This window comes from Kribbella sp. NPDC050281, assembly GCF_040655855.1.
Classification (GTDB): Bacteria; Actinomycetota; Actinomycetes; order Propionibacteriales; family Kribbellaceae; genus Kribbella.
Window position 1 is genome coordinate 57,672 of record NZ_JBFAKS010000002.1, and the last position, 110,329, is coordinate 168,000.

The window sequence follows — 110,329 nt, forward strand, 5'->3', positions numbered from 1 at the left end:
TGGAAGACCTCCGCGGTACGACGGACAGCCATGGCAACGTGCTCGCGGTGACAGAGCCGGCTCTGGCCGACGAGATCGCCAGTGCCAGCGAGCTGGTCAAGGGCAAGGCGGACGGCGTACCGGTCGCCGTCGTGCGTGGACTGGGCGACGTCGTACTGCCCGTCGGCGAGCACGGTCCGGGCGCGCGGGCGCTGGTGCGGGATGCCGCCTCGGACATGTTCAGCCTGGGGACCCGGGAGGCCGCGCGGGCCGCCGTACTGGATCGGGTGGCGCCCGCTGGGCCGCGTGAGGTGGACCCGGCGCTGTGGGACGGCTTGCTGGACGAGGTCGAGGACATTCACCTCGAGGTGCTTGACAACGCTGTCACGGTGTTCGGCGACGAACCCGTCGCGGTCGGCGTGATCGCGGAGCGGCTCGCGGTGCTGTTGCACGCGGAGGGGTACGGCGTCTCCGTGCGGACCGGGCCGGGCAGTGAGGCGACGGTCACGTTCGGCTCACGACCGAGGTAGTTTTCTAGGCAACCTCTCAGGGTCGCTGCGTACACTGCATCCGCACGGCGGCGCGGTGGCCGCCCCGATCCGGGAAGACCAACACTGTGGGTAAAGCGTCGTCGCAGAAGCAGTCGCGCCGCGAGATGATCGAGAAGATGCAGCGGGACCAGGCTCGCCAGGACAAGCGGCGGACCATGCTCATCGTGATCGCCTCGATCGTCGTTGGCCTGGCCATCATTGCCTACCCGGCGATCCGGCTGATCCAGGACTCCCGGACCAAGAACCAGGCCGTCACCGACTTCGGAGTGGCCGCGTCGGCCGCCTCGTGCGATGCGCCCACCAACGACGAGGGCGGCGGCACCCAGGACCACCGGCCGGACGGCGAGAAGATCGCCTACCCGGTCTCCCCGCCGTCGTCCGGCCCGCACTACGCGGTCTGGGCGCCGTTCGGGAAGAAGTTCTATACCGTCGACGACCGGCCGCCGGTGGAGAACCTCGTGCACAATCTGGAGCACGGCTACACGCTGATGTGGTACCGCGACACGTTGCCGAAGGACCAGATCGACGAGATCGAGAAGATCTCCAAGGCGAAGCTGCCGGACGGCTCGATGGGCAAGTTCATCGCGGCGCCGTTCAAGGAGTCCGACGGCAAGCCCTGGCCGGACGGCAAGACGGTCGCCTTCTCCCACTGGAGCGCCCCGCAGTCGGACAACAAGTCCTTCGGCCACCGCCAGTTCTGCGGCTCCGTCAGCGGCGAGTCCCTCCAGCAGTTCCTTGACAAGTACCCCGCCTCCGACGCCCAGGAACCCAACGGCGGCTGACCTTCCGCCACGAACAGCCGCCGCCGAAGGCACCACCTTCGGCGGCGGCTGTTCTTTGGGGTCGGTTCGGCTGGGGACGGCGGGCAGATGGACAGGAGGTGTCGGCCCGACAGGTAGTGCGGTTGAGCGGCCGCGCGTCCTGTGTACGACGTCTCAGAGGTGCACTACCTGTCGATCTGCACACCGCCCGCCCGGTCCCACCGACCTGCCCGGGCGCTGGAGGCAGGGGGCTCCGCGAGGAGTGCTTCGGCGTGCGTCCCGGGGTTCGGTCAGAGGTACTTGTCGGCGTGGTCTGATTGGACCTGGGCTACGAGGTCCTTGACTCGTTCGCCGTCGGCCAGTGGGCAGACCATCGTGACGTCCTGGGTGTGGACGATGATGTGGCCGCGGAGGCCGACGGCGGCGACCAGGTGGTCGGGGTCGTCGGTGACGATGATGTTGTCGTGCGAGTCGAGCAGGCAGCTGAGCGTCGTGCCGTCCGTACGGTTGCCGCAGGCATCGGTCTCGTAGGTGCCGGCCAGGGCCGCCCAGGAGCCGACGTCGAGCCAGTGCACCGGCATCGGTACGACGACCACGTCGGCGTCCACCTTGCCCTGTGAGGCCGGCTCCATCACCGCGTAGTCGACGCTGATCTTGCGCAGGTTCGGGTAGATCCCGGCCAGCGTCTCCTCCCGCTCCGGGGTGTCCCAGACCGACGCGACCTGACGCAGGTTCGTCGCGGACTCCGGCATCAGTTCGTCGAACACGCTGAGCACCGTCTCGGTCCGCCAGACGAACATCCCGGAGTTCCACCAGAACCGCCCGGTAGCCAGGTATTCCTCCGCGGTCGCCCGGTCCGGCTTCTCCCGGAACCGGTCGACGAGGTACGCCTTGGTGCCCTCGATCGGCACGCCGCGCTCGATGTAGCCGAGGCCGGTGTGCGGATGCGTCGGCTCGATCCCGAACGTCACCAGCGACCGCTCGCGCTGCTCCACCACCTCGAAGCCGCTCACGATCGCGGCCCGGAACTCGTCCTCCGGACTGATCAGGTGATCGGACCCGACGAAGGCCACCACGGCATCAGAATCCTTGCGTCCCACCACCGCGGACGCGAGGCCGACAGCGTTCGCCGTGTCGCGGCGGGCCGGCTCACCGATGATGTTGTGCTCGCCGAGCTCCGGCAACTCCTTGCGGACCACGTCGCCGTACGCACCGACCGTGCACACGTAGATGTTCTCGGGCTCGACCAGTCCGCGCAGCCGGTTGTACGCCACCCGCAGCAAGGACTCTCCGGCCGCCAACGGCAGCACCTGCTTCGGCCTGTCGTCCCTCGTCATCGGCCACAGCCGCGTCCCCGCGCCGCCCGCCAGGATCACCACGTTTCGCATTGGGAGACCCTACCCGGCGTCGACGGGTGGTGGCAGCCGTAGGTGTGCCAGATCCGGAGGCACCGGCGACGTCGTCCGCCAGAAGGCCTCCGATTCGCCGTCGAGTGCTGTCGCGGGCGCGTCGGTCAGGCGGAAACGATCACGCAGCCGGCCGTAGAAGTCGGTCGGTCCCAGCCGGACCAGCCGCAGCCGTCGCGGCGAGCCGTAGACACCGATCCAGTCACCCGGATCGAGAACCCCGCGCAACTGCCCGTCGATGCTGACAGCGGCCTGCCCGGAGTGCGGCAGCACCCGGAGCGCGACCGGCTCGTCGGGTGCTGCGACAACCGTTCGATTGAAGGTCATGTGCGGTGCGACCGGAGTGAACACGACCGCTTCCATGTTCGGAGACAGGATCGGCCCGCCCGCTGCGAAGCTGTACGCCGTCGACCCGGTCGGCGTCGCCACGATCACCGCATCCGCCGAGTACGACGCAAGCAGCCGGCCCGCGAGGTACACCCCCAGAGCCACCTGATGGTCCCGCGCGAGCTTCTCCAGTACGACGTCGTTCAACGCGGTGACGTCCAGTGCGACACCCCAACCGTCGCCCTCGGTGGATTCCGGGCGCACGGCCGGCGGCGGCAACGCCGGGCCGTGCCCGTAGCGCAGCAGGGACTCGATCCCACTCGGGATCTCCAGCGGACGGGACGCCCGCATGGTCAGCGTCATCCGCTCCTCGATGGTGGCGCCGCCGTGGTACACGGCCTCCAACGCGGTTTCGACGTCGCTGCAGGCCACCTCGGTCAGGAAGCCGACCTTGCCGAGGTCGACCCCGAGCACCGACGCGTTGTTCTTCGCCGCGATCCTGGCTCCACGCAGGAACGTGCCGTCACCGCCGAGCGTGACGACCAGATCCGGGTCCCCGGCGTGGTGCAGCTCGTCCATGCCGCCACGCCGTTCCTCATGCGATTTCCACACGTCGATGTCGGTGCAGCCGATGCCGTGCCGGTCCGCCCACGCGCGCACCGTCGCGGCTGTCCGCACCGCCAGCGGACGCCCCTCGTGAACAACAAGTCCAAGCCGGCGCACAGGCACGACAACCTCCTCCGGACGGTTACTGCCTCAACGGTAGCCGCCCCGGCGAACCCGGCCCGGAACGGCGGTCTCCCGCCACCACTCAGTTGCCATCCGCAACATCTTTGGCCCTCGACTCCGCGGCGGCACTGATGATCGGGTCGGTCTCGTCGTCGAACTCCCCGATCACCTCCTCCAGCAGATCCTCCAGCGCCACCACACCGAGCGGATGGTCGGTTTCCTGGACGACGGCCAACTGCGATCGCTGATCGCGCATCACCCGGATCGCCGTGGCGACCGGGGTCTCGGCGGGCAGCCGCAGCGGCTCCGTCATCAGCTCGGACGCGTGCAGCGTCGTACCGCCGGCCGTGGTCGCGCGGGCCGCGTCGCGAACGTGGACGATGCCGCAGATCGTCGTACCCGGGCTGACGACCGCGAGGCGGGAGCGGCCCTCGCGGCGGCTGGTGAGCTCGACCTCGCGCGCCGACGCCTCGGCCGGGACGGTGACGAGCTGGGAGATCGGGGTCATCACCTGGGCGACCGTGGTGTTCTGGAGCGCGAGCATCGCGGTGAGCAGGTCGTGCTCGGGGTCTTCGAGCGTGCCATGTTCGCGGGACGACTCGATCAGCAGCCGGAGTTCGTCAGGGCCGTGGGCGCTGGCGAGCTCGTTCTGCGGAGTCACGCCGACCAGGCGGACACAGGCGTTGGCGACCCAGTTGAGCACCAGGAGGAGCGGCCTGAAGACGTACGTGAAGCCGCGGAACGGAAGCGCCAGCAACAAAGCAGATCGCTCGGGGTTGCTGATCGCCCAGGACTTCGGCGCCATCTCGCCGAGCAGCACGTGCAACAGCCCGATACCGCCGACCGCGATGATCAGCGCGAGCACATGACCGACACCTTCGGGAATGTGCATCAGCTCGAACAGCGGATGCAGCAGATTCGCCACCGCGGGTTCACTCAGCGAGCCGAGACCCAAGGTGCACAGCGTGATGCCGAGCTGCGCACCCGCGAGCATGAGCGACAACTCGCTCACACCGGCGATCGCGGCCCGCGCCGAACGGCTGCCGGACGCCGCGGCCTGCTCGAGCCGATGCCGCTTCGACGCGACCAGAGCGAACTCGGCGGAGACGAAGAATCCGTTCAGGACCAGCAGCACGGCCGAGATGAGCAGAGCCAGCGGCGTACTCATGGCAACCGCTCCATCACGACGAGACCGGGCACATGCCGTACGACGGTCTGGACCGACAGCCGGACGAACTCCTGCGGGACCGGCCGCCCGTCATGGTCGAACCGCCGGCGCAGCTCCACCGCCACCTCGTCACCGATGACCGGGACCCGGCCGAGCCGGGCCATCACCAGACCGGACACGGTCTCGTAGTCGTCGTCCTCGGGAAGCGCGACACCGGTGGCCTCCTCGACCTCGTCCAGCCGCCACCGCGCGGGCACCACCCACGACCCGTCGCCGCCCTGGACCAGCCCGGTCTCCGGCAGATCGTCCTCGTCCCGGATCTCGCCGACCAGTTCCTCGGCGATGTCCTCCAGCGACACGATCCCGGCGAAACCGCCGTACTCGTCCACCACGATCGCCAGCTGCCGGTGCGCCGTCCGCAGCCGCTCCAGTACGCCGGGCAGCGGCAGCGTGGACGGTACGACGACCGGCGGCGTCGCCAGCGAACCCGTGGTGACCCACGACCGGTCCGCCGGCTCGACCTCGACGACGTCTCCGACCGCGATCACCCCGACCACTTCGTCGACCGAGTCGGCGATCACCGGGAACCGGGTGTGGCCGGTCTCCTGCAGGTCGACGATCCGGGTCAGCGGCTCGTCCTGGTGCACGGTGAACACGTCGACCCGGGGCCGCATCGCCTCGCCGGCGGTCCGGTGGCGGAAGTCGAGGCCGCGGTCGAGCAGCCGCATCGTGTCCTGGTCCAGCAGACCCTGCTCGTAGGACTCGACGATGATCCGGTCGAGCTCCTGCGCGGTCGCACCCTGCGGCAGCTCCTCGACCGGCTCGATGCCGACCCGGCGCAGGATCCGGTTCGAGGTCGCGTCGAACACATGGATGAGCGGTCCGGCGATGGTCAGGTACATCAAGGTGGACCGGGCCAGCCGGAGCGCGATCGCCTCCGACTTCGCGATCGCGAGGTTCTTCGGCGCCAGCTCGCCGAGCACCATCTGGATGATCGTTGCCACGAGCAACGCGAGGATCACCGAGATGGACAGGCTGACCGACTCCGGTACGCCGGCCGAACCGAGCACGTGCGACAGGCCCGCACCCAGGTAGGGCTCGGCGAAGTACCCGGCCAGCAGTGCGGTGATGGTGATCCCGACCTGGGCGCCGGACAACACGAATGAGAGCCGGCTCGTCACCTTCAGTGCGCGCGCGGCGGCCGCGTCTCCACCTTCGGCCAGCGACCGCAGCCGGCTGCGGTCCACCGCGACGTACGCGAACTCCTGCGAGACGAAGTAGCCGGTGGCAATGGTCAGCACCAGGATCAGAGCCAGGCCGACCAGGATCAACATGTACAGAGGCTACGAGAACTCCAGGCCCTGGAGGACCGCGGGGTCGGAGGTGTCGAACCTCTCACTTAGCCAAAGCTAACCTAAGGTGACTCGGGACCACCTGGCCACGATCAGGAAGTGGACCGGGGCTCGTCGCGGACGCTCTCCGGGCCGGTCTTGCCGGGCTCGGCCGGCGGCGGCTCGACCGCCGGCGGATCGTCGTCCTCGCCGTTCTGGACCTTCTTGAACTCGTTCATCGCGCGGGCGGCGTTCTTCGTCAGCTCGGGCAGCTTCTTCGCGCCGAACAGCAGGACCACGATGACCAGGATGACGATCCACTCGCCGCCTTCCGGCAGCGCCAGGTATGGCACCATGACAAGCCTTCTTTCCGGGAATCCCCCTCCACGCTACGTCGCGGCGCGAACCGTAGGGTGGGCCATATGTCACGAGTTCTGCCCGAGCTGTTCGCGGCCGCGGTACGCCGGGACGGCGGCGCTCCGTTCCTCACCTACTACGACGACACGACCGGCGAGCGGATCGAGCTGAGCGCCGTCACCACCGCGAACTGGGTGGCCAAGACCGCCAACCTGCTCGTCGACGAGTACGACCTGGAGTCCGGCGAGACGGTCGCGATCGGCCTGCCGCCGCACTGGCTCGGCGTCGTCTGGGCCCTGTCCACCTGGTCGGTCGGCGCCTCGCTGACCACCGGCACCGGCACCCTCGCGATCACCGGCCCGGACGTCGCGATCCGCGGCGAGCGGGAGACCGTCGCGTCCGCACTGCTGCCGCTGGGCGGCCGGTTCCGCGAACCGCTGCCCGACGGGATCCACGACTACGGCGCCGAGGTCTACAACCACCCGGACATGTTCGTCCCGTTCGACCCGCCGTCGCCCACGTCACCGGCGTACGACGAACTCACCCATGATGACCTGATCAGTACGGCGGAACCCGTCGCCGACCGGATCCTGGTCACCCGGGACCTGGCGTCCCGGGACGGAGTCGGACTCCTGGTCGGAGTGATCTCCGGAGGTGGTTCGATCGTCCTCTGTCGCAACCTGGACCCAGCAAAACTGGACCGCCGGATCCAGGACGAGAAGGTCGATCGAGTGGTGGAGGGCTGATGCAGCGGTTCGAGGGTCGGGTTGCGCTGGTCACGGCGGGCGCGCAGGGGATCGGGGCCGCGGTGGCCCGGCGGATCGCCGATGAGGGCGGGGCCGTGGTGGTGACCGATCTCCAGGAGGAGAAGGTCGGCCAGGTCGCGGCGGAGATCGGCGAGCGGGCGCTGGGGCTGCGGGCGGACGTGACGAGTCGCGAGGACGTGGACGCGGCAGTCGCCGCCACAGTCGAACGGTTCGGGCGGCTCGACGTCGTCGTGAACAACGCCGGCGGCTGCATCGTGACCTCGGTCCCGGAGGACGCGACCGCGGAGGAGTTCCACCAGCAGCTCGACCTCACGCTGGTCGGCGCGTCCCGGTGCATCCAGGCGGCGCTGCCACACCTGGTGAAGACGCGCGGCAACGTCGTGACGATCAGCTCGGTCAACGGGCTGGCGGCGTTCGGCAACATCGAGTACGCCGCGGCCAAGGCGGGTCAGATCGCGATGACGGTGAACTACGCGGCCCGGTACGGCCGGATGGGCGTCCGCTTCAATGTGGTTGCCCCAGGCACCGTTCGGACCCCGAACTGGGACAAGCAGCCGGACACGCTGACAGAGTTCGCCAAGATGTACCCGCTCGGCCGGGTCGGCGAACCCGAGGACATCGCGGCCGCCGTGGCGTTCCTCGCCTCCGACGACGCCTCCTGGATCACCGGGCACACGCTGCCGGTGGAAGGCGGCGTACTCACCGGCCCGGGCGCCTTCGACCTCACTCCTTCAGGTCCCTTCAAGAAGGAGTACCCATCGCGGTGAACAGCTCCTCGGCCTGCGCCAGGGCAGCTGGATCGCCGGTGGTGCGATGCACGCCGCGCAACGCATGGGCCTGCTCGAGCTGGTTGCCGAAGGCACCCCAATCCGCGGCCGCGCGGGCGAACCCGTTCGCCGCGGCCGCCTGATCGCCGCGTTGTTCGTCCAGCAGCGCCTGCGCCGTGGTCGCGGAGTACTCCCGCATCGGCAGCAGCGGCACGAGCAGGTCTGCCAGCGCGGCACCAGCCTCGGTCTCCCCCACGGCCAGTGCTGAGCGGACCAGACCTGGAACACGCGCGGCGAACTCATGGCTGCCCGGCAGATCCGACAGTGAGCGCAACCGCTGAAGGATCTCGCGGACGCCGTCCCGGTCGCCGTCGCGGGCCCGGGCCGCCGCCGTCGGCGCCGCGGCGACCGCGACGAAGTCGGGCCAGCCTGCCTCGACGGCCAGCCGGTACGCGGCCTCGGCATGCTCCCGTGCTGTGCCGACGCCGAGCTCGAGCTCCGCGGCCGCCAGCGCGGCCAGCACCTCGATCCGCCGCAGCGTGATGAACGCCGGACCCGGGTGATCGAGCTGGGCCCGGCACAATGTCGCGACCTCCGCCGGGCGACCGGTCTCGATCATCAACTGCAGAACAGTGCAACTGAGCTGCTGCTCCAACTCGAGCAACCGGCGACGAGCCGAGAACTCACGCGCTTCGGCCAGGGTCGCCAACGCGACCACGGGCCCCTCGATCTGCCACACCACGAAGCCGTAGTTCAACCAGGTCACGGCCGCGTCCCGGCCCTGCCCGAGCTCGAGCAGCGCGGCCAGCGCGTCCTTGATGTCGACCAGTCCGCCGGTGTCTCCCTCGCCGACCCGGGCGAGTCCGCGGGATTCCAGCGCCCGGTGCGGTACGGCGTACCCCTGCTCGGCGGCCATCCGCAGCGAGCGGTCGGCGGAGGCGATCGCCTCGGTCCGGCGGCTCGCCACCAGCAGGATGCTCGCCTGGCCTGCCAGGGCCCCGGCCAGATCCTCGCTCGGACCGAGCTCCGCCAGCATCGCGACCACCCGCTCGATCGTCGCCAGACTCTCGGCCATGTTGCTCATCGCGTACGTCGACGCACGCAACGTTCTCGCCATCCCGGGGATGTCGCCGGCGGCCTCGAAACCGGCGACCGCCTCGCGATACGCGGTCCGCGCATCGTCGAGCCGTCCGGTCAGGAAGGCCGCCCAACCCCACCGGGCCAGCACCTCCGGCCGATCCGGATCGTCCTGCGGCGTCAGGCTCAACGCGCGATCCAGCAGAGTCAGCGCCTGGCCGGCATCGAGGTTCATCGCGAGCTCGGCGGCCTTGCATTGGTTGCGACGGGCCCGTGGGGTGATCGCGGCGACCGCTTCCGTGTCCCCGGCGGCGGCAGCCAGGTCGAGCGCAGTGGTGAGGTGGTGGGCGATGAGGCTCGGAGTCTCGGCCTGGCACGCGGCACAGCGCAGATCCAGCCAGTCGGCGGCGGCCAGGTGCCGGTCGGCCCGGATCGCCCGGGGCACCTGGCTGTAGGCCACGTCCCGGGTCAGAGCATGCCAGAAGACGTACTCGTGCTGACCCAGCATCGACGACCGCCGGACCGGGCGCACGAGCTCCTTGCGGACCAGCTCCTGCAGGGCCTGGACGACGTACGCCGGGTCCCGGCCGGACAGTGCGGCGACGGCCTCGGCCCAGAAGACCCGGCCGACCACGGCGGCGTCGGCGAGCAGGGCCTTGCGCTCGGGGTCGAGTGTGTCCAGGCGCGCGGCGATGATGGCCGCGATCCCCGCGGGCAGCTCACCGGACGTGGCCTGGTCGACGCCGCACTCGGTCACGATCCGCGCGAGTTCCTCGGCGTACAAGGGGTTGCCGTCGGCCCGTCGTACCAGCCGCCCGCGCGTTTCGGTCGGGACGTCCTGGCCGGCGAACATTCGGTCCATCAGCCGCCCGGTCTCGGCTTCGCTCAACGGCGACAGTCCGATCGTGAGCGAGTTCTGCACGGCACGAGTCCAGCGTGGGCCGCGCTCGAGCAACTCGGGGCGGGCGGTGACGACGACCAGCAGCGGGAGATCGGTCGTCCACTCGGCCAGGTGGTCGACGAAGGCCAGCAGCGCGTCCGAAGCCCAGTGCAGGTCCTCGAACACGAGCACCGCGGGCGACTGCTCGGCGAACGACTCCAGCAGTTGCCGCCAGGCCGCGAACGATTCCTCCTGGGTCCCGGCCCCCGCCGGTACGCCGGACACGGCACCGACCAGCGGGCCGACGCGAGCCCGCAGCCAGGCGCGATCGCCGTCGTCGGGCAGGATCGCGTCCAGCTTGGCCACTGCCTCGGCCGGACCGTCGGTGTCGAGGATCCCGGCCTGGACCTTGACGATCTCCGCGATCGGCCAGAACGGCGTCTCGCCGTACGGCACGCACCGGCCCTCGCGCCAGGTGACGAGCTCGTCGTGGCGATCCAGCCAGGCGCCGAGTTCGGCGACCAGGCGGGACTTGCCGATGCCCGGTTCGCCGAGCAGCGTGACGAACTGCGGCAGCCGCTCGGCGACCGCCTTGTCGAACGCGGTCCGCAGCAGGGTGAGATCCCGTTCCCGGCCGACCATCGGCGTACTGAGGTCGCGGATGACATCGGCGCCGAAGCGGGCTCGGGGCTCGCCGGCCCGCCAGCGGTCGACATCGTGGCTGATCCCCTTGGCCGCAACGGGTTCCAGCCGTTCGTAGCCGAACACCCGGTCGGTCGCCGCATGCGTACCGGGGCCGACCACGACGGCGCCGATCGGTGCCGACGACTGCAGCCGGGCCGCCAGGTTCACCACCATGCCGGTGACGAACGGCTCGCCGAGCTCCGGCCGGGCGCTCAACTGGACCAGCGCCTCACCGGTCTCGATGCCGATCCGGACCTCCAGCGGCCCGGCCGGCAACGCCGCGACCGCGTCGAGGACCGCGAGCCCGGCCCGGACCGCGCGCTCGGCGTCGTCCTCCCGCGAGCGCGGCGCCCCGAAGACGGCCAGGATGGCGTCGCCGGCGAACTTCTCGACCGTTCCGCCGTACTGCTCGACCGTGTCTCGCAAGGTCGAGTGGTACGGCGCCAGCCAGCGGCGGACGTCCTCCGGATCGGCGGACTCCGACGCGGTGGTGAAGCCGACCAGGTCGCAGAACAGCACCGTGACGACCTTGCGCTCCTCGACCGGTGCGATCACGTCCACGTCCTCCGCGCCCTCCCGCCGTTCGTGCGGGCCGCTCGGCTCAGTTCTGGGCCTCGAGCGAACGGATCCGGCTGGTGAGCGCCTTGAGCAGGGCCTCCGCGACGTCGGAGTTCTCCTTGACCACCGGGGCGAAGGCGAGCGACGACAGTGCGAACGTGGTCAGACCGTCCGGCCCGGCCACCACCGTCGCGGATCGCGGCAGACCGTCGACCAGGGAGATCTCGCCGAAGTAGTCGCCCGGTCCGAGCGGCGCCCGGTCGGTCCCGTGCACCGTGACCTCGGCCGATCCCTCCAGCACCACCTGCAGGCCGGCGTCGTCCGCGCCCTGCTCGACCGCGTGCTGACCGGCCGGGATCGTCAGCGTCGTACCGCGCGCCATCAGATCGGACAGCGTGTCCTGGGACAGTCCATGGAAGAGATCGATGTTCGCCAGGAACTGCGGCAGGCTTTCGTGACTCATGGGTTTCGGGCCCCTCCCTCGGCACCCGCGAGGCGGGTGGCACTGTGAACTGCGCCACAGGCTACCTCCGGACAGGATCGCCGACCATGTTTTTGGTCCGGCCCAGGGTCCAGCCCAGGGCCAAGCTCAGAACGAGAACCAGAAGGTCACCCGCAGCGGAAGTCCCGGCGCCGCCAGCCCGAACCACAATCCCCGCGTGAGCAGACACGTCCCGCGGTGCCCGCGGGTCGCCTGTAGCACCAGCGCCCCGACCACGAATACGCCTCGGCGGCATCGGTGGCGGGGTCTCGGGCCATGGGTGCAGTGTGCCGACCCGGCGGGTCAGGGCTTGTTGGGCCAGGCCTCCCAGGCAGTGGCGAACATCTGGTCGACGGTGTGGGTGTTCTGCCAGCCGAGATCCCGGGCGGCCAGGTCGCCGTTGGCCACCACGCGGGACGGATCGCCGGGGCGGCGCGGGCCTTCGTCGGGGGTGAAGTCGATGCCGGTGACGCGGCGGGCGGCGTCCATGATCTCGCGCACCGAGGTGCCGGTGCCGCTGCCCAAGTTGTAGACGGGCTCTAGAGTCTTGCTCGCATCCAGCGCCCTGGCGGCGGCGACATGCGCGCGGGCCAGATCGGCCACGTGCACGTAGTCCTTGACCGACGTACCGTCCGGCGTCGGGTGGTCTGTGCCATAGATCTGCGGGACCTTCCCCTGCGACAGCAGGTCACACACGATCGGGAACAGGTTGTACGGACTCGCGTCGTACACCGCCGGGTCCCCGGATCCGACCACGTTGAAGTAGCGCAGTGACGTGTGGTGCAGCTCCACCGCACGCGCCTGGTCCCGGAGCAACCACTCGCCGACCAGCTTCGATTCGCCGTACGGACTCTGCGGGTCCGGCGGGGTCTGCTCGGTCACCACCTCGTCCTTCGGGGTGCCGTAGACCCCGGCGCTGGACGAGAACACGATGTTGCGGATGTCCTTGTCCGCCATCGCTTCGAGCAGCGAGACCATCCCGGTCACGTTCTGCGTGTAGGTGTGCAGCGGACGGTCCACCGACACCCCGGCGTACTTGAACCCGGCCAGGTGGACGACCCCGCTGACCCCCTCCAGCGCCCGGCGGACCGCCGTACCGTCGAGCAGGTTCGCGTGCACGAACGGTACGCCGTCCGGGACGAACTCGGCCTTCCCACTGGACAGGTCGTCGATCACCACCACGTCGATCCCGTCCGCGCGGAACGCACGCACCACATGCGCCCCGATGTACCCAGCACCACCAGTCACGAGCCACGTCATGTCCCTGATCCTGCCACCACGCGGCAACGGATCCCCACCGCACGGGCCGAACCCGTACCATGAGCCATGATCGGACTGGTCCTCGCCGCCGGTGCGGGTCGCCGCCTCCTGCCGCTGACAGACAAGTTGCCCAAGGCACTCGTCCCGATCACGCCCGGCGTCACCGTGCTGGACCTGACGCTGGCCAACTACGCGGCGGTCGGCATCACCGAGATCGCGATCGTGGTCGGGTACGCCGCCGGCACCGTCGAGGCGCGGGTGAAGGACTTCGAAACGCGGTACGGCGTCCGCCTCGAACTCGTCCACAACGACAAGGGCGAGATCTGGAACAACGCGTACTCACTGTGGTGTGCCCGCGATCACCTGCAGTACGGCGTCCTGCTGGCGAACGGCGACACCGTCCACCCGCCCTCGGTCCAGCAAGCCCTCCTCGACGCCCGCGGAGACGACCGCCGGATCATCCTTGCGCTGGACACCGAGAAACCCTTGGCCGACGAGGAAATGAAGGTCATCTGCTCGGACACCGCGGGCGTCCAACGCATCACCAAGCAGCTGGACCCGGCTGCCGCCACCGGCGAATACATCGGCCTCACGCTGATCGAGCCCACGGCCGCCGCCGACCTCACCACCGCCCTCGAGCAGACCTGGCGCCGCGATCCCCACCTCTACTACGAGGACGCGTACCAACTCCTGATCGACCAGGGGTTCCACATCGACACGGTCGCCATCGGCCGCACCGACTGGGTCGAGATCGACAACCACGCCGACCTCGCCCGAGCCCGCGAGATCGTCCGGCGCAGGCCGACTACCCGGTGACGGTGGCCAGCCAGAAGTAGGTCAGGTCCGTCCACGTGACGTCGGCCGGTGCGACGTCGGCTGTGAACTGCTCCGTGGTCGGGAAGTTCTTCAGTACGTCGTACGTACGACCGTCCTCGAGCCGCCGAGTCTGGTAGGTATCGCCGTCGGCAGTCGTGCGGCTGATCGGGTAGTTGCTGCCGGCGACATACTTGTTGTCGACCAGCACCACTCGCTCCGCGCGCCGTACGAGCGACTGCGCGAACCGAGCAGCGTCCTGGCGCCGTACATGTGACCAGAAGAACCCGGCGAACACGACGTCGTACTCGCCGGCGAGCTCGTCCAGCCGGTACGCATCGGCAACCTGGAAGCTGACAGCCTCGGAGGAGTACGACCGGGATCGCGCGATCGCCAGCGTCTCGTCGTTCAGGTCCGTCGCCACGATGGACTGCGCCGATCCGGCCAGCACCTGGGTCCAGTAGCCGGTGCCGGCGGCGATCTCCAGGACTCGCTTCCCGGCGACCAGCGGCGGCAGCAGTTCCTTCAGGGTTGCCAGGTCCTGCTGCCGCTCGGGCTTGTCGTAGACCGCGTCGTACTCCGCCGCGCGGTCCCGGTAGTAGTCCGCGAGTTCGCTCAACTTCGCACCACAACGGGGTTTTTCGGGCGGAGCAGGAAGGCACCGAGGTAGAGCAGGGCCGCGATGATCAGGAGGCCGTCGAAGCCGATGATCAGCGCCGCGTACTCGAGACAGCCGCCGAGCATGGCGCCGAGGAGATTGGCACCGAACGACGCGGTGCCGTCCGCGGTGTCGGTGAAGCGCTTGGCGAAGATCACGTTCGCGGCGAAGATCGGCAGGAACGCGATCACCACGGCGACGACCGCGCGCAAGCCCACCGGCATCGACAGCAGCCACTCGTCCGGGAACAACCACGCCAGCACCAGCCCGCCGAACAGGACGACGTACATCACCTTCAAAGGTGGTGTCTTGAACCGTCTGGTGACTTCGACAGCAGCAAGGACGGCGACCAGTACTCCGGCGAACACGATCGCGTTGACCACCCACGTCGTACCGAACAGCAACGCGAAGCCCGTGATGCTCTTCGTCTCCAGCAACATGAACCCGGCGCCCAGCAGGAACAGGTCGCTGTACGGACGCATCCGCCGGTACGACGATCCGCCGCCGGCGATCCCGACTCCGATCAGACCCGCGACCAGGACCAGCCCGAGCGTGATCAGGTACAGCGACGGGATGCGGTCGGTGAACAGGTAGAGGAACGGCCGGTTGTCGGTCGCGGGCGGCGGCGTGATCGCGCTCGGTCCGGCCCACTCGGCGCCGCAGGTCTGGTCGGCCTCGGTCAGCCCGACCGTCACGACCGCCTGCTGCAGGTCGTCGCCGACCTTGTCCACGCAGGGTTTGTGCCCGAACGCCGACTGCGCGGTCGACGCGAGCCGGTCGATCAGCCAGGTCTCGCGGTAGTAGTTGTACATGGCGAACGCGCCACCCGGATTCAGGTGGTCACGCGCGGACTCGAACGCCTGCTGGGTGAACAGGTAGCTCTCCAGCCGCAGCGAACTCGCGCCGTTCACCAGCGTCAGCGAGTCCGGCAGGGCCAGCAGGATCAGGTCGTACTTCTTGTCGGTCCGGGACAGGAACGCGCGCCCGTCGTCGATGTGCGAGGTCACCCGCGGGTCCTGGTACGGCCGGTCCGGGTGCAGTGCCTTGCCCAGGTCGCGAATCCGCGGGTCGATCTCGACCGCGTCCACGTGCGTCGCGCCCTTCTTCAGCGCGATCGCGACGTCCGAACCGGACCCGGCGCCGATGATCAGCACGTTCTTCGGCGTCTTGCCGACGTTCGCCCGCTCGTACGGCAGCCCGTACTGCGGCTCCCACTGCAACCGCGCGTCGGCCGGGATCGCCTGCTGGTGCGGCACGCCGTTCACCGTGATCGTCAGCAGCGGCACGTTCTGCCAGGTGGACGCCTTCGTCTGCACCTTGTAGTACGGCGACCAACTGTTGTCCGGCCGTGTGGACTCGTGGAACAGGACCCCGACCATCACCAGCAACGGCGCCAGCACCAGCGCCCCACTCAGCCCGGCCGCGACGAGGCTGCGGCTGGTGGGAGCGGCGGACCGCGGCCGCGGGATCATCAGCGCGGCGAACATCACCGTGACGATCGCGCCCCACCAGATCGGCGGTGCGCCGAGGAACGACAGCCCGGTGAAGGCCGCGATCCCGACCAGGCTTCCGATCAGGTCATAGCGGTACGCCGTCAGTCGCGGCAACTCGGTGAAGCAGCGGCCGACGAGCTCGGCCGGACCGGCTAGCACCACCGCGGCGGCGACGAAGATGATCGGCAGAATCACCCACACCGGCGGTCCGGTGGTGTTCAGGCTGGTGAAGTAGATGACGCTGGACGACGTACCACGGTCGACCGTGACCGGCTTCCAGGCGATCACCAGGACCAGCAGGCCGAGCATCACCGGTGAGTAGTACGGCAGCCGCTTGGCCCGGCCGGACCGGAGGATGCCGATCCCGATGCCGAGGAACGAGCCGAGCAGCACGAAGTTCGAGAAGTAGCTCAGATGCACCACGTTCGAGCCGGTCCAGCGGATCAGCGCGAGCTCGGTGAAGAGCATCAGCGCGCTGGACGCGACCAACCGCGTCCGGACCCCGAACGGGCTCGGCCATTTCGTCGTACTGACGTGCTCGGTGGAGGAGTCGACTGCCATGCGGGGCGACGTTACCTGATCACAAGTGGTCTACGTCACCCCGCATGCTCAGCCTGCGTCTGTCAGTGCCGGCGGGACGGCTTCGGGAGCTCGCAGCCGGCCTTGTTCAGGTCGATGGTGCGGCTCGCGGTCAGACAGGTGTAGAGCCACCAGGTCTGCTGGCCGTACGCCGCGCCCTGGTCGACGGTGACGTTGCCGTCGGCGTCGACCTCGCACGGGTTGTTCACCGTGCACTGCTCGCCGTCCTCGTTGCCGGTGTTGTTGACCCCGATCACCTCACCGGTCGACGTGCTCACCACCGGCGATCCCGACGTACCGCCGATCGTCTCGCAGCCCGGCTGCTGGTACTTGATCGAGTTCTGCCAGGTCCAGTCACCCTCGCGCAGTTGCGGGATGGTCGCCTGCACCGAGCAGGTGTAGATGCGCTTCCAGTAACCGGAGACGACCGCCATCCCCGCGCCGTTCGCCGGGCCCTGCTTGGCCAGCGTCAGCGGCGTGACGTTCAGCCGGCTCTGGATCGACGCGTAGCTCTCGTTCACCTCGTACACGATCATGTCGGTCTTGGTCATCGTGCCGAAGAGGATCCGGCTGGCCCGGACCGTGCCGGCCCGGCTGGAGTCTGGCCGCAGCAGCGTGATCGAGCGGGTCGACGCACGGTTCACCAGGACCTGGCCCGGGTTCAGGAACCCGCCCTCGTAGCAGTGGCCGTTGGTGAGGACGAGCGCCTTGTCGGTGCCTACTGATTCGGCATACCGGACGAGGGATGCGGAACAGTTGCTGAGCGCGGCGATCCCGGTGAAGTCGGCACCAGGGGCCTGGACAGTGGTCTGCTGGGGAGCGGCCTCGAAGGCTTGGGCCGAACTGGTGCCGAGCAGTGCGATCGTGCCGGCCGCGGCGGCGGCCAGGAACGTACGGAACAGTTTCATGGGGGCGGTTTCCTGTCCTCACTGGATGGGTCTGGAGCTTTCGTAACCGATCCGCCCACCGACAACCATCACAACCGTGTGAAACCAGCCGACCACAGGGTGTCTGCACGGGTTTTCCTGCGCTGTGTGAGGGGGCTGCTACTCTTCGTCTCCGAATCCGACTCGGCTCGAACCATCACCGCGTCCGGCACGTCGTACCCAGTGGTGGTGGGGACGACAGGGTACGGTCGACTGGATTGTTGGCCCGCCGTGCCGCGTGAGCTCAGAGAACGGAAGGACGTCATGCCGCAGGAGAAACCTGACCTGCGCAGTCTCAGCGAGCCGGTGCGATTCAAGCGGGCGCTGACGCTGGTCTTGATGACCCTGGTGCTGCCGGGGTCGGCGCAGATCGTGGCAGGCAGCAAGCGGGCCGGGCGGTACGCCTGGCGGATCGTCGCCGGGCTGGTCGCGATCGCCGTCTTCCTGATCCTGCTCGGCCTGGTCTGGCGTTCCGGCACGATCAACCTGCTGGCCCGTCCGGGCACCCTGCGGACCGTCCAGGTCCTGCTGATCGTGCTCGCGATCGGCTGGGCCGCACTGTTCGTCGACGCCTACCGGCTCGGCCAGCCGCTCACCCTCGAACGCAACCACCGGCTCGCGACCAGCATCCTGGACGGGGTGATGGTCCTCGTGGTGGCCGGCGCGCTGATCTACGCGAGCACGATCGTCAACACCCAGCGTGATCTCGTCGCCAGCATCTTCGGCAACGGCCAGAAGTCGAAGGCCGAGCACGGCCGCTACAACGTGCTGCTGCTCGGCGGCGACTCCGGCGCGGACCGGATCGGCACCCGGCCGGACAGCATCACGCTGGCCAGCATCGACGCCGACACCGGCCGGACCGTCCTGATCGGCCTGCCGCGGAACCTGGCGAAGGTCCCGTTCCCGGCCGGTACGGCGATGGCCAAGCAGTTCCCGGACGGCTTCCAGTGGAACAACTGCGGCGCCGAGTGCCTGATCAACGCCATCTACACCTACGCCTCCAACCACAAGGACCTGTTCCCCGGCGATCCGAATCCCGGTGTGACCGCGACCCGGCAGGCGGTCCAGGCGGTCACCGGACTGAAGGTGAACTACTTCGTGCTGATCGACCTGGCCGGGTTCCGCAACCTGCTCGACGCGGTCGGCGGCATCACCCTCGACATCGGCAAGCGGGTCCCGATCGGCGGCGGCAGCTCGCCCATCAAGGGCTACATCGAGGCCGGCAAGGACCGGCATCTGGACGGCTACCACGCGCTCTGGTTCGCCCGGTCGCGGGCCGAGTCGTCGGACTACGAACGGATGGCCCGGCAGAAGTGCGTGATGTCGGCGATGCTGAACCAGCTGTCGCCGCAGACGGTACTGACCAAGTTCCAGGGCATCGCCAAGGCCAGCAAACAAGTGGTCCAGACCGATATCCCGGCCGGCGAACTGGGCACTTTCACCGACCTCGCGCTGGACGCGAAGAAGCTCCCGGTGTCAAGCTTCTCCGCGGTCCCGCCGCTGATCCACACCGGTGACCCGGACTTCGAGCTGATCCGGACCAAGGTCGCCGAAGCCATCGGGAAGTCGGAAGCGCTGGACAAGGCGGGCTCGGGAGGAGACGGTAAGAAGCCGAGCACTCCGAGTAGTTCCACCAGCAAGCCGACCACCGGCACGACCAAGAAACCGAGCAAGACGAGCAGTCCGTCGAACTCACCGACCAAACCCGCCACCGGCGTCGACGACGTCGCTTCGATCTGTAAGGCCTGACCTGATATGCCGCTGTCCCACTGGCCGCCCGTGTCCGTCGTGATGCCCGTACTGAACGAGGAACGCCACCTCGAGGAGGCGGTCGGCCGCGTCCTCGAGCAGGACTACCCCGGCGAGCTGGAAGTCGTGCTCGCCATCGGTCCGAGCAAGGACCGGACCCAGGAGATCGCGGACAAGCTGGCCGACCGCGACCCGCGGATCAGCATCGTGCCGAACCCGACCGGCAAGACGCCGGCCGGGCTGAACGTCGGCATCGCGAACGCCCGGCACGACATCCTGGTCCGGGTCGACGGCCACGGCGCCCTCACCGACGGCTACATCACCCGCGCGGTCGAGGTACTGGACGAGAGCGGCGCGGACAACGTCGGCGGTGTGATGGCCGCCGAGGGCCGGACGCCGACCGAGATGGCGGTCGCCTGTGCGTACCGGTCCCGGCTGGGGCTGGGCGCGTCGACGTTCCACCAGGGCGGCAAGGCCGGGCCGGCCGACACCGTCTACCTGGGCGTGTTCCGGCGGGCCGCACTGGAGCGAGTCGGCGGGTTCGACGAGACCATGCACCGGGCCCAGGACTGGGAGCTCAACTACCGGATCCGCAAGACCGGCGGCCTGATCTGGTTCACCCCGGACCTGTCCGTCACCTACCGGCCGCGCTCGTCGCTGTCGGCGGTGGCCAAGCAGTTCTTCCACACCGGCCAGTGGCGGCGTGAGGTGATCCGCCGGCACCCCGAGACCGCGAACAAGCGGTACCTGGCTCCCCCGATGGCGGTGATCCTGCTGGCGCTCGGCACGATCCTCGGCATCATCGGCCTCGCCACCGGCAGCAGCTGGCTCGACCTGGGCTTCCTGGCCCCGCTCGGCTACGCGATCCTGCTGCTGGCCGGCTCGGCCGTCGAGGGCCGCTACCTGCCCTGGAAGGCCCTGCTCTGGATGCCGCTGGTCTGCGCGACCATGCACGTCTCCTGGGGCCTCGGATTCCTCCTCGGCCTCCGCGAGAAGCCGAAGGCGATCTAGGGCGGGTCCTAGCCCCGGGCGAATTTGGTGTAGGCGGCGACGACTTCTTCGGCGGTGCCGTCGAGGCGCAGTACGCCGCCGTCCAGCCAGATCGCGCGGTTACAGGTGTCGAGTACGACGTCGAGGCTGTGGCTGACCAGGAACACCGTGCCGGCCTGGTCGCGCAGGTCGCGGATCTTCCGTTCGGATCGGACCCGGAATTCGGCGTCCCCGGTGGCCAGGGCCTCGTCGACGAGCAGGATGTCGTGCGTCTTCGCCGACGCGATCGCGAACTTCAGCCTGGCCGCCATGCCGGACGAGTACGTCGACATCGGCAGGTCGATGAAGTCCCCGATCCCGGAGAACTCGACGATCTCGTCGTACCGCTGCTGGATCTCGGCCGCCGACATGCCCATCGCGAGACAGCCGAGTACGACGTTGCGGTCGCCGGTCAGGTCGTTCATCATCGCCGCGTTGACGCCGAGCAGCGAGGGCCGCCCGCTGGTGTAGACGACACCGGCGGCGGGCGGCAGCAGCCCGGCGATCGCCCGCAGCAGCGTCGACTTGCCGGAGCCGTTGCGGCCGATGACGCCGATCGCATCGCCCTTGTATGCCGTGAAGCTGACGTCCTTGACCGCATGCACCTCGCGGATCGTCGGCCGGTCCTGCCGCTTCAGGATCCGCCGGAACGCCGTCGCCGCCGTACCCTTGCCGCCCTGCCCGGCGATCACCTTGTAGATGATGTCCAGGTGGTCGGCGATGACGGTCGGTTCAGCCTCTGAATCAGCCACGGCCATAGCGGTCCTCCGCACGCCAGAAGTACACCAGTCCGGCCGCCAGCATCACGAACGACCAGACGATCGCGATCTTCCACGCATTCGGCAACTGGTTCGCCTCGTGCTCCGCCAGCAGCGATCTCCGGAAGATGTCGATGTACGCCGAGATCGGGTTGAGCGCGAGCACCTTGACCACCCAGCTCGGCGCGTCCACCTGGTCCAGCTTGGCCGGCAGCGAGAAGAAGATCCCGGACGCGTACAGCCAGGTGCGGGTGACGAACGGTAGCAACTGACTGATGTCGGACACGAACGTCCCGACCCGGGCGCACACCAGGGTGATCCCGATGTTGAACATGGTCTGCAGCAGCATGGCCGGCGCGACGAACACCCAGCGCCAGGTGACTCCGTCCGTGAACCCGACGATCACGAACAGCAGGCCCAGCGAGACCAGCATCTGGTTCAGCTCGTTCACCACGTAGGCGAGCGGCAGGGTCGCGCGCGGGAAGTGCAGGGTGCGGATCAGCGACAGGTTCAGCGCCAGCGAGCGGGACCCCTCGGTCATGCAGCGCTGGGTGAAGGTGAAGACGAAGATCCCGCTGAGCAGGAACGCGACGTAGTTGTCGATCCCGTTCTTGGTGCCGAGGAGGACACCGAAGGCGAGGTAGTAGACCGCCGCGTTGAGCAGCGGTGTCAGTACCTGCCAGAGGGACCCGAGGCGGGCCCCGGCGTACATGGCGTAGGTGCGGGCTCGGGCATAGCTGAGGACGAACTGGCGACGGCTCCACAACTCCCGCAGGTAGGAGTCGAGCGGCGGGCGGATCGAGCTCTGGGAGAGTCCGTAGCGTTCGGCCAGTGCCGCCGGGTCGGTCGCCCCGGTCGGCTCTGCGGCGGTCGGCATGAGCGCCAATGTACTGCCTTCCGTGATTTCGTCGTGACTGCGGTCGGCTCCGGGTCAGCCGATCAGACGCCGGCGGAGGCGGTCGAGATCGTCGTCGGTGAGACCACCGTGCCGCAGGTATGGCTCGGGTCCGCCGTACTTTTCGTCGAGATGACGCAGGATCGCGACCATCGACTCGGCCCGCGTGTCGCGGAACTCGATCAGTTCCGGATGCTGCGAGGGGTCCGGTTCGGCCGCCAACTGCTCGGCCAGCAGTCCGGCCATCCGCTCCTGGGTGAGGAAGTAGTCGGCGACGATCTCGTCCTCGGGCACGCCGGCGATGCTCAGGGCCAGCGCGACCACCATGCCGGTCCGGTCCTTGCCGCCGTGGCAGTGCACGACGACCGCGCCGTCGGGCTCGTCCGCGATGGCCTTCACGGCGGCCGCGAACAGCTCCGGCCGCCGATCCAGCATCCACGTGCACGCCGCGACGATCGTCGGCTGCCCGTGATCCGGGTCGGCGGGATCCTGGAGCGACTGCGCGACCAGCAGCGGATCGCCGACGAACGGACTCGGCGCGGCGGCCGCCTCCGCCTCGCCCCGCAGATCCAGGATCCGGCTGACACCGGAACGCCGTACCGTCTCGACTCCCTGAACGGTCAGATAGTGCAAGCTGTCCGACCGAATCAGCACCCCTTCGCGAACCCTCGCGCCGTTCGCCGTCGGCAACCCGCCCACATCCCGCACATTCCGGCACCCCGGCCAGTCAAGATCCATACGCCTATCCAAACAGAACACGTTACTTGTCAGCGGTCCTGGGGGTGGTCGGGGTTGGGTCCGGGGTGGTACGGAGGTGGGGCTGGGAAGGTGCTGTTCTGGGAGCCGGGTGGGGGCGGGTAGTTGCCGGGGGCACCTGGTGGTTGCTGGGGCGGGGAGGTGTTCGGCGGACGGTTGCGGCGGCGGTTGCGGACGGCGCCGATGGTGAGCAGGACGCCGCCGAGGATGAAGAAGATCAGGAAGGAGCCGATGGCACCGAAGATCGACAGCACGAACGCCACGACCGAGGACTTCGGTCCGGCGGCGTACGTGGCTCCGGTGGTGTCGTCGGTGCAGGAGATGCTGTAGTCCCCCGCCGGGACGGTGTCCACCGACCGCGCGACGACGTACCAGGTCTCGTCGTTGATCGTGATCTGCTCGGAGCCGGTCGGCGCCTTCAGCGGCACGTCGCCACCCGACGCGTCCTTCGCCTCGCACGGCGGATTGAGCACCGGGACGGACGAGTAGATCGTCAGCCCTTCCTCCTTCAGGTGGACCACGCCGCCCGCGACCGACTGCGGCGACTCCGGCACCGTCTCGACGATCCGCCAGACGAAGAACAAGGTCAGCACGGCACCGATCGCGAAGCACGCGATCGCGATCCAGGTCAGCGTCTTCTTCGGCGCAGCCGCCTGCCCCGGATAAGTGCTCATCCACGTCCTCGCTTCGCTCCGGGCGCGGATGAGACACAACAGGCGCTGTGCTCGATGATGAACTCACTGCGTTCGTTCATGGCAGCACGGTAGCCGCTGGAGTGGTTCGTTACGGTACGCCGAGCAGCCTCAGACCCGCCGCGGTCGCGGCAGCCGCCACCACGACCAGCACGAACGGCGCCTTGCGCCACGCAAGCACGCCACCGACCAGTACGCCGGCCGGACGCGCGACGCCGGCCGGCCCGTGGCCGTCCGTCAGGGCAGAGGTGGCGACCAAAGCAGTGAGCAGCACGATCGCCGCCGCGGCAAGGAACTGCTGCGCCCGCTCGGGCAACTCGAACCGGCTGCGCATCACCGGCCCGGCGAGCCGCAGCGAAAAGGTGCCCACGGCAAGAACCAGGATGCCGACCAGCACCAGGGGCGTGTTCGTCATCGTGACACCTCCAGCGCAGGCTTGCCCGCGCGGTAGAACAGCAGCCCCGCCAAGGCAAGCAACACGGGCAGACCGGCAGGCAGGAACGGAGTCGCCGCCAACGCGAACACCACCCCGATCAAGGCCGCCGTACGCGTCGCACGATCACGCAATGCGGGCAGAACAAGGGCCAGCAGCACCGCCGGGAACGCGGCGTCCAGCCCGAACACATCCGTGTCGGTGATGACCGATCCCGCCGCACCACCCACCACGACGCCGATGTTCCAGCACACGAAGATGCCGATCCCACCAGCCCAGTACGCCGCCCGCTTCTGCCGCAGATCGTCCTGTCCCATGGCGAACGCGACATTCTCGTCCGTCATCAGGTGACTGCCCGGCAGGCGCCGCCAGCCGCTACCGATCACGTCACTGACCGCCAGGCCGAAGGCAACGTGCCGGGTGTTGACCAGCAGACCGGCGATCATCGCCGCGATCGGACTGCCGCCGGCCGCCACGATCCCGACGAACAGGAACTGCGACGCGCCCGCGAAGACCACCAGCGACAGCAGCACGGGAACCCACAACGGCAGCCCACCGCCGACGCTGATCGCGCCGTACGAGAGACCGACCACGCCGTCGGCCAGGCAGACCAGCCCGATGTCCCGGGCCAGCCCACGGTCGAGTGTTCGCCAGATCGAACGCATGCGCATTATGATGAACAACGCACCCTGCGTTCGTCAAGCCGAACAAGTGGACCGATGGAGCGAACACGGATGGACACCAAGGCACCGCTAGACGTGATCGCGGCCTCGCTGCGCCGGTACCGCGCGCGAGCCGGACTGTCGTTGACCGAGGTGGCCAAGCGGGCCGGGGTCGCGAAGTCCACGCTGTCCCAGCTGGAGTCGGGGGCCGGCAATCCGAGCGTGGAGACGTTGTGGGCGCTGGCGGTCGCGTTGGACACACCGTTCGCCACGTTGCTCGATCCGCCGCGGCCGAAGGTGCAGGTGATCCGCGCGGGCGAGGGGCCGGTCCTCTACTCCGATCAGGCCGAATACAGCGCGACCCTGGTCGCGTCCTGCCCACCGAACGCCCGCCGCGACATCTACCGCATCGTCGCCTCCCCCGGCCCCGGCCGGAAATCCGAGCCGCACATGCCCGGCGTGGTCGAGCATGTCGTCCTCAGCTCGGGCCGTGCCCTCGTCGGGCCGGCCGACGACCCGATCGAGCTCACTCCCGGCGACTACCTGGCCTACCCCGGCGATCTCCCGCACATCTTCCAGGCCCTCGAGGAAACCGCCGCCGTCCTCGTCTCCGAACACGTCTGAGGCTTGCCCTGAGCAACAAAACGCCCGGAACCACAGTGGTTCCGGGCGTCTCGGCGTACCGAAGGCGTCAGAGCTTGCGGCCGACCGCGCCGGCGATGCACTCCTCCACCTGGTTCAGCGGCTTGATGCGCGGTCCGTCCGGCCACCAGTCGTCACACAGGACCAGGCCCGGCGGGACGAACTCCTGGCCGGGGAACAGTTCGAGAAGCTGCTCGCGGGTGCGGAACACCCCGCTGCCCATCGGGCTGTGGACGAACCTCTCCTCCATCTTCCGGGCGACCTCGGAGTGCTCCGGCGTCTCCGGGTCGTAGAAGTGCGCGATCACCGTGTACGACCCCGGCACGACCGCGTCGACGTACTTCTGCATGATCTGCGGGCCGTCGTTGCCGATGTAGTGGTGCAGCGTGCCGTTGTGGATCACGGCGATCGGCTTGCTGAAGTCGAGGAACTCCCGCACCTCGTCCCGGCCGAGCACCTGGTCGGGGTCGAAGATGTCGGCGCTGACGAACAGCGTGTTCTCGTTCTCCTCCAGCAGCGCGCGGCCGTGCGCGAGCACCACCGGGTCGTTGTCGATGTAGAGAACCTTCGACTCCGGCCGCAGCCGCTGCACCACCTGGTGCGTGTTCTCCGCGGTCGGCAGGCCGGAGCCGCAGTCGAGGTACTGCGTGATGTCCGTCTGGCCGGCCAGGAAGCGGCACGCCCGGATCAGGAAGTTCCGGTTCGACCAGGCCAGGTCGTTGACCTGGGGCGCGACGGTGGCGACCTGCCGGAGCACCTCGCGGTCGATCTCGAAGTTGTCCTTACCGTTCAGCGCGGCGTCGTACACCCGGGCGATGCTGGCCCTCGTGGTGTCCACACCCACCGGAATCGAACTGGGTGCCTTGGTGGCATCGGGCATCAGCAGGACCTCGCAGAATGATCGGGATGTCTGTGGGACGACTCTACTGACCGTAGGGGCCGGTGAACACATGGTGTAAGCGCGTCGGGGTGGACGCGTTCACGTTCCGTTGTGAAATGATCTACCTGCTGTCCGCACCGGGTAGCTTGCTGTGGGAGGCGAGGCGTGACGGAACCGGGCGCGTACGGCGGTCCGACCGCCCTGCGCATCATGCTCGGCGTGCATCTGCGCCGGCTGCGGGAAGAGGCCGGGATCAGCCGGACCGACGCCGGCTGGGCGATCCGTGGCTCGGAGTCCAAGATCAGCCGGCTCGAACTCGGTCGCGTCGGCTTCAAGGTGCGCGACGTCGACGACCTGCTCAGCCTCTACAAACTCGAGGACCAGGACGAGCGCGATCGCCTGCTGGCACTCGCGCGGGACGCGAACAACCCGGGCTGGTGGCAACGGTACGACGACCTCACGCCGACCTGGTTCCATTCGTACCTCGGCCTGGAGATGGCGGCCGACCTGATTCGTACGTTCGAGTTGCAGTTCGTGCCCGGCCTGCTGCAGACGCCCGACTACGCGCGCGCCGTGGTCAGCCTCGGCCGGCTGGACGAGCCACTGGCGAAGGCCGAGGAGGACCGACTGGTCGCGCTCCGGACGACGCGTCAGCAGGTGCTCACCCGCCAGCGCCCGGCGCGGTTGTGGGCGGTCATCGACGAGTCGGTCCTGCGACGGCCGATCGGCAGCAAGAAGGTGCTCAAGGAGCAACTGGAGTACCTGATCGAGGCGTCGAAGCGGCACAACGTCACACTGCAGATCATCCCGTTCGACAAGGGCGGGTACACCGCGACAGGTGGAGCCTTCACGCTGCTCCGCTTCATCGACACGGATCTGCCGGACATCGTCTACATCGAGCACCTGACCAGTGCGGTGTACCTCGACAAACGCGAGGAACTCGACGCGTACGTCGTCACCATGGACGCGCTGTCCATCGCGGCCTCTCAGCCACGCCACACCGAAGGCCTCATCCGCGCTGCCATCGACGCGCTCTGACCCACCGCCACGGGCGTCAGCCCGCCAGTGCGCGGGGTTTCGCTGTGGGGCCGGGGCGGAGGACTACGTCGCGCGGCGTGGGCTCATGGCCGGCTTCGCAGCGGAGGACGACTGTGACGTGTGCGTTGCAGTCGCCGCGGTGGCGCGCCTCGATGGGCGGGCCGCCGTCCAGCGGCAGGTACTGATCGCCCCACTGGATCATCGCGACCAGCACGGGATACAGGTCGAGGCCGGCCTGGGTGAGGCGGTATTCGTAGCGTTCCCGCTGACCTGGCAGACGGTAGGGATGCCGGCGGATCAGGCCGCGCTCGATCAGCGCCGCGAGCCGATCGGTCAGGACCTGACGGGGTACGCCGGCCCGCGTGCGGATGTCCTCGAAGCGCCGTACGCCGACGAAGAGTTCGCGCAGCACGTGGAACGTCCATTTGTCGCCCAGGATCTCCATCGTCCGGGAGATCGTGCAGTTCTCGGTCGACCAGCTCATCGCCTCAGGCACCTGCTCGTTCATGAGATCCAGGATAAGTCCGCTTGACAGACTCAGCCAACCCGAGCCAGGCTGGATCCGTGAACCAGACTCAGATGGGTACGCCGCTCATCCGCCGCGCCGGGGAACCCGACGCGGACGAGCTGGCGCGAATGCTGACCGGGCTGACCGACCTCAGCCTCTACTTCCGGTTCCAGACCGCGATCGGCCGGCCACCCCGGCCCGCGCTCTTGCTCCGGCTGCTCTGCCCCACCGGCGCGTCCTGGGTCGCGACCCGGGGTGACACGATCATCGGCCACTCGATGTGGGCGTGGGCTCACGGCTTCGAAGCGACCGCCGAACTCGCGGTGATCATCAGCGAGGACGACCAGGGCCGCGGGCTCGGCGTGCGGATGCTGGCGACGGCCGCGGCCGGAGCGATCGCGGCAGGTGCCACCCGGTTCCTGTTCGTGGTCAGTCCTGCGAACGACCGGAGCCTGCGCATGATCCGCCGCCGGTGGCCGGAGGCAACGGTCGAACGCGACGGCACGTTGCTGAACTTCGTCGTTGCGGCCCGCCTAACGGACCAGCCGGAAGAAGGCACGGATGTCGTCGACGAGCAGGTCCGGAGCCTCGAGTGCGGCGAAGTGCCCACCGCGGTCGAACTCCGACCAATGGACGATGCGGTGCCGGCGGTCTAGCACCCGCCGGATCGCCGGATCGGTCGGGAACACCGCCACACCGGTCGGCACTCCGGACGGTTCGAGCGCGTCGTCGGCCGCGACCCGATTCTCGTAGTACAGGTTCGCCGATGACGCACTCGTGTTGGTGAACCAGTAGATCGATGCGTCCGTCAACAGATGGTCGAGGTCGACGGCGTCCTCGGGCAGCGCACGCGCCGGATCCGTCCATTCCCAGAACTTCTCCAGGATCCAGGCCAGTTGCCCGACCGGCGAGTCGCTCAACCCGAACGACACCGTCTGCGGTCGCGTGCCCTGCACTTCGGCGTACCCGGTCCCGACCTCACGCAGACGTTCGGCCGCCGTGAGCCGCTCCCGCTCGACATCGGTCAGGTGCTCGACGTCATCCGGCAGGATCGGCGGAAACGCCAGCCCGCCGTTGATGTGTACGCCGACGACGCGGGACGGATCGACGTACCCGAGCAGCGGGGACACGACCGATCCGGTGTCGCCACCCTGAGCGCCGTACCGCTGGTAACCCAACTCCTGCATCAAAACCGCCCACGCCTGCGCGATCCGGCGATGGTTCCAACCAGGGCTCTCGAGCGGGACCGAGAAGCCGTGTCCCGGCACGGACGGCGCCACGACGTGGAAGGCGTCGCGTGGATCCCCGCCGTACGACGCGGGGTCGGTGAGCGGACCGAGAATCGGGAGGAACTCAGCGACCGACCCCGGCCAGCCGTGCGTGAGGATCAACGGCAGCGCATCGGGCTCCGGCGAACGCACATGCAGGAAGTGGATCGTCTGCTCATCGATCCGCGTCGTGTACTGCGGATAGGCGTTCAGCCGCGCTTCCCACGCCCGCCAGTCGTACGCCTCCCACTGTGCCACGATCCCCTGCAGGTATTCGACCGGTACGCCGCGATCCCACGCAGTGCCCGGCAATTGCCGCGGCCACCGAATCTGCCGCAACCGCGCGGCCAAGTCCTCCAGGGCGGCGTCCGGAACGTCGATCCTGAAATCGATCACGACTCAGAGAGCGTGCGCGCGCTCATGCAACGGCTCATAGAGTCCGAGCTCGCTTCCACCGGGCAACCGGAGCGACGTCAGCACTCCCCACGGCTGGCGCTCCGGCGGCTTCACGAACTCCACCCCACGCGCCGTCAGCTCGGCGATCGTCGCGTCGAGGTCGTCGCACATCAGGAACAGCTCGTGCGAGTCCACCTCGGCCGGATGCACCGCCACCTCGGCGGGCGGCAACTTGAAGATCAGCCACCCGTGTCCGGCATCCACATGGGGATACCTGAGCACGTCCCGGAAGAAGTCCCGATCGGCGTCAGCGTCACGGCTGTAGATGATCACATGCGCACCGTTGATCATCTACAGCACTCTAGTTGCACCCGCCGTCGTCGCCGGGTCGCGGCGTCAGCCGATCGGTTCGAGGAAGGTGAGGACCCGGCTCGTGAGCAGCTTCGCCGCGGCTTCGTCGTACCCGGGCAGCGAGGAGTCGGCGAACAGGTGCACCTTGCCGGGGTAGAGGAAGAGCTCCGCCTCGTCAGTGGCGGCGACCAGGGCTCGTGCGGAGTCCAGATCGCCGCCTTCCTCGGTGAAGAACGGGTCCTCGTCCATCCCATGGATCTGGACCGGTACGCCGGCCGGCCAGGACTCGCCGTACTCGGACACCGGTAGGCAGGCGTCGAAGAACAGCGCGCCCTTCGCGCCGGGATGCGTCTGCGCCAACTGCTGCGCCGGCATCACCCCGAGGGAGAAGCCCGCGTAGACGAGACCTTCGCCGAGCCCCTGGGCGGCCTGCACCCCGCGCTCGTGGACCACGCCGAAGCCGGTCTCCCGCGCGTACCCGATGCCTTCGTCGAGGGTGGCGAACGTGCGCCCCTCATAGAGATCCGGCAGGTGGACGGTGTGACCCGCCTGCCGTAGCTCGTCGGCGAAGGTCTTCACCCCGTCGGTGAGTCCCTGCGCGTGGTGGTACAGCACGACCTCGGCCATGATCCGCTCCAATGATCCAGATATCTCGAACAATCCGTGATGCTAGTCTAATCCGATCATGTCGATCAACAGCCCGGTCCCGGATTACGTGCTCGAGGACACCATCGAGCTGACGACGGCCGAGCAGGTCAGGGCGATCAGCGACCCGCTGCGGACGACGATCCTGGGCCTGTTGCACGAGCGCGCCGCGACCGTGACCGAGCTGGCCACCGCGGTCAAACGGCCGAAGAGCACCGTGGCTCATCATGTGAAGGTGCTGGCGGATGCCGGGATCCTGAAGGTCGTCCGGACCCGTCGGGTCCGCGCCATCGAGGAGCGGTTCTACGGCCGGGCCGCGCGGATGTTCTACGTCGGCCTCGGCCGGCGGGTCGACGGGGTCGAGTTGCCGCCGGACTTCAACGACTTCGAGGTCGCCGCCGAGGAGTCCAGGACGGCGTACGACGCCGGACAACTGCGGTCGTTCATCCGCCACGCCCGGATCCCGGAGGAACGCGCCGCGGAGTTCTGGCATGGGGTCGACCGCCTCATCCACAGCTTCGACGAGCTCCCGCGCTCGGGCGACACCACCTATGGCTTCACTGTCGGCCTCTACCCCATCATCGATTACCCGACCCTGCCCCCACCGCCCGAGGACTGACATGCTCCGCCGCGTGATGCTCCTGGCCACGGCCGCCTGCCTGCTGTCGAGCGGGTGTACGTCGGACTCGACCGACCACGCGACGATCCAGGTCGACCACGTGACCGCGCTGGCGGATCAACCTGTCCGTCTGGCGGTCAGCGGACTCCATCCGCACGCGGGCGTGACACTCAGTGCGCAGGCTCCCGATCGCGACGGCAAGACCTGGCGAGCCGAGGCAACCTTCACGGCCGACGACCACGGCGCGATCGACCTCGATCGGGCCGGACCGACCGGCGGCAGCTATCAGGGCGTCGACGGGATGGGCTTGTTCTGGTCGATGAACCCACCGGACGGCGACCCGGACCTCCAGGCCTACGCTCCGCCGGCCGAGGACGGCCGCCCGGTCGAGCACGTCGAAATCCAGGTTCTCCAGAAGGGCAAGACTCTTGCCGACGTCCGGCTGACCAGGCAGTGGCTGGCGGCCGGTGTCACGACCAAAACCCTCACTCTGGCAGCTGACAAGGTGAGCGGGGTGTACGTCGCTCCACCACGCGATGCCCCCAACCGTCCCGCCGTCCTCGTCTTCGGCGGGTCGGAAGGCGGGCTGGGCGTCAAGCCCGTCGCGGCCTTGCTGGCCTCGCACGGGTATCCCGTCCTCGCGATCGCCTACTTCCACGCACCGGGGTTGCCGCAGGACCTTCGCGACATCCCGCTGGAGTACTTCGCGACCGCTGCGCGCTGGCTGGCCCGGCAGCCGGGAGTGGACCCAGCACACCTGATCGCGCTGAGCGCGTCCCGTGGCACCGAGGCGGCGCTGTTGCTGAGCGACCACTTCCCCGACCTGGTGCACGGCGCAGTCCTCTACGCACCGACCGACGTCGTGGTCGGGTCGTTCCCCGAGATCGGCGGCGCGGCGTGGACCCTGGGCGGCAGGGAACTGCAGTACGACGCCCGGATCCCGGTCGACCATGTCAGCGGGCCGGTGCTCGCGATCGCCGGATCGGACGACCAGCTCTGGCCGTCGATGACGGCGGCACCACGGATCGCGCTGGAGCTCGATGACGCCCACAACCGCTTCCCGCACCGCGCCTTGATCTACCCGCAGGCCGGTCACGCTGTCAGCGGAGCGCCGTACCTGCCGATGGGGACGAAAGAGGTGCATCCGGTGACGCGCAGAGTCATCTCGCTCGGCGGCACTCGGGCGGGCAACGAGGCCGCGCTCCGGCAAGGGTGGACCGCCGTGCTCGCGCTGCTGGAGTCACTCGCGCGCTGAGCGATAGGCGCTCGGGGTGGTGTTGGTCAGTTGGCGGAAGACCCGGGCGAAGTGCTGGCTCGAGCTGAAGCCAAGAGAGAGGGCCAGCGCGGTGATGGTCAGGTCGCTGGACTCCAGGAGCTGCCGGGCGCGGTCGATGCGGCGCTCGTTGAGGTAGCGGTGCGGCGGCTGGCCGAGGTGGTCGGCGAACAGTTCGGCCAGGTACGACGGCGCGAGGCCGACCCGGTCAGCGAGTCGGCGGAGCGTCCAGTGTTCGTGAAACTCCTGCTCCAGCAGGCGTTTCACGGTCCGCACTGCCGGATGCATCGCCAGTTGTGGCGCGGCGGTCGGCGCCATCGCCCGCGCGACCGACAGCACCAGGTGGTCGACCGCCAGCGCCAGCCCGGTGTCGTTGTACTCGTAGCGGGTGGTGAGTTCCCGGACGAGTTGCGCGAAGGCATGCGCGACCTCTCCCGCCTCGCGGTGCACGACGGTTGTGGGCCAATCCAGGGTCAGCGCGGGCTGGCGTCGTACGACCGGATCGAGGTCGATGGCGGCGAAGTAGAAGTGGTGATTGCCGGAACGACCGGCCAGGTGATGCACGAGATCCGGAGGTACGGCGAACAGGTGGCCGGGCTGGAGGAGGTAGCTCGCGTCACCGGCCACCCAGCGCGTCACGCCGTGCAACTGCAGGTAGATCTCCCACACCGGATGCTGGTGTGGCTCGATCAGGAACTGCTCCGGGACCCACTGCTCACCGGCGTGTACGAGACCGCTGACAGGGTCGTGTACGTCGGCGTGGAAGCCCGCACGCAGCCCACGAGGCTGGGTCAGAGACACCTGAAGATTGTGTCCAGTTGACTGAACAACGGCAACGCGGCGAACCGTCCCGCTTTCCTACGGTTGCCGGCATGACAGAACTCCCCGGGGCTGACGACATCGCCTTCTATAGTGAGCACGGCTACTGGATCTCGCCCGTGATCGTGCCATCCGACGTCCTCGACGCGGCCGATCGCGGCATGGAGCGCTTCTACGCCGGCGACCACGACCACTCCCTCCCCAACGTGCCGGCGACGCGTGGCTGGCAGCCGTCGGACGGCGACGTACTGCGGAAGAACGACTACTCCTCGCTCCGCGTCGACGAACTCGCGGCGCTGGTCCGGCACCCGGCGATCGGTGCGACGGCCGCCGCACTGTCCGGCGCGGACGGGATCCGGCTGTGGCACGACCAATTGCTCAGGAAGCCGGTGGGCGGGTCGGCGCGCGTGGGGTGGCACACGGACCGGCAGTACTGGCAGTCGTGTACGTCGGACGACATGCTCACCGCGTGGGTCGGGTTCCACGACGTCGACGAGGTCAACGGCGCGGTGTCGTTCCTGCCCGGCAGCCATCGCTGGGACATCACCGGCCTCGACTTCTTCTCCCAGGACGCCGATGCCCTCGAGGCCTCGATCGTGGCGCAGGGCTTCGACCCGACTCCCGTCGTACCCCGGATGCGCCGCGGCCAGGTCAGCTTCCACCACTGCCGCACCGTCCACGGCAGCTCCGCCAACCGCGGTACGGCGCCCCGCCGCTCGCTGGCCATCCACCTCCAACCCACCACCAACCGCTGGCGCTCAGGCGCGAGTCACCCGAACGACACCCTGGTCCGCACCGACCCCACCACCGACGGCCCCGACTACACCGACCCCGCGATCCAGCCGTTGCTCTGGCCAACCGATCGGAAGTAGCCCCCAACGGCGGACGGGACTTGTTCGTCTGGGTGGGCGTGGAGACGATCGTCGCGTACGCGGTTCCGCGCTGACCTTGAGAACCGGACCATGGTCCGTTAAGGTCACGGGCATGGATGTGCGTGCGGGACTCGAGCTGATCAAGGAGCTCGGCAGCCAGGACTACTGGCTGGCCGTGCTCGTCACCCGTCGCCGGTCCGGGGAGCCGGCGGTCTCGGTCGTGAATGCCGGTGTCCTGCCGCATCCACTCACCGGGGAGCCCGTCGTCGCCCTGGTCGCGCGCGGCCGGACGGCCAAACTCACCTACCTGCGCCGGGATCCGAACGCGACGCTGGTGTTCCGGGCGGGCTGGCGGTGGATCGGGGTCAGCGGGCCGGTCGAGCTGGCCGGGCCTGATGACTCGCTGCCCGGTCTCGACGCGGAGCAGTTGCGGCTGCTGCTGCGCGACATCTACCACGCGGCCGGCGGACAGCATCCGGATCTCGACGAGTACGACCGCGAGATGGTCGCGGACCGACGTACGGCGGTTCTGCTCAAGCCTGAGGGCTTCACCAACAACCCGGCCGGGGCCGACCATGTGGAGGACGAATGATCGCGCCGGTTCCCGGGCCGGGGACGATCCAGGCCTGGTCGGATTTGCTGTGTCCGTTCGCGTTCGTGGCCGTTCATCGGCTCCGGGCGGCGCGGGAGCGGCTCGGTCTCGACGGCCAGGTGCACCTCGATCACCACACGTTCGCGCTCGAGTTGTTCAACGGGCCGCACTCGAGGCCGGGCACCGACAGCGAGGCCGTCGGTCTCGGTCAGGTGGCGCCGGAGCTCGGGTTCCGGCTGTGGACGCGGCCTGACTGGACCTATCCGTCGACCGTGCTGCTCGCGGCCGAAGCTGTACACGCGGCGAAGGAACAGGGTCTGCGCGAGTCGGAGGATCTCGACTACGCGTTGCGCTGCGCCTTCTGGCAGGAGTCGCTTTCGATCGGGCACCGGCAGGTGATCCTCGACGTCGCCAAGGGGGCCGGCTCGATCGACGTCACCGCACTCGCCGCAGCCCTCGACGACGGCCGCGCCCGCGCCACTGTCATGGCCGACCACGCCGTCGCCACCACCGACGCCATCCAAGGCAGCCCCCACCTGTTCCTCCCCGACGGCACCAACTTCCACAACCCCGGCATCACCGTCCACTGGGAGGGTCCGTACGCCTCCGGCTACCCCATAGCCCAAAACACCAACCCCACCTGGCCCAACCACCTCCTGAACCAGGCCGCCGGAGCTCCCAGCCACCCATGATCCGTCCGACGGTGCGGCACCGCGCATCGACACAAGTGATCGCTTGACCTGGAGTGCACTCCAGATCAGATGATGGGACGCATGACGTCATACGCACCGGCCGAGGCGTCCGAGCGCACCGGCCTCAGCCTGGACACCCTGCGCTACTACGAACGCCTCGGCCTCTTCGGTCCGGTACGGCGTACGACCGGCGGCAAGCGGATCTACAGCGAGCACGACGTGGCCTGGCTGCGGCTGCTGATCTGCCTGCGCCAAGCCGGCCTGGGGATCACCGACCTGCAGCGGTTCATGGGCAGCCTGCGGAACCGCACGAACGGCAACGCGGGCGTGGTCGAGCTGCTGGAGAGTCACCGCGACCGGCTGCGCGACGAGATCGCGAAGATGAACCTCGCGCTGGGCGTCCTGGACGACAAACTCAACTACTACCGTACGGCGGACGTCCGCGAAGCCGCTGAGTCCGCTCAGAGGAAGTAGGGATAGGGCAGTTCCGGCGCGCTGGCGGTGTCCAGCTGTTCCAGCTGCTCCGGCGTCAGCGACCATCCGACCGCGCCCAGGAGATCGTCGAGGTACCTCGGCAACCGCGGACCGATGATGGGCGCGGTCACCTCGGGCTGCTGCAGCAGCCAGCGGACGGCCACCTGCGGCATCGTCCGTCCGGCGTCCTTCGCGACCGCCTCGAGCGCATCAATCACACCCCAGGTGTGGTCGTTGGCGTACCGGTCCCAGGAATGCGTTCCGGGTCCGGAGGCCTTGCTGCCCTGGGGCGGCGCCGTCATGCCACGCCGGAAGGCGCCCGACAACCAACCGGAACGGAGCGGGGACCAGGTGATCACGCCAAGGCCTTCGTTCCGGCAGACCGGAAGCAGTTCCCACTCCGGACTCCGGTCGAGCAGGGTGTAGAGCGGCTGCAGACTGGCGAACGACTCCCAGCCGTTCTGCCGGCACAGCTCGATCGCCTTCTGCAGATGCCACGCGTGGAAGTTGCTGGCTCCGATGTAGCGGACCTTGCCGGACCGCACCAGGGTGTCGAGGGTCGACAGCGTCTCGGTGAGCGGCGTGCTGTCGTCCCACCGATGTAGCTGGTAGAGGTCGATGTAGTCCGTCCCGAGACGGCGCAGGCTCGCGTCGACGGCGTCGAGGATGTGCTTGCGGGACAGGCCGCGTTCGTTCGGCTGTGATCCCATCGGGCCCCAGACCTTGGTCGCGATGACGAGGTCCTCCCGCCGCTGTGTCTTCAGCCAGCCGCCGAGCACTTCCTCCGACCTGCCGGCGCCGTACACGTCGGCGGTGTCGATGAACGTTCCGCCCGCGTCCGTGAACTTGTTCAGGATCTCCGCGCTGTCCTGCTCGTCCGTCTGCCCGCCGAACATCATCGCGCCGAGACACAGCTCGCTGACCTTCAGCCCGGTTGCTCCGAGGTTTCTGTAATCCATGTCCCGACGTTAGGACCTGGAGTGCACACCAGCTCAAGCCCTTTTCTGTGACATCACTGGCGACCTCAGCTCCACTTATCGGGGGACGGTGCATCAGCCGCTCCCGGTGGGCCGCGAGTGTCGATGAACTTAAAAGCATTCAGATTCTGAGTTATGCTCAGATCATGGCTCGATGGACGGCAGCCGACGTACCCGATCAGTCCGGGCGGATCGCCGTGGTGACCGGCGCGAGTGCTGGACTGGGACTGGAGACGGCGAGAGTGCTGGCGGCGCGTGGTGCGGTGGTCGTGCTCGCTTGCCGCGACACCGCGAAGGGGGCGGCGGCGATCGGTGGGGCACGTGTGGTGGAGCTCGACCTGGCCTCGCTGGGGTCGGTTCGTGAGGCCGCTGAGATCATCCGTACGACCTGTCCGCGGCTGGATCTGCTGATCAACAACGCCGGTGTGATGAATGTGCCGTTCCAGCGCACCGAGGACGGCTTCGAGCTCACGTTCGGCACCAACCATCTCGGACACTTCGCGCTCACCGGGCTGTTGCTCACTCACCTGTTGCGGACAGGCGGATCGCGGGTCGTCACCGTCACCAGCAACGCCCACCGTCGTGGACGCCTCGACCTGGATCCAGAGCAGGAGTACAAGGCTGGTACGGCGTACGACCGCTCGAAGCTGGCAAACCTCTTGTTCGCCTACGAACTGCAGCACCGCCTGGATGCCGCCGGAGCTACGACCGCCTCGCTGGCCGCGCACCCAGGCAACGCCCGCACCGGCCTGTGGCGAACGAGCTCGGGACTCGAACGACTCCTGATCGGACGAGCCCTGCGACCGGTCAACTTCTGGCTCGCCCAAGACGCCCACCAGGGCGCGCTGCCGCAGCTCCGCGCGGCGACCGACCTGTCCGCGCGCGGCGGCGAGTGCTACGGGCCGGACGGTTGGTTCCAGTACGCCGGCTCGCCTGGCCGGGTCCGGACGAGCCCTTCGTCGTACGACCGTGAGGCAGCGAAGCGGCTGTGGACACTGTCCGAGCAGCTCACCGAGGTCAGCTATCCGGTGACCGCATGAGTCGGCCGTCCTACCACCACGGGAGCCTCAGGGCGTCACTGATCGACGACGCGATCGAGCTCATCACCGAGCGCGGCGTCGCAGCCTTCTCTCTCGCGGAGTCCAGCCGCCGGCTGGGGGTCGCCGTCAGCGCGCCGTACGCACACTTCGCCGGCCGCGCCGACCTGCTCGCCGCGGTGTGCGTTCACGCCCTCGAACTCTTCCGCGACGAACTGGAGCCGAGACTCGCACGATCGGCCACACCGGCCGACCGGCTCGCGGCCATCGCGCGGGCGTACGTCCGCTTCGCTTCTTCTCACGAGGCGTTGTTCCAGCTGTTGTTCTCGACCGAATTCGGATCGAGCTTGGACAAGGCCCGTCATCCCGAGATCGCAGCTGCCGAACAGCCGATCGAAGAAGTGTTCCTGGACTCGGTGAAGGCCTTCACCCCGGACAAACTCGCGGCGGAAGCCCTGGCCGCCGCTGTCGAGGCGACCGCTCATGGTCACGCGACCCTTCTCCTCGACGGCCGCTTCGGCACCGGACCCCGCGCGACCACCCGTGCCGCCACGTCGGCTGCCCGCGCCACTCTCGCGCTACTCGACGGCCGTGACCAGCTCCGCCCGCTACCCACCCGGAAGGCGACGTAGTATCCAGCCGGTTGGCAGCAGTGAACCAAGGAGGGCACATGAGCGATCGACCGAGCACCGACGCGGACCGCAGTACCTCGTCCTCACCTGTGCCGGTGATCGATGCGGTGGCCTTCGACGCATCGGAACCGGACGCACTCGCACGCTTCTGGCAGTCACTGCTCGGCGGCGAACTGCGCCCGGCCGACGACGGCGTCATCGAGCTGCACGGCGCCGCCGTCCGCCTCGACTTCGCCCCGGTCCCCGAGACCAAGCAGGTCAAGAACCGCCAGCACCTCGACCTGTACGTCCCACCCGACACCCGCAACGACGCCATCGACCGCGCCCTGAAACTAGGCGCCTCCCGAGCCGACGACATCTACGACGGCGGCCTCTGGCAATGCATGCGAGACCCCGAAGGCAACGAATTCTGCTTCGTCTGGGGCGCAGCCTCCCGCCCGAGCGAATGACCTGAACGGTCAGCCGAGCTCGGGCCGCGCACCCCGGTGCACAGCAGGGCCGGCGGCCGTTTGACGGCGGAGGTGTAAGAATTTCTGGCTTTTCGTGCGAGCCGTCAGGTCCGCGCTGGTCTCGACCTGGGCGCGGCTGGTGGAAGGGGGCCGCGGACTTGGCGCGCTTGGACGATGCCGAACCGGATTGCCCAGGCGGGGTAGGCGAGGTAGATCCCGAGCCAGCCGAGCTGTGCGATCCAGATCCAGCCGGGTGCGGTCGCCATGTCGTCGAAACGGAGGAGAATTCCAGGCACGGCGACGACGCCGAGTGCCATCAGCGCACCGGCGAGAATGCCCAGCGGCCGGAGTCCTCGAGGCCACGCGCCGGCTTGGGGGTTGCTCCGGTTGAAGGTCATGAGCCACGCCCCGATCCCGGCGAAGCCCAGGCTCGACACGAGCCCGGCGAGGAAGAAGCCGGTCGCCTCGGACACCACGAGCGCTGACCCGACCACCGTGATCGGCGCACCGATGAGCGCCGCGCCGACGGCGAGGCTGCCGGTCCGGCCCGCAACGTGCCGCCGAAGCTTCCAGGCAAGGCATGCGCTCAGAACGCCGGTCGCAGCATTGCCGATGTCGTTGATCGCGCCGAACGGACCGCCCACGACGAAGTACGTCCCGAGCAACAGCGCGCTGCCGGCGGCAACGACGCCCACGGCGACGGCCAGCCGCCCCGTGTCCCGATCCTCCGCGCCGTCCATGCTCGACCTCCCCCGCCGAAGGTGAACCTGCGTCCCCAGAAGTGAGTATTATTTGTCTGCCACCAACAGTCAATAGAATGGGCAAGGACCATCGAATGCCTCGCTCCTACAACCTCGGCCGACGGGCCACCCCGAAGGCCGAAACCCGGGCACGGATCGTCGCAGCGGCCCTCGAGATCTATCGCGATCGCGGCCTGGCCGCCGCGTCCAACCTCGCGATCGCCCAGGCGGCGGACGTCGCCCCGGCCACGGTGCGAAACCACTTCCCGCAGCAGGACGACCTGGCCCGAGCGACCTTCGACGCCATGCTCGCCGAGCTCCGGATCCCGACGGCCGCGATCTTCGACGGTCTCAGCGGCGTTCGCGAGCGCGTCGAGCGGCTCGCCCGCGAGCTGGCGGCCTTCTACGAGCGGAGCCGGCCCTGGTGGCGGGTGTACGAGCGAGAGCCGGAACTGATCCGTGCCTGGGGCGGCGGCGTCGACCGGTACTACGCCGACGTCGAGCGCCTGATGCTCGCCGCGCTCGACGAGCTGTCGTCGGACGAACGGTCGGTGGCGGTCGTCGCATCATTCATCGGGCCGCCGGCGTTCTTCGCCCTCAAGGAACGCGGCTTCAACTCGGACGAGGCCGTCGAGTTGACGCTCGAGCTCGTACTTCCCTGGCTCGAACGGCGCCGCGACGACCTGGCGCCGTGATGGTCATCCGTTGGTGGTGGCAATGAGCCGCTCGGCCACGTCGCGCAGCTTCACATTGCCGTCCTGGGACAAGCGGGCCAGGAACGCGAAGGCGCGATCGTCGCGCAGGTGATAGCGCTCCATCACGATGCCGACCGCCGTACCGATCCGGCCACGGGTCCGGACGGCCTCGCGCAGATTGTGGATCTCGCGGGCGTAGTCGATCGCCATCGCCGCCTGGTGCCGGAACAGCTCACCGATCGACCCGAGGTCGCTGAACGCACCGAGCTTGCGCGCGTACAGATTCAGTGCGCCGCGCGACTGCGGAGCATCGAACAGGCGGATCGCCGCCTGTGCCTGGATCCCCGCGGCCACCGCGCTGACCGCGTAGCGCGAAAATCGCGCGTCGTGCGCCAGGTCAGGCGCCGCGACATGAACAGCGTCCGCCGCGGCGTCGTAGCAGGGACCTTCACGCAGTTCGTACTGCGCAGCGTCGAGACCCCACAGCAGGTCGTCGGTCGGCGCAGCCGTCTCCAGCCGGCCGTCGCTGTGCAGGATCGTGATGCTCGCGTAGTCGGTGTCCGGCAACGATTCGACCGCGGCGGCCGTGATGCGACTCAGCGTGTGGTCGAGGTCGCCAGGAGTCAGCGTCTTCGCCAGCCGCTGGGCGAGGTCCAGAAGTCCGTCGTCGTTCACGGCATTGCCAGTACCCCGGATGACGACCCGGATGCACGCTCCTGGCAGGAGAGCAGGGCTACGGCCAGTAGGACGTGCCGGCTGTTGTGAATCGCAGCTGTCTGAGGCGCGCGATGGTGTCGGGAGTCGCGTGGTGGTGGATGGTTAGCCATCCTTGGTGTTCGGCGGCCGCACAGTTGGCGGGGTCGTCGTCGATGAGTAGTGCGGGCTGTCCGTCCGGTGCCGGCAGGACGGTGTCGGCGTACCGGAAGATCGCGGGGTCCGGTTTGGCGAGCCGGATCTCGTGGGACTTCACCGTCGCGGTGAAGACGTCCTGTCCGGCCAGCATGCGGGCGCGATGGGGTTCCCACTCGGCGACACTGTTGGTGAGGAGTCCGACTGGTACGCCGCGACCGGCGATGCGCTGCAGTTCGTCGAGAAGAACCTGGCTGACCGGCCGATCGGCGTACCAGTACTCGTCCCATCGACGCAGGTCGATGTGCGGCGTCGTCGACAGGCACGCGGTGAGCTGGTCGGCCCACTCGCGCTGGGACAGGATTCCCAGTTCGAGCGGTCCCAGTCCGTGCAGGCCGAGCCTGCCCGCGACCTGCTCGGCAGCTGCGGCCAACTCAGGCCACGAGACACCGCTCGCGGCGGCGACCCGTTCCGCGGCCTGCGCTACAGGTGGCGTCAGTACGCCGCCGAAGTCGGACCACACGACGCCCACCGTCGTACTGCTCATGGCAGCCGCCTGCCGTCGGGACCGAAGCGGTGCAGGCGTTCGATCGGAAGCGCGACGTGCGCGGTGTCGCCGGGCACGAGCCACCGCTCGCCCTCGCGCTGCACGAGCGCGAATCCGCCATCCGGTCCGGTGCACCGCACGTGCTGCCCGTCGCCGGTGTACTCGCACGATTCGACGACGCCCTCGATCAGCAACGCATCGGCCGGTCCGGACCCCAGCTGACCGTCGGTGGGCCGCCAGCCGATCCGGAGGCCGTCCCGGTCGTGCAGGTTCATCGGTGGGAAGCCGAGGAACGCGGCGACGAACTCGCTGGCCGGACGGCGGTAGAGCTCGTCCGGGCTCCCGCTCTGCGCGACGACACCGCGTTCCATCACGACGAGGTGAGTCGCCATCGAGAGCGCTTCCTGCTGGTCGTGTGTGACGAGGACGAGCGTCGTACCCAGTTCCCTGTGCAGGCGGGTGATCTCGGTGCGGGCCGACGCGCGCAGTTGTGGATCGAGCGCGGACAAGGGCTCGTCGAGCAGCAGGAGCGAGGGCCGGCGCACGATGGCCCGGGCGAGCGCTACCCGCTGGCGCTGACCGCCGCTGAGTTGGGCCGGACGCCGGGCCAGCAGGTCGTCGAGCCCGAGGAGTGCGGCGACGTCGCCGACTCGGGTACGGATCTGCTGCCGCGTCGGCCCCGACCGCCGGTCGTGCCGGGCCTGGAGGCGGAGCCCGAACGAGATGTTGCCCTCGACGGTCATGTGCGGAAACAGGGCGTAGTCCTGGAACACCATCGCCACGTCACGTTCGCCGGGGGACCGCGTGGTCACCTCGTCGGCTCCGATCCGCAGTACGCCGCGGTCCGGAGCCTCGAGACCCGCGATCGTCCGCAGGATTGTCGACTTGCCGCATCCGGACGGCCCGACGATCACCGTCAGGGAGCCGGCCGGGACAGTGAGGTCGACGCCGTCCAGAGCGACGACAGCGCCGAAGGACCGGGTCACGCCGGCGAGTTCGACCTGGGCCGGGACGAACCTCGGTCGGGGCGGGGACGAGAGAATGGTCATCGCAGTCCTGAGGTGAGGAAGGCGTCGGTGATCCGGCGCGAGGCGGCGAAGTACACGACGACGATGGGCAGACTCGTCAGGGCGGCGGCGGCGAGCAGGCCGCCGTAGTTGATGCCCTCAGCCGTCTCGAACTGCGCGAGTCCGACCTGCACGGTGGTGTGCAGCGCGTCGGGAGTGATGAGCAACGGCCACAGGTACTCGTTCCAGGTGGTGATGAACACCAGGATGCCGAGCGCCGCAATCGCCGGCCGCAGGCCGGGCAGCACCACGTGCCACAGCACTTCGTGGGGGCGGGCACCCTCCAGCCGCGCGGCAGCGGTCAGCGACGGCGGCAGCGCTTCCACGTGCTGCAGCAGCACCAGTACGGCGAGCGCCGACGAACCGAGCTGCGGAACGATGAGTCCCGCCTCGGTGTTCAGCCAGCCGAGCCGCGCCGCGAGCAGGAACTGCGGAACGATCAGCGCCTGCGGCGGGATCGCGAGCGAGATCGTCGTGAGCAGGAGTACGACCGAGCGCGCCCGCCGCCGGGCGTGGGCGAGCGCGAAGGCCGCGAGTACGGCGATCATCAGTTGCCCGACGGCGACGCCGGTCGCCATCACCGCGGTGCGTCCGACCAGCTCGGCGGCCGGCCAGCGGGTCAGGACGTCGGTGTAGTTGGCGATCGTCGGATGGGCGCTGACCGGAGCGAGGTCGAACACCTCGTTCGCCGGCTTGAACGACGTCAGGATCGCCCACAGCAGTGGGAATACGGTCAGCAGGGCCAGCGCGACGAGCGCGCCATGCCACCCGGCCGCGGCGAGCGGAACGGTTCGGCGTGTGGTCCGGCGCAGGTCACTCATGCCTGAGTCCGCGTTGGACCAGCAGGACGGCCGCACCGACGACGGCGAGCGCGAGCAGAACGAGCATCGCGGCCGCCGAGGCCTGGCCGATCTGGAAGAAGCCGAAGCCGAGCGTGTAGATGCGGTAGTACACGGAATCCGTCGTGTGGTCGGGGCCGCCCTGGGTGAGCACCGCGACATTCGTGAAGGTCCATTGGCCGGCCAGTACCAGGCTGAGCAGAGCGAGCACGATGGTTGGCCGGACCAACTGTGGCAGGACAACGAACCGCATGGTCTCCCACGTGCTCGCCCGTTCGAGTCGGGCCGCTTCGAGCAGCCTCCGGTCGAGCCCCGACAGCGCAGCGCCGTACAGGAGCATGTTGAACGCCGTCACCCGGGCGGCCGTGATCACGACGATCGTGAGCAGTGCGGTCGACGGGGAGCCGAGGAGGTCGACCGGCGGAATGCCCACCGCGTCGAGCACCCTGGCCAGCAGACCTTGCAGCGGGTTGAGGAGGAAGCGCCACGCCACGGCTGCGGAGACGGGGGCGATCATGACCGGCAGGAAGAGCAGCGATCGGTAGACCAGCGCGGAGCGCCCGGGACGCATCCACAGCATGGTCGCGATGCCGAGCGGTACGGCCGTTGCGAAGGGCAACAGCCCGAGCGCGTAGAGCACGGTCTGCACCGCGGAGCGAACGAAGTCGCGGTCACCGAGCAGGGCGCGCAGGTTGTCGAGTCCGGACCAGCTCGGGGTGTCGGTGAGACGCCAGTCGGCGAAGCTCAGTGCGAGGGTGACCAGCGCCGGCCCGTAGATCCACAGACCGAGCGCGACGAGCAGCGGGGCGAGGTAGCCCCACCCGCTGCGCGCCGTCGTACGAGTGGTCGCCTGAGTGCTCACTGACCGACCAGGTCGCGGATCCGGCCGGCCGTCGCGCCGAGGGTGGATCGGACGTCCGCCCCGCGCAACACGATCGGCTCGATCGCGTCGTCCTGCATCATCACCACCGCCTGGTTGGCCCGCGGTCCGGAGAACGATTGGTACGGGCTGACCGCGGCGAGCTGTTTCAGCGGCGGAAGCAGCAGCTGGTGGTCCTCGAAGTACTTGCCCAGGTACTGCGGGTCGGCCACGATGTCGGCGCGCAGCGGCAGGTAGCCGAGATCCTTGGTGATCATCGTGTATCCCTCCTTGCTGGTCAGGAACTTGACGAACTGCCACGCCGCCGCCTGCTTCGCGGAGTCCTTGCTCAGCACGATCAGGCCGGCACCGGAGAAGGTCGGTCGCGGGGCCGACGGGCCGAACGCCGGGAACCCGGTGCTGCGCAGCTCGAACTTGCCCTTGGCCGCCGCCTCGAGCTGACCGGAGAGCGCCGTACTGACCACGAACATGCCGAGGTTGCCCTTCGCGAAGTCGCTCAGCGCGTCCTCCACCCGGACGGCGGGCTGGAGCCCCGAGGTGGTCAGGCCTTGTACGGCTTCGAGCCCCGCGACGGCCTGGTCGGAGTCGAGCGCCACCGAACCGTTCGCGCCGATCAGCGAGCCACCGGCCGAGTCGATCACCGACTGGGTCAGGTAGTCCGACTTGCCCGGGTCGACGATCCCGAAGTACACACCGTGATGACCGGCGGCGACGATCGCCTTGGCGCTGGTGCGGACCTCATCGATCGTGGTCGGCGGGTGCGCCGGATCCAGGCCCGCGCTCTTGAACAGATCGGCGTTGTAGAACAGGGTCGGCACCGAGACGGTGTACGGCAGCGCACGGACCTCACCGTCGGAGGTCCCGGTCGTGAGGAAGCCTTGCTCGATGCCTTTGACCGACGAGTCCCAGTCGGTGCCGGCCACGGACTTCATCGACTGCGTGGGCAGGGTCTCGAACGCTTCGGCGAGCTTGCTGTACCCGATCTGCACCACGTCCGGTGCCGCCCCGGCCGCGACGGCGGCCTTGGTCTTGGTGAGAACGTCGGCAGTCGCCACACCCTGCGGCTTCACCGTGATCTCGGGGTGCAGTTGCGCGAAGCGGTCCAGCAGAGCCTGGGTGCCCGTGCCCGCCGCGCCCTGGGTTCCGTAGTTGTACGACGTGAAAGTGATGGTGGTGTGGCCGCCATCGGCCGAGCCGGACTGCTCGGCCGGCGAGCAGGCGATCAGGCCGACCAGCGTGCCGGCCGCGAGGACTGCGGCGGACACGGTGTGAAGGCGCTTCATGCGGAGACCTTTCGAGTCGGTACGACGGGAATGCGGTGACCGGGATCGGCGATCCGGACCGGTCCCCCGAACTCGCCGGCGGCACGTTCGCGGTGCCACTCGAGTTGGAGTGGATCGGTCGAGGAGAAATGGGTGAGGACGAGTTCGGCGGCCCCGGCGTCGGCCGCGGCCCGGCCCGCATCACGCGAGCTGAGGTGCCCGTGGCCGCTGCAGTCGGATTCCCTCAGCGTGCTCTCGCTCAGCAAGAGTCCGGTGCCTGTGGCAAGGATCGGGAGAGCGTCGGTGACTCCGGTGTCGCCGGTGTAGACCAGGCTTGCCCGCGCGGACTCGACCCGGACACCGCAGTTCGGGGCGGCGTGGCGGAGCAGCTCGAACCGGACCGAGAGGTGGCCGATGGCAACTGTTTCGCCGGGTTCGTACTCATGGATGGCGAAGGCGACGTCGAAGGCGCGATCGAGCAACGGATGGGTGGTCACCGGGAAGAGCCCGGCCAGCGACTCCAGCACGCTGGTTGCTCCACGGGGAACGAGCAGCGGCGTCCGCGGGACCGATTCGTCGAGTTCGAGGTCCGCGCTCTCGTCGATCCGCCGGATCCGGCGGCGGAGGAGCAGCTTGCCCAACGGCAGCAGGTCGTAGACGTGGTCGGAGTGCAGGTGGGTGATGGCGACGGCGTCGGGCAGGCTCGCCGGGCTGACGGTGCCGAGGCGCAGCGCCGTACCGGGGCCGGCGTCGAGTTGCAGCGTGATCTCGCCGTCGCGCACGAGGTAGCCGCTGCTCGCGTGGCCGCCGGCGGGCATGCCGGCCATGATGCCGAGGGGATGAAGGTCCATGAACCGCTCTCGATCCGGGACGCCCGGGGCGGCGTCGCGGACCCATGCTCGGACGGGTCTCCGGCCGCCATCAACGACCGATTCGTGATCGGCCGATCGGTCCGGCCGATCGGTGATCAGGCTTTACGCACGGTCTCGGCCAGGCGAACGAGTTGTGCGACCGTGCTGTTCACCAGAGGTTCATCGGCTGACTCGCTCCAGGCCACGTGAATCGGCAGACTCGGCTCGGCCGGGGCGAGCCGGAGCACGTGTACGCCGTTCGCCCGGTGCTGCTCCGCACGCGGCAGCGAGCAGAAGCCGATCGCGTCGCTGGTCTCCAGTTCGAGCAGGTAGCCCGACAGCTCGGTGGTGCTCGGCGTCCGCGGCAACTCGGTGCCGTAGCGCGCCGCCGTGGCCACGAGGGCCTCCTCGATCACGGTGCCACCGCCTTGGTACCCGGTCATCCTGGGGAAGCTGAGCACCTCGTCGTACCGCAGCCGCTCGCGTCCGGCCAGCGGGTGTCCAGGCCGGACGATCGCGACCACCGGTACGTCGAGCAGGTGTGCGCTGGTGACCCCGGGAACGACGACCGGCCCGTAGACGAGCGCGAGGTCGAGGTCGCCGCGACGCAACGCCCGGAGCTGTTCCGGCGAACCCATCTCGCGCAGCATCGTGGCCAGACCCGGGTTCTGGGCGCGCAGGTCCTCAAGGAGCGGGAGCAGCAGCAGGCGACTGGCCGGGTAGTTGGTGGCGATCCGCAGGGCGTCGTACCAGCCGGCCGCGACCTCCCGGGCCCGATGTACGGCGTGGTCCGCCGCCGAGAGCACGCGCTCGGCCTCGGCGAGAAACACCTTGCCCGCCGGCGTCAGCCGTACCGTCCGCGAACTGCGGTCCACGAGCCGTACGCCGACGTCGCTCTCCAGCCGCTGCAACTGCTGGCTCACCGACGCCTGCGCCAGAAACATCCGCTCCGCCGCCCGGCCGAAGTGCAGTTCCTCGGCGATCGCCCGAAAGATCTCCAGCTGCCGCAGCTCCATGGCCCCACGCAAACCGAACCACGTGAACAACAGGAAACCGGTCCGGCGGATCTAAGTCGTCGCGGCCGGGCGGGCCGTATGCCAAGGGGGCAGGCTCAGGACGGCACCGATGAGGAAGCACAGGGCGCCGAGCGAAGTGCACCAGTTCGCGGCGGCCAGGTCGAGTATCGAACCGGTGGACGGTACGACGAACGAGGCGATGGCCGAGATCCCGAACAGCACGCATCCGAGCAGATTCACGGCGGCCGCCGTACCTGCCCGATCCATCCGCCTCGGGAGAAGGCCCGGACCGGCCGTGACCCGGTAGGCCAGCGCGCCGGATACGAGGAAGCACGCCGAGCCGAAGACATCGGGCGTCCAGATCAGCCGGTTCTCCTGCTGCGTCGACAGGCTGTCCTGCATCGCGGAGTACGTACTGAGGTTGAACAGGAGAGTGCCGACGAACTGAACCGCCGCACTCCACCATGACGGGTCACGACCCCAGCGATGCCCGCGCCGGACGGTCCCCTCCCGCAGTTCCATGGCTGCGGCGAGGGTGAAGAAGATGGAGCCGACGAAGAAGACCACACTGTCGGCCGCGGCACCCACCAGCTGGACGAACCCGGGGAACGGCCCAACGAGGAAACAGACCGACCCCACCGCGAACCCCACGGAGATCGCGCGGTCCCAACCCACCCGGGTGGCCGGCCTCCGAACGGCAACCAGCGCGTGACCTATCACGTGCACACCACCCCCACGCGCAGACCGTACGGCGGCCCTCGGCACGCACGCTTCCCCCGGCAAGGATGACCTCAGCCGAGGCCCTTCAGGAGTTGGCGGGCCATGACGATGCGCTGGACCTGGTTGGTGCCTTCGTAGATCTGGGTGATCTTGGCGTCGCGCATCATGCGTTCGACCGGGTAGTCGTGGGTGTAGCCGTAGCCGCCGAGGAGTTGGACGGCGTCGGTGGTGACGGCCATCGCGACGTCGGAGGCGAAGCACTTGGCCGCGGCGCCGAAGTAGGTGAGGTCGGCGGCGTTGCGCTCGGAGCGGGCGGCGGCGGAGTACGTGAGCTGGCGGGCCGCCTCGATCTTCATGCCCATGTCGGCGAGCATGAACTGCAGGCCCTGGAACTCGGCGATCGCCTTGCCGAACTGCTTGCGCTCCTTGACGTACCCGAGCGCGTAGTCGAGCGCGCCCTGCGCGATCCCGAGCGCCTGCGCGGCGATCGTGACCCGGGTGTGGTCCAGCGTCGCCATCGCGGTGGCGAACCCGGTGCCGGGGTCGCCGATCATCCGGTCGACGGGGATCCGGACGTTGTCGAAGTACACCTCGCGTGTCGGTGACCCCTTGATGCCGAGCTTCTTCTCCGGCGCACCGAACGACACACCGTCGTCGGCCTTCTCGACGACGAACGCCGAGATCCCGCGCGACCGCGCGTCCGGGTCGGTCACCGCGAAGACGGTGTAGTAATCGCTGACCCCGGCATTGGTGATCCACCGCTTCACGCCGTTCAGCACGTACGCGTCACCGTCGAGGACCGCGCGGGTCCGCATCGAGACCGCGTCCGAGCCGGCCTCGGGCTCGGACAGGCAGTACGAGAACATCGCGTCGCCCGCGGCCACCGGCGGCAGGTAGCGCTGCTTGACCTGGTCCGACCCGGACAGCAGCAGCGGCAGCGAGCCGAGTTTGTTCACCGCCGGGATCAGTGAGGTCGACGCGCAGGCGCGGGCGACCTCCTCGATCACGATCACCGTCGCGAGCGCGTCCGCCCCGGCGCCGCCGTACTCCTCCGGGATGTGCGGCGCGTGGAAGTCCGACGCCTTCAGCGCGTCGTACGACGCCTTCGGGAACTCGGCCAACTCGTCCACATCGCCCGCGTGCGGGGCGACCTTGGCGTCGCAGACGTCGCGAACCGCGGCCCGGATCGCCTCGTGCTCCTCGGACAGCGCGTACAGGTCGAATGAGTTACTCACGAGTTGCACTGTACGACGTACGCCCGCCCGCAGGGAGCCGAAAGTGACCAACAGCGCACGGCCCTGAGGCTCCGTGGACATGAGCCGGTCACCGGCTGATAACTGCGGTGGGTAGAGTCCCGGACATGAGTGAAGCGACCTCCCGCCCCCTGCGGATCGCCGTGATCGGCACCAGCTACCTCGGCGCGAACACCGCCGCCGGCATGGCCGAGTTCGGTTTCGACGTGATCGGCGTCGAGATCGACGAACACCGGCTGAAGCTGCTGAACGACGGCAAGGCACCGCTGTACGAACCCGGGCTGGACCCGCTGCTGAAGAAGCACGTGGACTCCGGCCGGCTGCGGTTCACCAAGGACTACCACGAGATCGCGGACTGGGCCGATGTGCACTTCATCAGCGTCGGCACCCCGCAGCTCGAGGGCAGCGAGGCGGCCGACCTGTCCCAGGTCAACTCGGTCGTCGACATGCTCGCTCCGCTGCTGACCCGGCCGACCCTGGTGGTGGGCCGGTCGACGGTCCCGGTCGGTACGTCGAAGCACATCGAGCACCGTCTCCACACCGAGGCCCCGGCCGGTACGGCGATCGAGCTCGCCTGGCAGCCCGAGTTCCTCCGCGAGGCGCACGGCGTGGACGACACGCTGCACCCGGACCGGCTCGTGTTCGGCGTGGAGTCGCAGACCGCGGAGGCCAAGCTGCGCGAGGTCTTCGCCATCCCCATCGCCGAGGGTTCGCCGGTCGTCGTGTGCAACCGGCCGACCGCGGAGCTGGTGAAGGGCGGCGCGAACGCCTTCCTGGCCACGAAGATCTCGTTCATCAACGCACTCGCCGAGCTGGCCGACGCGTCCGGTGCCGACGTCACCCAGCTCGCCGACGCGCTCGGCTACGACAAGCGGATCGGCCGCGGCATGCTGAACGCCGGCCCCGGGTACGGCGGCGGCTGCCTACCGAAGGACCTGCGCTCGTTCATGCACCGCGCCGGTGAGCTCGGGGTCGAAGAGGTGATCACGCTCCTGCGTGAGGTCGACGACATCAACCAGCACCGCCGGGCCCGGATCGTCGACGTCACCCACGAGGTGCTCGGTGGCGAGTGGGTCGGCCGGAACGTCACTGTTCTCGGGGCCGCGTTCAAGGCCGGCACCGACGACGTACGCGACTCGCCGGCCCTCGACGTGGCCGGCCGGATCCAGCTGCACGGCGCGAACGTCACGGTCTACGACCCGGAGGCGATGGAGAACGCCCGCAAGGTCCGGCCGACCCTGCGCTACGCCGGCTCCGCCACGGAGGCGTGCGAGGGCGCTCACGCCGTACTGCACCTGACCGAGTGGCCCGAGTTCCGCGAGCTCGACCCGGCCGCCCTGCGGGGAGTCGTCACCGCGCCCGCGATCATCGACGCCCGCCTCCTCCTCGACGCGGCGAAGTGGCGCGCCGCCGGCTGGATCTACCGCGCCCCTGGCAAGCCCTAGCTGCCGGCCCGCTGGCGGGTTGTTTCATCACTGGCGGCCTAGAACCGGTCAGCGAGCAAACAACCCGCCAGCCACCGGCGTCAGGTGACGGTGGCGTTGCGGAGGACGGGGCGGGTCAGTACGACGAGACCGGTGAGGGCAGCGGCGATGGAGATGCCGAGGCAGACGCCGTTGATGCCCACCGACTCCGCGAGGCTGCCGAGCACCGGGTTCATCACCACGAGCGCGAGGCTCTGGCAGAGCACCACGACGGACTGCAGGCGGGACTGGTAGTCGCGCTCGACCGAGTTCATCAGCATCGGCAGCACGTGGCCGGTGAACGTACCGACGCCGATCCCGCTCAGCACACCGGCAGCGAACGCCAGCGGCAACGGATCGAGGAACGAGAGGCCGAGCAGACCCGCGGCCGCCACCAGCAGTCCGAGGGCGGCGAAGATGCCCGGCCGGGAAAACGCGCCGCGCAACAGGATGCGCAACGCGATCACCCCCACTCCGAGGCTCCGGCTCGCCACCAGCAGACCCGCGGTCGCGGCGTCCCAGCCGTGCGACCGGGCGAGCAGTGGGAAGAGCAACGCGTCCAGCGGCATCAGCAGACCGGCCGCGACCGTCATCGTGATCAGCAGCGCCTTGGTCAGCGGCCGGCCGAAGGCGACCTTGATCCCGTCCACGATCGACCGGAACATGCCGGTCTGCATCCGCCGGGGTGGGCTGATCGTGTTCCGGAGCAGCAGCAGTACGCCGATCATCACCCCGAAGGTGATGGCGTCGAACCCCGCCGCCGCGGTGAGCCCGGCCCAGCTGACCAGGACACCGCCGACCGCCGTACCGGTCACGGCGAAGACCACTCCGATGACCTGGAAGCTGGCCAGCGCGCGCGGCACCTGCTCCGGCGGGACGAGCAGCCGGGGCATCGAGCGCGACGACGGCAGGAAGAACGCGTCGATCACGCCGACGATCAGCGCCAGCCCGAGCAGCAGCCAGATCGGCTCGCCGACGGCCAAGGTGGCCGGCACCAGCGCCACCGTCAGCAGGAACATCGCGGTGCAGCTGGCCAGCAACACCCTCGGGGCGCCGAACCGGTCGCCGACCGCACCGCCGACCAGCAGCAGAGCGGCCCGCGGAGCGGCGGCCAGGAGCAGGACAAGTCCGGCGATACGGCCACCATGTTGGCTGGCCGACCATCCGATGGCGAACGTCATCGTCAGGTCGCCGAGGAGGGACACGGCAGCACCGAACAGCCAGATCCAATAACGGACCGGGATGCGCTGCGTATCCGGTTCAGCGGGCGGAGTCACGATCGACGACCTTAGACGACATCGGTTGGGATCTCACGATCTACCCTGCCCGCCCTGTGGAAAACAATTACATCGTCAGGATTTACGGAGCTCGGTCGCCCCGTCACGCACCGTGGCGCCCTTGGCCCGGGCCAGGTCGGCCAGCGACTCCTGGAAGGCGATCATCCGGTCCCGCAGCTTCTCGTCGGACGCGGCCAGGATCCGGACCGCCAGCAGGCCCGCGTTCCGGGCGTTGCCGATCGACACCGTCGCCACCGGGACCCCGGCCGGCATCTGCACGATCGACAGCAGCGAGTCCATCCCGTCCAGGTACTTCAGCGGCACCGGTACGCCGATCACCGGCAGCGGAGTCACCGCCGCGAGCATGCCGGGCAGGTGCGCGGCCCCGCCGGCGCCGGCGATCAGCACCTTCAGGCCGCGCTCGTGCGCTGACCGTCCGTAGTCGAGCATCTCGGCCGGCATCCGGTGCGCCGACACGACGTCTGCCTCAAAGGGCACGTCGAATTCGGCGCACACTTCGGCCGCGGCCCGCATCGTCGGCCAGTCCGAGTCGGATCCCATCACGATTCCCACGCTCATGCCGCAATCCCTTACTCGTCAATGGTTCCGGTCAGGTAAGCCGCCGCGTGCCGGGCGCGCTCCCGGGTCTCCTCGAGGTCGTCGCCGTACGCCGTGACGTGGCCGACCTTGCGTCCGGGCTTCACCGACTTCCCGTAGAAATGGACCTTCAACCCGGGGTCGCGAGCCAGGCAGTGCAGTAGCCCACGGTGCATGTCCTGAACGTCGCCTCCGAGCACGTTGACCATCACCGTGTACGGCGCTCGTGCGGCGGGCGACCCGAGTGGCAGGTCCAGCACCGCGCGCAGGTGGTTCTCGAACTGGGAGGTGACCGCGCCGTCGATCGACCAGTGGCCGGTATTGTGCGGGCGCATCGCCAACTCGTTCACCAGCAGCCGGCCGTCGCGGGCCTCGAACATCTCGACCGCGAGGATCCCGACCACGCCGAGCTCGCCGGCGATCGTCAACGCGGTCTGCTGCGCCTGCGCGGCCTTGTCCGGCGAGAGACCGGGAGCGGGGGCGGTGACCTCGACGCAGATGCCGTCCTTCTGCACCGACTCGACGATCGGGTACGCAACCGCCTGACCGTGCGGCGAACGGGCGACGATCGCCGACAGCTCGCGGACGAAGTCCACCTTCTCCTCGGCCAGGATCGGTACGCCGCTGCCGAACGCGGCCGCGACCGCCTCGTCGTCCGGGCCGTCGACGAACCAGACGCCCTTGCCGTCGTACCCGCCGCGGGTGGTCTTCAGGATGATCGGGAATCCGCCGACCCGCTTGGCGAAGTCGGCGACGTCGGCCGACGTCTCGACCACCTGGTGGGCCGGCGCCGGTGCGTCGAACGTGTCGAGCCGCCGGCGCATGACCGCCTTGTCCTGGGCGTGGACCAGAGCGTCCGGACCGGGGTGGACCTTGACCCCGTCGGCCTCGAGCGTGTGCAGCAGATCGGTGGGCACGTGCTCGTGGTCGAACGTGACCACGTCACACTCCGCCGCGAACCGGCGTACCGTCTCGGGGTCCTTGTAGTCGCCGACCGGCGCGTCCGCGACCGCCTGGGCCGCCGACACCGTCGGGCCCTCGGCCAGCACCCGGAGCTGGATGCCGAGCGCGACCGCGGTCTCCTGCGTCATCCTGGCCAACTGTCCACCGCCGACCATGCCGACCACGGGCGTTCCGGCCGGGAGGTCCTTCCGCTCGAACTTCACAGGGCTGAGCCTAATGTCCATACAACACCCGTCCGCAGGCGGCCACCGCGGCGCGCGGGCGATTTCGGAACCGGGCCGTTCGCCGGGTACCGTGGGAAGCTGCCCTCCCGTCGCGGTGTGATCACAGAAGGTTCCGGAGACCTTGAAGCTCGTCACCAAGCTCTACGGCCAGGTCGAGCACCTGGTCCACGAAGTGGCCAAGTTCGGTCTTGTCGGTCTGCTCGGTCTGGTCGTCGATCTGCCGATCTACAACTGGCTGGTCTTCAACAACCCCTTGGTGCTCGCCGACTCCGGCGAGGGCATGCTGCACCACAAGCCGCTGACCGCGAAGCTGATCTCGACCACGGTGGCGACCGTCGCGACGTACTTCGGGAACCGGTACTGGACCTGGAAGAACCGCGAGCGCAGCGGGCTGCACCGCGAGTACGTGCTGTTCTTCGTGCTGAACGGGATCGGCCTGCTGATCGCGGCCGGCTGCCTGGCCTTCTCCCGCTACGTGCTCGACCTGCACAGCTGGCTGTCCGACAACATCGCCGCGAACTTCATCGGTCTCGGACTCGGCACCCTGTTCCGCTTCTGGTCGTACCGCAAGTTCGTCTTCCGCGAGGAGATCGACCTCGACGAGACCGAGCACACCCCGGACTCCCCCGCCGAGCTCGACCCGGAGACCACCGGCGACCTGCCTGCCGTTCGCTGACCTCCGCCGCCGAAAGGCCGTTGGTTCCGTCGGCCGGTCGTGTGAGGATGCGGACGTGACCGACTTTGATGTGCGTTCGGCGGTGGCCGGGGAGTACGACGACGTACAGGCTGTGTTCGGCGGGGCGATGATGTTCGATCCGTCGCCGGACGACTTGAGCCGGCGGCTGTTCGAGCCGGACCGCGCACTGGTCGCGACCGACGGGCCGGCCATCATCGGCACCACGAGAGCGCTGACCCGTGATCTGTCCGTACCGGGTGCGGTGGTGCCCGCCGCGCACGTGACCGGGGTCGGGGTGCGGCCGACGCACCGCCGCCGGGGCGTCATGGCGGAGTTGATCGTCCGCCAACTGCGCGAGGTGCCGGAAGCGATCGCGGTGCTGTGGGCCAGCGAGCCGGGCATCTACGGACGGTTCGGGTACGGCGCTGCCGCCTGGGGTACGTCGTACGAGATCGACTTGCGCCGGGTCGGGCCGCCGGACGTCCGGATCCGTCCCGGCGAGATCACCGAGCTGGCCGCGGACGAGGCAATCAAGGAGCTGGCGCCGATCCTGCGGAGTCTGCAGGAACGGCGACCTGGTGTGTCCGGCCGGTCGGAGCTCCGGTGGGAGGGGCACCTCCAGGACAAGAAGGACGATCGCGACGGCCGGACGGCCCGGCAGATCCTGGTCCACCGCGACGAGACCGGCACCATCGACGGGTACGCGCTGTGGCGCGGCAAGCTCGAGTGGGGCCACACGGGTCCGGCCAACCAGGTGATGCTGGAGGAGCTGGTCGCGCTCACGCCGGCGGCGTACAAGGCGCTGTGGCATTACGTGCTGACGCTCGATCTGGCCGCTACGCTCGGGTACGGGTACGCCGCCATGGACGAGCCGCTCCAGCAACTGGTCGTCACTCCGACCGCGCTGAACCGGCGGGTGAACGAATCGCTCTGGGTTCGGGTGACGGACGTCGTCCGTGCCCTTGGGCAACGCCGGTACGCCGTCCCCGTGGACCTGGTGCTCGACGTGACCGACGAGCTGATCCCGGCGAACACCGGACGCTTCCGGCTCACCGCGGACGGCCCGAAGGTGCGGTGTGAGCGGACCGAGGACCCCGCCGACCTGAGCCTGTCGGTGACCGAGCTCGGTGCGGCGTACCTCGGCGGTCGTCCGCTCGCCGAATTCGCCGCGACCGACCGGGTCACCGAGCACACTCCGGGCGCACTCGACTCCGCGACGGCCGCGTTCGCCTGGCCGGTTCTCCCGGTCAGCCTCGAGATCTTCTGAACAGCGTCTAGCGCTCGCCGTCGTCGGAGCTGAACAGCGTCTCGCCGTCGTCGGACTTCGACCGCTGCTCCTCCGGCTGCGGCCGGCGGCGCATGTGCTCCGGCGGATCCTCGTCGGACAGGATGCCGTCGCCCGGCCGGCCCTCGGGCCCACCGAAGAGCAGGTCGGACATCTGCAGGTGGACGTGCTCGACATGCGGTACGTCGGGCAGGACCACCTGGCCGCGCTCGCCCGCGGACTCGATGTGCAGGGTGCCGCAGCCGAGGATCCGGTCGACCAGACCGTGCTCGTAGGAGACGTCGTTGATCCGCATCAGCGGGATGTCCCGGCCGGTCCGGGTCAGGATGCCGTGCCGGGTGATCAGTCGCCGGTTCGTGACCGTGTACGTCGAGAAGAACCAGTTCAGGAAGGGCTTCAGCGCGAACGCCACCAGGATCACCACGCCGACCGCGAGGATCGCGATCCGGCCCGGCGTCTGCAGCGACCCCGACGGCACGATCGCGGCCAGGAACCCGCCCGCACCCGCCACCACCAGCAGCAGGAACACCGGGAAGATCAGCGCCTTCCAGTGCGTCCGGGTGCTGACGACGACGTACTCGTCCTCACCCAACAACTTCGCCGAGATCGCCATGCCTCCAGTGTCACAGTTCCCAGGTCCGGTTGTCCCGCCCCGACACGTTCGGTGAGAAAGTGGTTTAACACTTCACAAAGTGCATACAGTCAGCCAAGATGCGCGAGGGGTAACCACTGGGGGGCCGAGAGAAGGAGCCGTGATGGGCATCTTGTCGGTACTCGACCGGGAGCACACCGTCGCACCACCGGGATACAGCCGCTGGCTGATCCCGCCGGCTGCACTGGCGGTCCACCTGTGTATCGGCCAGGCGTACGCGACCAGCGTGTACAAGACGTCGATGGTCAAACACTTCGACACCAGCCAGACCGCGGTCGGTGTGGTGTTCAGCATCGCGATCGTGATGCTGGGACTGTCCGCCGCCATCGGCGGCACCTGGGTGGAGCGCAACGGCCCACGCAAGGCGATGTTCGTCGCCGCCTGCTTCTGGGCCTGCGGGTTCCTGGTCGGTGCCCTCGGCATCGGCACCGGGCAGCTCTGGCTGGTCTACCTCGGGTACGGCTTCATCGGCGGCATCGGCCTCGGGATCGGGTACATCTCGCCGGTGTCGACGCTGATCAAGTGGTTCCCGGACCGCCCGGGCCTGGCGACCGGGCTGGCGATCATGGGCTTCGGCGGCGGCGCGCTGGTCGCGAGCCCGTTGTCGCGTCAGTTGCTGAGCCTGTACGACGCGGGCTACGACCCGGACGTCAGTACGTCGGTCGCCGGTGGCGGCGCGCTGGTCGGGCTGTTCCTCACCCTCGGCATCGTCTACTTCGCGATCATGATGTTCGGCGTCTTCAACATCCGGGTGCCGGCCGAAGGCTGGGTCCCCGACGGGTTCGACCCGGCGACGGTCAAGCAGAAGACCATGGTGACCACCGCGAACGTGTCCGCCGCGAACGCGATCAAGACCCCGCAGTTCTGGCTGCTCTGGGTGGTCCTGTTCTGCAACGTCACTGCGGGCATCGGCATCCTCGAGCAGGCCAGCCCGATGATCCAGGACTTCTTCCGCGGGGACGACGGCAAGTCGAGCGTCGCGGTCGCCGCCGCGGCCGGCTTCGTCGGGCTGCTGTCGATCTTCAACATGGCCGGCCGGTTCGGCTGGTCGACCACGTCGGACGTGATCGGCCGCAAGCCCATCTACATGATGTATCTGGGCGTCGGCATGATCGCCTACTTCCTGCTCGCCACCGTCGGGCACAACAGCACCGCGATCTTCGTGCTGCTGGCCGCGGTGATCATCTCGTTCTACGGCGGTGGTTTCGCGACCGTTCCGGCGTATCTGCGGGATCTCTTCGGCACCTACCAGGTGGGCGCGATCCACGGCCGGCTGCTGACCGCGTGGTCGGCGGCGGGCATCGCCGGGCCGCTGATCATCAACGGCTTCCTGGACCGGGAGGGCAAGCCCGGCACGCTGACGGCCGACGCCTACCGGCCGGCGCTGTTCACGATGGTCGGCGTGCTGGCCGTCGGGTTCGTCGCCAACCTGCTGATCCGGGCGGTCGCCGACAAGTTCTACGAAAGCTCCGAGACGACCGTGGAGGCATCACGATGAACCAAACCCCACGCCTGGTGGTCTCCTGGCTGCTGGTCGCCGTGCTGCTCGGGTACGGCGTGATCGAGACCCTGATCACCGCAGTCAAGATCTTCACCAGCTAAAACAGCGAAAACGATCAAGTACTACGACCAAGGCGGCGGCACGATGGTGGCATGAGCACCGACGTGTTCGCCGCCTTCGTCGACGTACTGGCCGAAGCGCTGGACGACCCAGAGGCTAAGGCCTCTGACCTGGCTGCCCGGGTACGGCTGTCGCGGTCGCACCTTGATCGGGTAGTGGCGACGGCCGCGGGCGAGCGGCCGGGGGCCTTCCGGCGCCGGATCCTGCTGGAGCGGGCGGCGTACCGGCTGCTGACCGGGCCGGGGCACATCCTCGACGTCGCGGTCGAGGCCGGGTACGGATCCCACGAGGCGTTCACCCGTGCCTTCAGCCGCGCGTACGGCGTACCACCGGCGGCCTGGCGTGGCCGCCCGGACCGGATCCGGATCGACGCGCCGAGTGGTATCCATTTCCATCCTCCGAACGGCCTGCGCGTGCCGGCCAGGGACAAGGTGAGCTCCATGGATCTTCTCCGCACCATCGTCGACCACCACGTCTGGCTCCTGGGCAGGATGCTCGACGAAGCCGGGTCGCTGACCGACGAGCAGCTCGACGCCAGGATCGAGATCTCGGTCGAGGGCATCGATACCGATCCGACCCTTCGCTCACTGCTGTCCCGGCTGATCGGCCAGCTCGGCATGTGGCACGCGGCGCTGGCCGGGCAGGAGTACGACTTCTCCGTCGAGCAGGGCGAGAGCGTGCAGAGCATGCGCCGCCGCCTCGACGAGGTCGGGCCGGCGTTCGCGGCCGAGATCGGCGAACTCTGCGCACAGGACCGCCTGGACGAACTGATCGTGTGTCCGGGCGAGAACGTCGAGGTCTACACAGCCGGCGCGATGATCGCCCACGTCATCACGTTCGCGTCGTACCGCCGTACTCTCGTCGCCGGCGCCCTCCACGACGCCGGGCGCGACGACTTCGACGGCGGCGACCCCATCCGCTGGATCACCACCCAGTCACGCTGATGTCCGCGCGGCTCCTGGCGGTCAACGTCGTCCACGAACTCATCCGCGGCCCGACCCGCTGGACGGCGATCGACAAGCGCCCGGTCAGCGGAGCGGTCGCAGTCACCGAACTCGGGCTGGCCGGGGACGAGCAGTGCGACACCAGGTACCACGGCGGCCCGGACAAGGCCCTCTACGCGTACGCCGAGGAGGACGCCGACTGGTGGTCCGCCGAGCTGGATCGCGAGATCCCACCAGGCCTGTTCGGCGAGAACCTGACCACCCACGGCCTCGACATCACCGGCGCCGTGATCGGCGAACGCTGGCGGATCGGCGGCCCGACGACCGGCATCCTCGTCGAGGTCCGGTCGCCCCGCGACCCGTGCGGCAACCTGTCCGCCCGGATGGGGATCCCGAAGTTCCATCGCAGATTCGTGGCCACCGGTCGCGTCGGCGCCTACCTCAAGGTGCTCTCGACCGGCTCGGTGCAGGCCGGCAACCGGATCGTCGTCATCCACCGTCCGAGCCACGGACGGACCATCGGCGAGATCTCAACCCGCGCGTAGGTGGGTGACGTCGCCGGCGGCCAGGGGGCGGGGGCCTTCGGGGGTGTCGATGATGAGGCGGCCGTCGTCGGCGAGGTCTCGGGCGGTGCCTTCGAGGTAGGTGCCGTCGGGGAGTTCGACGCGGACTGACTGGCCCAGGGTGGCGGAGAGCTCGTGGTACTCCGGGAGAATCGTGTCCGGGTCGCCGTCCGCGGCGACCCACGCCTGGTAGCGCGTGGACAGCTCGCGCAGTACGGCGGCCAGAACGGTGGCGCGATCGGTGGTCGCTGCGCCCTCCAGTGCAAGGGATGTCGCGGCTGGATGAGGCTTCTCGGCCTCGCGCAGCGTCACGTTGAGGCCGATGCCGACCACAGCGGCCGGACCCTCGACCCGCTCGAGCAGGATGCCCGCAAGCTTCCGGTCCTCGACCAGTACGTCGTTCGGCCACTTCACCAACGCCGGGACCTCGCCAACCCGTCGTACGGCGGCAGCCACGGCCAAGGGCACGAGCAGACCCAGCCAAGGCCAGCGCGCAGGGCTCACACCCGTTGGGCGCAGCAGAGCCGACATCAGCACCGCGGACCGGGCCGGAGTGGTCCACGTGCGCCCCAGCCGCCCACGACCGGACGACTGATGCTCGGCAGCGACCACCAGCCCCTCAGGAGCCCCAGCACTCGCAGCCGCCGCGACAACAGCGTTCGTCGACTCCGTCTCGTCCAGTACGTCGATCTGCGTCCAGAACGAGCCAGGTCGCACCAGCCGCCCGGTCAGAAAGCGTGCATTGAGAGGCGGCCGTTGCAGGTCGCTGAACATCAGCCGGTGTTCTGCAGGCCGGCGGCGACGCCCGAGACGGTCAGCAACAGCAGCCGCCTGGTGCGGACGATCTGGTCCTCGTCGAGAGAGTCATCGGTCCGCAGCGTCCGGAGCGCCCGTAGCTGCAGATAGCTGAGCGCGTCGACGTACGGGTTCCGCAGCTCGACCGCACGGCCCAGCACGCGACGCCCGGCCAGCAGACGGTCCTGGTCGAGCACTCGCAGTACCCAGTCGGTCGTCAGCTCGTGCTCGTCCAGCATCAGCTGGGTTAGGTCAGGCCGGTCGCCCAGCTCCAGGTACCGCCCGAGGATGCGCCGGTCGGTCTTCGCCAGCGACATCTCCGCGTTCTCCAGCATCACCTGGAAGAGCGGCCAGTTCTGGTTCGCGTCCCGTAGTACGGCGACGTCACCAACGGCCGACAGCGCGGACCCGAGGCCGTACCAGCCCGGTGCGTTCACGCGCGCCTGCGACCAGGCGAACACCCACGGGATCGCCCGCAGGTCTTCCAGCGACGACACCGCCACGCCGCGACGGGCCGGACGCGAGCCGAGTGGCAGCTGACCGAGCTCCTCCAGCGGAGTCACCCGGCCGAACCAGTCCGCGAAGCCCTCCGCCTTCACCAGCCGGTGGTACGTCGTACGCGCCGCCTCGTCGAGCGTCTTCTCCATCACCGCGAACCGGTCCGCAGCCACGGCCGCCCGCTCCTCGACAGCAGGCGTGGACGCCAGCAGCGTCGCCGCGGTCACCTGCTCGATGTGCCGCTGCGCGATCGGAGCGTTGCCATAGCGAGCCGGGATCGCCTCACCCTGCTCGGTGAGCTTGAACCGACCGGCCACCGATCCAGGAGCCTGCGCCAGTACGGCGCGGTTCGCCGGACCGCCGCCACGGCCGAGTGCACCACCACGACCGTGGAACAGCGTCAGCCGGATCGCGTTGCGCTGCGCCCACGCGGTGATGCGCGCCTGGGCGTCGTACAGGGCCAGCGTCGCCGACACCGGTCCGACGTCCTTGGCGGAGTCGGAGTACCCGAGCATGACCTCGAAGCGCCGGTCGTTGGCGGTGAGCCGGTGCCGGACGCGGGTGAGCTGGATCGCGTTGTCCAGCACCTCCACCGAGTTCTGCAGGTCCTCGCCGGTCTCGAACAGCGGTACGACGTCCAGCTCGATCGGACGACCGTCCATCGCGGCGTCCGCGAGCTCGTAGACCGCCGCGAGGTCACCGGCGTTCCGGGTGAACGACACGACGTACCGGCGGCAGGCCTCGGGGCCGAAGCGCTGCTGGATCTGACCGATCACCCGGAGCGTCGCCAGCACCTCCTCGGTCTGGTCGGACAGCTCGCCGCCACCCAGCACCTCTTCCAGGGCCTTGGTGTGGACCGAGGAGTGCTGACGGACCTCCAGCTCGGCCAGGTGGAAGCCGAACGACGTCACCTGCCAGATGAGCTGCTGCAGCTCGCCGTACGCCTGCCGTGGGGCGCCTGCGGTGACCAGCGAGTCCTGCAGCACCTTGAGCTCGTGCTGGAAGTCGGACGCCCGCGGGTAGCCGAAGTCCGCGTCGCGAGCGCGGGTCGCCGCCAGTCGGCGTGCGGCGAGAAGCAGGAGCTGCCGGTGAGGCTCGGCAGGCGAGCGGGTCTCGATGTCCGCGATCAGATCGGGGTTGACCGCCCGGGCGTCCTCCAGGATGCGGCGCACGGGAGCGGACGGCGGCGTGGTCGCGGCGTCGAGCGTCAGGGCCCGGCCGAGCTCGTCCGTGGCCTGTTCGAGCGCCCGCAAGACGTGGTCGGCCTGGATCTGCATCGCCTCGCGGGTGATCGCGGCGGTGACGTTCGGGTTGCCGTCCCGGTCGCCGCCGATCCACGAACCGAGCCGGACGAACGGCGCCACCACCGGTGGCCTGGTCCCGGCCGTGTCACCGGCCAGCGCGTCGTCGAGGCGGCGGTACACGTTGCCCACCACATCGAACAGCGTCTCCTCGAACACCGCCATCGCGGACCGCACCTCGTCCAGCGGCGACGGCCGGCTGGTGCGCAGTTGCGACGTACGCCAGAGGATGTCGACCTGCTCGATCAGGCGACGCCGGTTCTCGGCCAGTTCGCTGTCGCCGGCGCGCGGGTCGCTCCGCTCCTCCAGCAACGACGAGATGCGGCGGATCGTCGCCAGTACGGCGCGGCGGCGGGCCTCGGTCGGGTGGGCGGTCAGCACCGGGCGGAACTCCAACCCGTTCAGCAGTGCGCGGGCCTGCTGCTCGCCGCTGTCGCGGGAGATCTGCTCGACCGCCTGGGCCAGCTCGGACACCGCCGGCGCGTCACCCGCGCGGTCGCGCTCGCGCAGGACGCGAGCCCGGTGCAGCTCCTCGCTGAGGTTGGTCAGGTGGAAGTAGCAGGTGAAGGCCCGGGCCACGTCCTCGGCCCGCTCGTGCGGCCAGGAGGCCACCAGCTGCTCGGCCGCGGCGCCGTCGCCGGCGATGGTGAGTTCGCGCAGCTTCTCCACGTCGTCGAGCAGCGGCTGTCCGGCGTACTCGACGAGAACACGTCCGAGCAGTTCGCCGAGCAGCCGTACGTCGGCACGGAGCTCCTCGGGGACTTCGAAACGTGCGCGGGTACGGGTGCGCGCGGTTGCCTGACTACCGGTCTCGGTCACGTTCGCCCACCCTATCGGCGGGGGCACATCGGCGCCGCTCAGTCCAACAGCTGGAAGCTGATCGTGACCGACTGCTCAGCTACTTCACAGTAAGCGGATCAGACGTTACCGAAGCCGCCGCCGACGACCTGGGAGACCACCTTGGCCAGCTCGGGCGGGGTCCGATCGGTGCCGTCGACCACGAGCATCCGGGCGCAGGCCTCGGTCATCGAGGCGAGCAGCTCGGCCAGCACCGGCAGGTTCGCATCCGGGTCGGTGACGCCTGGCAACGACTTGAGCAGGGTCAGGCGCAGGCCCTCGACCAGGAACGCCCGGGCGGCCCGGACCCGCTCCGACACCGCCGGGGCGGCGCCGTACTGGGCTCCGAAGACGATCCGCCAGGACTGCGGGTTCGTCGCGGCGGTGGTGAGGAATGCGGTGAGGCCGTCGAGCACCTGCTCCTCGGGGGTGCCGATGCTGGGATCGGCCGGCAGCGCGCTGACGATCGAGGTGACCAGATGCTGCTCCTCACGGGCGAGCAGGGCCAGCAGCAGTTCGTCGCGGTTGGCGAAGCAGTCGTAGACGACCGGCTTGGTCACGCCGGCGGCGTCCGCGACGGACTGCATCGTCGTCCCGGCGTAGCCGTTCGCGGAGAACACCTCGAGTGCCGCGTCCAGGAGCATCGGGCGCCGCCGCTCCGGGCCCAGATGGGCCGCCCGGCGGCGTTTTTCCGTGTCCTCCACCACTTGACAAACCTACCAGCTCGTAGGAAATTCCTACAGTCTGGTAGGAACTGCCGCGGGGGTGGTCGATGGCCGAGCGAGGCAGTGCCGGCTGGCTCGAGTCCGAGGGCCTCACCGCCCTGGACGCGAGTGAGCTGGCCCGGCTGGTCGACCGGACCTCGGAGCGGGAGCTTCGGCATCGGCTCATCGGGGGTGTGCGAGAGGTCGCGTTGCGCGAGATCTTTCGCCGGATGCCGGAGTATCTCCGCCCCGCCCGGGCCGCCGGGTTCGATGCGATCGTCGCCTGGCAGATCACGGGGGCGGGCGGGGACGGTCGTCCCGACGGCGTGGACGAGTACTGGATCCGGGTCAGCGACGGCCGCTGCCGGCTGCTGTCCGAGCCACCCGAGGCCACCGACATCTCGATCCGGACCGACCCGGCCACCTTGCTGCGGGTTGTCACCGGCAACGAAGACCCCGTCCTCGCCGTGCTCAAGCAACGCCTGTCGGTCCGCGGTGACCTGGCGCTGGCGGCCCGGCTGACCAAGATCTTCGCCGTCGGCCCGGCCTGAGTACGGCGTACCCCCGGCAGTGCTGCGGCCGACGTCACAGCACGTCACAGCGCGCTGCCGTTAGGCTGCCCGATTATGGGAGAGACCGTGAACATCCACACCACCGCCGGGAAGCTCGCGGACCTCGAGCACCGGCTCGACGAGGCGGTGCACGCCGGCTCGGAGCGCGCGGTGGAGAAGCAGCACGCCCGCGGGAAGAAGACCGCCCGGGAGCGGATCGCGCTGCTGCTGGACGAGGGCTCCTTCTCCGAGCTGGACGAGTTCGCCCGGCACCGCTCGACCTCCTTCGGCCTGGACGGCAATCGCCCGTACGGCGACGGCGTGGTGACCGGGTTCGGCACCATCGACGGCCGGCAGGTGTGCGTGTTCGCGCAGGACTTCACCGTCTTCGGTGGCAGCCTCGGTGAGGTCTTCGGCGAGAAGATCGTCAAGGTGATGGACCTGGCGATGAAGATCGGCTGCCCGCTGATCGGCATCAACGACTCCGGCGGCGCCCGGATCCAGGAGGGCGTGGTCAGCCTCGGCCTGTACGGCGAGATCTTCCGCCGCAACGTCCGTGCCTCCGGTGTGATCCCGCAGATCTCGCTGATCATGGGCCCGTGCGCGGGCGGCGCGGTCTACTCCCCCGCGGTCACCGACTTCACCGTGATGGTGGACGAATCGTCGTACATGTTCATCACCGGGCCGGACGTGATCAAGACCGTCACCGGTGAGGACGTCAGCCAGGAAGAGCTCGGCGGCGCCCGGACCCACAACACCAAGTCCGGCAACGCGCACTACCTCGGCAGCGACGAGGAGGACGCGATCGAGTGGGTGAAGGCGCTCGTCGGCCACCTGCCGCAGAACAACCTCGAGGACCCGCCGGTGTACGACGCGCCGGCCGACCTCGAGGTGACCGAGACCGACCTGGCGCTGGACACGCTGATCCCGGACTCGCCGAACCAGCCGTACGACATGCACACCGCGATCGAGGCGGTGGTCGACGACGGCGACTTCCTCGAGGTGCAGACGCTGTTCGCGCCGAACATGATCGTCGGGTTCGGCCGGGTCGAGGGCCGCCCGGTCGGCGTGGTCGCGAACCAGCCGATGCAGTTCGCCGGCACGCTCGACATCGACGCGTCCGAGAAGGCGGCCCGGTTCGTCCGCACCTGCGACGCGTTCAACCTGCCGATCCTGACGTTCGTCGACGTGCCCGGCTTCCTGCCCGGCACCGACCAGGAGTGGAACGGCATCATTCGCCGCGGCGCGAAGCTGATCTACGCGTACGCCGAGGCGACCGTGCCGATGATCACCGTGATCACCCGCAAGGCCTACGGCGGCGCGTACGACGTGATGGGCTCGAAGCACCTGGGCGCGGACATGAACATCGCCTGGCCGACCGCCCAGATCGCGGTGATGGGCGCGCAGGGTGCGGTGAACATCCTGTACCGCCGCGAGCTGGCCGGCTCCGACGATGCCGAGTCCCGCCGGCAGCAACTGATCACGGAGTACGAGGACCACCTCGCGAACCCGTACATCGCAGCCGAGCGCGGCTACATCGACTCGGTCATCAAGCCGAGCGAGACCCGCGCCGAGATCATCCGCGGCCTGCGCCTGCTGCGCACGAAGCGCGACACGCTGCCGCCCAAGAAGCATGGGAACATCCCGCTGTGAGCGGCCTGGAGGTAGTCAAGGGCAACCCGACCCCGGAGGAGCTCGCCGCCCTGGTGGCCGTGATCGCGGCGCGCTCCGCGGCGGCCGCCGTACCGGCTGACTCGGACCGCGCGTCGGGCCGCGCATCGGACTGGGCGACGTACTGGCGGCACGCCCGACGGCCGCTGCATCCCGGCCCGGGTCGTTGGCGCGCGTCCGCTCATCCGTGACACTGAGGGCATGGCCAGATACGAGGTCAACCCTGAAGCCGTCGAGTACGCACGGAAGCTGATCGACGGGCGGCAGTACGTGCTGGACAGTGACTGGGGCGAGGTCCAGCCTCGGGCGGACGACCAGAACGCCTTCCTGGACAAGCACAGCTGGGACGAGTACGCCGCCTGGCACCTCGGGCTGACCGACGGTGCGGGCGACGAGACCAAGGCGCGGTACGCCTTCGTCATGGGCGACTTCCGGCGTATCCATCGGACCGGGCTGATCGCCTGCGTCTACCGAGCCTCCGAGTGGCGCCACAAGGCGGTCGAGCTGGCCGCCCACGACCTCCTCCAAGAACTGGACGCGAAAGCCGGCCTGACCGCTTAAACCGGGCAGACGCGCGGAGCCAGTGCGGATCTGCAGGCCATCACAATTGGCGCGATTCCGGCCACGGGAGTCCTCGCCACGCAGAAATCAAGACACCGGACGCCCACGGCCCAGCGGTTGTGATGGCCTGGCGGTCCGGGACAACCCGCCAGCCTCCTCAGGATTAGGTACGTCGGAAGCGGACCAGTGGGTAGATCGGGGTCTGGTCGGTGTTGCGGGGTGGGCCGGGGAAGGTGGTGGCGCCGTCCAGGGTGAGGCCGTGGTGGGCTGCTCGGGCGACGAGGTGGGTGATGGCGTCCTGGGCGCGAGTGTCGTTGAGACCTCGGCCGTCTGCGTAGCGGCCGGCGTCGGACTTGTCGGTGGTGGTGACGAAGACACCGTCCGGGCGCAGGACTCGCGCTACCTCGGCCAGTGCGGCGTCGCTGTCCTCCAGCAGATGCAAGAACCAGACGGCGACCACCGCGTCACACCGCCGGTCGGCGATCGGAAGCTTGGCGGCGTCGGCCGCGGCAACATGCCCAGGCAACCGAACCCGCGCCCGCCGAAGCATCGCGCTCGACAGGTCGACGCCGTGCACCAAGTTGCCCAGAGCAACAAGCTCCGCGCCCACGATCCCAGTACCTACAGCCAGTTCCAACACTCTCCCGCCCTTCGGCAGGAGCGAGTGGACGGCGAGGGCTGCCGCCTTGGCGCGTTCTACGCCGCCGCGGGTGTCGTCGTAGCGGCCTGCTTCGGATTCGTCGTAGGCGAAGGGGGTGGTGGATCGCCAGAGGGCCGGCCACGGGATGCCCACGTCGGCGAGCATGCGGCGGAGCAACGGGAGGGAGACACCGACAACGTTGTGGTAGTCGCCCTGGATGCCGGTGACGAACGGGCCGCCGAGACCGTCGACAGTGAACGACCCCGCGACCACCAGCGGTTCACCGGTGGCGACGTACGCGTCGATCTCGTCGTCGGTCAGGTCGGCGAAGAACACCTCGGTCGACTCCAGCTCCCGCAGTTCCCGCTTGGAGTTCGTGTCGATCAGGCAGTGCCCGGTGTGCAGTACGCCGCTCCGCCCGCGCATCGACCGCAGACGTTCCCGCGCGACGTCCGGCGTACCGGGCTTGCCGTAGGCGACACCGTCCAGCTCCAGCACCGAGTCGCACCCGAGCACGGTCGCGTGCTCGGTCAGGCTTGCCACGACCGCTCGTGCCTTCAGGGTCGCCAGCAGCCGGGCCAACTCACCTGGGCTCTCCGCGGTGATGTTGTCCTCGTCGACTCCGGAGACGATCACCTCCGGCTCGACCCCGGCACCACGCAACGTCTTCAGCCGCGCGGGCGACGCCGACGCGAGCACGAACCGCACGTCCACAGCCGAGTCGTCCACAGCTGAGTCGTCCACAGCTGAGTCGTTCACAGCTGGGTCGCTCACAGCCTGGCGAGGGCCCGGCGCAGCGGGTCCAGTCCGATCGAGCCCAGGTTCAGCGCGTCGGAGTGGAACGCCCGCAGGTCGAACGCGGCACCCTTACGCTGCTTGGCCTCCTCCCGCGCCTGCAGCCAGATCCGCTCGCCCACCTTGTACGACGGCGCCTGTCCCGGCCAGCCGAGGTAGCGGTTCAGCTCGGCCCGCAGGAACTCGCTCTCCATCCGGCAGTGCGCCCGGAGGAACTCGAACCCGAGCTCGGCGTTCCACCGCTCGCCCGGCCGCCAGCCGAACAGGTTGTCGCGCGGGATCTCCAGCTCCAGGTGCATGCCGATGTCAACGATCACGCGGGCCGCGCGGAAGCCCTGCGCGTCCAGCATGCCGAAGCGCGCACCCGGGTCCTCGAGGTAACCCAGCTCCTCCATCAGGCGTTCGGCGTACAAGGCCCAGCCTTCACCGTGGCCGGAGACCCAGCAGTCGAGCCGCTGCCACCGGTTGAGCAGGTCGGTGCGCAGCATGGTCTGCGCGCACTGGAGGTGATGCCCGGGCACGCCCTCGTGGTAGACCGTGGTGACCTCGCGCCAGGTCGCGAAATCCTCGATGCCGCTCGGCACCGCCCACCACATCCGGCCCGGCCGGGTGGTCAGGTCCTCGCTCGGCTGCGTGTAGTAGATCGAGCCGTCCGAGGTCGGCGCGATCATGCACTCGAGCGTGCGGATCTCGTCCGGGATGTCGAAGTGAGTCGCGCCCAGCTCGGCCACGGCCGCGTCGGACATCTCCTGCATCCAGTCGCGGAACGCTTCCTTGCCGTGGATCTTGCGGCCCGGGTCGTTGTCCAGCACCGCCGCCGCAGCCTCGATGCCGCGGTCGCCGCCGTTCAGGCCGGCCGCGATCGCCTGCATGTCCGCCTCGATCCGGGCGAGTTCCTCCCAGCCCCAGGCGTACGTCTCCTCGAAGTCGATCGCGGCGCCGAGGAAGCTGCGCGAGGCCAGCTCGTACACCTCCCGGCCGCAGGCGTCGCGCTGCGGTGCACGCGGCGCGATCTCCGCGGTCAGCCAGGCCCCGAACTGCTCGTACGCCTTCCGCGCCGAGGCGGCCGCGGCGTCGACCTGCGACTTGACCGCGCCATCGGGTGCCTGCGCGGCCAGGCCGGCGAAGAAGTCGTCGCCTTCGGCACCGGTCCAGCTGGCGATCCGGGCGGCCAGGTCGTTCACCTGACGCAGCGCGGACACCCGTCCGAGCCCGGCCTGCTCCAGCAACGTCTCGCGGTACCCGTCGAGCGCCGTACCGACCTGGTTGAGCCGGATCGCGACGGTCTCCCAGTCCTGCTCGGTCGCGGTCGGCATCAGGTCGAACACCGAGCGGATCTCGGACGGGACCGAGGCGATCGCGTTCAGCTGGTGCTGCGGGACGCCGGCCTGGTAGCGCTCCAGCTCCAGTCCGAGTCGCTCCAGGAACGCGTCCTTGGCGACCTCCTCGCGCGGGCTGCTGGTCGCGGTGGCCGCGGCCTCGGCGACGGTCTGCTGCGTCAGCTCGGTCAGCGCCTCGAAACCGGACGGCGTGTAGTCCGGCAACTCGTGGTCGTGACCGGTGATGCCCAGATAGGTCGCGGAGATCGGCTGCAGGACGACGTACTGCTCCAGGTACCGCTCGGAGAGCTGGTCGATCGGGCTGTCCGGTGTGGTGGCTTCGCTCACCTGGCCGACCCTACCCGCAGCCGAGCTCGGAGCTGACCTGATATTCCCGGTACTGTGGCGACCGCTATCCATGGCTCTCCAGCGAAAGGAACGGGGTTGAGCCAGACACCGTTCGGCGGGCCACCTGGCCAGAATCCGCCGTACCAGCAGCAGCCCGGCCCACCGCCGCAGCCAGGACCTTACGGACCGCCACCCGGCCAGTACGGCGGGCAGCCGCAGTACGGGCCACCTCAGTATGGACAGCCCCAGTACGGGCAGGCGCAGTACGGGCAGCTGTACCCGCCGGTGCACGTGGCGCCGCAGCAGGGATTCGGATGGGGACCCAACGTCGGACCGCCGCCGCGGAAGAAGTCCAAGGGCTCGGCGTTCCTGGTGCTGAGCCTGGTGGTGCTGGCCGTCGCCGGCGCGTGGATCTTCGGCACGATCAAGAAGAACGCCGACAACAACTACACGCCTCCGGTGAGCTCCGGCCGCCACACGCCCGCGCCGACCGGGCCGACGTCCGAGCCGACCGAGCAGCCCACCGAGGAACCGACGTCGAGTACGACGACGCAGCCGAACGGAGCGTCCGACGCGACGATCGTTGCCAAGAACAAGCTGTACACGGTCGGCCAGATGGCGCCCGTGAGCTGCAAGGAGCCGAGCGTCCGGCCGAACACCGCCCGCAACGCGGCGGCGTACTGGGCCGCGATCAAGCCGTGCCTGGACAAGTCCTGGGCGCCGCTGGTGGCCAAGGCGGGCTACACGTTCCGGGCTCCGCAGATGGTCTACTGGTCCGGCACGAGCGTGTCGAACCCGTGCTCCGGTGGCGCGGTCAACGTGCCGTTCTACTGCTCGGCGAACCACATGATGTACATGAAGGTCGATGTCTTCGTGAAGGCGTACAACGAGTACTCCGATCCGGAGGCGAAGGCTTACGCGCGGATGTGGTACACCCGGTCGATCGCGCACGAGTACGGCCACAGCGTCCAGAACGAGACCGGGATCCTGCCGGCCGCCAGCCGGATGCGGTACGACGCTCCGGACACCGCGAGCCAGATGCGGATGACGCGCCGGATGGAGCTGCAGGCGAACTGTTTCGCCGGGGTCTTCCTGGCCGTGAACAAGCGCAGCTACCCGATCAACGGCCTGATGCTCAGCGTCTGGAACAAGTACGTCGTCACCGCGGGCGACCCGCCGGAGCAGGGCGACCACGGCAGCAAGGCCAGCCAGGCGCGCTTCATGGGCAGGTCGTTCCGCACCGGCAACCCGGCCACCTGCAACACGTTCTCGGCCTCGGCGGCCAACGTCAGCTGACGGTCAGTCCGGGCGGCGCGACCTGTCGCCAGGAGTCGATCAGGATGTCGCGCAGTTCGCCGGCGTCCTCGAGCGCGTCGAGGCGGGCCCGAACCCAGTTCGAACCCGCCTCGTGCGGCGGAACCCAGAACTTCCCGGGTTCCGCCGCGATCAGCTCTTCCCGCTCCAGCCGGGGACACCGGACCGCGAACGAGGTCTGGTCGTCCGGCACCGTCACGAACATCCGCCCCGCGACGTCGAACGTCGGGTGCCCCCACCGCTGCTTCTCCACCGTCTCCGGGAAGGACAGCGCGATCCGTCGTACGTCGTCAGCGTCCAGCACGCAGACACTTTAAGCGGAGCGCTTGCGGCCCGGTAGCAGGAGCGCAACGACCGCGCCGACTGCGACGACCGCGGCTCCGGTCCAGACTGCCGGGACCAGGCCGTCGGCGTACCGGACCGGCGACTCGTAGGAGCCGGCCGAGGCGAACACGGAGGCCAGCACGGCCACGCCCATCGCGACACCGACCTCACGAATGGTGTTGTTCGTCCCGGAAGCCACACCGCGGTCGGCATCGGACGCGCTCGCCATCACGACGCTCGCGGACGGTGCGAAGGTCAGTCCCATCCCGACACCGGCCAGGATGAACGGCAGCACCATCTCGCTGTACTGCGTCGACGCGGTGGTGATCAGAGCGAGCCAGCCGAGCGCCACCGCCAGGAGCACCTGCCCCGACGCGATCAACGTGCGCGGCCCGACCCGGTCCACGATCAGACCGGCGATCGGCGCGACGACCATCGGCGCCATCGTCCACGGCATCGTTCGTACGCCGGACTCCAGTGGGCTGTAGCCCTGCACGACCTGGAAGAACTGCGCCAGCAGGAACACCGACCCGAACACGCCGACCGAGAACGTGAATGACGTGATGTTGATGACGCTGAACGCCCGTACCGAGAACAACCGCAGCGGCAGCATCGGCGACGTGGTCCGCCGCTCCCATCCGACGAACGCGGCCAGCAACGCCACACCGGCGACCAGCGAGCCCAGCACGCTGGCAGAGGTCCAGCCATCGTCAGCACCATGCACAACGCCCCAGACGATGGCGAGTACGCCGGCAGCGGCCAGGACCAAGCCGAGCAGGTCGAGCCGCTTCGCCGTACCCCTGGACTCGGTCAGGACGCGCGCGGCCAGCACTACTGCGACCACGCCGACCGGCACATTCAGCCAGAAGATCCACTGCCAGTTCAGTCCGTCGACGACGGCTCCACCGACAACCGGACCGACTGCGACGCCCAGTCCGGAAATGCCACCCCAGATGCCGATCGCGGCGCTCCGCAACCGCTCCGGTACGGCGCCTGCCAGCAGCGTGAGCGACAGCGGCATCACCGCGGCCGCGCCGACACCCTGAATCGCCCGGGCACCGATCAGCATCCACGGCTCGGTGGCCAGCGCACAGGCCGCTGAGGCGAGCGTGAAGAGGGCGATCCCGGCGAGGAAGATCCGCCGGCGCCCGAGGCGGTCGCCGATCGCGGCGGCCGTCAGCAGCAGCGCTGCGAAGGACAGGGTGTAGGCGTTCACGAACCACTGCAGGTCGGACAGCGACGCGCCGAGTTCCGCCTTGATCACGGGCAGCGCGTTCGTCACGACCAGGTTGTCCAGCGTGACCATGAAGGTCGGGATCCCCACCGCGGCGAGTACGGCGCCCAGCCCGGCGCGGCGAGCCCGCTGCGCGGGAGGTTCCAGCGTGGATCCCAGCTCATCGAGAGCGGTCGACGTCATCTCGGTCTCCTAGTTGTAATTCACTGATAACAAGTTCGCTGAGACCAAAGTATGCATCCACTGATAACATGTCAAGCAGTTCCTCCCAGCTCGTCGTCTCTGGCGACGAAAGACGAACGGCGCCTTCGGCGCCGGGAGTGGGAGGAGGTGTCAACCATCCGGGAGGAGAACGATGGGCGCCAAGATGCGATTGACGGCGGCTGAGCGGGGTGTGGAGGTGCTGGAGGCTGCTGTGCAGGCGTTCGGCGCGTCCGGGTACGAGGGCACCAAGACGGACGAGATCGCCCGGCTGGCCGGCGTCTCGCAGCCCTACGTGATCCGCCTGTTCGGCACCAAGCAGCAGCTGTTCCTGGCCGCCGTTCAGTCGGTCTGCGACCGGATCGAGCAGATCTTCCGCGAGGCGGCCGAGGAATCACCCGAACTGCGCACCCTCGGGCACAACTACGAACGGCTCCTGGCCGAGCCCGAGCTGCTCCTCGTCCTGCTGCACGGCTTCTCGGCCAGCCGCGACCCGGCCATCGGCGACGCGGTCCGCGAGCGCTTCGGCCGCATCTACAGCCTCGTCCGCGAGCTCACCGGCGCGTCACCGACCGAGGCCCGCGAGTTCCTTGCCACCGGCATGCTGCTGACGGTCATGTCGGCGATGCAGGTGATCGGTCCCGACGCGGCGAGCCTGCCCTGGGCCGAGGAGCTCACGTCGACCCTGGGCGACACGAAGTAGTCAGTCCCGCCCGAGCTTCTCCCCGGAGGCGAACCAGATCGCCACCGTCGACAGCATCAGCGCACCCACGGTCACCACCAACGACCCGCGCACGTCCGCCCCACGCACTACCGCGACCGCCACCGCGACCACCGGCCCGATCAGCACAGCGATTGCCCCCGGCAACAACCAACGCCGGAGCGAGTCCCGGTGCACCCGCGCGTACGACGGGATCTGCGCGGTGAACGCGGTGGCCAGATGCACCACCAGCAAGGCGATCCCGGTCACGACCAGGCCCCAGTTCACCTCGCTCGGCGCACGGAAGACCCAGCCGAGGGCGACCACGATGATGAAGACCAGCCCGGCCATCGAGTCCGGCAGGATGACGGTTGCCACCAGCATCGGAATCGCGATCAGCGGGATCAGGTCCAGCTGATCCCACGGCTGCAGCCAAGAGATGAGCAGCGCGACGCCGCCCGCGACAGCGATCACCAATCGGGCGAGGAATGCCGCCTCCCCGGCCGCCCGCAGCTGCACCAGCCACAGGCTGATCCTCTCGGCGGCGGTCATGACCGCATCCTCGGCGCCGCCGCGAGTCGCGAGGCATCCCGCAGTACTTCGTCCAGCGTTCCCGCACCATGCCACGGCACAGTCGGTACGCCGAGGTCGCCGAGCCGGTCGAGCTCGCGTCGGCGCTCCAGCAACCGCAGCCGCCAGGCCAGCGGCCACGTCCGCGCGTCGTGCTCCTCGAGGTCGATCACCGAGGCGACGTCCGGTGGCAGCGTGTCCACGGCGATCACTGTGCATCCCGAGTGCACCAGTGTCACGACGTACCCGAGCACTGTCTGCCGGAGCAGCGGGCTGAGCACCAGCACGAGGCTGTCGGACCTGATCCGGTGCCGCCGGGCCAACTGCTGCTCGTCCTGCTGGCGGCCCTGGCGGTCGGCGTGGGTCAGCGCGTCCAGGATCCGGCGCAGGTGACCGCGACCGCTGCCGGACCTGACGCCGCGGACCGTGTTCCCGGTGTCGATCAACCGGACCCGGTCGCCGTGCCGCAGGTAGTGCTCGGCGATCGAAGCCGCGGCACGGACTCCGGTGTCGAGGCTGCTGGACCGCCCGTCGATCCCTTCGCTGACGCCGATCTCGCCGCCGGTGTCGAGCAGGATCACGACCTCGGTGTCGCGGTCCGACCAGGTCGACGTCACGTGCAGCTCGCGGGTCCGCGCCGAGACCGACCAGTTGATCCGGCGGAGCCGGTCACCGGTGCGGAACGGACGGACGCCGGCCAACTCGGTTCCTTCACCCGGCCGCCGCGACCGGTGCAGCCCGACGAGGCCGGCCGGACGTGGCATGGCGTCGACCGCTTCGAACCCCTCGCGCAACGGCAGCGTGGTCACGGACATCGCGCGGGCGGACACCACCGGTACGCGGTACGCACCCAGCACCGACGTCGCGACGACCGTCGGCCGCTCCAGCGCACGGATCCCCCACCGCTTGGACCGCAGCCCGACCTCGAGGGTCACGGCGCCTTCGGACACCGGCTCGGCGATCGCGGCCTGCGCCGGGTCGTACTGGAACCACTGCGACCGCGGCAGCGCGGCCACGATCAGGTCGATGTCCGGATCGATCGTCCCGGCCACCTCCAACCGGTACGTCGTCGCCTGGCCTTCGAACAGCACGTCCGTGTCCAGCTCGGTGCGCACCTCGGGGCGCTCCCGCGGACGGAAGTACCGGCCCCAGACCGCGACGAACGCCAGCGGCAAACCCAGCACGGCCGCATCCGGCCGTCGTGCCAGCACTGCGAGCACCAGCAACACCGCAGCCACGCTGACCGCACGGATCTGCGCGTGCGTGGGCTTCCATCTCATCGGAGCGCTCCGCTCACTGCGACGCGCTCTGCGACGCGCTCTGGGACGCGCCCCGGGATGCGTCCTGAAGCCCTCCGGCCACGGTGGGCGGGGTCGCGACCGAGCCCAGCACCGTGCGGACCACCGTCGCGCCAGTCACCTCGTGCAGCCACAGCTCCGGACGAACGGTGATCCGGTGCGCAAGCGCCGGCACCGCGACCGCCTTCACATCCTCCGGTACGACGTAGTCCCGGCCCTGGATCACGGCGTACGACCGAGCCGTCAGCAGCAGCGCGAGAGAGCCCCGCGGCGAGGCTCCGACGAGGACCTGGGAGTCGCGCCGGGTGGCAGCGGCCAGGTCGACGCAGTACTGCCCGACGGTGTCGTCAACGGTGACGGTCTCGATCGCACGCTGCGCAGCGTGCAGTCCGACCGCGTCGGTGACCGCCTCGACGGTCTGGTCCTCCGTACGGCGGCTCATCCGGCGCCGCAGTACCTCCCACTCCTCCGCGGCGCTCGGGTAGCCGAAGCCGATCCGCAGCATGAAGCGGTCGAGCTGTGCCTCGGGCAGCGGGTAGGTGCCTTCGTACTCGACCGGGTTCGCTGTCGCGAGGACGTGGAACGGGGTGGGCAGCGGGAAGGTCTGGCCCTCGACGGTGACCTGGTGTTCCTGCATCGACTCCAGCAGCGCGGCCTGCGTCTTCGGCGGGGTCCGGTTGATCTCGTCGGCGAGCAGCAACCCGGTGAAGATCGGGCCGGGCCGGAAGACGAACTCGGACTCCTTCTGGTCGTACACGAACGCACCGGTGACGTCCGACGGCAGCAGGTCCGGAGTGAACTGCACCCGCCGGAACTCCAGCCCGAGCGCCTGCGCGAACGACCGCGCCGCCAGCGTCTTGGCGAGCCCCGGGTAGTCCTCCAGCAGGACGTGCCCACCGGCCAGGATGCCCGCGAGCACGAGCTCGAGCGCCTCGGCCTTGCCGACCACAGCCTGGCTCACCCGGTCCAGCACCTGGCGGCTCAGGTCGGACACCTCACCGAGCTTCAGCTCGCGATCAGTCACAGTTCCTCACAGGTTCTCGATGGTCTGGATCGCGTCCTCGATCTCGTCGAGGGACGCGGTGCGCTTGTCGTCTGCCGTGACCAGGGCCCACAGCCGTTCACCGGTGATCGCGCGGGCGCGGTCCGGCTCCCGTGCGGGGTCGACGCCGTGCCGGTGCACCAGCCGGTCGGTGGTCAGCTCGAGCAGCAGCGGCCGGATCCGGCGGGCGAACGTCTGCGATCCCTCGCCGGCCCGGCGTTCGCGGCTCGACTCCTGCAGCCAGGTCGCGACGAACTGGGTCCTGTTGTCCGTGTTCCGGGTCCGCAGCGCGGCCAGCTTCTCGTCCTGTCGCGCCGGCCAGTTGGTCTCCAGCACCTGCGGAACGATCAGCCGCAGCGCCAGCGATCCGAAGCCGATGGCCAGCGCCATCGCCACGAACCACAGCGGCCGCGGCGCCATCCCGGCCGCACCGAACGCACCGATCAGGAGCAGACTCGCCAGCACGGTGAATCCGATGTGCTGCACGAATGCCTTGTCCAGCCGCATCGACCGAAGACGCCGTTTCTGCCCGCCACCTTCGTCGCTGTTCCGCGGCGCGCTCTCGTCCAACGGAGTCCAGCGGTACGACGTCATCCGCGCACCACCTCGTCCGCCTGCTTGGCGGCTCGTGCGGTCCGAACGGCGGCCAACTCGTCACGCAGGCGCAGCAACGCTGCCCGCGCCTCGGCCCTGGCCTCTTCGGTCGACCCGTGCGTCGAGTAGCGGGCCTCGCGGTACAGCTCACCGAGGCGGTTCAGCTGCGGCTCCGAGACGCCGCCGACCCCCAGGACCCGGACCGTGAACTCGGCCGGTGTCTCCGACTGGTCCCGCGCCAGTCCGGCGGACGCGGCCGCTTCCTCCAGTGCGACCCAGCAAGCGATCACCGCATCGGTCGCCGTACCGGTGTCGATGCGCGCGAGGCCGGTGTCGACCGCCTCGGCCAGCCGGTCGGCCTTCATCCGCTCCCAGTCCGCGTCCGCGGTCTCGGCCTGCGGCAGCTCGACCTTGCGGAGGATCCGGTAGAGCAACCGGCCGAGGAGGAGCACGACGGTCGCGATCACCAGGTAGATGAGCGCCTGCCACAAGGCCTTCAGCCAGTCGGGCATCGGCCGGTTGCCCCGGTCCTTGCGCTCCGGCGGGAGCGACGGAGCGGGCGTCTCCTCCGGCGCGCTGGGGGTCAGCGTCGGCAACGACCGGGGCGAGGATCGCAGCGTGCTCTCGCTGATCGGCCGCACCGAACCGCCGGCCGAGGCGAGCACCACGAATCCGGCCGCGGTGACCCCCAGGATCAGCACGACAGCCAGCGTCCACGCGCCCCGACGGTGGGTGTGCATCCAGGAAGGCTAACCGATCAGAAGCCCGTATCGAGCCACGGAAGCCGGCTCGTGGAAAACGCTTGCGCCGCGGCCTGGAGCGCACCGGCCGTGTGCTCCTGCGCCAGTCCGGCCGCACCGAGCCGGACGAACGACGGCTTGCCGAGGTAGACCGAGGCCAGATCACGTACGTCGACGGTGAGATCGGCCGGCCGGGCCGTCGACTCGCAGGTCGCCCCGGCCGGACCACCGGCGAGGTGCCACTTGCCCGCGTTCCACGGAAGGAACCCGTCGGTCACCTCGAGGACGACGTCGATGTCGCGGGCGTACGTCCGGGCCGCAAGCGCAGGGGCGAGGTCGACGAACCGCAGCCAGAGACCGTCGCGGGTGATCGGCGACGGCGCCCGCTGGTCGACCAGCAGGTCCAGCAGCGGGTCGTCCGACGGCAGTGCCTCGTACCGCGTCTCGCTCAGCAGGTCGGGCTCCAGCAGGTAGCGCCAGAGCGCCGCATGGGACGCGAGGTCCACGGCATGCACGCGCCGTACCTCGACGAACCCCTTCTCGGCGCGCTTGGTCCGGTAGTGCGCGAACCCGGTCAGCTCGCCATCGCGCTCGGCCAGCACGCAGCGCAGCGCGGAGGCATTGGACGGGTCGACCATCACGTTGTCACTGACAACGAGCTCCTGCCACCGGTCGTTGTGCTCGAACATGCCGACCCGCTCGGTCGCCAGCTTGTTGCGTAGCGCCGCGGTCTCGGCCAGCGTCTCGCGCACACCGACGTACCTGATCCGTACGTCGTCGATGCCGGCGACCGGCCGCAGTTCGCGAGCGGCCTTCGGTACGACGATCTCCTGGTGGTCGCTGGCAAGGCCGTACCCGAACCGGCCGTAGATCACCGCTTCGCTCGCGGTCAGCCCGGCGAGCGGCTCGGTCCCGGCCTCGTGGATCTCGTTCAGCTGAGCCCGCATCAGGTCGCGCAGGATGCCACGCCGGCGATGGGTCGCGCGGACCCCGACCATGGTCACCCCGGCCATCGGCACCTGCGCGCCCGGCACAGTCATCCGGTGCGAGAACGCCGCGGTGTGGCCGACCAGTTGCTTCTCGTCGACCGCGACGATGCTGCGGTCCGGCTCCCAGACCTGCCGCTCCGCCTCGAGTTGCGCCTCACTCCACGGCGCCGAGAACGCCACGTCAATGAGCTCCAGGAGCTCGCCCCACTCACCCTCGAACCGCCCGATCCCGATCGCCATGCCCAACACCTACCAGACCCCGAGAACCACCGGCCCTACCTTGAGCCCGCGAAAACGCAGCAGGGCTGGGAATTTCCCGTGGCGACGGGAAAGCCGCGCGGCTCCCGGTCTAGACTGATGAAAATCGTTTTCATATACTCGGGGAATGGCCGCCCACTCGAAGATGCCGTTGTCCTTGCTGGTCGGGCTCTCCACGACACTGCGGGAACCTGTGCTGGACGCGATGCTGGACACCACCAGCGTGGCCGTGGTGGTGGACCAGGACGAGCTGCCCGGGCGGGGCGTGCTGTCCTGGCGCGTGCTGGACGTGTCCGGGCCGATCGACGCCGGCGAGTTCACCGTGGGCGACGACTGTGGGGCGTGTGAGCTGATCGAGTCGCTGCTGCCGTTGCTCGAGGCGCTGGTCGCGCGGCAGCACTGGGATCACGTCGTACTGGCGGCGCCGCCGGCGATGGAGGCACGGCCGCTCGCGGGTTCGCTGGTCGCGGCGTTGCCGGAGATCGTCGTCGACACGATCACCTGCGTGGTGGACGCCGTACTGCTGGTCGAGCAACTGTCCGGTGACGAGCTCCTCGACGAGCGCGGTCTCGCACTCGGGCTGCCGGACCGCCGCAACGTCGCCGAGCTCACCGCGCGGCAGATCGAGTACGCCGACGTCTGTGTACTCGCCAACCTGCATCGCAACGCAGCGCCGGATCGACTGCACAACCTGCTGCTGCACCTGAACCCGCGGACCACAGTCGTCGCGGCGGACCCGGCCGGCGTACCGGACGGGCCGGTGGCGCGGACCGGGTTGTTCGAGTTCGCCGCCGCCGAGGCGTGGGCCGGTGAGCTGGCGTCGTCCGATCGGGTCCAGCCGAGTGGTGACGGCGTGACGACCGTGCTCTGGCGGTCCACGCGGCCGATGCATCCGTCGCGGTTGAACGACGCTCTCGAGGACATCGTGGACGGCGTCGTCCGTAGCCGTGGCGTGGTCTGGCTGGCGAACCGGCCGACGCAGCGCGTCCGCTGGGAGTCCGCCGGGTACAGCGCGTCGCTCGGGATGCTCGGCGAGTGGTCGGACACCGAGCACCTGGCCGAATGCACGGTCGTTGCGACCGGCATGGGTCTGGATCCGGCGCGGCTGCAGTCGATCCTCGACGCGTGCCTGCTGACCGAGTCCGAGCTCGCCAGCCTGGACTGGAACGACCTCGACGACCCGTTCGCCGGACTGCTCTGAAGCCGCGGCCGGCTAGCCCAGCAGCGGCAGGCGGTCCGCGTGTGGACCGAGCATGTCCAGGTCGTCCTCGTCGAGCGGCACCCGGCCGGTCGCCTTCAGCACGTACGTCGTCGTGTCCCAGCCGATCAGGTCCCACGCCTCCGGACCGAACAGTCCGTCCAGCGTCCGCGCAGTGACCTGCAGCGCCTCCGGATCAGGCTCGGGCGCGTCCGGCAGACCGACAGTCAGGTCGAGATGATGGACCGTTGCCTCCAGCACCAACGTGGCCACGAAGTCGGTCGCCCGCAGTACATGACCCTGCGTCTCGATCCGCCGCCCCTTCTCCGACAGCCCGGCCGCGGCCGCCCGCACAGCAGCCTCGGACACCTCCCGCCAGTGCTGAACCAGCATCCCCGGCCTCCGGTACGACGACGCGACGCCGCGGACGAAGCTCGTGTCCGGATTGTCGCCGTCCATCCGCGGCGGGAAGTCCTGCCAGTACGTGACGAAATCCCGGTCCGGCCCGACCACGGCCGGGCTCGCGAACGCGATCAGCGCACGCTCGGCGTCGTACAGCAGATGAACCAGCAGGGGCCCGACCGGCATCCCCGGGCACCTGGTCGCGAGCCCGAAGTCGGCGTCGCTCAGCCCCTGCACGACCTCCGTCAGCCGCCCGTACTCCCGGCCCAGCGTCGCCGCCAGCCGCAGCGGCAACGCCCCTCGCTCGGGTGCCTTCATCCCCGGCCTCCTCGGTGTGCTCCCTTGAAGAACCTAACCCGGGAGTACGCCGCGATGTTCCTAGTGCCCTGCACTAGGACCTGGCGGCCTGCAGGTGGGCGGTCGCGGCGGCTTCCAGGTGGCTGAGGTCGGAGGCGACGGTGGCGAAGCTGTAGCCCTGCTCCAGGCGGCGCTTCGCGGTCTCTCCGTCGAAGGTGTGGATGCCGGCGGCGATCCCGGCGTCCGTCGCGGTTCGCGCGATCAACTCGACCGCTTCCTCGAACGGGCCCTCGATCTCCGGGTCACCCGGGAAGCGGGCACCGAGCGCGAGCCCGAGGTCCGACGGGCCGACGTACACACCGTCGAGCCCGGGCGTCGCGCAGATCTCGGCGACGTTCTTCAGGCCGAGCGGGGTCTCGATCATCGCCAGTACGACGGTCTGGGCGTTGGAGTCGGCCGGGACCGGGCCGATCCGCAGCGCCGCCCGCATCGGACCGAACGAGCGCACACCCACCGGCGGATACTTGGCCGCCTGGACGGCGCGCGCCACGTCGTCCGCGGTGTCGATCAGCGGGACGATCACCCCGGTCGCGCCGGCATCCAGCGCGCGCCCGATCGGCGTCGGATTGTTCGCCTCGACCCGCACCAGGCCGACGGTCTTCCGCTCGCCGAGGGACGCACCCGCGTCGACGGCCAGCAACCCGGTCATCAGGCCCTGGTAACCGATCAGGCCGTGCTGCGCGTCCAGCACCACGTAGTCGTACCCCAGGCGCGCGATCCGCTCGGTAGCCGGCGGTGCGTCCAGCGTGACCCAGTAACCGACCAGCTTCTCCCGCGACCGGACCCGGTCCGCGAAAACGTTTGCATTCACATGATCTCCTCGGAGTACGACGTACCCCGACCCTATTACGGCCGACCTCCGGACCGCTCGGCGTCTCAGCCTAAACCGGTCGCCCGGACCGATGACCGGACGGAAGAATGCGACCATGCCGTCGTCGATCGCCCTCCTCCACGATCTCGTCGCCGCCGCCGGTCTCCCCGAAGTTGCGTCGTACCGGGCAGTGACCGGCCACGGGTTCAACAACGAGATACTCCACGCCACGCTCGTCGACTCCCGGCAGGTCGTGCTCCGGCGGCTGCAGGACGTCTCGCGTCCGCTGCCCCTCGGCCGAGCTCGCTTCCTGGCGCACCACGACGTACCGGCGCCGGCTCTGCTCGGTGGCGACGAGTCGGCGTCCCTCTACGAATACGTCCCCGGCAAGATGCTGTCCGCGCTCGTCGCCGAGGGCCGGATGACCGATGACGCCTGGAGATCGGTAGGGACGGCGTTCCGCCGCGTGCACGCGGTGCGCTTCCCGGCTGGCCTGACTGGGGACTTCGGTCCTGACAACCTGATCCTCAACCCCGCCGACCCGGTCCACGACCTGCACGCGATGCTCGTCTCGGCGGAGCCCTGCCTCAAGGCCAACCTGCCGTTCGTGCTCCCGCACCTCCCACACCTCCACGCCGTGATCGACGACCAGGCCGGCCAGTTGCGTGCGACCCGGACAGCCTTGGCGCACGGCGACGTCAACCCCACGAACGTCATCATCGGCTCCTCGCGGACCACCCTGATCGACTGGGACGAGCCACGCGTCAGCGACCCGGCCCGGGAACTCGCGGAACTGGACGAGCGGATGTATCTCATCAACGGCTCGGGCGTCCCCGCCGCCTTCTTCGAGACCTACGGCCCCTGCCCGCCGAACCTGGCCATCCATCGCCTGACCAGCCCGATCCGCTGGTTCGGCCACGGCCCTTTCGCCGGCTGGGAGATCGATCCCGACCTCGACGCGACCCAGAAAGCCCAGGTGACCGGCTGGCGCAACTCTCTGGTCGGCTGTCTCGCCGGCCTCGGCGAACGCCTGAAGGAGTTCTAGACCGGCGGTACGCCGTGGCGGCGGGTGGAGAAGTGGCGGTCTTTGGTCTGGGCCGCGGCGAGCCGGGCGATCAGGTCGGTGCGGAGGTCTTCCGGCTCGACGATCGCGTCGATGACGAGGTCGGAGGCCAGCCGGAGGATGTCGATATCGGTCTCGTACTCCTCCCGCAGCCGGGACACGTACTCGACCCGTTCACCCTCGTCGGCGATCTCCTGGATCTTGTTGTAGTAGACGGCGTTGATCGCCGCCTCCGGACCCATCACCGCGATCTTCGCGGTCGGCAGCGCGACGCACGCGTCCGGCGAGAACCCGGGTCCACACATCGCGTAGAGGCCGGCGCCGTACGCCTTGCGGACGATCACCGACACGGTCGGCACGGTCGCCTCCGACACCGCGGTGATCATCTTCGCGCCGTGCCGGATGATCCCCGCGCGCTCCACCTCGCTGCCGATCATGAACCCCGGGACGTCGCACAGGTACACCAGCGGCACGTTGAACGCGTCGCACAGCCAGATGAACCGGGCCGCCTTGTCCGCGGAGTCGACGAACAGCACGCCGCCCTTGACGGCCGGCTGGTTCGCCACGATCCCGACCACCTGCCCCGCGAGCAGCCCGAATCCGGTGACGAGCTCCGGGGCGTACGCCGGTTTGACCTCGAAGAACGTGTCCGCGTCGACCAGCGCGTCGATCACGTCGTGGATGTCGAACCCGACGCTCTCCTCGGCCGGAACCAGATCCCGGGTGAAGTCCCTGGCCGGCGGCGCCGCGTCGTACGACGGCGGCCGCGTCTGCCAGGAACCGGGCAGGTAGGAGAAGTACGTGCGGGCCAACTCGATCGCCTCGGTGTCGTCGGAGGCGAGCAGGTCGCCGCAGCCGGAGACGCTGGTGTGCATCCGGGCGCCGCCCATCTCCTCCAGCGTGACCTTCTCGCCGACCACCATCTCGGCCATCCGCGGCGAGCCCAGGTACATCGAGGCGTTGCCGTCGACCATGATCACGAGGTCGCAGAACGCCGGGATGTACGCGCCGCCGGCCGCCGACGGGCCGAACAGGCAGCAGATCTGCGGCACCTTGCCGGACAACGCGACCTGGTTGTGGAAGATCCGCCCGGCACCACGCCGCCCCGGGAACAGATCCACCTGGTCGGTGATCCGCGCGCCGGCGGAATCGATCAGCCAGAAGATCGGCAGCTCGTCGCGGAGCGCGACCTCGGTGATCCGGACGATCTTCTCCACCGTCCGGGCACCCCACGACCCCGCCTTCACGGTCGGGTCGTTCGCGACGATCAGCGCCGGCCGGCCGTCGACCAGCGCGCGACCGGTGACGACACCGTCGGCGGGCAGGCCTGCATTCAGGGCGTTGGCCAGCTGCGCGTCCTCGACGAAGCTGCCCTCGTCGACGAGCAAGGCGATCCGGTCCCGCACGTACAGCTTGTTCTGGCTGGCTAGTTTGGCCGCAGCCTTCTCCGGTGGGCCGAGGGTCGCCTCGCGAGCAACCTTGACCTCGGTCCAGTGATCGTGGGTCATGGGGCCTCCCGGCCTGGACTGAGGAGCGCAGGGAGCGCAGCGACTGGAGTGACGAGGGAAGGCCGGGAGCCAAAGCCCCATGACCCACCGCGCCGGAGGCGTGGCATCAGTACGGTCATTCAGACATCATTCCACTGGGAGGCCGAGGCTTCGGGCGATCAGCATGCGCTGAACCTCCGACGTCCCCTCGCCGATCTCGAGGATCTTGGCGTCGCGGTAGAAGCGCGTCACCGGGTACTCCTCCATGAATCCGTAGCCGCCGAACACCTGGGTGGCGATCCGGGTCGCGGTCACCGCGGACTCGGTCGCGTACAGCTTCGCCACCGACGCGGCCTGCTTGAAGTCCTGCACCGACGCGCCGGCGTCCTTCAACGCGGCCGCTCGGTAGACGAGAAGCTCCGCCGCGTCCGCCATCACCTTGAGATCGGCGATCTGGAACGCGACACCCTGCTTGCGCCCGATCGGCACCCCGAACGTCGTGCGCTCACCGGCGTACTGGACCGACATCTCCAGGCAGGCCCGGATGCAGCCGAGCGCGACCGCGGCGATCGCCACCCGCCCGTCGTCCAGCGTCGCGAGGAACTGCGCGAACCCCTTACCGCGCTCGCCCAGCAGGTTCGCCTCGGGGACGCGGCAGCCGCTGAGCGACAGCGGGTGCGTGTCACTCGCATGCCAACCCAACTTGTCGTACGCCGCCTCGGCCGCGAAGCCCGGCGTACCACTCGGAACGATGATGGTGGAGATCTCCGGCTTGCCGTCCGCCTTCTCACCGGTCCGCGCGGTCACCGTCACGCACGAGGTGATGGACGAGCCGGAGTTGGTGATGAACTGCTTCGAGCCGTCGATCACCCACTCGCCTTGGTCGAGGACAGCCCGGGTCTTGGTCGCGCCGGCGTCCGAGCCGGAATCGGGCTCGGTCAGGCCGAACCCGGCCAGCTTCTGGCCGGACACCAGGTCGGGCAGCCAGGTGGCCTTCTGCTCGTCGGTGCCGAAGGTGAGGATCGGGTTGATGCCGAGCCCGACCGCCGCCTCCAGGGTGATGCCCATCGACTGGTCGACGCGGGAGATCTCCTCGATCGCCACGCACAGACTGGTGAAGTCACCGGCCGAGCCGCCGTACTGCTCCGGGGCGGTCAGCCCGAACAGGCCGAGCCGGCCCATCTTCTGCACGACCTCCACCGGGAAGTAGTGCTTGCGGTCCCACTCGGCCGCGTGCGGGGCGATCTCCGCCTCGGCGAAGTCGCGCACGCTACGCCGGAACTCGCGGTGCTCCTCGGACAGCTCGTACATGACCCACTCCTCTGTGCTTGACGCTCACCCTCCCGTCCCCCTCTCCATCACCAAAACAACTGGTGGATGTCGGGGTGAGACGGAATCCGTGTGCTTGACGCTCACCTTCCCGTCCCCCTCTCCATCACCACAGCAACTGGTGGATGTCGAGGTGAGACGGGAATCGGTGTGCTTGACGCTCACCTTCCCTTCACCCTCTCCATCACCACAGCAGCTGGTGGTTGTCGAGGCGAGACGGGCATGTGTGCGCTTGACGCTTACGTAAACGTAAAGCACAGTGGGGTGCGTGCACAATATCCGGGTGCCCGATCAGACCTGGTCGATCGCCGAACTGGCGGCCGAGTACGACGTCACCCTGCGCACGATCCGGTTCTACGAGGACCGCGGCCTGCTCACGCCCGAGCGCCGCGGCACCGTCCGCGTGTACCACTCGCGCGACAAGGTCCGCCTCGGCCTGATCCTGCGCGGCAAACGCCTCGGCTTCTCCCTCGACGAGATCGCCACCATCGTCGACATGTACGACGCCGAGCCCGGCGAGGAGGGTCAACTCGTCTACCTCCTCGACCAGATCACCCACCGCCGCGCCGACCTCGAACAACGCCGCCGCGACATCGACGAGACCCTCCACGAACTGGCCGAGGTCGAAGCCCGCTGCCAGTCCGACCTCACCTCCCTCCGCGGGCGGACCGCCCCCACTCACCAACCTCGCTGACACCCCGCCCTTTCACCCTTGCTCAGCGCACCCCACGACGGATTGGGCACGTTGGTGAGTGCCGGCGGTCCGGGTGGTCAGAGGGCGTCTTCGTAGGCCTTGAGGGTCTTGACGAACGTCGCGCGTTCGTCGTCGGACAGCGGCTCGAGCGCCTCACGCCAGGCTCGGGCGCCGCGGGCCAGCCAGGCGTCGATCGCCTCCCGGTGCGCGTCCGACAGGGTCACCACGGCACGTCGGCGGTCCTCGGGATGTTCTCGGCGGTCGAGGATGCCTTTGCGGCTGAGCTCGCCGACCATCAGACTGACCGTCGCCGGAGTGACCTCGAGGCGTTCGGCCAGGTCGTTGACGCCGAGCGGGCCGTCGAACAGCAGGTAGGCGAACAGCGAGAGATGCCGGGGCGCGAGGTTCAGGCCGGCCAGCTCATCGGGCACCTTCATCCGCTTGGTCCGCCCCACCATCCGCGGCATCAGCAGCAACAGCGTGCGGATGCTGTCATCGACGCTTGACATACCTTTGTCCTTAAAACTATTTTGCTTGCAAAGCTAAACGACTTCGTCCAGCAAAGGGTATGCGCGTGAACGCACAGTTGCTGTCTCTGACCACCACCGGCGCGCGCTCCGCCCGGCCGCACACGACCACACTCGCGTACGCCGAGGACGCCGGGCGGCTGATCGTGTTCGCCAGCAACGCCGGCCGGCCGCAGGCGCCCGCCTGGCTGCACAACCTTCGCGCCAACCCGGCCGTCACCGTCGAGGTCGGCGGGAGCCGGTACGACGCCGTCGCGACCGAGACCACCGGCGCGGAACGGGACCGCCTGTTCGCCGACCAGGCCGCCCGCGACCCCGCCTTCGCGGAGTACCAGCGCAACACCTCCCGAGTGATCCAGGTCGTCGCACTCACGCCGGTCCGCGCCGGCGCCGCCACCACACAGTTGAAGGAGATCCACGCCGGCCTCCGTCGCCAACTCACCGACACCCTTGCCGCGGTCGACACCTACCTGGCCGGAGAAGGCGAGCTACCGGCGGCGATCAACGACCTCCAGCGCCACTGCCTGTCGTTCTGCGGCGCCCTGCACGCCCACCACACCCGCGAGGACGGCGTCTTCCCGCGGCTGGCCGCGGACTTCCCCGAACTGAAACCCGCGTTCGACCGCCTGACCCGCGAGCACGAAGCCGTTGCCCTCCTCAACGAAAAGCTCACCGCGACGCTCGACCGGCTGACCACGGCGCCCACTCGCGCGGCAGCCGAGCAACTGCGCGCCGACCTCGAACAACTCGCCGGGGACCTCGAAGCCCACTACGCCTACGAGGAAGCCCACCTCGGTCTCGCCCTCGACGCAGCCTGACGCTGTCGATCTGGCGGGGCCTCGTTCGTGTAGGGGGTGAGAAGACCGACACGAGGAGGTAGTCATGGGTGAGATCACGGTGGTGTGCAACGTGAGCCTGGATGGTGTGATGCAGGCACCGGGCAGGCCGGACGAGGACCCGCGCGACGGATTCCGGTACGGCGGGTGGGCAACGCCGTACAGCCAGGACGCCATGGGCCGCGTGCTCGGGCGGGGCCGCCGGTTCGGCGGGATGTTGCTCGGGCGCCGCACGTACGAGGACTTCGCCGGCTTCTGGCCGAACCAGCCGGACAACCCGTACTCCGAGGCCCTCGACAACCAGCAGAAGTACGTCGTCTCGTCGACCGTGCAGAACCCTGCCTGGGCCAACTCCCACGTCATCACCCTCGACGACATCCCCAAACTGAAGACCGAGCAAGACTTGATCGTCCTGGGCAGCGGCCACCTGATCCGCTCCATCCCCGACCTGATCGGCCACTACATCCTCCTCATCCACCCCCTGACCCTCGGCTCCGGCCACCACCTCTTCGGCAACCACCAGCCCCTGACCCTGGACGACTCCGAGACCACCACTACCGGCGTAGTCATCAACACCTACAGCCCGGCGGCGTGAGCCAGCACCTGGACTTCGTCGTACCTGCGCAGGGCCAGTGCGGCGAGGCGGGGGTCGGCGCCCAGGGGTGGGCTGATGCGGTGGCCGGGCGCGCGACGGTGGATGAGGGTTTCGAAGAAGCCCGGGGCCAGGAGGTACGTCGCTATGGCTGTGCGGCCTGGGGTTCGGGAGAGGACTCTGGTGAGAGGGGCGGCGGTGCCGGAGATGTAGGCGACGTCGACCGGGCGGTCGATGCGGGTGGAGAGGAGTGAGGCTGCGGACGAGCAGTCCTGGAGGGCTCGGGGGTCTGAGGAGCCGGCTGCGGCGAGGACCACGTGGTCGACTCGGGAGAGGTCCCCCAGGCGGTCGGCGAGGATGTCGGCGAGGACCGGATCGGGGCCGAGGGCGGACGCCGCGCGGACCCGGCCGGGATAGCGGTCCACCTCGGCCGCTACGTCGACGTACACGTGATAGCCGGAGCTGAGCAGCAGCGGCACCACGACCGCCTGGTTGCTATCGGCAACAACCCGTCGAACCAGCGACGGCAACGCCGGTAGGTCGACATCCACGAAGCCCAGCGACACAGGTACGCCGGGACGCTGCCGCGCCATCATCCGGACCAGTTCGTGGACGACCCGGATACCCCGCGGATCGGCGGTCCCGTGTGCCACCGCGACCAGGTCGATCACGAAGGAATCCCGGCCGTCTCGACCGCCAACCGGTACCCGCGCCGGACCACCGTCCGGACCAGTTCCGGTTTCCCGATCGCCGTCCGGAGTCTGTTCACCGTGACCTCCACCGCGTGCACGTCCTCGGCACCTGGGAGCACCGCGAGCAACGCCGGCCGCGACACCACATCACCTCCGGCCGCCACCAGTGCGGCCAGCACAGCCCGCGGACCCGGACCCAGTGGGAGTACGACGCCGTCCAGGACCGCGGCGCCACCACGGATCACCAACTGCCCGTGCTCGGTCTCGATCGACCGCGCGTTGTCGTCGGTGAGCCGGTCGGTCACGATCCGGATCAACGCACCCAGCCTGAAACGGTCCGGCACCAGTGGCTCAAGGCCCAGGTTCACGAACGGCCCGGCGGTCACCGGACCCACACAGGCGTTCAGCACCCGGCCGGACTTCAGCGCCGCGATCAGAGCGTCGTACTGCCCGGTCAAAGCCGCCGAGTCGAGCATGGCCTGCGCACCGGGCGCCGACGTGTGCACCACCGCGTCCACCGCACCCGCGCCGATCTGACCGATCGTCCGCTCCACCAGAGCGGGATCAGGCGCCGGACCCCACCGGTACACCTCCAGCCCACGCACCGACGCCCCGGCCGCGCGCAGCGAATCCTGCAGCGCCGGATCCGACAACCCATGCAGCTGTACGACGATCTTCCGGCCGGTGACACCCTGGTCGCGCAGCCAGTCCACCACCTCGGCCGTCGTCTCGGACCGCGCGGACCAGTGCTCGACCAGTCCGGCGGCCCGGATCGCGCCACGCGCTTTCGGGCCACGCGCCAGGATCCGCGACTGCTCCAGCGTGCCGAGCAGGTCCGCCGCCAGGCCGGCGCTATCCGCGGACTCGATCCACCCGCGGAACCCGACCGCGGTGGTGACGACGACGTCGTCCGGCGGGTTCGCGATCACCCGCCGGGTCGCCTCGAGCAGCGCGTGGTCGTCGGCGACCGGCACGATCTGCAGCGTTGGCGCGTGCAGCACCTTCGCGCCCCGCCGCTCGAACGCCGCGATCAGGTCGTCCGCACGCCGGTGCGCGGTGACCGCGATCGTGCAGCCACTGAGTGGCCCGGGCCTAGCCGTGCTCACCGAGATTCACCATCACCTGTCCGTCGACGATCTCGACCTCGTACACGGGCAGCGACACCGACGGATCGTCCAGGCACTCGCCGGTGCGCAGGTCGAAGACCTGCTTGAACATCGGCGACGCCACCGTCGGCACCTCGCCTCTGCTCCCCACGATGCCACGCGACATCACGTTCGCCCCACTGAACGGATCCTGGTTGCCCAGAGCAAATACCTCGCCGCCGTGGGTCCGGAACACTGCCAACTGCAGCTCTCCGGCCAAGGCGGCGACACCACGCTCCGGCAGCAGTGCCTCGTACTCACACACCACAAAGGCAGTCAGGACAGTCATCGGCGTACCTCCAATCGGGGGCCGGCCAGCAGCACCGGCTCCAGTTGTCCGCGTTCGGCCGGGGTGGCGGGCCGCGGCTGGTTGCGCTCGACCACGTACCGCAGGTCGGCGTCCGGCTGGTCCGGCGCGTTCACGAAGGAGACGAACCGGGCCAGCTTGTCGGGGTCGTTGAGCGTCGCCCGCCACTCGTCCACGTACGAGTCGACATGCGCGGCCATCGCGGCGTCCAGGTCGGCGGCGATGCCGAGGCTGTCGTTCAGTACGACGTCGCGGACATGATCCAGACCGCCCTCGATGTCGTTGATCCACACAGCGGTCCGCTGCAGCCGGTCGCCGGTGCGGATGTAGTACATGAGGAACCGGTCGATCGCCTGGAACAGCTCTGGGTCGGTCAGGTCGGACGCGAGCAGTTCCGCGTGCCGCGGCGTCATTCCACCGTTGCCACCGACGTACAGGTTCCAGCCCTTCTCGGTCGCGATCACGCCGACGTCCTTGGAACGCGCCTCGGCACACTCCCGCGCGCACCCGGACACCCCGAGCTTGAGCTTGTGCGGCGACCGCAGCCCGCGGTACCGCAGCTCCAGCGCGATCGCCATCCCGACAGAGTCCTGTACGCCGTACCTGCACCAGGTGGAGCCGACACACGACTTCACGGTCCGCAGCGCCTTTCCGTACGCGTGCCCGGACTCGAAGCCTGCGTCGACCAGCCGCTTCCAGATCGCCGGCAACTGCTCGATCCGCGCACCGAACAGGTCGACTCGCTGGCCGCCGGTGATCTTCGTGTACAGGCCGAAGTCGCGGGCCACTTCGCCGATCGTGATCAGACCTTCGGGGGTGATCTCACCGCCCGGGATCCGCGGGACGACGGAGTACGTGCCGTCCTTCTGCAGGTTCGCCATCACGTGGTCGTTGGTGTCCTGCAGCGTCGCCCGCTCGCCGTCGAGGACGTGACCGGCCGGGTCCAGGCTGGCCAGGATCGACGCGACCACCGGCTTGCAGATGTCGCAGCCGCGTCCGGTCCCGTGCCGCTCGACGATCTCGCTGAACGTCCGCAGCCCGGTCACCCGGACGACGTCGAACAGCTCGGCGCGGGACAACGCGAAGTGCTCGCAGAGTGCCTTGCTGACCTCGACACCGGCCTTGGTGAGCTCGGAGTTCAGCAGGTTCTTCACGATCGGCAGGCAGGAGCCGCAACTGGTCCCGGCCTTGGTCTTCCCGCACACCGACTTCATGTCGGTGCAACCGTCGTCGCGGACCGAGCACCGGATCGCGCCGGCCGAGACGTTGTTGCACGAGCACACCGGCGCGTCGTCCGGCAGTTCGAGCTTGACCGGCGCGGCGCCCTCGGGCAGCAGGAACGCGGCCGGGTCCGCGCCGAGCTCGCGCCCGACCATCGGGCGGAGACCGGAGTACGCCGACGCGTCGCCGACCAGGATGCCGCCGAGCAACGTCCGGGCATCGTCGGACAGCACGAGCTTCTTGTAGACGCCGGCGACCGGGTCGGCGTACACGATGTCCAGCGCGCCCTCGGTCGCGCCGAACGCGTCGCCGAAGCTGGCGACGTCGACACCGAGCAGCTTCAGCTTGGTCGAGGTGTCCGCACCCGGGAACGTCGCCGCACCGCCGAGCAGCCGGTCGGCGACGATCTCGGCCATCGTGTAGCCGGGGGCAACCAATCCCCAGACCCGGCCCTCGATGCAGGCGACCTCACCGATCGCCCAGACACCCGGCACGGAGGTCCGGCAGCCTTCGTCGACCACGACACCGCCGCGTTCGCCGATCGCCAGACCGGCCGCCCGGCCGAGCTCGTCCCGCGGCCGTACGCCGGTCGCGAACACGACCACGTCGGCGGGCAGATCGGGGCCGTCGGCAACGGCCATCGCACGGGCCGCGCCCTGGGACGTCAGCTTCACCCGGTTGCACTGCGTCGACACCAGCACCTCGACGTCGAGTCCTTCGATCAGCCGGGCGAGTGCGGCGCCGCCGCCCTCGTCGACCTGCAGCGGCATCAGCCGCGGCGCGAACTCGACCACCTTCGTCGCAGCACCCAGCGCCCGCAGCGCGCCGGCCGCCTCCAGCCCCAGCAGGCCACCGCCGACGACCACACCGCTGACCTGCCGGCCCTCGGACTTCAGCCGCTCCACGTAGACCCGGAGCGCGGCCACGTCGTCGACGGTCCGGTAGACGAAGCAACCCTGCGCGTCGTTGTTCTTCACCGGCGGGACGAACGCCGACGAACCCGTCGCCAGGACCAGTTCGTCGTACCCGATCTGCTCGCCGCGCGCTGTTGTCACAGTCCGAGCGGTGGTGTCGATCGACGTGACCTGCACGCCCTTGCGGAGCGTCACCGCCGGGTCGTCCCAGAGTTCCGGTTCGCCCAGCGCGAGGTCGTGGGGGTCGCGGCCGGAGAAGTAGCTGGTCAGCGCGACGCGGTCGTACGGCAGCCGTGGTTCCTCGGCCAGCACGGTGATGCGCCACCGGATCTCGGTGTCGCGGGATCGCAGTGCCTCAACGAGCCGGTGCGCGACCATGCCACCGCCCACCACAACCACGTGCCGGGCCTTCTTCAGCTCTGTCATCGTCGCCCTCCTGCTCGGAACTGGTTCGGTCTCGCCGCGCCGGAAGCGGTCGAGCAGATCGCCGACAGCGCCGGTGCAACTGCCGCACCCGGTCGTCGCCCGCGTCGTGGCGGCGATGCCGGCGACACTGTCGGCACCTCCACGCCAGGCCGTCTCGATCGCGGCCCTGGTGACCCCGTTGCAACGGCAGACGGTGGTCACCTTCTTCTTGGGTACGACGGCATCGGCCAGCAACCCGTCCGCCGCGACCGGCGTCCCGCGGTCCGCCAGCAGCACCAGCTCCGCGGCCACTTCCGGCGCCCCGATTGCGACCGCGGACCGGACCACGCCGTCCCGCAGCACGGCCCGCACATACCGCTCTCCATCCTCGAGCCGCACCACCTCCCCGATCTCATCCTTGTTGCCTAAGGCAAGTACGTCGAGCCCGCCGGCGGTCAGCCGCAGTACGTCGTACTCCGGCACGCCGGCCGGCTCACCGTTCAGATGCCGCACCAGCGCCTCGGCCTGCCCCCACGCGGACGCGACTGTCCCGCTGACCCAGCCATCGATCTCGGCACAATCCCCGATCGCATGCACTCGCGGATCATCCAGGCTCGTCAGCGTGCGGTCGACAACGATTCCGTCCCGCACCGTCAGCCCAGCCGCCAATTCAGTCCGCGCGCGCACCCCACAAGCCACCACCAACAAGTCGCCGAACACCTGCCGCCCGCCACGGAGGCTCAACGCCCGGAACTGCCCATCCCGCGACGCAACCCGTTCGACCGTCGCGTTGAGCAAAACCTCCACACCCAACTCACGAACCGCCCGCGTAACCCGCCGCCCCGCGGATCCTCGAACCGCCTTGTCCAGCAGCGTTTCCCCGTCATGCACCAACGTGACCGGCACACCCCGCCCACGCAGTGCACACGCAGTCTCAACACCAAGCACACCACCACCAAGCACAACCACCCGCCGCACCCGGCCCGCGGCATCAACAAGAGCGCGGGCATCACCCACAGAACGCAAGGTGTGAGCTCCGGTGGAACCAACAAGCTCGGAAGGCACCGCACCGGTCGCGAACACCAACCGGTCGTAGGACCACTCGCGTCCGGCGGAGTCCGTTACTACGCGGCGGTTGCGGTCGACGGCTACTGCGGTGGTGACTGGCTCATTGCCGAGCATTGGCTCAGGGGTGCGGCCGGCGACGTACTCGGTGAGACGGCTGCGGTTGTACGACGGCTCGTCGCCCAGCACCGTCACGTCGTACGACGCCAAGAGCTCGGCCAACCGCCGACCGGCCATGCCGCCACCGATGATCACCACGCGCGGGCTCATGCGGAGACTCCAGTCGCCGGGAGACTCGCGGCGCTCACCTCGACCGCACACGCCTTGAACTCAGGCATCCGCGACACCGGGTCCAGCACATCGTTGGTCAGCTCGTTGACCGCCTCCGCACCACCGAAGTGGAACGGCACGAACACCGTGTCCGGACGCACATCCGCCGTCACCCGCGCCGGCAGCACCATCGACCCACGAGCGGTCCGCAACCGCATCGGCCGCCCATCCGCGATCCCCAACTGCGCCGCCACCCGTGGATGGATCTCCGCGAACACCTCCGGCTCCGCCGACGCCAACTCGGGCACCCGCCGCGTCTGCGCCCCGCTCTGGTAGTGCTGCAACAGCCGTCCGGTCACCAGATACATCGGCGCCGCGGCGTGAAGATCATCCGCGACCGGCCGATGATCCACCGCCACCACGTGCGCCCGCCCATCCGGCGTACCGAACCCGTCCGCGAACAACCGTGGCGTTCCCGGATGCCCTGGAGAAGGAACAGGCCAGAACAACGCCTCCCCCGCATCGATCCGCTCCCAGGTGATCCCCGAGTAGTCAGCCTTTCCACCAGCGCTGGCCAGGCGCAGTTCCTCGAACACCTCGGCCGGATCAGTCGAGAACGCCGCCCCACATCCCAGCCGCGAGGCCAACCCGGCAAAGACAGCCAGATCACTCCGTACGTCGCCAGGCGGCGCGACAGCAGCCCACCGCCGCAGTACCCGCCCCTCGAGCGACGTCATGGTGCCCTCTTCCTCGGCCCACTGCGTCACCGGAAAGACGACATCCGCCAGCAGAGCGGTCTCGGACGGTACGACGTCCGCCACCACGAGCAGGTCCAGCGCGGCAAGGCGTTCCCGCACCGATGCGAGCCGCGGCGCCGACACCAGCAGATTGCTCCCGTGAACGAGCAGCGCCCGCGCACCGCCCGCCGTACCCAGCGCGTTGATCAACTCGACCGCGCTCTGACCAGGACCAGGCAGGTCGTCAGGATCCACGCCCCACACCCCAGCAACGTGGGCCCGCGCGGCCGGATCGGCGATGCTGCGGTACCCGGGCAACTGGTCAGCTTTCTGCCCATGCTCCCGACCGCCTTGACCGTTCCCCTGCCCGGTGATGCAGCCGTACCCATTCCCCAGCCGCCCGGGCAGGCCAAGCGCCAGAGCAAGGTTGATACAAGCAGTCACCGTGTCCGTGCCCTTGCTGTGCTGCTCAGCACCACGCCCGGTCAGAATGAACACCCCAGCACCGCCGTGCACCGGCGCAGCAGCCGCAAGCACCCGGGCCGCCCGCCGAATCGTCGCAGCAGGCACGCCCGTCACCCGCTCGGCTCGCTCAGGCCACCAGGCGGCGGTCGAGCGGAACAACCCCTCCGGGTCGTCCGTCCGGTCACTCAGGTACGCCGTGTCCGCAAGCCCTTCCTGCAGTACGACGTGCGTCAGCGCGAGGACCAACGCAAGATCGGTCCCGGGAGTCGCCTGGAGGTGGATCCCCGCGGCTTCCGCAGTCAGCCCGGCAGTCGCCGTACGACGCGGATCGACGACCAGCAGCCCACCGGCGTCGCGCGCGCCCTGCAGATGCGCGACCGCGGGCGGCATCGTCTCGGCGATATTGCTGCCGACCAGCAGCACAGCACCCGCACCACCGAGGTCGGCCAGCGGGAACGGCAGCCCCCGATCGATTCCGAAGGCGCGGTTCGTCGCGGCCGCCGCGGACGACATACAGAACCGTCCGTTGTAGTCGACGTTCGCGGTCTTGAGCGCGACCCGGGCGAACTTACCCAGCGCATACGCCTTCTCGTTGGTCAGCCCACCACCACCGAAGACCGCCACCGCGTCATGACCGTACGAGGCCTGCAACGACCGGATGCGGTCGGCAACGAAGTCCAGCGCGTCGTCCCAACTCGCCTCCACCAACTCACCGGCGGCGTTCCGCATCAGCGGCGTCGTGAGCCGGTCCGGCACCGTGAGAACCTCCGGCGCCGTCCAGCCCTTCCGGCACAGCCCGCCGCGGTTGATCGGGCCACCCTCGAAAGCTTGGATGGCTCGCGGCTGCACCGACACCGCACCCGGCCGGTCGACCGGGTGCAGGGTCGTCGCGCACTGCAGAGCGCAGTACGGGCAGTGAGTGGGGACAGCCGTCACACGCGCTCCCCACTCAGCGGGCCGCCCTTGCGGAGGTAGCAGAAGTACGTCACGGCCAGGCAGACCACGTAGAAGCCGCAGAAGACGTACAGCGCCGGGATCAGCGAACCGAAGTGGCTCGTCGACATCGCGAAGCCGCGCGGGACCAGGAAGCCGCCGTACGCGCCGACCGCGGAGGCGATCCCGATGCAGGCCGCCGCCTCGCGACGTGCCCGGCCCGGGTCGCCCGGCGTGGTCAGCCGGAACACCGCCGGGATCATCCGGTACGTCGATCCGTTCGCGGCGCCGCTGGCGACGAACAGGAACAGGAAGCTGATCAGGAACCCGGCGAAGGTGCCCGCGTTCAGCGAGACGATCGCGGCCAGGATGCCCAGGCCCATCACCACGAACGAGCAGACCGTCACCCGGGCCCCGCCGACCAGGTCGGCCAGCTTGCCGCCGAACGGCCGCGCCACCGAGCCGACCAGCGCGCCGAGGAAGGCGATGTTGGCCCCGGTGACGTCCGGGAACGTGGTCTTGATCAGCAGCGGGAACGCGGCCGAGAACCCGATGAACGACCCGAAGGTGCCGATGTAGAGGAACGAGATGATCCACGTGTGCGGCCGCTTCGCCGCCGTGACCGAGGCCCGGAACGACGAGGTCGCGACGGACAGGTTCGCCATCACCTTCCAGGCCAGTACGGCGGCCAGCACGATCAGCGGGATCCACAGCAGCCCGGCCCGGTTCAGCGACAACCCGGCTCCGGCGACGATCACGATCGGCACCACCAGTTGGACCACGGCGACACCGAGGTTCCCGCCGGCCGCGTTGATGCCGAGTGCGAAGCCCTTCTCCTTCTCCGGGAAGAAGAACGAGATGTTCGTCATGCTGCTCGCGAAGTTGCCGCCGCCGACGCCGGCGGTGGCCGCGACCAGCGCCATCAGCCAGAACGGCGTGTCCGGCCGGGTCAGGAAGTAGGACAGTCCGGCCGTCGGGATCAGCAGGAGCAGCGCGGAGACGATCGTCCAGTTCCGGCCGCCGAACTTCGGCACCGCGAACGTGTACGGCAGCCGCAGCGTCGCGCCGACCAGGCTGGGCAGCGCGACCAGCCAGAACAACTGGTCGGTGCTGTAGGTGAAGCCCGCCTTGGGCATCGACACCACGACGATGCTCCACAGCTGCCAGACAGAGAAGCCGAGGAACTCGGCGAAGATCGACGGCCACAGGTTGCGCTGGGCCACCCGGCGGCCGGTCCGCGCCCAGAAAGTGGCGTCCTCGGGGTCCCACACGTCGATCCAGCGGCCGCGGCGCGGCGCCTCGACCGTGCCGACCGTCCCGGTCCGGTCGCGGGGAGTGACGACCTGCGGTCGTGCCTCGAGCGTCATCGTGCGTCTCCGATCATCCGGCCTCACTTAGTAGGCCAGGACGCTATGACCGGGGTGTTTCCGAGCGGTCATCTGGTTGTTACGCCGCAGAAACGGCTCCCGCACACCGGTCGCGGGGTGGTGAGAGATGACTGGGTACTGTGCCCGTACCGACGGCGAGGGGACAGCGGTGGAACAGGACGAACGGCGGGGCCCGGACAACGGCAACGGGCTTCGGCAGGGCCGGGGCAAGGGGCGCTGGGCGTGGCGGGCCGCGATCGCGGCGGTCCTGATCGGCTGGCTGGTGCTGGGTTCGCTCGGCGGCCCGACGGTCGGCAAGCTGAGCGAGGTCCAGGAGAACGACAACGCGAACTTCCTGCCCAAGCAGGCCGAGTCGACCCTGGTCGCCAACGAGTCGGCCAAGTTCGTCGACTCCAAGGCCCTGCCGTACTTCGTCCTGATCGTGCGCGAGTCCGGCATCACGCCGACGGACCTGGCCAACGCGAAGGCCTTCCTCGCCTCCGTCCCGGCGATGGACCTCGGCGATGGCAAGACCATCGGCGACAACCTGGCCGCACCGGCCACGACGATCGTCCCGTCCGAGGACCAGAAAGCGCTGCTGCTCACGGTCGAGATCGACGGCGACCGGGCCGATGAAGTGGTCAAGGACGGCGAGACCGTGCTCTTCGCGGTCGCCGACACGATGCGCACCGACATCAAACAGACCCTCACTCCGACCGGTCTCGATGTCTACGTGACCGGTCCGGGTGGTGTGTTCGCGGACTTCGTGGTGGCGTTCAGCGGCATCGACGGGATCCTGCTCGGTGTCGCGCTCGCGGTCGTCTTCGTCATCCTGCTCATCGTCTACCGCAGCCCGGTGCTGCCGATCGCCGTTCTGCTCACCGCCGTCTTCGGTCTGGCCCTCGCCGCGCTGGTGGTGTACCCGCTGGCCAAGAGCGACGTAATCGAACTGAACGGGCAGAGTCAGGGCATCCTGTTCATTCTGGTCGTCGGGGCCGCGACCGACTACTCGCTGCTGCTGGTGTCGCGCTACAAGGAGGAGCTGCACGACTATGCCAGCAAGTACCAGGCGATGCGGATCGCGTGGCGGGCCGCGGTCGAGCCGATCGCGGCCAGCGCGACGACCGTCATCCTCGGCCTGCTCTGCCTGCTGCTCTCCCAGCTCGGCAGCACCAAGGGTCTCGGCCCGGTCGGCGCGATCGGTATCGCCGGCGCCTTCGTCTCCGCGATGACGTTCCTGCCCGCGATCCTGCTGGCCTTCGGGCGGCGGATCTTCTGGCCGTCGATCCCGCGGCTCGACCACGTGCACGCCCGCGACCAGGTCGGCGGCCGCAAGCTCTGGGGCCGGGTCTCCGGACTGGTCGGCCGCCACCCGCGCCGGGTCTGGGTGATCACCGCGCTGGCCCTGCTCGCGTGTGCCGCGTTCCTGCCGACGTTCAAGGCGAGCGGTACGTCGCAGGAGGACCTGTTCCTGAACAAGGTCGAGTCCGTCACCGGCCAGGAGGTGCTCGGCCGGCACTTCGACGCCGGCGCCGGTACGCCGGTCCAGATCCTCACGCCGGCCGACCAGGCCGACCAGGTGGTCCAGACCGCGTCGAAGGTCGACGGCGTCGCCACGGCGTCCGCCTCCGTGGCTCCCGGCGTACCGCCGAAGGTCGTCGACGGGAAGGTGCTGGTCCAGGCCACGCTGAACGTCCCAGCGGATTCGCCGGAAGCCACCAAGGTGGTCGAGCATCTGCGGACCGAGCTGGACACGGTCAGTCCGGACGTCCTGGTCGGCGGCAGTACGGCGATCAACCTCGACGTACTCGACGCCAGCAAACGTGATCTGCGCGTGATCATCCCGACCATCCTGGCGGTGATCTTCGTCGTGCTGATGCTGTTGCTGCGCTCGATCGTCGCGGCGGTGCTGCTGGTGGTCGCGAACGTGCTCTCGTTCGGCGCGACCGTCGGGGTGAGTGCGATCGCGTTCAACCACATCTTCGACTTCCCCGGCGCGGACCCGAGCATCCCGCTCTACGCGTTCGTCTTCCTGGTTGCCCTCGGCATCGACTATTCGATCTTCCTGATGACCAGGGTGCGGGAGGAATCCCAGGAACAAGGCACCAGACCGGGCATCCTGGTCGGCCTCGCGGTCACCGGTGGCGTGATCACCTCGGCCGGGGTGGTGCTCGCGGCCACGTTCTCGGCGCTCGCGGTGCTGCCGATCCTGTTCCTGGTCCAGATCGCGTTCATGGTCGCGTTCGGCGTACTGCTGGACACCACCGTGGTCCGCTCGCTGCTGGTGCCGTCGCTGGCCTACGACATCGGCAAGCGGGTCTGGTGGCCCAGCAAGCTCTCGTCCTAGTGCCCTGCGGCACTAAGGTGCGAGCTATGGAGACGTTCGAGGGCACGATCGTGGTGAACGACGGGGGCGGCGCCTGGGTGGAGGTGCCGGGCGAGGTGATCGCCGGACTCGGTGGCGGCGGGCGGATCCCGGTGCACGCGACGTTCGACGGCGTCGCGTACCGCGGCTCGATCGCGTCGATGGGCGGCTGCATGGCGCTCGGCATCCTGAAGAGCATCCGCACCGAGCTCGGCAAGGGCGCCGGTGACCCGGTCACCGTCACGCTGACGCGGGATGCGGCCGAGCGGACAGTGGAGGTGCCGGCGGATCTCGCCGCGGCGCTCGAGGAGGCCGGGCTGCGGAAGGCGTTCGACGCGCTGAGTTACAGCCACCGCCGCGAGCACGTGAACGCGATCAATGACGCGAAGAAGCCGGAGACCCGCGCCCGCCGGATCGGCAAGGCGCTGGAGATCCTCAAGTCCTCTTGAGCCGTGGCTGTGTCGGGTCGCCTGTAACTACCGACTTCGTTAACCTCGCGAGCAGGGGGTCGAGGAAGTGAGGAGCCCATGGCAGACACGAGAGCGACTGACCACGGCAGATTCGCACTGCCCACCAAGAACCTGCCCGCACCGCAGGTCCGTGACCTACCCGAACCACCCAGCCAGACCTGGAAGATCGTCGGCCCCGGCATGGTCGGCGCGGGTGTCGGCCTGGCGTCCGGTGAGTTCATCCTCTGGCCGTACATCTCCAGTCAGGTCGGCCTGGTGTTCCTCTGGGGCGCCGTCGTCGGCGTGATCGTCCAGTGGTTCCTGAACATGGAGATCGAGCGGTACACGCTGGCCACTGGTGAGACAGCGTTGACCGGCTTCAACCGCTACGGCAAGCACTGGGGCCTGTTCTTCGCGATCATGACGTACTTCGCGAACATGTGGCCCGGCTGGGCGACCAGCTCGGCCGCGATGCTGACGTACCTGTTCGGTGCCGGCGATCCGCGCTGGATCGCGATCGGCATCCTGCTCGTCATCGGCGTGATCCTGACCCTCGCGCCGGTCGTCTACGTCATGCTGGAGCGGCTGATCCTGGTCAAGATCCTCGCCGTCGCCCTGCTGGTGATCCTGGCGCTGGCCTTCGCGATCCGGGCGAAGACCTACCACGCGCTCGGCGACGCGGTCACCCACCCGGAGTTCCCGGCCGACCAGCTCGGTTTCGCCCTGATCATGGGTGCGATCGCGTACGCCGGAGCCGGCGGTGGCCAGAACCTGGTGCAGAGCAACTGGATCCGGGACAAGGGTTTCGGCATGGGCGTGCATGTGCCGCGGCTGACCTCGCCGATCACCGGCGAGACCGAGGCCGACCCGACCGCGAACGGCTATGTGTTCGAGCCCGACGAGGCGAACATGGCCCGCTGGAGGCGCTGGTGGAAGTTCGCCAACATCGAGCAGCTCGCGACGTTCGTGGCCATCACGATCGTCACGATCGTGTTCACCTCGATGCTCGCGCACGCGACGCTGTTCGGCAACGAGAATGTCAAGAACAACATCAGCTTCCTGAAGATCGAGGGCACCACGCTGCAGTCCCTGGTCGGCGACTGGTTCGGCTACCTGTTCTGGGCGATCGGCGCGTTCGCGCTGTTCGCGGCCGCGGCAGGCATCGTCGACTACACGTCGCGGCTGGCTGCGGACATGATCAAGGCCCGCTATCTGCGCTCCTCGGCGGTCAGCGAGTCCAAGCTGTACTTCTGGCTGGTCTGGGGACTGGTTGCCTTCGGCATCGCCGTGCTGCTGGCCGGCCTGGACCAGCCGCTGGTGCTGCTGGTCATCTCCGCCTGCACCGCGGGCACGATGATGTTCGTGTACTCCGGCCTGCTGTGGTACATGAACTCGCGCGCCCTGCCGCAGGCCATCCGGATCAACCTGGTCCGCACGCTGGTGATGGTCTTCGCCTTCCTGGCGTTCGGGTTCCTCGCCGTGTTCACCGTCATCGACCAGATCAAGAACAACTTCTGACCCTGGGACCCCGGGGTACGCCGTACCCCGGGGTCACTTGAAGTCGGTCAGGGACTCCGCGACGACCCGCTCGGCCTCGGTACGGCGTTCGACCACGACGCCACTGCTGTCACGGACCTTCCGGTACAGGTCGACCGACGCCTTCAACGCCCGCAGGCAGTCGTCCCGGTCCACCGTGGCCACGGTCTGGCGGAAGTCCGGCACCAACTCCGGCACCAGGGTCTCCAGCCGCCGTACGCCGGAGGGCTTCGCGGTGCGACCGCGAACGGCGAGCGGCGCGATCGCGAGGCCACGGATCGCACTCAGGCTGTCGGCGGCCTCGAAGAGTTCACCGCGGGCGATCTTCACCCCGACGTAGTGGACCCAGCCCCAGAACCGGTCCTCGATCCACTGCGGGTCCCGCTGCGGCCACCTGGCCGGGCCACCCGGAGTCAGATCGACGGTGTCGTCCCGCTGCCAGAGCACCAGGCCGTCCTCCACTCGTTCACGCAGATCCTCCTGCGTGACGAACTTCAGATCGACGTGCAGCAGGGGCGGCCCGTAGAGCGCGATCAGCAGCCGCCGCTCGCCGACGTGTTCGCCGGTGAAGCTCGTCAGCAGCGGGCCGAGCCGCCCGGCGAAGGTCTGGGCGTCGGCCAGGACTGCCGCATGCCCCTCCGGAGTGCAGACGAGCACCAGATCCAGGTCCGAGTACTCGTCACTCGTCCCGGTCGCGATCGATCCGCCGGCGACGACGGCCAGCAGCCGCTCGTCGGCCGCGGCCTCGGCGACGACAACCTCCGCGATCTCCCGAAGGTGCACAGGAACCTGGTCGATCGGTGTGGTCACAACTCCTCCTCGGGGTGCGTGGTCAGTGCGTGAGCATCAGGATCAGCCGGACGACGAAGGACAGCGCGAGGACCGCGACACAGGCGATCCGCAACGGCGTCGCATTCGGTCGCAGCGGCAGGAACACGCCCAGCAGCAACGGGATCGAGGCGATCATCATCCAGGTGTACGAGTCGTCCATGACGTCGAGAGTGCGGTGACTGCACTCCAGGTACGCCGTGACGTCCGTCGGGCAACTGGCGTTCGCTCCGGCGTAGTGGACGATCTCGACCACCGCAAGCACGAGATTCGCGATCACGATCAGAAAGGCCGTTGCCCGCCACACCTGATCCTTCGTCCGTACGTCGTCCTGAACCCACACCGCAGTCACGCTACTGCTTGTCCGGTGCATTCTCCTGGCAATTACCGGACCACAAGACTGCCCCAGCGCGGCGCGTACGACGGCACGACCGACTGGCAGTCGACGATCTGCGGAGCGTCGGTGGTGAAGCCCCAGATCCAGCCCAGGCGGTCGATCCGGCCGTCCTTCAGTGAGAACGAGACCGGCTTGCCGACCTTCGCCGGGTCGTTCGACGCGGTCACCACGCCGGTCGCGACCGCAACGGGTCCGCCGGCGACCAGGCAGTCGATCCGGCCCTCGACGTCCACCCCGGACCCACGCCGATCCGCGAAATGGAAGTCCCCCTGAACCTCCGTCGGGTTGCCGCCGGCCGGGACCCGAGCCGCGAGCTTGAACCGCAGCGTGGAATCACCGAGCAGCGCGGCGACCATGGTCCCGCTGTCGGCGGCCTGCGCGACCGTCGTACCGCTCGCCGCCGGTGCCTGCCGGGCGCCGTGGACCTGGAAGCCGCCTTCGGTCAGCGGGAACGTCGGCGCGGTGCCCTGCAACAGGCTCACCGGCGCGCCGAAGAAGCCCCAGATCCAGCTGATCCGGTCCTGCCGGCCACCGTCGTACACGGTCATCGAGACGTTCTTCCCGACCATCTCCAGCGGCAGGCCCGGGTTGTCGGCCGCGTCGATCACACCGGTGACCACCGCCACCTCGTCGACCGCCTTCAGACTGGTGATCGGGCCGCTGAACTCCGCGAGCAACTTCCCGTCCGGCTTGCGGTGTACGACGTGGAAGGTTCCGGACGGATGCAGCGGGTCGGTGGCCCGCCCGTCGATCTCGAACCTGACCGGATCGCCGGCGAAGTCAGGACCCCACTCCGGCCCGAGCGTGCCGCCACCCGCGCCGACCACCCGCATGACGCCCGTCGTACCGCCATGGTCGTTGCCAGCAGCAACCGCCGACGGCACGGCGCCGGCGGTCGCCATCAACGCCGCTACCCCGACGGCCAACCGCCGTACGAATCCCCGGCTTCCCACGCGAACCCCTCCTCTGTCGGCTCGCCGCGTGCGGGCCACCGAGAAGACGTTTCCATCCGGACAGCGGCCGGGGATCCATCCCGAGAACCAACCGTCTCCCTCCGCCGAGGGAGATCAGCGCTGGTACGGCTGCGGTGCTCCGTTGACGGTGGTGAAGATCGAGTAGACCGAGGTGGTCGCGGTCACGAAAAGGCGGTTGCGCTTCGCGCCGCCGAAGGTGAGGTTGGACACCGTCTCGGGGACGAGGAGCTTGCCGAGCAGCGTGCCGTCCGGGTGGTAGACGTGCACACCGTCCGCCGCCGAGGCCCAGATGCGGCCCTGGGTGTCGAGGCGGATGCCGTCGAAGATCCCGTTGCCGCACTCGGCGAACAGTGCGCCGCCGGACAGCTTGTCGCCCTCGACGGTGAAAACGCGGATCGTCCCCTCCTCCGAATCGGTGATGTAGAGCAACGATTCGTCCAGCGAGAAGACCAGCCCGTTCGGGCGGTTGAAGTCGTCGGCGACCCGGGTCAGCACGCCGTCGGTCGACACCCGGTAGACGTGACAGCCGCCGGTCTCGATCTGGCCCTTGTAGCCCTCGTAGTCGCTGTCGATCCCGTACGCCGGGTCGGTGAACCAGACCGAGCCGTCCCGCTTCACCACGACGTCGTTCGGGCTGTTCAGCCGCTTCCCGTCGTACTCCGAGGCCAGCACCGTGATCGCGCCGTGGTGCGCGGTCCGGGTGACCCGCCGGTTCCCGTGCTCGCAGCTGACGAGGCGGCCCTCGGTGTCGAGCGTGTGCCCGTTGGTGTTCCCGGCCGGCTGCCGGAACACCGACACCTGGTACGACGTCTCGTCCCAGCGCAGGATGCGGTCGTTCGGGATGTCACTCCAGAGCAGATAGCGGCCGGCCGGCGAGTACACCGGTCCCTCCACCCACCGGCCCCCGGTCCACAACCGCTCGAGCAACTTGTCCCCACGGATGCCGGCGAACCGGTCGTCCAGCGATTCCCAGACGGCCGGCGCGGTTCCGGCCAACGGCTCGAGGATGGTCATCAGCACTCTCCAAGGGCTCGACTGTGCGTCAGCCGGAAAGACTATTCCCTCGGGGCCGCCCATGGTTGCGGTGCGCCGGATGCGGTCAGCAGCCAAGACCAGACCGCGTTCGTCGCGGTGATGAACAGCCGGTTGCCCTTCGGTCCGCCGAACGTCAGGTTGGAGACGACGTCAGGCAGCAGGAGCTTGCCGATCAGCGTGCCGTCGGGGTCGAAGCAGTGCACACCCTCGTGCGTCGCGGCCCAGACCCGACCCGCGTCGTCCAGCCGGATGCCGTCGAACATGCCGGCCTCGCAGGGCGCGAAGACCTCGCCGCCGATCAGCTTGCCGCCGTCCACCTCGAAGCGGCGGATGTGCTTGCCCGGGGTGTCGACGACGTACAACTGGGACTCGTCGAGCGAGAACGCCAGCCCGTTCGGCCGGATGAAGTCGTCCGCGACCACGCTCAGCGCGCCGTCCGGGGCGATCCGGTAGACATGGCAGCCGTCGATCTCCTGCCCTGCCGCGTGACCCTCGTAGTTCGACGTGATCCCGTACGGCGGGTCGGTGAACCAGATCGAGCCGTCCCGCCTGACGACCACGTCGTTCGGGCTGTTCAGCTGCCTCCCGTCCAGGTGTGACGCCAGCACCGTCCGCGTCCCGTCGTACTCGGTCCGGACGACCTGGCGCTCGCCCTGGGAACAGCTGACCAGGCGGCCCTCGCGGTCGATCGTGTTGCCGTTGACGTACCCCGACGGCTGGCGGAAGACGCTCACGTCGCCGGAGACCTCGTCCCAGCGCAGCAGCCGGTCGTTGGGGATGTCGCTGAAGATCAGGCAGCGCCAGGCCGGTGAGTACGCCGGACCCTCCAGCCAGCGGCCGCCGTCGTACAGGCACTCGACGTACTCGTCCCCCGCGATCTTGCCGAACCGCTCGTCGAGCACCTCGAGCTCGGCCCGGATCCGGGTCGGTGCGGCGGACAGCGTGATGGTCATGTTCCTCCTTTGTCGAATGTCATCCTGCTACAGTTCTAGATCACAGGATGAGGTTTGGTAAAGGGTGACAATGACCATAGATGAAACCGACCGCAAGCTGCTCACCGAGCTCCAGCTGGACGCGACCCAGTCGTACGCCACGCTCGGCCAGGTGGTCGGGATGTCGGCCGGGGCCACGCACGAGCGGGTCCGGAAGCTGAAGGCGGCCGGCGTGATCCGGCGGACCGCGGTCGAGGTCGACCCGGCCGCCGTCGGGCAGGGCGTACTGGCGTTCGTCCTGCTGGACGCGGACGCCTGGATGGGCGACGAGCCCACACTCCGCGCGCTGGAGGAGATCCCGGCGGTCCAGGAGGCGCACATCATCGCCGGCCCGGCGTCCGTCCTGGTGAAGGTGCGCACGGCGACCACCGAGGACCTGCAGGCGACCCTGCGCGCTCTCCACCAGGTGGACGGCGTCACCAGCACGCAGACCATCGTCGTGCTGGAGTCCTGCTTCGAGCGGCCGCCCGCTGTGATGTAGCCGGGATGTGAGGAACGCCCTCCCCGCTGGAGGCCCGCTTGACCCTAGACTCAGGCTGGCCGAAGGGAGTCACCTGTGTCCGACAGCAAGAAGATCACCAAGGTGCTGATCGCCAACCGTGGCGAGATCGCCGTCCGGGTCGTCCGGGCCGCCGCCGACGCGGGGCTCGGGAGCGTCGCCCTGTACGCCGACCAGGACCGCGACGCCCTGTTCGTCCGGCTCGCCGACGAGGCGTACGCGCTGGACGGGTCGACACCGGCCGACTCCTACCTGAACATCACCAAGATCCTCGACGTCGCGGCCCGGTCCGGCGCCGACGCCGTCCACCCCGGCTACGGCTTCCTGGCCGAGAACGCATCCTTCGCGCAGGCCGTTCTGGATGCCGGACTGATCTGGATCGGTCCGCCGCCGTCGGCGATCGACTCCCTCGGCGACAAGGTCAAGGCGCGGCACATCGCCGAGAAGGTCGGCGCACCACAGGTTCCCGGTACGCCGGACCCGGTCGGTGGGGCTGACGAGGTGGTGGCCTTCGCCGAGGAGTACGGGCTGCCGATCGCGATCAAGGCGGCGTACGGCGGTGGCGGCCGCGGGATGAAGGTCGCGCGGACGCTGGAGGAGATTCCCGAGCTGTTCGAGTCCGCGACTCGCGAGGCTGTGAGCGCGTTCGGCCGGGGTGAGTGCTTCGTCGAGCGGTACCTGGACAAGCCGCGGCACGTCGAGACCCAGTGCCTGGCCGATGCCCACGGCAACGTTGTGGTCGTCTCCACGCGAGACTGCTCGCTGCAGCGCCGGTACCAGAAGCTGGTCGAGGAAGCGCCTGCGCCTTTCCTGACCTCATCGCAACTGGAGACGCTGTACACGTCCTCCAAGGCGATCCTGCGTGAAGCCGGGTATGTCGGCGCCGGTACCTGCGAGTTCCTGGTCGGTCAGGACGGGCTGATCTCGTTCCTCGAGGTGAACACCCGCCTGCAGGTCGAGCACCCGGTCAGCGAAGAGGTCACCGGCCTCGACCTGGTCCGGGAGATGTTCCGGATCGCCGACGGCGAGGAGCTCGGGTACGACGATCCCGTCGTGTCCGGACACTCGATCGAGTTCCGGATCAACGCCGAGGACGGCGGACGCGGCTTCCTGCCCGCACCGGGCACGCTGACCCGCTGGCACGCGCCGTCCGGCCCGGGCATCCGGCTCGACGGCGGCTACGACCAGGGCGAGACCGTGCCGGGCGCGTTCGACTCGCTGGTCGCGAAGCTGATCGTCACCGGCCGGGACCGGACCCAGGCGCTGGAGCGGTCGCGGCGCGCGCTCCGCGAGTTCGTCGTCGAGGGAATGCCGACGGTCATCCCGTTCCACTCCGCCGTGGTGTCCGACCCGGCCTTCGTCGGCGACGACGGCTTCAAGGTCCACACCCGCTGGATCGAGACCGAGTACGACAACCAACTCACGCCGTACGACGGACCCACCGCCGAGATCCCGGAACCCGCCGAACGCGAGAAGGTGACCGTCGAGGTCGGCGGAAAGCGCCTCGAGGTCGTGCTGCCCGCTGGACTCGGCGCGTCCGCGGTCGCGGCTGGCGGTGGCGCTGGCGCTGGCGCTGGCGTTAAGAAGAAGCCTGCCCGTCGGGCGGGTGGCTCGGGCAAGGCCTCGGCCGCCTCCGGCGACTCGCTGACCTCGCCGATGCAAGGCACCATCGTCAAGATCGCCGTAGAGGAAGGCGCGACGGTGGCCGAAGGCGACCTGATCGTCGTCCTCGAGGCAATGAAGATGGAACAACCCCTCAACGCCCACAAATCCGGCACAGTCACCGGCCTCACCGCCGAGGTCGGCGCAACCGTCACCGCCGGGGCCATCCTCTGCGAAATCAAGGACTGATCAAGCGCGCCTCGGGACCGACTGCAGGCCGAACTCGAAGGTGCTGTCGGGTCCGGCGAGGTAGTCGGCCTGTCCAACCGGGCTCGCAGGTGGGGAAAGTCCGCGGCGATCTAGTGCGCTTTCGTCAGGATTCCCTGCATCGCCTGCTCGCGATCCCGTCCACCGCGAACCCTGCTTTGTCCTAGACGGTGAGGGTCCGGTCGTCGTATCTCGACTTCCCCGTCCGTTCAGCAAGTAGCTCCCGAAGGCCTGCCCGAACCACGGGGGTGCCATGTCAACATCCCGTGTAGGCCGACCGCCGGCTCCGAGGCCGCCGTACGCCAGTCCGCCGCCTCCAGATCCGGCAGCTCGATCTCGGCGCAGCTGACCGTTGTGCACGGCCCTACTTGCCGCAGTTGTTGCACCAGGCAACATCCACAGGCTCGGGCAGCTGTGCACGGAATGTACTTGACCTGTGGATAACACAATCTCTTGAAAACAAGGGCTTCTGAGCTTCAGAAACTGTCGGTGGCGGTGTCTAGAGTCTGTGGCATGGAACTACTGGGTGAGCGACCGGTGTGGTCGATGAGTGGCGCGGAGAGACTCGCCACCCTCGACGCGCTGCATGCCGAGCTCGCCCGCCTGGAGACCTACCGTCTCCACGTGATCTCCGGCCTGGACGACATCGGATACGCCCAGGAGATCGGCGCCCACGACACCGCCCAGTTGCTGGCCTTCCGCTACCGCATCGACCGCCCCGAGGCGCGCCGCGACGTACGCCTCGCCCTAGCCCTGTCCAAGTACGCCGAGGTAGAGGCAGCCCTCCCCGCACCCGACCACCCCGTCGATCCAGACCACCCCGTCGATCCCGGCCAATCCGTCGATCCAGACCAATCCGTCGATGCCAGCCAGCCCACAGATCCAACTCGGCCGGATGCCCCAACTCAGACAGACGAGCCGGGCCTACACGACGATGAGACCGACGACCGGGACAGGGCGACTGATGTGTACCTGCGACCCGCCCAGGCGGACGCGATCGTCTCCGCGCTGGAGCGAGTCCCGAGCACTGTCCCCGCCGAGGACGTCGCCGTCGCCGAGCAGCAACTGGTCAACCTCGCCCGCCACCTGTCTCCCGGCGAACTCCGCAAAGCCGGCCAGCGGATCCGCGACGTACTCGACACCGACGGCCCCGAGCCCGACGAACGGAAGGCGTACGACCGCGAGAGCCTGACTCTCTTCACCGCCCCCAACGGAGTGAAGTTCCGCGGCTACCTGGCCAACGAGAACGCCGAACTCCTCAGATCCCTCATCCACGCCGGCGCCCGCCCCCACAAGACGGTCGACGGCCGGCTCGACCCCCGCCCACGCGACAAGCGCCAGGCCGACGCCCTCACCACCACCCTCACCATCGCAGCCACCGCCTACGACACCAGCCCACCCCATCCCCGCAGGCCCTCCACCCCCGCCCCCACCACACCAGCCACCGACGGCGCCCAAGGCCCCCACACACCAAACGCCAAGGGCAACTCAGGCAGCCACACGACAACTGCTGGCACAGACACAGGCACCACGGCAGCTGCTCACGCCAACCCAGGCAACGCCACGGCAAATGCTGACGGCAACCCCGGCGATCCGACAGCAGGTACTGT

At 69.1% G+C, this 110,329-nt stretch carries 110 protein-coding genes and 1 pseudogene (1 of these 111 running past the window's edge); 43 read left to right on the forward strand and 68 right to left on the reverse strand.

Annotated elements, in window-relative coordinates:
- Together AB0I34_RS02810 and AB0I34_RS02815 are read left to right on the forward strand one after the other, a co-directional pair.
- Nucleotides 1-509 carry the 3' portion of a coenzyme F420-0:L-glutamate ligase gene (locus tag AB0I34_RS02810; RefSeq protein WP_360438287.1) on the forward strand. The gene continues 466 nt to the left of window position 1, outside the view, so 509 of the gene's 975 nt are visible here — the last part of the coding sequence; its start codon lies beyond the left edge, outside the window; its stop codon occupies nt 507-509.
- 86 nt (nt 510-595) lie between these two features.
- Nucleotides 596-1,312: a DUF3105 domain-containing protein gene (locus tag AB0I34_RS02815; RefSeq protein WP_360438290.1), complete on the forward strand. Its 717-nt coding sequence runs from the start codon at nt 596-598 to the stop codon at nt 1,310-1,312.
- A 269-nt stretch (nt 1,313-1,581) separates the two neighbouring features.
- Here AB0I34_RS02815 and AB0I34_RS02820 read toward each other — a convergent pair whose 3' ends face one another.
- The 5 genes from AB0I34_RS02820 to tatA all read right to left on the reverse strand — a co-directional run bounded on the left by AB0I34_RS02820 (nt 1,582) and on the right by tatA (nt 6,608).
- Entirely contained in the window at nt 1,582-2,679 is a 1,098-nt protein-coding gene (locus tag AB0I34_RS02820; protein WP_360438293.1) for a mannose-1-phosphate guanylyltransferase, read from the reverse strand.
- A 9-nt stretch (nt 2,680-2,688) separates the two neighbouring features.
- Nucleotides 2,689-3,753 (reverse strand): NAD(+)/NADH kinase, encoded by a 1,065-nt coding sequence (locus tag AB0I34_RS02825; RefSeq protein WP_360438296.1) that lies wholly within the window; start codon nt 3,751-3,753, stop codon nt 2,689-2,691.
- A gap of 82 nt (nt 3,754-3,835) precedes the next feature.
- Entirely contained in the window at nt 3,836-4,921 is a 1,086-nt protein-coding gene (locus AB0I34_RS02830) for a hemolysin family protein (protein ID WP_360438299.1), read from the reverse strand.
- Nucleotides 4,918-6,255, reverse strand: a complete 1,338-nt coding sequence (locus AB0I34_RS02835) for a hemolysin family protein (RefSeq protein ID WP_360438302.1) — start codon at nt 6,253-6,255, stop codon at nt 4,918-4,920. The genes AB0I34_RS02830 and AB0I34_RS02835 overlap by 4 nt, the downstream gene beginning before the upstream one ends.
- A gap of 110 nt (nt 6,256-6,365) precedes the next feature.
- Nucleotides 6,366-6,608 carry a twin-arginine translocase TatA/TatE family subunit gene (gene tatA / locus AB0I34_RS02840; RefSeq protein ID WP_360438305.1) on the reverse strand — a complete coding sequence of 81 codons (243 nt, stop codon included), beginning with the start codon at nt 6,606-6,608 and terminating at the stop codon, nt 6,366-6,368.
- A 66-nt stretch (nt 6,609-6,674) separates the two neighbouring features.
- Here tatA and AB0I34_RS02845 point away from each other — a divergent pair, with 66 nt between their 5' ends.
- Nucleotides 6,675-7,355: a TIGR03089 family protein gene (locus AB0I34_RS02845; RefSeq protein ID WP_360438308.1), complete on the forward strand. Its 681-nt coding sequence runs from the start codon at nt 6,675-6,677 to the stop codon at nt 7,353-7,355.
- The gene (locus AB0I34_RS02850; protein WP_360438311.1) at nt 7,355-8,143 is read left to right on the forward strand and encodes an SDR family NAD(P)-dependent oxidoreductase; all 789 of its coding nucleotides are present in this window, start codon (nt 7,355-7,357) and stop codon (nt 8,141-8,143) included. The genes AB0I34_RS02845 and AB0I34_RS02850 overlap by 1 nt, the downstream gene beginning before the upstream one ends.
- On the opposite strand, the gene AB0I34_RS02855 is transcribed toward AB0I34_RS02850, so the two are convergent.
- The 3 genes from AB0I34_RS02855 to galE all read right to left on the reverse strand — a co-directional run bounded on the left by AB0I34_RS02855 (nt 8,118) and on the right by galE (nt 13,083).
- The gene (locus tag AB0I34_RS02855) at nt 8,118-11,339 is read right to left on the reverse strand and encodes an AAA family ATPase (RefSeq protein WP_360438314.1); all 3,222 of its coding nucleotides are present in this window, start codon (nt 11,337-11,339) and stop codon (nt 8,118-8,120) included. The genes AB0I34_RS02850 and AB0I34_RS02855 overlap by 26 nt on opposite strands.
- A 46-nt stretch (nt 11,340-11,385) precedes the next feature.
- Entirely contained in the window at nt 11,386-11,805 is a 420-nt protein-coding gene (locus AB0I34_RS02860) for a cyclic nucleotide-binding domain-containing protein (RefSeq protein WP_360438317.1), read from the reverse strand.
- Between the two features lie 321 nt (nt 11,806-12,126).
- Nucleotides 12,127-13,083 carry a UDP-glucose 4-epimerase GalE gene (gene galE, locus AB0I34_RS02865; protein ID WP_360438319.1) on the reverse strand — a complete coding sequence of 319 codons (957 nt, stop codon included), beginning with the start codon at nt 13,081-13,083 and terminating at the stop codon, nt 12,127-12,129.
- 66 nt (nt 13,084-13,149) lie between these two features.
- Here galE and AB0I34_RS02870 point away from each other — a divergent pair, with 66 nt between their 5' ends.
- A complete protein-coding gene (locus AB0I34_RS02870) occupies nt 13,150-13,899 on the forward strand; it encodes a phosphocholine cytidylyltransferase family protein (protein WP_360438321.1) in 750 nt (249 codons plus the stop codon).
- Here the strand turns inward: AB0I34_RS02870 and AB0I34_RS02875 are convergent.
- The 3 genes from AB0I34_RS02875 to AB0I34_RS02885 form a co-directional block, all read right to left on the reverse strand.
- Nucleotides 13,889-14,515, reverse strand: a complete 627-nt coding sequence (locus tag AB0I34_RS02875) for a class I SAM-dependent methyltransferase (RefSeq protein WP_360438324.1) — start codon at nt 14,513-14,515, stop codon at nt 13,889-13,891. The genes AB0I34_RS02870 and AB0I34_RS02875 overlap by 11 nt on opposite strands.
- Entirely contained in the window at nt 14,512-16,608 is a 2,097-nt protein-coding gene (locus AB0I34_RS02880) for a spermidine synthase (RefSeq protein WP_360438327.1), read from the reverse strand. The genes AB0I34_RS02875 and AB0I34_RS02880 overlap by 4 nt, the downstream gene beginning before the upstream one ends.
- A 62-nt stretch (nt 16,609-16,670) precedes the next feature.
- A complete protein-coding gene (locus AB0I34_RS02885; RefSeq protein WP_360438330.1) occupies nt 16,671-17,534 on the reverse strand; it encodes a serine protease in 864 nt (287 codons plus the stop codon).
- Nucleotides 17,535-17,816: 282 nt separating this feature from the next.
- On the opposite strand from AB0I34_RS02885, the gene AB0I34_RS02890 reads away from it, so the two are divergent.
- Together AB0I34_RS02890 and AB0I34_RS02895 are read left to right on the forward strand one after the other, a co-directional pair.
- Nucleotides 17,817-19,301, forward strand: coding sequence for an LCP family protein (locus AB0I34_RS02890; RefSeq protein ID WP_360438333.1), 1,485 nt, complete (start codon nt 17,817-17,819; stop codon nt 19,299-19,301).
- 12 nt (nt 19,302-19,313) lie between these two features.
- Complete coding sequence (locus AB0I34_RS02895) at nt 19,314-20,312, forward strand: glycosyltransferase family 2 protein (RefSeq protein ID WP_360439115.1); 999 nt, start codon at nt 19,314-19,316, stop codon at nt 20,310-20,312.
- A gap of 8 nt (nt 20,313-20,320) precedes the next feature.
- On the opposite strand, the gene AB0I34_RS02900 is transcribed toward AB0I34_RS02895, so the two are convergent.
- From AB0I34_RS02900 to AB0I34_RS02925, 6 genes are all read right to left on the reverse strand, one after another.
- Nucleotides 20,321-21,082: an ABC transporter ATP-binding protein gene (locus AB0I34_RS02900; RefSeq protein WP_360438336.1), complete on the reverse strand. Its 762-nt coding sequence runs from the start codon at nt 21,080-21,082 to the stop codon at nt 20,321-20,323.
- Nucleotides 21,075-21,965 carry an ABC transporter permease gene (locus tag AB0I34_RS02905; protein ID WP_360438339.1) on the reverse strand — a complete coding sequence of 297 codons (891 nt, stop codon included), beginning with the start codon at nt 21,963-21,965 and terminating at the stop codon, nt 21,075-21,077. Before AB0I34_RS02905 ends, AB0I34_RS02900 begins: the two co-directional genes overlap by 8 nt.
- A 54-nt stretch (nt 21,966-22,019) precedes the next feature.
- A complete protein-coding gene (locus AB0I34_RS02910; RefSeq protein ID WP_360438342.1) occupies nt 22,020-22,721 on the reverse strand; it encodes a tyrosine-protein phosphatase in 702 nt (233 codons plus the stop codon).
- Between the two features lie 29 nt (nt 22,722-22,750).
- Entirely contained in the window at nt 22,751-23,413 is a 663-nt protein-coding gene (locus AB0I34_RS02915; RefSeq protein ID WP_360438346.1) for a hypothetical protein, read from the reverse strand.
- Nucleotides 23,414-23,522: 109 nt separating this feature from the next.
- The gene (locus tag AB0I34_RS02920; protein ID WP_360438349.1) at nt 23,523-23,846 is read right to left on the reverse strand and encodes an AzlD domain-containing protein; all 324 of its coding nucleotides are present in this window, start codon (nt 23,844-23,846) and stop codon (nt 23,523-23,525) included.
- Nucleotides 23,843-24,529 carry an AzlC family ABC transporter permease gene (locus tag AB0I34_RS02925; protein ID WP_360438352.1) on the reverse strand — a complete coding sequence of 229 codons (687 nt, stop codon included), beginning with the start codon at nt 24,527-24,529 and terminating at the stop codon, nt 23,843-23,845. Before AB0I34_RS02925 ends, AB0I34_RS02920 begins: the two co-directional genes overlap by 4 nt.
- Nucleotides 24,530-24,583: 54 nt before the next feature.
- On the opposite strand from AB0I34_RS02925, the gene AB0I34_RS02930 reads away from it, so the two are divergent.
- On the forward strand, nt 24,584-25,150 hold the full coding sequence (locus tag AB0I34_RS02930) for an XRE family transcriptional regulator (RefSeq protein ID WP_360438355.1): 567 nt from the start codon (nt 24,584-24,586) through the stop codon (nt 25,148-25,150).
- 67 nt (nt 25,151-25,217) lie between these two features.
- Here AB0I34_RS02930 and AB0I34_RS02935 read toward each other — a convergent pair whose 3' ends face one another.
- Entirely contained in the window at nt 25,218-26,048 is an 831-nt protein-coding gene (locus AB0I34_RS02935; protein ID WP_360438358.1) for an SAM-dependent methyltransferase, read from the reverse strand.
- Between the two features lie 165 nt (nt 26,049-26,213).
- Between AB0I34_RS02935 and AB0I34_RS02940 the strand changes: the two genes are divergently transcribed.
- A complete protein-coding gene (locus AB0I34_RS02940) occupies nt 26,214-27,086 on the forward strand; it encodes a helix-turn-helix transcriptional regulator (RefSeq protein WP_360438361.1) in 873 nt (290 codons plus the stop codon).
- 16 nt (nt 27,087-27,102) lie between these two features.
- Here AB0I34_RS02940 and AB0I34_RS02945 read toward each other — a convergent pair whose 3' ends face one another.
- Nucleotides 27,103-27,594 (reverse strand): helix-turn-helix domain-containing protein, encoded by a 492-nt coding sequence (locus AB0I34_RS02945; protein WP_360438364.1) that lies wholly within the window; start codon nt 27,592-27,594, stop codon nt 27,103-27,105.
- 128 nt (nt 27,595-27,722) lie between these two features.
- Here AB0I34_RS02945 and AB0I34_RS02950 point away from each other — a divergent pair.
- Nucleotides 27,723-28,049, forward strand: a pseudogene (locus AB0I34_RS02950) (GNAT family N-acetyltransferase); the annotation flags it as partial.
- 78 nt (nt 28,050-28,127) lie between these two features.
- Here the strand turns inward: AB0I34_RS02950 and AB0I34_RS02955 are convergent.
- The 3 genes from AB0I34_RS02955 to AB0I34_RS02965 are packed head-to-tail and all read right to left on the reverse strand — an operon-like array spanning nt 28,128 to nt 30,236.
- On the reverse strand, nt 28,128-29,258 hold the full coding sequence (locus tag AB0I34_RS02955) for an epoxide hydrolase family protein (protein WP_360438367.1): 1,131 nt from the start codon (nt 29,256-29,258) through the stop codon (nt 28,128-28,130).
- 3 nt (nt 29,259-29,261) lie between these two features.
- Nucleotides 29,262-29,609, reverse strand: a complete 348-nt coding sequence (locus tag AB0I34_RS02960; protein ID WP_360438370.1) for a VOC family protein — start codon at nt 29,607-29,609, stop codon at nt 29,262-29,264.
- Nucleotides 29,610-29,654: 45 nt separating this feature from the next.
- Nucleotides 29,655-30,236, reverse strand: coding sequence for a dienelactone hydrolase family protein (locus AB0I34_RS02965; RefSeq protein ID WP_360438373.1), 582 nt, complete (start codon nt 30,234-30,236; stop codon nt 29,655-29,657).
- Between the two features lie 58 nt (nt 30,237-30,294).
- On the opposite strand from AB0I34_RS02965, the gene AB0I34_RS02970 reads away from it, so the two are divergent.
- Complete coding sequence (locus AB0I34_RS02970) at nt 30,295-30,873, forward strand: winged helix-turn-helix domain-containing protein (protein ID WP_360438376.1); 579 nt, start codon at nt 30,295-30,297, stop codon at nt 30,871-30,873.
- 1 nt (nt 30,874) lies between these two features.
- Nucleotides 30,875-32,128, forward strand: coding sequence for an acyl-CoA thioesterase/bile acid-CoA:amino acid N-acyltransferase family protein (locus tag AB0I34_RS02975; RefSeq protein ID WP_360438379.1), 1,254 nt, complete (start codon nt 30,875-30,877; stop codon nt 32,126-32,128).
- Here the strand turns inward: AB0I34_RS02975 and AB0I34_RS02980 are convergent.
- The gene (locus AB0I34_RS02980; RefSeq protein ID WP_360438382.1) at nt 32,114-32,947 is read right to left on the reverse strand and encodes an AraC family transcriptional regulator; all 834 of its coding nucleotides are present in this window, start codon (nt 32,945-32,947) and stop codon (nt 32,114-32,116) included. The genes AB0I34_RS02975 and AB0I34_RS02980 overlap by 15 nt on opposite strands.
- A 71-nt stretch (nt 32,948-33,018) precedes the next feature.
- Here AB0I34_RS02980 and AB0I34_RS02985 point away from each other — a divergent pair, with 71 nt between their 5' ends.
- The 4 genes from AB0I34_RS02985 (at nt 33,019) to AB0I34_RS03000 (ending at nt 35,595) form a co-directional block, all read left to right on the forward strand.
- On the forward strand, nt 33,019-33,837 hold the full coding sequence (locus tag AB0I34_RS02985; protein WP_360438385.1) for a phytanoyl-CoA dioxygenase family protein: 819 nt from the start codon (nt 33,019-33,021) through the stop codon (nt 33,835-33,837).
- A gap of 112 nt (nt 33,838-33,949) precedes the next feature.
- Complete coding sequence (locus AB0I34_RS02990) at nt 33,950-34,429, forward strand: pyridoxamine 5'-phosphate oxidase (protein ID WP_360438388.1); 480 nt, start codon at nt 33,950-33,952, stop codon at nt 34,427-34,429.
- Nucleotides 34,426-35,121 (forward strand): DsbA family protein, encoded by a 696-nt coding sequence (locus AB0I34_RS02995; RefSeq protein WP_360438391.1) that lies wholly within the window; start codon nt 34,426-34,428, stop codon nt 35,119-35,121. Before AB0I34_RS02990 ends, AB0I34_RS02995 begins: the two co-directional genes overlap by 4 nt.
- Before the next feature lie 81 nt (nt 35,122-35,202).
- Nucleotides 35,203-35,595 carry a MerR family transcriptional regulator gene (locus AB0I34_RS03000; protein ID WP_360438394.1) on the forward strand — a complete coding sequence of 131 codons (393 nt, stop codon included), beginning with the start codon at nt 35,203-35,205 and terminating at the stop codon, nt 35,593-35,595.
- On the opposite strand, the gene AB0I34_RS03005 is transcribed toward AB0I34_RS03000, so the two are convergent.
- Complete coding sequence (locus AB0I34_RS03005; protein ID WP_360438397.1) at nt 35,583-36,554, reverse strand: aldo/keto reductase; 972 nt, start codon at nt 36,552-36,554, stop codon at nt 35,583-35,585. The genes AB0I34_RS03000 and AB0I34_RS03005 overlap by 13 nt on opposite strands.
- Before the next feature lie 164 nt (nt 36,555-36,718).
- On the opposite strand from AB0I34_RS03005, the gene AB0I34_RS03010 reads away from it, so the two are divergent.
- Genes AB0I34_RS03010 through AB0I34_RS03020 form a run of 3 tightly spaced genes read left to right on the forward strand, consistent with a single transcriptional unit; the run spans nt 36,719 to nt 38,690 of the window.
- On the forward strand, nt 36,719-37,612 hold the full coding sequence (locus tag AB0I34_RS03010) for an oxidoreductase (protein WP_360438399.1): 894 nt from the start codon (nt 36,719-36,721) through the stop codon (nt 37,610-37,612).
- Nucleotides 37,609-38,241: a TetR/AcrR family transcriptional regulator gene (locus AB0I34_RS03015; protein ID WP_360438402.1), complete on the forward strand. Its 633-nt coding sequence runs from the start codon at nt 37,609-37,611 to the stop codon at nt 38,239-38,241. The genes AB0I34_RS03010 and AB0I34_RS03015 overlap by 4 nt, the downstream gene beginning before the upstream one ends.
- A gap of 38 nt (nt 38,242-38,279) precedes the next feature.
- Complete coding sequence (locus tag AB0I34_RS03020; protein WP_360438405.1) at nt 38,280-38,690, forward strand: VOC family protein; 411 nt, start codon at nt 38,280-38,282, stop codon at nt 38,688-38,690.
- 104 nt (nt 38,691-38,794) lie between these two features.
- On the opposite strand, the gene AB0I34_RS03025 is transcribed toward AB0I34_RS03020, so the two are convergent.
- Nucleotides 38,795-39,430, reverse strand: a complete 636-nt coding sequence (locus AB0I34_RS03025) for a hypothetical protein (protein WP_360438408.1) — start codon at nt 39,428-39,430, stop codon at nt 38,795-38,797.
- Between the two features lie 95 nt (nt 39,431-39,525).
- On the opposite strand from AB0I34_RS03025, the gene AB0I34_RS03030 reads away from it, so the two are divergent.
- Complete coding sequence (locus AB0I34_RS03030; RefSeq protein WP_360438411.1) at nt 39,526-40,125, forward strand: helix-turn-helix domain-containing protein; 600 nt, start codon at nt 39,526-39,528, stop codon at nt 40,123-40,125.
- Between the two features lie 3 nt (nt 40,126-40,128).
- Here AB0I34_RS03030 and AB0I34_RS03035 read toward each other — a convergent pair whose 3' ends face one another.
- From AB0I34_RS03035 to AB0I34_RS03080, 10 genes are all read right to left on the reverse strand, one after another.
- Nucleotides 40,129-40,800: an ANTAR domain-containing protein gene (locus AB0I34_RS03035; protein WP_360438414.1), complete on the reverse strand. Its 672-nt coding sequence runs from the start codon at nt 40,798-40,800 to the stop codon at nt 40,129-40,131.
- A gap of 58 nt (nt 40,801-40,858) precedes the next feature.
- On the reverse strand, nt 40,859-41,521 hold the full coding sequence (locus AB0I34_RS03040; RefSeq protein WP_360438417.1) for an HAD family hydrolase: 663 nt from the start codon (nt 41,519-41,521) through the stop codon (nt 40,859-40,861).
- Nucleotides 41,518-42,570 (reverse strand): ABC transporter ATP-binding protein, encoded by a 1,053-nt coding sequence (locus tag AB0I34_RS03045; protein ID WP_360438420.1) that lies wholly within the window; start codon nt 42,568-42,570, stop codon nt 41,518-41,520. The genes AB0I34_RS03040 and AB0I34_RS03045 overlap by 4 nt, the downstream gene beginning before the upstream one ends.
- Complete coding sequence (locus tag AB0I34_RS03050; protein ID WP_360438423.1) at nt 42,567-43,409, reverse strand: carbohydrate ABC transporter permease; 843 nt, start codon at nt 43,407-43,409, stop codon at nt 42,567-42,569. Before AB0I34_RS03050 ends, AB0I34_RS03045 begins: the two co-directional genes overlap by 4 nt.
- A complete protein-coding gene (locus AB0I34_RS03055; RefSeq protein WP_360438426.1) occupies nt 43,402-44,289 on the reverse strand; it encodes a sugar ABC transporter permease in 888 nt (295 codons plus the stop codon). Before AB0I34_RS03055 ends, AB0I34_RS03050 begins: the two co-directional genes overlap by 8 nt.
- Nucleotides 44,286-45,590 (reverse strand): extracellular solute-binding protein, encoded by a 1,305-nt coding sequence (locus tag AB0I34_RS03060; protein ID WP_360438429.1) that lies wholly within the window; start codon nt 45,588-45,590, stop codon nt 44,286-44,288. The genes AB0I34_RS03055 and AB0I34_RS03060 overlap by 4 nt, the downstream gene beginning before the upstream one ends.
- Nucleotides 45,587-46,420, reverse strand: a complete 834-nt coding sequence (locus tag AB0I34_RS03065; protein ID WP_360438432.1) for an MBL fold metallo-hydrolase — start codon at nt 46,418-46,420, stop codon at nt 45,587-45,589. The genes AB0I34_RS03060 and AB0I34_RS03065 overlap by 4 nt, the downstream gene beginning before the upstream one ends.
- Before the next feature lie 116 nt (nt 46,421-46,536).
- On the reverse strand, nt 46,537-47,436 hold the full coding sequence (locus tag AB0I34_RS03070) for a LysR substrate-binding domain-containing protein (protein ID WP_360438435.1): 900 nt from the start codon (nt 47,434-47,436) through the stop codon (nt 46,537-46,539).
- Nucleotides 47,437-47,487: 51 nt separating this feature from the next.
- Nucleotides 47,488-48,162 (reverse strand): hypothetical protein, encoded by a 675-nt coding sequence (locus AB0I34_RS03075; RefSeq protein WP_360438438.1) that lies wholly within the window; start codon nt 48,160-48,162, stop codon nt 47,488-47,490.
- Between the two features lie 65 nt (nt 48,163-48,227).
- Nucleotides 48,228-49,391 carry an acyl-CoA dehydrogenase family protein gene (locus tag AB0I34_RS03080; protein WP_360438441.1) on the reverse strand — a complete coding sequence of 388 codons (1,164 nt, stop codon included), beginning with the start codon at nt 49,389-49,391 and terminating at the stop codon, nt 48,228-48,230.
- A 125-nt stretch (nt 49,392-49,516) separates the two neighbouring features.
- Here AB0I34_RS03080 and AB0I34_RS03085 point away from each other — a divergent pair, with 125 nt between their 5' ends.
- Nucleotides 49,517-50,854, forward strand: coding sequence for a UDP-glucose/GDP-mannose dehydrogenase family protein (locus tag AB0I34_RS03085; protein WP_360438444.1), 1,338 nt, complete (start codon nt 49,517-49,519; stop codon nt 50,852-50,854).
- 80 nt (nt 50,855-50,934) lie between these two features.
- Here the strand turns inward: AB0I34_RS03085 and AB0I34_RS03090 are convergent, their stop codons facing one another.
- The 3 genes from AB0I34_RS03090 to AB0I34_RS03100 all read right to left on the reverse strand — a co-directional run bounded on the left by AB0I34_RS03090 (nt 50,935) and on the right by AB0I34_RS03100 (nt 53,912).
- Entirely contained in the window at nt 50,935-52,149 is a 1,215-nt protein-coding gene (locus AB0I34_RS03090) for an MFS transporter (RefSeq protein WP_360438447.1), read from the reverse strand.
- Between the two features lie 75 nt (nt 52,150-52,224).
- Complete coding sequence (gene purE, locus AB0I34_RS03095; RefSeq protein WP_360438450.1) at nt 52,225-52,728, reverse strand: 5-(carboxyamino)imidazole ribonucleotide mutase; 504 nt, start codon at nt 52,726-52,728, stop codon at nt 52,225-52,227.
- Between the two features lie 11 nt (nt 52,729-52,739).
- Nucleotides 52,740-53,912 carry a 5-(carboxyamino)imidazole ribonucleotide synthase gene (locus tag AB0I34_RS03100; protein ID WP_360438453.1) on the reverse strand — a complete coding sequence of 391 codons (1,173 nt, stop codon included), beginning with the start codon at nt 53,910-53,912 and terminating at the stop codon, nt 52,740-52,742.
- A gap of 142 nt (nt 53,913-54,054) precedes the next feature.
- Between AB0I34_RS03100 and AB0I34_RS03105 the strand changes: the two genes are divergently transcribed.
- Nucleotides 54,055-54,609, forward strand: coding sequence for a GtrA family protein (locus AB0I34_RS03105; RefSeq protein ID WP_360438456.1), 555 nt, complete (start codon nt 54,055-54,057; stop codon nt 54,607-54,609).
- A gap of 55 nt (nt 54,610-54,664) precedes the next feature.
- Nucleotides 54,665-55,876, forward strand: coding sequence for a GNAT family N-acetyltransferase (locus tag AB0I34_RS03110; protein ID WP_360438459.1), 1,212 nt, complete (start codon nt 54,665-54,667; stop codon nt 55,874-55,876).
- Nucleotides 55,877-55,883: 7 nt separating this feature from the next.
- On the opposite strand, the gene AB0I34_RS03115 is transcribed toward AB0I34_RS03110, so the two are convergent.
- Nucleotides 55,884-56,507, reverse strand: coding sequence for a PH domain-containing protein (locus tag AB0I34_RS03115; protein WP_360438462.1), 624 nt, complete (start codon nt 56,505-56,507; stop codon nt 55,884-55,886).
- 142 nt (nt 56,508-56,649) lie between these two features.
- Between AB0I34_RS03115 and AB0I34_RS03120 the strand changes: the two genes are divergently transcribed.
- The 3 genes from AB0I34_RS03120 (at nt 56,650) to AB0I34_RS03130 (ending at nt 59,656) form a co-directional block, all read left to right on the forward strand.
- Nucleotides 56,650-58,044 carry an OFA family MFS transporter gene (locus AB0I34_RS03120; protein WP_360438465.1) on the forward strand — a complete coding sequence of 465 codons (1,395 nt, stop codon included), beginning with the start codon at nt 56,650-56,652 and terminating at the stop codon, nt 58,042-58,044.
- 155 nt (nt 58,045-58,199) lie between these two features.
- Nucleotides 58,200-59,111, forward strand: a complete 912-nt coding sequence (locus AB0I34_RS03125) for a helix-turn-helix transcriptional regulator (protein WP_360438468.1) — start codon at nt 58,200-58,202, stop codon at nt 59,109-59,111.
- On the forward strand, nt 59,111-59,656 hold the full coding sequence (locus tag AB0I34_RS03130; RefSeq protein WP_360438471.1) for an MOSC domain-containing protein: 546 nt from the start codon (nt 59,111-59,113) through the stop codon (nt 59,654-59,656). The genes AB0I34_RS03125 and AB0I34_RS03130 overlap by 1 nt, the downstream gene beginning before the upstream one ends.
- Here the strand turns inward: AB0I34_RS03130 and AB0I34_RS03135 are convergent.
- From AB0I34_RS03135 to AB0I34_RS03145, 3 genes are all read right to left on the reverse strand, one after another.
- On the reverse strand, nt 59,642-60,448 hold the full coding sequence (locus AB0I34_RS03135; RefSeq protein WP_360438474.1) for a biotin--[acetyl-CoA-carboxylase] ligase: 807 nt from the start codon (nt 60,446-60,448) through the stop codon (nt 59,642-59,644). The two genes, AB0I34_RS03130 and AB0I34_RS03135, sit on opposite strands and share 15 nt — an antisense overlap.
- Nucleotides 60,448-63,087 carry a phosphoenolpyruvate carboxylase gene (locus tag AB0I34_RS03140; protein ID WP_360438477.1) on the reverse strand — a complete coding sequence of 880 codons (2,640 nt, stop codon included), beginning with the start codon at nt 63,085-63,087 and terminating at the stop codon, nt 60,448-60,450. The genes AB0I34_RS03135 and AB0I34_RS03140 overlap by 1 nt, the downstream gene beginning before the upstream one ends.
- A 98-nt stretch (nt 63,088-63,185) precedes the next feature.
- Nucleotides 63,186-63,812 carry a TetR/AcrR family transcriptional regulator gene (locus tag AB0I34_RS03145; protein ID WP_360438479.1) on the reverse strand — a complete coding sequence of 209 codons (627 nt, stop codon included), beginning with the start codon at nt 63,810-63,812 and terminating at the stop codon, nt 63,186-63,188.
- Between the two features lie 65 nt (nt 63,813-63,877).
- Between AB0I34_RS03145 and AB0I34_RS03150 the strand changes: the two genes are divergently transcribed.
- The 4 genes from AB0I34_RS03150 (at nt 63,878) to AB0I34_RS03165 (ending at nt 66,592) form a co-directional block, all read left to right on the forward strand.
- Nucleotides 63,878-64,360: an SCP2 sterol-binding domain-containing protein gene (locus tag AB0I34_RS03150; protein ID WP_360438482.1), complete on the forward strand. Its 483-nt coding sequence runs from the start codon at nt 63,878-63,880 to the stop codon at nt 64,358-64,360.
- Nucleotides 64,361-64,435: 75 nt separating this feature from the next.
- Entirely contained in the window at nt 64,436-66,013 is a 1,578-nt protein-coding gene (locus AB0I34_RS03155; protein ID WP_360438485.1) for an acyl-CoA carboxylase subunit beta, read from the forward strand.
- On the forward strand, nt 66,010-66,222 hold the full coding sequence (locus tag AB0I34_RS03160; protein WP_360438488.1) for an acyl-CoA carboxylase epsilon subunit: 213 nt from the start codon (nt 66,010-66,012) through the stop codon (nt 66,220-66,222). Before AB0I34_RS03155 ends, AB0I34_RS03160 begins: the two co-directional genes overlap by 4 nt.
- Nucleotides 66,223-66,232: 10 nt before the next feature.
- On the forward strand, nt 66,233-66,592 hold the full coding sequence (locus AB0I34_RS03165) for a hypothetical protein (RefSeq protein ID WP_360438490.1): 360 nt from the start codon (nt 66,233-66,235) through the stop codon (nt 66,590-66,592).
- Between the two features lie 163 nt (nt 66,593-66,755).
- On the opposite strand, the gene AB0I34_RS03170 is transcribed toward AB0I34_RS03165, so the two are convergent.
- Both AB0I34_RS03170 and AB0I34_RS03175 read right to left on the reverse strand, forming a co-directional pair.
- Entirely contained in the window at nt 66,756-67,976 is a 1,221-nt protein-coding gene (locus AB0I34_RS03170) for a Maf family nucleotide pyrophosphatase (RefSeq protein ID WP_360438493.1), read from the reverse strand.
- 26 nt (nt 67,977-68,002) lie between these two features.
- Nucleotides 68,003-69,694: a DUF885 domain-containing protein gene (locus tag AB0I34_RS03175; RefSeq protein ID WP_360438496.1), complete on the reverse strand. Its 1,692-nt coding sequence runs from the start codon at nt 69,692-69,694 to the stop codon at nt 68,003-68,005.
- 96 nt (nt 69,695-69,790) lie between these two features.
- Between AB0I34_RS03175 and AB0I34_RS03180 the strand changes: the two genes are divergently transcribed.
- A complete protein-coding gene (locus AB0I34_RS03180; protein WP_360438499.1) occupies nt 69,791-70,990 on the forward strand; it encodes a neutral zinc metallopeptidase in 1,200 nt (399 codons plus the stop codon).
- Here AB0I34_RS03180 and AB0I34_RS03185 read toward each other — a convergent pair.
- Both AB0I34_RS03185 and AB0I34_RS03190 read right to left on the reverse strand, forming a co-directional pair.
- Nucleotides 70,983-71,312, reverse strand: a complete 330-nt coding sequence (locus AB0I34_RS03185) for an MmcQ/YjbR family DNA-binding protein (RefSeq protein WP_360438502.1) — start codon at nt 71,310-71,312, stop codon at nt 70,983-70,985. The genes AB0I34_RS03180 and AB0I34_RS03185 overlap by 8 nt on opposite strands.
- A 9-nt stretch (nt 71,313-71,321) precedes the next feature.
- Nucleotides 71,322-72,749, reverse strand: coding sequence for an MFS transporter (locus AB0I34_RS03190; RefSeq protein ID WP_360438505.1), 1,428 nt, complete (start codon nt 72,747-72,749; stop codon nt 71,322-71,324).
- A gap of 172 nt (nt 72,750-72,921) precedes the next feature.
- On the opposite strand from AB0I34_RS03190, the gene AB0I34_RS03195 reads away from it, so the two are divergent.
- Entirely contained in the window at nt 72,922-73,470 is a 549-nt protein-coding gene (locus tag AB0I34_RS03195) for a TetR/AcrR family transcriptional regulator (RefSeq protein ID WP_360438508.1), read from the forward strand.
- On the opposite strand, the gene AB0I34_RS03200 is transcribed toward AB0I34_RS03195, so the two are convergent.
- From AB0I34_RS03200 to AB0I34_RS03225, 6 genes are read right to left on the reverse strand one after another with little or no spacing between them, the layout of a single operon-like run.
- Nucleotides 73,471-74,019, reverse strand: a complete 549-nt coding sequence (locus AB0I34_RS03200) for a hypothetical protein (protein ID WP_360438511.1) — start codon at nt 74,017-74,019, stop codon at nt 73,471-73,473.
- Nucleotides 74,016-75,317: a DUF58 domain-containing protein gene (locus tag AB0I34_RS03205; protein WP_360438514.1), complete on the reverse strand. Its 1,302-nt coding sequence runs from the start codon at nt 75,315-75,317 to the stop codon at nt 74,016-74,018. Before AB0I34_RS03205 ends, AB0I34_RS03200 begins: the two co-directional genes overlap by 4 nt.
- 13 nt (nt 75,318-75,330) lie before the next feature.
- A complete protein-coding gene (locus AB0I34_RS03210) occupies nt 75,331-76,359 on the reverse strand; it encodes a MoxR family ATPase (protein ID WP_360438517.1) in 1,029 nt (342 codons plus the stop codon).
- 6 nt (nt 76,360-76,365) lie between these two features.
- Nucleotides 76,366-76,971, reverse strand: coding sequence for a hypothetical protein (locus AB0I34_RS03215; RefSeq protein WP_360438519.1), 606 nt, complete (start codon nt 76,969-76,971; stop codon nt 76,366-76,368).
- On the reverse strand, nt 76,968-77,711 hold the full coding sequence (locus tag AB0I34_RS03220) for a DUF4129 domain-containing protein (protein ID WP_360438522.1): 744 nt from the start codon (nt 77,709-77,711) through the stop codon (nt 76,968-76,970). The genes AB0I34_RS03215 and AB0I34_RS03220 overlap by 4 nt, the downstream gene beginning before the upstream one ends.
- Nucleotides 77,712-77,728: 17 nt before the next feature.
- The gene (locus AB0I34_RS03225) at nt 77,729-78,940 is read right to left on the reverse strand and encodes a GNAT family N-acetyltransferase (protein ID WP_360438525.1); all 1,212 of its coding nucleotides are present in this window, start codon (nt 78,938-78,940) and stop codon (nt 77,729-77,731) included.
- Between the two features lie 145 nt (nt 78,941-79,085).
- Between AB0I34_RS03225 and AB0I34_RS03230 the strand changes: the two genes are divergently transcribed.
- Nucleotides 79,086-80,159, forward strand: a complete 1,074-nt coding sequence (locus AB0I34_RS03230; protein WP_360438528.1) for a GTP-binding protein — start codon at nt 79,086-79,088, stop codon at nt 80,157-80,159.
- A gap of 12 nt (nt 80,160-80,171) precedes the next feature.
- Here AB0I34_RS03230 and AB0I34_RS03235 read toward each other — a convergent pair whose 3' ends face one another.
- Together AB0I34_RS03235 and AB0I34_RS03240 are read right to left on the reverse strand one after the other, a co-directional pair.
- A complete protein-coding gene (locus AB0I34_RS03235; RefSeq protein ID WP_360438531.1) occupies nt 80,172-80,876 on the reverse strand; it encodes a maleylpyruvate isomerase N-terminal domain-containing protein in 705 nt (234 codons plus the stop codon).
- A gap of 73 nt (nt 80,877-80,949) precedes the next feature.
- Nucleotides 80,950-81,726, reverse strand: a complete 777-nt coding sequence (locus AB0I34_RS03240; protein WP_360438534.1) for an aldolase/citrate lyase family protein — start codon at nt 81,724-81,726, stop codon at nt 80,950-80,952.
- A 115-nt stretch (nt 81,727-81,841) separates the two neighbouring features.
- Between AB0I34_RS03240 and AB0I34_RS03245 the strand changes: the two genes are divergently transcribed.
- Nucleotides 81,842-82,771 (forward strand): phosphotransferase, encoded by a 930-nt coding sequence (locus tag AB0I34_RS03245; protein WP_360438536.1) that lies wholly within the window; start codon nt 81,842-81,844, stop codon nt 82,769-82,771.
- On the opposite strand, the gene AB0I34_RS03250 is transcribed toward AB0I34_RS03245, so the two are convergent.
- Complete coding sequence (locus AB0I34_RS03250) at nt 82,768-84,297, reverse strand: acyl-CoA carboxylase subunit beta (RefSeq protein WP_360438539.1); 1,530 nt, start codon at nt 84,295-84,297, stop codon at nt 82,768-82,770. The genes AB0I34_RS03245 and AB0I34_RS03250 overlap by 4 nt on opposite strands.
- A gap of 126 nt (nt 84,298-84,423) precedes the next feature.
- Entirely contained in the window at nt 84,424-85,587 is a 1,164-nt protein-coding gene (locus AB0I34_RS03255) for an acyl-CoA dehydrogenase family protein (protein WP_360438541.1), read from the reverse strand.
- A gap of 301 nt (nt 85,588-85,888) precedes the next feature.
- Between AB0I34_RS03255 and AB0I34_RS03260 the strand changes: the two genes are divergently transcribed.
- Nucleotides 85,889-86,299 (forward strand): MerR family DNA-binding transcriptional regulator, encoded by a 411-nt coding sequence (locus AB0I34_RS03260; protein ID WP_360438544.1) that lies wholly within the window; start codon nt 85,889-85,891, stop codon nt 86,297-86,299.
- 77 nt (nt 86,300-86,376) lie between these two features.
- Here AB0I34_RS03260 and AB0I34_RS03265 read toward each other — a convergent pair whose 3' ends face one another.
- A complete protein-coding gene (locus tag AB0I34_RS03265) occupies nt 86,377-86,808 on the reverse strand; it encodes a MarR family transcriptional regulator (protein WP_360438547.1) in 432 nt (143 codons plus the stop codon).
- Nucleotides 86,809-86,873: 65 nt separating this feature from the next.
- On the opposite strand from AB0I34_RS03265, the gene AB0I34_RS03270 reads away from it, so the two are divergent.
- The gene (locus AB0I34_RS03270) at nt 86,874-87,644 is read left to right on the forward strand and encodes a nitroreductase/quinone reductase family protein (protein ID WP_360438550.1); all 771 of its coding nucleotides are present in this window, start codon (nt 86,874-86,876) and stop codon (nt 87,642-87,644) included.
- Between the two features lie 64 nt (nt 87,645-87,708).
- A complete protein-coding gene (locus tag AB0I34_RS03275; protein ID WP_360438553.1) occupies nt 87,709-88,257 on the forward strand; it encodes a dihydrofolate reductase family protein in 549 nt (182 codons plus the stop codon).
- Here AB0I34_RS03275 and AB0I34_RS03280 read toward each other — a convergent pair.
- Genes AB0I34_RS03280 through AB0I34_RS03305 form a run of 6 tightly spaced genes read right to left on the reverse strand, consistent with a single transcriptional unit; the run spans nt 88,239 to nt 97,775 of the window.
- Entirely contained in the window at nt 88,239-88,925 is a 687-nt protein-coding gene (locus AB0I34_RS03280; RefSeq protein ID WP_360438556.1) for a CbiX/SirB N-terminal domain-containing protein, read from the reverse strand. The genes AB0I34_RS03275 and AB0I34_RS03280 overlap by 19 nt on opposite strands.
- Nucleotides 88,922-90,052, reverse strand: coding sequence for a uroporphyrinogen-III synthase (locus AB0I34_RS03285; protein WP_360438559.1), 1,131 nt, complete (start codon nt 90,050-90,052; stop codon nt 88,922-88,924). The genes AB0I34_RS03280 and AB0I34_RS03285 overlap by 4 nt, the downstream gene beginning before the upstream one ends.
- Nucleotides 90,039-90,380 carry a nitrite reductase small subunit NirD gene (gene nirD, locus AB0I34_RS03290; RefSeq protein WP_360438562.1) on the reverse strand — a complete coding sequence of 114 codons (342 nt, stop codon included), beginning with the start codon at nt 90,378-90,380 and terminating at the stop codon, nt 90,039-90,041. The genes AB0I34_RS03285 and nirD overlap by 14 nt, the downstream gene beginning before the upstream one ends.
- Entirely contained in the window at nt 90,377-94,273 is a 3,897-nt protein-coding gene (nirB, locus tag AB0I34_RS03295) for a nitrite reductase large subunit NirB (RefSeq protein ID WP_360438565.1), read from the reverse strand. Before nirB ends, nirD begins: the two co-directional genes overlap by 4 nt.
- Entirely contained in the window at nt 94,270-96,411 is a 2,142-nt protein-coding gene (locus AB0I34_RS03300) for a molybdopterin oxidoreductase family protein (RefSeq protein WP_360438568.1), read from the reverse strand. Before AB0I34_RS03300 ends, nirB begins: the two co-directional genes overlap by 4 nt.
- Complete coding sequence (locus tag AB0I34_RS03305; RefSeq protein WP_360438571.1) at nt 96,408-97,775, reverse strand: MFS transporter; 1,368 nt, start codon at nt 97,773-97,775, stop codon at nt 96,408-96,410. Before AB0I34_RS03305 ends, AB0I34_RS03300 begins: the two co-directional genes overlap by 4 nt.
- Before the next feature lie 127 nt (nt 97,776-97,902).
- Between AB0I34_RS03305 and AB0I34_RS03310 the strand changes: the two genes are divergently transcribed.
- The 3 genes from AB0I34_RS03310 to AB0I34_RS03320 all read left to right on the forward strand — a co-directional run bounded on the left by AB0I34_RS03310 (nt 97,903) and on the right by AB0I34_RS03320 (nt 102,107).
- On the forward strand, nt 97,903-100,122 hold the full coding sequence (locus tag AB0I34_RS03310; protein ID WP_360438574.1) for an MMPL family transporter: 2,220 nt from the start codon (nt 97,903-97,905) through the stop codon (nt 100,120-100,122).
- Nucleotides 100,123-100,148: 26 nt separating this feature from the next.
- Nucleotides 100,149-100,589 (forward strand): YdeI/OmpD-associated family protein, encoded by a 441-nt coding sequence (locus AB0I34_RS03315; protein WP_360438577.1) that lies wholly within the window; start codon nt 100,149-100,151, stop codon nt 100,587-100,589.
- Between the two features lie 78 nt (nt 100,590-100,667).
- Nucleotides 100,668-102,107 (forward strand): Nramp family divalent metal transporter, encoded by a 1,440-nt coding sequence (locus tag AB0I34_RS03320; RefSeq protein WP_360438580.1) that lies wholly within the window; start codon nt 100,668-100,670, stop codon nt 102,105-102,107.
- Nucleotides 102,108-102,140: 33 nt separating this feature from the next.
- Here AB0I34_RS03320 and AB0I34_RS03325 read toward each other — a convergent pair whose 3' ends face one another.
- The 5 genes from AB0I34_RS03325 to AB0I34_RS03345 form a co-directional block, all read right to left on the reverse strand.
- A complete protein-coding gene (locus AB0I34_RS03325) occupies nt 102,141-102,935 on the reverse strand; it encodes a hypothetical protein (protein WP_360438582.1) in 795 nt (264 codons plus the stop codon).
- Nucleotides 102,936-102,957: 22 nt separating this feature from the next.
- Nucleotides 102,958-103,296, reverse strand: coding sequence for a hypothetical protein (locus AB0I34_RS03330; RefSeq protein WP_360438585.1), 339 nt, complete (start codon nt 103,294-103,296; stop codon nt 102,958-102,960).
- Between the two features lie 41 nt (nt 103,297-103,337).
- Nucleotides 103,338-104,303 (reverse strand): hypothetical protein, encoded by a 966-nt coding sequence (locus AB0I34_RS03335; RefSeq protein ID WP_360438588.1) that lies wholly within the window; start codon nt 104,301-104,303, stop codon nt 103,338-103,340.
- A 114-nt stretch (nt 104,304-104,417) separates the two neighbouring features.
- Entirely contained in the window at nt 104,418-105,338 is a 921-nt protein-coding gene (locus tag AB0I34_RS03340; RefSeq protein WP_360438591.1) for an SMP-30/gluconolactonase/LRE family protein, read from the reverse strand.
- A 41-nt stretch (nt 105,339-105,379) separates the two neighbouring features.
- Entirely contained in the window at nt 105,380-106,312 is a 933-nt protein-coding gene (locus AB0I34_RS03345; protein WP_360438594.1) for an SMP-30/gluconolactonase/LRE family protein, read from the reverse strand.
- Between the two features lie 70 nt (nt 106,313-106,382).
- On the opposite strand from AB0I34_RS03345, the gene AB0I34_RS03350 reads away from it, so the two are divergent.
- The 3 genes from AB0I34_RS03350 to AB0I34_RS03360 all read left to right on the forward strand — a co-directional run.
- Nucleotides 106,383-106,832 carry an Lrp/AsnC family transcriptional regulator gene (locus AB0I34_RS03350; RefSeq protein ID WP_360438597.1) on the forward strand — a complete coding sequence of 150 codons (450 nt, stop codon included), beginning with the start codon at nt 106,383-106,385 and terminating at the stop codon, nt 106,830-106,832.
- 75 nt (nt 106,833-106,907) lie between these two features.
- Nucleotides 106,908-108,701 carry a biotin carboxylase N-terminal domain-containing protein gene (locus AB0I34_RS03355; RefSeq protein WP_360438600.1) on the forward strand — a complete coding sequence of 598 codons (1,794 nt, stop codon included), beginning with the start codon at nt 106,908-106,910 and terminating at the stop codon, nt 108,699-108,701.
- Between the two features lie 531 nt (nt 108,702-109,232).
- Nucleotides 109,233-110,329: DUF222 domain-containing protein (locus tag AB0I34_RS03360; protein ID WP_360438603.1), on the forward strand; the 1,097-nt coding region annotated here is incomplete at its 3' end.

Coding starts and splice junctions, on each gene's coding strand:
- AB0I34_RS02920 (WP_360438349.1), bottom strand. CDS start 23,846: ATGACGAACACGCCCCTGGTGCTGGTCGGCATCCTGGTTCTTGCCGTG.
- AB0I34_RS02990 (WP_360438388.1), top strand. CDS start 33,950: ATGGATGTGCGTGCGGGACTCGAGCTGATCAAGGAGCTCGGCAGCCAG.
- AB0I34_RS02860 (WP_360438317.1), bottom strand. CDS start 11,805: ATGAGTCACGAAAGCCTGCCGCAGTTCCTGGCGAACATCGATCTCTTC.
- AB0I34_RS03015 (WP_360438402.1), top strand. CDS start 37,609: ATGAGTCGGCCGTCCTACCACCACGGGAGCCTCAGGGCGTCACTGATC.
- nirD (WP_360438562.1), bottom strand. CDS start 90,380: ATGACTGTCCTGACTGCCTTTGTGGTGTGTGAGTACGAGGCACTGCTG.
- AB0I34_RS03005 (WP_360438397.1), bottom strand. CDS start 36,554: ATGGATTACAGAAACCTCGGAGCAACCGGGCTGAAGGTCAGCGAGCTG.
- AB0I34_RS03050 (WP_360438423.1), bottom strand. CDS start 43,409: ATGAGTGACCTGCGCCGGACCACACGCCGAACCGTTCCGCTCGCCGCG.
- AB0I34_RS03195 (WP_360438508.1), top strand. CDS start 72,922: ATGGGCGCCAAGATGCGATTGACGGCGGCTGAGCGGGGTGTGGAGGTG.
- AB0I34_RS02975 (WP_360438379.1), top strand. CDS start 30,875: ATGCTCCGCCGCGTGATGCTCCTGGCCACGGCCGCCTGCCTGCTGTCG.
- AB0I34_RS03255 (WP_360438541.1), bottom strand. CDS start 85,587: ATGTACGAGCTGTCCGAGGAGCACCGCGAGTTCCGGCGTAGCGTGCGC.
- AB0I34_RS03120 (WP_360438465.1), top strand. CDS start 56,650: ATGGGCATCTTGTCGGTACTCGACCGGGAGCACACCGTCGCACCACCG.
- AB0I34_RS03165 (WP_360438490.1), top strand. CDS start 66,233: ATGGCCAGATACGAGGTCAACCCTGAAGCCGTCGAGTACGCACGGAAG.
- AB0I34_RS03205 (WP_360438514.1), bottom strand. CDS start 75,317: ATGAGATGGAAGCCCACGCACGCGCAGATCCGTGCGGTCAGCGTGGCT.
- AB0I34_RS03310 (WP_360438574.1), top strand. CDS start 97,903: ATGACTGGGTACTGTGCCCGTACCGACGGCGAGGGGACAGCGGTGGAA.
- AB0I34_RS03220 (WP_360438522.1), bottom strand. CDS start 77,711: ATGCACACCCACCGTCGGGGCGCGTGGACGCTGGCTGTCGTGCTGATC.
- AB0I34_RS02910 (WP_360438342.1), bottom strand. CDS start 22,721: ATGGATCTTGACTGGCCGGGGTGCCGGAATGTGCGGGATGTGGGCGGG.
- AB0I34_RS03320 (WP_360438580.1), top strand. CDS start 100,668: ATGGCAGACACGAGAGCGACTGACCACGGCAGATTCGCACTGCCCACC.
- AB0I34_RS03085 (WP_360438444.1), top strand. CDS start 49,517: ATGAGTGAAGCGACCTCCCGCCCCCTGCGGATCGCCGTGATCGGCACC.
- AB0I34_RS03000 (WP_360438394.1), top strand. CDS start 35,203: ATGACGTCATACGCACCGGCCGAGGCGTCCGAGCGCACCGGCCTCAGC.
- AB0I34_RS02870 (WP_360438321.1), top strand. CDS start 13,150: ATGATCGGACTGGTCCTCGCCGCCGGTGCGGGTCGCCGCCTCCTGCCG.
- AB0I34_RS03030 (WP_360438411.1), top strand. CDS start 39,526: ATGCCTCGCTCCTACAACCTCGGCCGACGGGCCACCCCGAAGGCCGAA.
- AB0I34_RS03125 (WP_360438468.1), top strand. CDS start 58,200: ATGAGCACCGACGTGTTCGCCGCCTTCGTCGACGTACTGGCCGAAGCG.
- AB0I34_RS03345 (WP_360438594.1), bottom strand. CDS start 106,312: ATGACCATCACGCTGTCCGCCGCACCGACCCGGATCCGGGCCGAGCTC.
- AB0I34_RS02935 (WP_360438358.1), bottom strand. CDS start 26,048: ATGCCCGATGCCACCAAGGCACCCAGTTCGATTCCGGTGGGTGTGGAC.
- AB0I34_RS02915 (WP_360438346.1), bottom strand. CDS start 23,413: ATGAGCACTTATCCGGGGCAGGCGGCTGCGCCGAAGAAGACGCTGACC.
- AB0I34_RS03040 (WP_360438417.1), bottom strand. CDS start 41,521: ATGAGCAGTACGACGGTGGGCGTCGTGTGGTCCGACTTCGGCGGCGTA.
- AB0I34_RS03305 (WP_360438571.1), bottom strand. CDS start 97,775: ATGACGCTCGAGGCACGACCGCAGGTCGTCACTCCCCGCGACCGGACC.
- AB0I34_RS03235 (WP_360438531.1), bottom strand. CDS start 80,876: ATGAAGGCACCCGAGCGAGGGGCGTTGCCGCTGCGGCTGGCGGCGACG.
- AB0I34_RS03230 (WP_360438528.1), top strand. CDS start 79,086: ATGGCCGCCCACTCGAAGATGCCGTTGTCCTTGCTGGTCGGGCTCTCC.
- AB0I34_RS03315 (WP_360438577.1), top strand. CDS start 100,149: ATGGAGACGTTCGAGGGCACGATCGTGGTGAACGACGGGGGCGGCGCC.
- AB0I34_RS03265 (WP_360438547.1), bottom strand. CDS start 86,808: ATGTCAAGCGTCGATGACAGCATCCGCACGCTGTTGCTGCTGATGCCG.
- AB0I34_RS03045 (WP_360438420.1), bottom strand. CDS start 42,570: ATGACCATTCTCTCGTCCCCGCCCCGACCGAGGTTCGTCCCGGCCCAG.
- AB0I34_RS02985 (WP_360438385.1), top strand. CDS start 33,019: ATGACAGAACTCCCCGGGGCTGACGACATCGCCTTCTATAGTGAGCAC.
- AB0I34_RS03350 (WP_360438597.1), top strand. CDS start 106,383: ATGACCATAGATGAAACCGACCGCAAGCTGCTCACCGAGCTCCAGCTG.
- AB0I34_RS02925 (WP_360438352.1), bottom strand. CDS start 24,529: ATGCGTTCGATCTGGCGAACACTCGACCGTGGGCTGGCCCGGGACATC.
- AB0I34_RS03060 (WP_360438429.1), bottom strand. CDS start 45,590: ATGAAGCGCCTTCACACCGTGTCCGCCGCAGTCCTCGCGGCCGGCACG.
- AB0I34_RS02850 (WP_360438311.1), top strand. CDS start 7,355: ATGCAGCGGTTCGAGGGTCGGGTTGCGCTGGTCACGGCGGGCGCGCAG.
- AB0I34_RS03065 (WP_360438432.1), bottom strand. CDS start 46,420: ATGGACCTTCATCCCCTCGGCATCATGGCCGGCATGCCCGCCGGCGGC.
- AB0I34_RS03115 (WP_360438462.1), bottom strand. CDS start 56,507: ATGGCGATCTCGGCGAAGTTGTTGGGTGAGGACGAGTACGTCGTCGTC.
- AB0I34_RS03200 (WP_360438511.1), bottom strand. CDS start 74,019: ATGACCGCCGCCGAGAGGATCAGCCTGTGGCTGGTGCAGCTGCGGGCG.
- AB0I34_RS03275 (WP_360438553.1), top strand. CDS start 87,709: ATGGGTGAGATCACGGTGGTGTGCAACGTGAGCCTGGATGGTGTGATG.
- AB0I34_RS03130 (WP_360438471.1), top strand. CDS start 59,111: ATGTCCGCGCGGCTCCTGGCGGTCAACGTCGTCCACGAACTCATCCGC.
- AB0I34_RS02965 (WP_360438373.1), bottom strand. CDS start 30,236: ATGGCCGAGGTCGTGCTGTACCACCACGCGCAGGGACTCACCGACGGG.
- AB0I34_RS02845 (WP_360438308.1), top strand. CDS start 6,675: ATGTCACGAGTTCTGCCCGAGCTGTTCGCGGCCGCGGTACGCCGGGAC.
- purE (WP_360438450.1), bottom strand. CDS start 52,728: ATGAGCGTGGGAATCGTGATGGGATCCGACTCGGACTGGCCGACGATG.
- AB0I34_RS03250 (WP_360438539.1), bottom strand. CDS start 84,297: ATGACCCACGATCACTGGACCGAGGTCAAGGTTGCTCGCGAGGCGACC.
- AB0I34_RS03155 (WP_360438485.1), top strand. CDS start 64,436: ATGGGAGAGACCGTGAACATCCACACCACCGCCGGGAAGCTCGCGGAC.
- AB0I34_RS02905 (WP_360438339.1), bottom strand. CDS start 21,965: ATGCCGACCGCCGCAGAGCCGACCGGGGCGACCGACCCGGCGGCACTG.
- AB0I34_RS02880 (WP_360438327.1), bottom strand. CDS start 16,608: ATGGCAGTCGACTCCTCCACCGAGCACGTCAGTACGACGAAATGGCCG.
- AB0I34_RS02960 (WP_360438370.1), bottom strand. CDS start 29,609: ATGATCAACGGTGCGCATGTGATCATCTACAGCCGTGACGCTGACGCC.
- AB0I34_RS03225 (WP_360438525.1), bottom strand. CDS start 78,940: ATGGCGATCGGGATCGGGCGGTTCGAGGGTGAGTGGGGCGAGCTCCTG.
- AB0I34_RS03025 (WP_360438408.1), bottom strand. CDS start 39,430: ATGGACGGCGCGGAGGATCGGGACACGGGGCGGCTGGCCGTCGCCGTG.
- AB0I34_RS02890 (WP_360438333.1), top strand. CDS start 17,817: ATGCCGCAGGAGAAACCTGACCTGCGCAGTCTCAGCGAGCCGGTGCGA.
- AB0I34_RS03215 (WP_360438519.1), bottom strand. CDS start 76,971: ATGACGTCGTACCGCTGGACTCCGTTGGACGAGAGCGCGCCGCGGAAC.
- AB0I34_RS03190 (WP_360438505.1), bottom strand. CDS start 72,749: ATGACGTCGACCGCTCTCGATGAGCTGGGATCCACGCTGGAACCTCCC.
- AB0I34_RS02820 (WP_360438293.1), bottom strand. CDS start 2,679: ATGCGAAACGTGGTGATCCTGGCGGGCGGCGCGGGGACGCGGCTGTGG.
- AB0I34_RS03150 (WP_360438482.1), top strand. CDS start 63,878: ATGGCCGAGCGAGGCAGTGCCGGCTGGCTCGAGTCCGAGGGCCTCACC.
- AB0I34_RS02970 (WP_360438376.1), top strand. CDS start 30,295: ATGTCGATCAACAGCCCGGTCCCGGATTACGTGCTCGAGGACACCATC.
- AB0I34_RS02835 (WP_360438302.1), bottom strand. CDS start 6,255: ATGTTGATCCTGGTCGGCCTGGCTCTGATCCTGGTGCTGACCATTGCC.
- AB0I34_RS03340 (WP_360438591.1), bottom strand. CDS start 105,338: ATGACCATCCTCGAGCCGTTGGCCGGAACCGCGCCGGCCGTCTGGGAA.
- AB0I34_RS03135 (WP_360438474.1), bottom strand. CDS start 60,448: ATGTTCAGCGACCTGCAACGGCCGCCTCTCAATGCACGCTTTCTGACC.
- tatA (WP_360438305.1), bottom strand. CDS start 6,608: ATGGTGCCATACCTGGCGCTGCCGGAAGGCGGCGAGTGGATCGTCATC.
- AB0I34_RS02995 (WP_360438391.1), top strand. CDS start 34,426: ATGATCGCGCCGGTTCCCGGGCCGGGGACGATCCAGGCCTGGTCGGAT.
- AB0I34_RS02885 (WP_360438330.1), bottom strand. CDS start 17,534: ATGAAACTGTTCCGTACGTTCCTGGCCGCCGCCGCGGCCGGCACGATC.
- AB0I34_RS03010 (WP_360438399.1), top strand. CDS start 36,719: ATGGCTCGATGGACGGCAGCCGACGTACCCGATCAGTCCGGGCGGATC.
- galE (WP_360438319.1), bottom strand. CDS start 13,083: ATGACGTGGCTCGTGACTGGTGGTGCTGGGTACATCGGGGCGCATGTG.
- nirB (WP_360438565.1), bottom strand. CDS start 94,273: ATGAGCCCGCGCGTGGTGATCATCGGTGGCGGCATGGCCGGTCGGCGG.
- AB0I34_RS02830 (WP_360438299.1), bottom strand. CDS start 4,921: ATGAGTACGCCGCTGGCTCTGCTCATCTCGGCCGTGCTGCTGGTCCTG.
- AB0I34_RS03245 (WP_360438536.1), top strand. CDS start 81,842: ATGCCGTCGTCGATCGCCCTCCTCCACGATCTCGTCGCCGCCGCCGGT.
- AB0I34_RS02945 (WP_360438364.1), bottom strand. CDS start 27,594: ATGAACGAGCAGGTGCCTGAGGCGATGAGCTGGTCGACCGAGAACTGC.
- AB0I34_RS02930 (WP_360438355.1), top strand. CDS start 24,584: ATGGAGCGAACACGGATGGACACCAAGGCACCGCTAGACGTGATCGCG.
- AB0I34_RS03020 (WP_360438405.1), top strand. CDS start 38,280: ATGAGCGATCGACCGAGCACCGACGCGGACCGCAGTACCTCGTCCTCA.
- AB0I34_RS03070 (WP_360438435.1), bottom strand. CDS start 47,436: ATGGAGCTGCGGCAGCTGGAGATCTTTCGGGCGATCGCCGAGGAACTG.